This is a genomic window from Streptosporangium lutulentum, assembly GCF_030811455.1.
GTDB classification, from domain to species: domain Bacteria; phylum Actinomycetota; class Actinomycetes; order Streptosporangiales; family Streptosporangiaceae; genus Streptosporangium; species Streptosporangium lutulentum.
Map to the genome: position 1 here is coordinate 173,014 of NZ_JAUSQU010000001.1, position 115,343 is coordinate 288,356.

Genomic DNA, 115,343 nt, shown 5'->3' on the forward strand with positions numbered 1-115,343 from the left:
GCCGGTCAGCTCCGCCAGCGCCGTCTCCACCAGCGGGGAGGGGCGGTCGTCGAAGGTGTGCCCGCCGAAGGAGAGGTTGAGCACCTGGGGCCTCTCGCCCCTGACCCGGGCCAGGACGCGCAGGAGTCCCGCCTCGTCCCCGATCCCGCGGCCGTCCAGCACCCTGAGCGGGCGCACCCGTGCCCCGGGGGCCGACCGCAGGACCAGTCCGGCGATGAAGGTGCCGTGCCCCGCCTGGACGTCCAGCTCGCCGTCGCCGTCCGTGTCGGGCACCTCGGCGGCCTCGCGCCGCTGCTCGAGGAACCACGGGTCCTCCTGCCACCAGGGGTGCGCGGCCAGGCCGGTGTCGGCCAGGGCCACCGTCACGCCGCTCTCGCCGGGCTCGGGCGCCGCGAGGGGGGAGGCGGGAAAGGGGCGGGAGGCCGGGCCGCCGAAGTAGAGCGGCTGGCCCATCAGGACGTGGTTGGGGGAGACGCGGTGGCCCCTGCCGCGGACCTCCGTCACCAGCTCGCAGACGTCGACGCCCGGTGAGAGCCGTATGCGGAAGATCCCGTCGGCCTCGGACACGGCGGCGGTCCATCGGGCGACGGCCTCCATGCCGGCGGCGTCGGTCAGCAACTGGCTTCTTCTGATCAGAGCCGGCGCTCCGGGCACGGGCTCCACCCGCTTGATGTCGGCGTCCATCTGGTCCTCCGGGGTCGATCACCAGCTCGCTGGGAGTTGTTCCTTCCCGAGGATGTACCGGTCAAGTGCCGGTCTTGCAACATCTCGGTATGACCCCCCTCTGGTGCGACGTCGCAACCGACGGTAGTCTCTCCTTCAGTCACTTGTGATCATCCGGGGACGAGGCCGTTGGGGAAGGCGCACCTCGTACGAAACGGGAGGTCCGGTGTCTGCTCGTGGCGTGCTTTACGTCCACTCAGCTCAGCCTGCGCTGTGCCCTCATATCGAATGGGCGGTCGCAGGTGTCCTTGGCGTGCCCGTAGACCTGACCTGGACTCCACAGCCCGCCGCGCCCGGCCACGTGCGCGCGCAGGCCGAGTGGGAAGCTCGCGAGGGAACCGCGGCGGCCATCACCTCGTCGTTGATGGGCTGGCAGCGGATCCGCTTCGAGATCACCGAAGACGCCTCCCCGGGTGCCGACGGGTCCCGGCACGCCTACACCCCGAGCCTTGGCGCCTTCACGGCGGTCATCGGGGCGAACGGCGACATCCTCGTGCCCGAGGACCGGCTGCGCTCCGCCATGTTGATGGCACGGCAGGGCCGGGTGGTGCTGGAGGACGAGCTGGACCGTCTGCTCGGCAAACAGTGGGACGCCGAGCTCGAGTCGTTCCGCTATGCGGGAGAGGGGGCTCCGGTCCGCTGGCTGCACGCCGCCGTCTGAGCCGGCGACCCGCCGGGCGTACGGTGCCGGCCGGGTTCGCCGGGCCGGGCCTGTCTATCAGCCTGGAACGTTCCATTGCCCATTCTGGGCCGGAAACCGGGAGAGCCCCCGCCGGTATGGACCGGCGAGGGCTCCCAAGGAGAGGATCAGAGCGGGATGTTGCCGTGGGCGCCGCGCGCCGGGGTCGCCTGGGCCAGGACCTTGGCGATGGCGCCGCGAGTCTCCTCGGGCTTGATGACCTCGTCCACCACGCCGAGTTCGATGGCCCGGTCGAGCCCGCCGGCGAGGATCTCGTGCTCCTCGGCGAGCTTGGTCTCCAGGGCCGCGCGGTCCTCGTCGGACGCGGCGGCGAGTTCGCGGCGCTTCAGGATGCGGACCGCCGCGACCGCGCCCATGACCGCGATCTGGGTGGTCGGCCAGCCGAAGACCTTGGTCGCGCCCAGCGAGCGGGAGTTCATGGCGATGTAGGCGCCGCCGTACGCCTTGCGGGTCACCAGGGTGATCCGCGGCACGGAGGCCTCGGCGAAGGCGTGCAGGAGCTTGGCGCCGCGGCGCACCACGCCGTCGTGCTCCTGGCCGACGCCGGGAAGGTAGCCGGGGACGTCCACCAGGACGACCAGCGGCACCCCGAGGGCATCGCACATGCGGACGAACCGTGCGGCCTTCTCGGCGGAGGTGGAGTCGAGACAGCCGCCCAGGCGCATCGGGTTGTTGGCGATCACGCCCACGGTCCGGCCCCCGAGGCGGCCAAGCGTGGTCACGATGTTCGGCGCCCACTTGGCGTGCAGCTCCACGCCCGGCTCGTCGAGCAGGCCGTTGACGAGCGGCTTCACGTCGTAGGCGCGGCGCACGTTCTCCGGCAGCAGGCCGGAGAAGTCGGCCTCCTCGACCTCGGTGCGGACCCGGCCCTGGTGACCGAGAAGGACCGCCAGGCGCCGGGCCTGGACGTAGGCGTCGGTCTCGGTCTTGGTGACCACGTGGACGACGCCGCTGCGCTTGCTGTGGGGCTCGGGGCCGCCGAGGGCGGCCATGTCGATCTGCTCGCCGGTGACGCTGCGGACCACGTCCGGGCCGGTGACGAAGATGCGGCCCTCGTCCGCCAGGATCACGATGTCGGTCAGGGCCGGGCCGTACGCGGCGCCGCCGGCCGCGGGGCCGACCACCACGGACAGCTGCGGGATCACGCCGGAGGCGCGGGTCATGGCGGCGAAGACGCGGCCGACCGCGTGCAGCGACTCGACGCCCTCCGCGAGCCGGGCGCCCCCGGAGTGCCACACGCCGATGATCGGAACTCGCTCGCGGACCGCGATGTCGTAGGCGTGCACGATGTGCTCGCAGCCCTCGCTGCCCATCGCGCCGCCCTGGACGCGGGGGTCGCTGAGGAACGCCACGACCGGCACGCCTTCGACCCGGCCCATCGCGGAGAGGATGCCGCTGCGGTCCACAGGAGAGATCAGCCGGAACGAACCCTCGTCGAGCAGGGCCGCGAGACGCACCTGGGGATCACGAGGATCCGCGACCTCCTGGTCGGAGGCGTCGCTCACCACCCTGTTGTCGAGCACCGTCATCGTGAGCTCCCTGTCAGATGCTGGTGAAGGCCACGGCGACGTCGTGCCCGCCGAACCCGAAAGAGTTGTTGATCGCGGCGATCTGACCGTCGGGCAGCTTGCGCGGCTCGCCGCGCACGATGTCCACCTCGATGCCGTCGTCGAGATCATCGATGTTGATCGTTCCGGGGGCGATCCGCTCGTGCAGCGCGAGGATGGTGAACACCGACTCGATGCCGCCGGCGCCGCCGAGCAGGTGGCCGGTCATCGACTTGGTACCGCTGACCAGCGGGTGGTCGCCGATGACCTCCTTGATCGCGATGGTCTCCACCACGTCACCCGCGGGGGTGGAGGTGGCGTGCGCGTTCACGTGCTTGACGTCCTGGCCGGTGATGCCGGCGTTCTGCAGGACGCGGCGCATGGCCAGCATGACTCCGGCCCCGGTCGGCTCCGGCTGGGCGATGTGGTGGGCGTCGGCCGAGTAGCCGACACCGGCGGCGACTCCGTAGATCGTGGCGCCGCGTGCCAGGGCATGCTCCTCGGACTCCAGCACGACGATGCCAGCGCCCTCGCCGAGGACGAACCCGTCACGGTTCTTGTCCCACGGCCGCGAGGCGCGCAGCGGTTCGTCGTTACGGGTCGACATGGCGCGCATGGCGGCGAAGGAACCGATGTTCAGCGGGTGGATGGCGGCCTCGGTGCCGCCGGCCACGACCACGTCGGCCCGGCCGGAACGGATCATCTCGATGGCGTAGCCGATCGACTCGGCGCCGGTGGCGCAGGCGCTCACGGTGGCGTGCACGCCGGCTCGGGCGCCGATCTCGATGCCGATCCAGCCCGCCGCGCCGTTCGGCATCAGCATGGGCACGGTGTACGGAGAGAGCCGCTTCCAGCCCTTCTCCTTGAAGGTGTCGTAGGCGTCGAGGATCGTGGTGATGCCACCGATGCCGCTGCCCACGACCACGCCGAGGCGCTCGGCGTCGACCTTCTCGATCGCGGCATGCGCCCAGGCCTCGCGCGCCGCGATCAGTGCGAACTGCTCGGCGCGGTCGAGCCGCCGCGACTCCGGCCGGGGCAGCACCTCGGTCGGATCCACGGCGACACGGGCGGCGAACTTGACGGGGACGGAATCGACCCAGTCTTCGGTGAGGTTGCGAACCCCAGACTGACCGGCGAGGAGCGCCGACCAGGATGAGGCGACGTCTCCACCGAGGGGCGTTGTCGCGCCGAGCCCGGTGACGACGACACGTACCTGGTCTGTACTCACGTTCTACGCTCCTTGTGAATCGCGGGTCAGGGTTGGGAAGTTCTCGGACGTCTCAGTTCTGGATGAAGGTGATGACGTCTTTGACGGTCTTGAGGTGCTTCAGCTGGTCGTCCGGGATCTCGACGCCGAACTCGTCCTGGGCGGCGACGGCGATCTCGACCATGGACAGCGAGTCGATGTCCAGGTCGTCCACGAAGCTCTTCTCCGGGGTGACCTCGGAGGCCGGGATACCGGTGATCTCGTTGATGATCTTGCCGACGCCAGCGAGGATCTCCTGCTCGGTCAGGGCCATGTCGCGTGTTCTCCTTGAATTCAGTCTTACTTAAGGGGTCTTGCACGGGTTTTCTGGTTTTGCACGGCGGGGCCGTACAAGCTTTAGGGGATCTCGATGACCTGGCCCGCATAGGTCAGACCGGCGCCGAAGCCCAGCAGCAGGGCGAGCCCGCCCGACTGGACCTCGCCGCGCTCGATCATCCGGGACATGGCCAGGGGGATCGAGGCCGCGGAGGTGTTGCCCGCCAGGACGATGTCCTTGGCGATCACCGCGTTGTCGGCGCCGATCTTACGGGCAATCGCCTCGATGATGCGCAGATTGGCCTGATGCGGCACGAAGGCCGCGAGATCGGCGGGGTCCACCCCGGCACGTTCGCAGATCTCCCTGGCGACCGGGTGAAGCGCGGTCGTGGCCCAGCGGAACACGGTCTGACCTTCCTGCTGCAGGAAGGAGTCGCGGTCCTTGATCATGATCGCGGTGGACTTGTCGCCCGCGCTGCCCCACACCACCGGGCCGATGCCGGGGGTGTCGGACGGGCCGACGACCGCGGCGCCCGCGCCGTCGGCGAAGATCACCGCTGTGGCCCGGTCGGTCCAGTCGATCCACTGGGAGAGCTTCTCGGTGCCCACCACCAGCACGTTGGTGGCCGAGCCCGAGCGGACCGCGTCGTTGGCGACCGCGAGCGCGTAGCAGAATCCGGAGCAGGCGGTGTTCACGTCGAACGCGCCGGGGGCGTCGATGCCCAGCCGGGTGGCCACGCGGCCGGCCGCGTTGGGGATCTGCGTCTCCAGCGTGCAGGTGGCGACGATCACCAGGTCGATGTCGCCGGCCGAGAGCCCGCTCGCGGCGAGGGCCTTGCCGCCCGCCTGCACGGCGAGATCGATCTCGGACTCGCCGTCGAGGGCGACCCGGCGCTCCTTGATGCCGACCCGGCTCTGGATCCACTCGTCGTTGGTCTCGATGGTCGCCGACAGGTCGTCGTTGGTGACCACGTTGGAGGGCTGGTAGTGGCCGAAGGCCAGGATCTTCGCGCCAGGCGAGCCCTGTGAGATCTTCATTTGAGAGCCTCTCGTGCGGCGTCCAGATCATCGGGTGTCTTGAGGGCGACGGTCGTCACCCCGCGCAGCGCACGTTTCGCCAGGCCGGTGAGCGTGCCACCGGGAAGCAGCTCGATCATGGTGGTGACGCCGCGGTCGGCCATGGTGGCCATGCAGGCGTCCCATCGAACCGGGTTGGCGACCTGGTCGACCAGGCGCCGGAGGAACTCGCCGCCGCTTTCGACCACCGCGCCGTCGGCGTTGGACAGGAGCGTGACGGTGGGATCGGCGGGCGTGATGTCCGCGGCGGTCTCACGGAGATGGTCCACCGCCGGGGCCATGTGCACGGTGTGGAAGGCTCCGGCGACCGACAGCGGGATCAGCCGCGCCCGCGCGGGCGGTTCGGCCTTGAACGCCTCTAACTGCTCCAGCGTGCCGCCGGCCACGATCTGCCCGGCGCCGTTGACGTTGGCGGCGGTGAGGCCATGCCGGCCGATGGCCGCGAGCACGTCTTCCTCGGCGCCGCCGAGCACGGCGAACATGCCGGTCTCGGTGATCGAGGCGGCCTTGGCCATGGCCTGGCCGCGCTCCCTGACGAGGGTCAGAGCCTGCTCGGGAGTGAGCACCCCGGCCAGGGCGGCGGCGGTGAACTCGCCGACGCTGTGTCCGGCGACGAGGTCGGGGGAGGCTCCGAGGACCTCGGCGACCGCCAGCCCGGCGGCGACCAGCAGGGGCTGCGCGACGGAGGTGTCACGGATCTCGTCGGCGCCGGCGGTGGTCCCGTAGGCGACCAGATCGAGGCCGACCAGATCGGACCAGGCGGACAGACGGTCTGCCAGGCCCGGAAGTTCGAGCCATGGATTCAGGAAACCTGGGGTCTGGGCGCCTTGGCCCGGAGCGACGATGACGAGCACGAAATCTAGCCTGCCCTGTAGAAGTTCAATACACGGGTGAGAATCCGGACGAACTTTGTCACCACTATTTTGTGGAGACCCCACAACAGGAGTTTCGTACAGGTTAAGTAATGACGGTCAGGTTACAGTCGTCTCGGATAGGCGGCCGAGGATGAGCCCCACCTGCAGCGTGAAGGCCGAGCGACCCTCGGTCGGCTGGTATCCGGTCAACTCGGTGATCTTACGCAGACGGTAGCGCACCGTGTTCGGATGTACGAAGAGTAACCGGGCCGTGGCCTCCAGAGAGGTTCCCTGCTCCAAATAGGTCGCCAGCGTGTCGAGCAGCGGCGTGCCGATCAGCGGCAGGTAGACGTTCTCGATCAGCTGGGCCCTGGCGGCGGCGTCGCCGTCGATGGCGCGCTCGGCCAGCAGATCCTCGGCGTGGACGGGTCTGGGCGCGTCCGGCCAGCCCGCGGCCGCCCGCAGGCCGGCGATCGCCGCCCGCGCCGAACTCGCCGCCGCGTGCAGGTCGTTCACCTCGGGCCCGATGACGATCGGACCCGGGCCGAAGCGCGGCACCACGTGCTTGGCCGCCGCGGTGACGTTGTCCGCGCCGCCCACGATGACGATCAGCCGGTCGCCCTGCACCCCCGCCAGCATGTCCAGCCCGGACCTGCGGCCCCGTTCGCGCAGCGCGTCGATGACCTCCTGCGGATCGTCGTCAGGGGTCTGACCGGCCAGCACCACGACGGGGGAGGAGGTCCAGCCGAGGGCGGCGGCCCACGAGTGCAGGCCGTCGTCCACCTCGCCCCTGACCAGCGCGTCCACGATCAACGCCTCCAGTCGCGCGTCCCAGGCGCCGCGTGCCTCGGCCTCCCGCGCGTAGACCTGGGCGGCGGCGAACGCCACGTCGCGGGTGTAGCGGAGCATCGCCTGCTGGAGCTGGTCCTCTCCGCCCGGCGCGGCCAGATCCCCGGTCTGCGCCTCGACCACCTCGACCACGACCCGGACGATGTCGACGGTCTGCTGCAGCGAGATCGACCGCTTCAGCTCCCGGGGCGCGGTGCCGAAGAACTCGATGCTGGGAGTCGGACGGCCCTGGCCCTCCCCCGCGTGCTGGAACCACTCCACGAACGCGGCGATGCCCGCCTGGGCCACCAGCCCGACCCAGGACCTGTCCTCGGCGGACAGGGCGCGGAACCACATCAGCCGGTCGTCCATCCTGGACATGGCGGCCGTGCCCAGCGTGCCCATGGCCCGCTCCAGCCTGCGCGTGGTGTCTTCCCTCGTCCGGCCCTGGTCGGGATCCCCCCCGTCGGCCCCGGTCACGACGTCGTTCACGACGTCACTGTGTCTTCCCGCTCGCTCGCTCCGCTCCCTCACGTCACTAAGAGTGCCAGGTCGCGCGAGATGCGCCAGCCGTGGTACCGGACAGCGTACGGGCCTTCGTTCTGTAGGGCGCCCTGCGCGGCGGGGTGCGGACGTCCACGAACCGGCCGTTCACGGGAGATGGCCGCCCGCGCCCGCTCAGATGACGGCGGCGGCGGTGATCAGGCCGATGACCAGGTGCGTGACCGCGAGGAGACGGGTACCGGGCTGGAGGTCGGACTCCTTGACCAGCTCGCGGACCGAGATCCCCGCGACCTTGTCGAACACGACCATCGCCACGGTCTGTACGGCGATGCCGACCAGGCCGAAGACCAGGGTCGCGAGCAGGCCCTCGTGCAGGGCTCCGCCCGAGGCCCAGATGGAGACCGAGACGATCAGCCCGACGGCGGCCAGCCCCGAGCCGGTGAGCAGGGTGGCGTTGGGGTTGCGGTCGACCTTGATCAGCTGGCTGAGCTTGCCCGGGATGGCCATGTCGAGCACGTAGAAGCCGATGATCAGCAGGATCACGCCGAGCGCGGCGTAGGCGGCGATGGCGAGCGAGCCGCGTCCGAGGATCTCGGCGAACGAGACCGTCGCGGCATCGGCCGGGGCGGGGAGCGGGACCGGCAGGGGGGTGGGGCTCATGGTGCTCTCTTTCGGGGCTCAGAGTTCGATGCGGTGCGGGACGAAGGACGAGGTGTCGTCGGTGACGAACCCCGTGGTCTCGCGGATGCCGACCCCCGCGGCCTCGTCGTGGATGACCCAGGCCCCGAGCACGGGCCGCCAGCCGTCGAAGACGGGCAGTGCCTGGAACTCCTGGTAGACGTAGCCTTCGGCGCCGTAGCCGCCGGAGGTCTCGACGCGGTCGCCGGGGGTGACGATCCGCATGTTCGCGCCCTCGCGGCCGAGGAGCGGTTTCACGATGTAGGAGGACATGTCACGGGGGCCGTCGAGGTAGGCGGGCAGCAGGTTCGGGTGTCCCGGATACAGCTCCCAGAGCACCGCGAGCAGTGCCTTGTTGGACAGCAGCATCTTCCACAGCGGCTCGATCCAGGTCATCGAGACCTGCTGGCGCACCGCCTGGACCCCGAACGGGTCGGCGATCGCCCACTCCCACGGATACAGCTTGCAGAGCGAGCGGATCACCCGGCGCTCCATGTCTACGAACCGCAGGTTGAGGTCGTCCCAGCCGATGTCCTCCATGGCCACCGCGACCGTCCTCAGCCCGGCCTGGTCGGCGGTCTCCTGGAGGTAGGCGAGGGTCATCGCCTCCTCGCCGCTCTGGTCCATGTTGGTCCAGGCGAAGTGCGAGGGGCCGGTGGGGAGACCCGCCGAGATCTGCTGCCATCGGCCGATCAGCCGCTCGTGGATGGAGTTCCACTGGTCGTCGTCGGGGTAGCGGTCCCGAAGCCAGAACCACTGCACGACGGAGCTCTCCAGCAGGCTCGTCGGGGTGTCGGCGTTGTATTCCAGCATCTTGGCCGGGCCGGTCCCGTCGTAGCGCAGGTCGAACCGGCCGAACAGGTGCGGGTCGCTCCGCTCCCAGGAGCGGGCGATCTCCGGTGCCACCCATTCGGGAATGGAGAAGTCGGCGTAGCGGGCGTGCTCTATGACGTGCTCCACCGCGTGGAGACACATCCGGTGCAGGTCTTCGACCTGGTTCTCCAGATCGAGCACCTCGTCCATGGAGAAGACGTATTGGACGGTCTCGTCCCAGTAGGGGCGCTTGAGGCCGTCGGGATGAGCCGAACGGTGATAGGCCAGGCCGTGGCCCTCGATGATGCTCTCCCAGCCGTCCCGGGGGAGTGAGGTCTCGCGTCTCATCGGTACCGGATCAGCTCCCGCTGCCGCTGCGCCCGCCGAAGCCGCCCCGCTGGATCACTGTGCCGTTGTGGCTGACGATCTGGACGTCCGAGGGGCGCACGGTGCTGCCGTGCCCGACCCGGATCCCGGATCTCACGCCCCCGTAGTACCACACATAGGCGCCGTGGGACCCGGAGTAGCCGTCGCCGTCGTCGTCGCAGTAGTCCTCGTCCACGTACGTGTAGGACCCGTCCGGCTGGGGGTTGTTGATATCGACGCAGTCGGCGCCGACCTCCTCGTAGTCGTCCTGGGCCGCACAGTAACCGATGAGGAGCACCGACACGAGGCCGATCCCGGTGAGCACGACGACCTTGGACGCCTTCGACTTCGGGGGGGAAGAAGGCGGTTGGCCCATGGGGTGGTTTTCGCTTGCGGCCATCGGACTCCAATAAGATGCGTCGCCACAGGTTATCGATGATGTTTTGTCTGTCAACATCTGGATGTGATCCTATCCAGCGACACCGTCGGTGCCGAGGCGTAGCGTTGAAAGCGTGAATCGCACCGATCGCTTCCACGCTCTGATCGAGGAGCTTCGCGCGATCGCGCCCCGGTGCCGGTCGGCGCGTGAGCTGGCCACAGGGCTCGAGGTGAGCGTTCGCACGGTCGAGCGAGACCTCCGCGCGCTCCAGCAGTCCGGGGTGCCCGTCCGCGCGGATCCCGGCGGGCGCGGCTACGCCCTCGGCGAGAGCGTGACCCCGCTCCCGATCGCCTTCACCCCGGACGAGGCGGTGGCGGTCGCCGCGGCGCTCAGCGGCGCGCAGGACACCCCGTTCGCCTTCCAGGCTCGCAGCGCCCTGAACAAGCTGGTCGCCGCGATGTCGCCGTCCGAGGGCGCCTCCGGGACCGTCCCCGGAGGCGACGGGGCCGGAGAGCCCCTCACCCGGGGCCACACGACCGTCGAGCCGGAGCCCTACCCCCGGGTGTCGCGGGTGATCGAGCAGGCGCTGCTCCACCGGCGGGTGCTGCGCCTGCGATATGAGGACCGCAAGGGCCGGACGACCGTCCGGGAGGTGGAGCCGGCGACCTTCGTGGGCGGCCGCGGCGGCCGCTGGTATCTCGTGGGCGTGTGCCGGCTCAGACAGGACGCGCGTGCCTTCCGGCTCGACCGGATCGGCTGGGCCGAGGAGACCGGGGAGGTCGCGCCCGAGCATCCGCCGGAGCGGTTCTCCCCGCTGGGCGCCTCCGAGGAGTAGCGCCGCCGAAGCCGTCCGGTCAGGTCCTGTGCGAGGGGCGCGGCCGGTCACCGAGGGCGGGCAGCACCTCGCGCAGAAGATCGGCCAGGGCCCGCGCGGTGTCCTCGGGGGCGTCCGAGAGCGGATCCTTGTGAGCCTCGCCCGGGGTTCCTCCGCCCGCTGGGCGTCCAGCGCCGTCAGGAGCTCCGGCCGTCGGCCGGTAGGGCGGCCGGGAGACGATCCGCCTAGCCGAGGGCGCGGTCGAGGTTGAACGCGGCGCTGATCAGCGCGAGGTGGGTGAAGGCCTGGGGGAAGTTGCCGAGCTGCTCGCCGGTCCGCCCGATCTCCTCTGCGTACAGACCGAGGTGATTGGCGTAGGTGAGCATCTTCTCGAAGGCGAGTCGCGCCTCGTCGAGGCGTCCGGCGCGGGCGAGCGCCTCGACGTACCAGAACGAGCAGATCGAGAACGTGCCGTCCTCCCCTCGCAGGCCGTCCGGGCTGGCCGCGGGGTCGTAGCGGTACACCAGCGAGTCGGACACCAGGTTCTTGCCGAGCGCGTCAAGCGTGGACAGCCATTTCGGGTCGGTGGGGGCGATGAACTTGGTCAGCGGCATCATCAGGATCGAGGCGTCGAGGACGTCGTCGTCGAAGTGCTGCACGAACGCCTGCATCCGGTCGGACCAGCCGCGTTGCATGATCTGCCGGTAGATCGCGTCGCGGGACCGCCGCCAGCGCTCCGTGTTGGAGGGCAGCCCGCGGTGGCGGGCCATCCGCATGGCCCGCTCGATCGCCACCCAGCACATCAGCCGCGAGTAGACGAAGTTCTTGCGGCCCCCGCGTGTCTCCCAGATGCCCTCGTCGGGCTGGTCCCAGTTGCTGCAGACCCAGTCCACCAGGCGGTGGATCTCTTCCCAGTAGTCGCTGGAGATCGGCCGGCACATCTTGTCGTAGAGGTAGACGGAGTCGATGAGGGCCCCGTAGACGTCCAGCTGGAGCTGCGGGGCGGCGGCGTTTCCGATCCGTACCGGGGCCGAGCCCTGGTAGCCCTCGAAGTGGGACAGCTCGGTCTCCGGCAGTTCGGTGCGCCCGTCGATGCCGTACATGATCTGCAGCGGGCCCGATCCCTCACTGCCGTCGCGGCTGACCTGCTCGGACAGGAACCCGATGAACGCCTCCGCCTCCTCGCTGAACCCCAGCCTGAGCAGCGCGTACACGCAGAACGCGGAGTCACGGATCCAGACGTACCGGTAGTCCCAGTTGCGCTCCCCGCCGATCTGCTCGGGCAGGCTGGTCGTCGCCGCGGCCACGATCCCGCCGGTCGGCGCGTAGGTGAGCAGTTTCAGCGTCAGCGCGGAGCGGTGCACCATCTCCCGCCACCGGCCTCGGTAGCGCGATGAGGACAGCCAGCGCCGCCAGAACGCGACCGTCGCGGTGAACTGCTCCTCGGCCTCGGCGAGCGGGCACGACCGCGGCGCCACGTCCTCGCCGTATCTGTCGAGGGCGAACACCGCGGCCTCGCCCTCGTGGAGTTTGAAATCCGACCACGCGTCCTGGTCGTCGATCTCGACCGGCGTGGTGGCGGTCAGCGTCAGGGAGAGCGACGGGGACTCGAAGACCACCGCGCCGTGCCGCAGGCTCACGGTGTGCGGTTGCCTCCCGTAGTCGAACCGGGGAGCCACCCGCGCCTGAAACGTCAGTGATCCGCGAACGCACATCACCCGCCGGATCAGCCGGTGCCGGTCGGCTTCGCGCGAGTTGTCGACGATCGGCATGAAGTCCTGGATCTCGCCCACCCCGTCGGCGGAGAAGAACCGGGTGATCAGCACGTTGGTGTCGGGGAAGTAGAACTGCTTGGTTCTCGCGGGCAGACTGGGGCCCAGCTCGAACGATCCGCCGCGGTCGGCGTCCAGGATCGAGGCGAACACGCTCGGCGCGTCGAAGCTCGGGGAGCAGTACCAGCCGATCGTGCCGTTCGTGTCCACGAGCGCCACGGTGCGCAGATCACCGATCAATCCGTGGTCGGCGATCGGCGGGTATCGGGGATCTTCCCCCGGGTTCGGGTGATGAGCGGACTCAGCTGCCGTCATACCGGCCTTCCCACCATTCACAGGCTCGCACGTTATGCCTTAAAGCGTGTTATAAGCACAAAGGTACGTGTTTGGGGTATTTGTGTCGGTCTGTCGATCGTCAAGGGGCCGGAAGGTTTCGGGATGGGAGGCCGGCTTCCGGGCGTGAGTCCGTGAGGCATAAAGAGAAGGCTTGATCATGAAATATGCGCTCGCGTGGATATACAGGGGCCTTAGCGTAAGTTGACGCGCCGGAAGGTGGGGCTTGCCTCACCCTTTTCCGGGATACCTCGCCCATGGAACCGGACGACTGTGATCTCTACCGTGGTGGTTCGACATCCTCCCCACAACCGAGACCGGGAGACACCGGCCTTCGCGGGCCGGAATCTCCCGCTTCACCGGCGACCGCCTCCGGCTCGCGCCGCTCGGGCGCCGTGCCGCCTCCGCGGACCCGGACGAGAGCACCACCGATCACGCCTGCGACGGTTCGGCCGCCGCCGGCGTCGAACGTGTCATCGGACGGCACGGCCCCGCGTTCCCCCGAGACCCCCGCACCGGAAGGACCAGATGACCCACACCGAGGTGAGCACCCCCTGGGACAGGATCCGCCCCCACTGGTCGGCGCAGACCTGGCTCCGCACCGTTCACGTGGTGACGGGGGTTCCGATCGCCCTGCTGGCCTCGCTGGTGATCTTGGGTCTGGCCTTCCTGTCGGTGACGCTGGTCTGGACCGTGGTGGTCCCGCTGATCACGCTGCTGCTGCTCTTCCGGTCCGTGCGGCTGCTCACCTGGTTGCAGCGGTGCCGGTTCTCCGCCTTCCTGGGCGTGGAGATCCCCGCGCTGCCACGCCGCTCCGGGGGCGGCAACCCGCTGAAGCGGCTGCTCGACGAGGCACGGACGAGAAGCACCTGGCGGCAGATCGGATATCACCTGACGTCACCGCTGATCAGCGGGATCGGATTCGTCATGGTGGTCGGCGCCTGGTCGGGGAGCCTGGTCACGGCCGCCCTCGCCGTACGGCGCTGGAACCTGGACGGCACCTGGGCGAGTGTGGGGGTCGCCCAGTTCGCCCTGCTCTCAGCGGCCCTGTTCGTGGCCGGGCCGTGGGTGGTGCGCGGCGTCGCGGCGCTGGACGTGATCGCCGCCGAGGCCCTGCTCGGCCCCAGCCTCAGCGACGAGCTCGTCCTGCGGGTGGAGACGCTGAGGGAGAGCCGCGCCGAGGTGGTCGACGCCGCGGACGCCGAGCGCCGCCGCATCGAGCGGGACCTGCACGACGGCACCCAGCAACGGCTGGTGTCGCTCGCGATGAACCTGGGCATGGCCCGCGCCAACCTCGTCGACCTCCCCGAGCCCGCCCGCGAGGTGATCGCGCAGGCCCACGAGGAGGCCAAGCAGGCACTCAAGGAACTGCGAGACCTGGTGCGCGGGCTGCATCCGGCCGTGCTCAGCGACGAGGGCCTGGACGCGGCGCTGTCCGGTCTCGCCGCGCGAGCCCCGCTGCCGGTACGGCTCCGCGTCGACATACCCGAACGGGCCTCTCCCACGATCGAGGCGGTGGCGTTCTTCGTCGTGTCCGAGACACTGACCAACATCGCCAAGCACGCCCGAGCCTCCAGCGCCCAGGTCACGATCGACCGCCGGGGCGACCTGCTCCACCTGACGATCTTCGACGACGGCCGGGGCGGCGCCGGCCTCGACGGGGGAACCGGGCTGCGCGGCCTGGCCCAGCGCGTCGGATCCGTGGACGGCGCCCTGCGCATCGACAGCCCCCCGGGCGGCCCGACGACGATCAGAGTGGAGCTGCCATGCGAGTAGTGCTCGCCGAGGATTCCGTCCTGCTCAGAGAAGGACTCATCCGCCTGCTCGGCTCGGCGGGCATGGAGGTCGTGGCGGCGGTGGCCGACGCCGGCGACCTGCTGCGCGCCGTGGACGAACACGATCCCGACCTCGTCGTCACCGACGTGCGGATGCCGCCCTCGCACACCGACGAGGGGCTGCGCGCGGCGCTCGTACTGCGCCGCCAGCGGCCGGGGCTCGCGATCCTCGTGCTCTCGCAGTACGTCGAGGAGCGTTACGCCACCCAGTTGCTGTCCACGGCGACCAGCGGCATCGGATACCTGCTCAAGGACCGGGTCGCCGACGTCACCGAGTTCCTGGACGCGCTGCGCCGGGTCGCCGCGGGCGGCACGGCCCTCGACCCGGAGGTGGTCGCCCAGCTCCTGCTCCGCAGGCACAGCGACCCGCTGGAGCGGCTGACCCCCAGGGAGTACGAGGTGCTGGCGCTGATCGCGGAGGGCCGGTCCAACAGCGGGATCGCCGAGGCCCTGGTGGTCTCCGAGAGCGCGGTCGGCAAGCACATCAACAACATCTTCACGAAACTCGACCTCTCCGGCGTGGACAAAGACCACCGCCGGGTGCTGGCCGTACTGCGCTTCCTGAAGGTCTGAGAGGGATACGTCGATGCGAAGCAACGTCCGGACCGGATGGATCGCCGTGGGCGGCGCTCTCACCGTGCTCGCCGTACTCGGTGTGGCCCTGGTCGTGTGGATCGGGGTCACCCGTGTCGGCGTGTCGCAGGAGACCACCCGCCGGCTGCACCCGTTCACGTCGCCTGCGATCGTGGTGGACACGACCGGGCGCGTCAACGTCTCGGTCGTCTCCGGTACGACGGAGCAGCTGGTCGTGACGCGGGAACTCTCCTGGATCCAGCACAAGCCCGCGGTCACGGAGGCGTGGGACGGCAGGACGCTGCGGATCGGCGTCACCTGTCCCGGAGCCGACCTCGACCGCGGACTCGTCTGCCAGGCCGACTACACCCTGACCCTGCCCGCCGCCACCGACGTCGAGGCGACGAGCCCCGAGGGGAACGTGACGGCGAACGGCATCTCGGGTGACCTGCGGCTGTCCACCGTCTCCGGCGATGTGATCGTGGACAACACGCTGGGGAGACTGTGGGTGCGGGCCGGGGAGGGGAACGTGATCGGGGGCGGCCTGCGGTCCGCCGAGGCCGACGTCGAGGTCGGCAGCGGCAACGCCGTCCTGGGGTTCACACGGCCGCCCACCGACGTCAGGGCCATGGTGAGGACGGGTGGGGACGTGGAGGTCACGGTGCCGTACGGCGACGGCTACCGGGTGGAGGCCGACGCCAGCGACAAGTCCATCGACGTCCAGCTGGATCCCGAGGCCCCGAGAAAGATCACCGCGCTGACCGCCCACGGCAACCTGCGGATCTTCTCCTTCAGCGGGATGCCGGGGACGGGAACGTAGACCGCGGGCCCGAAGAGGACCGTGAGGGCGGGTCCTTCACATCGATCCCGTTCTCCCGTGGACGCTCGGCGAACAAACGGGTGATCTTCGCCGCCCGGGTGTGCAATGTTCGGGCAAAGAGCCGTACGCGAGGGGTCGGCAGTGCCGGAGATCAAACCATTGCGGCCGGGAGATCCGCAGCGGCTGGGAGATTACTCGCTCAGGGGCTGGCGGTCCTCGGCGCGGCCGCGGCGGCGTTTCTGACCGTTCAGTTCGGTTTCACGCCGGACGAGGACCTCACACCCACCACGCCTGCCGTCAGCCCGTCCCCGTCCCCGGTCCCGACGCTCTCCACCGGTTCCGCCCTGCTCGACCGGATCGGGGAGACGGGCAGGCTCCGGGTGGCCTACCGCGACGGTCTTCCCGGGATCTCGCTGGGCAGGCCGCCCCGTGGATTCGAGACGGAACGGCCCCGCCCGGAAGGGTGCTAGCCCTCGCCCGGAGCGACCGGGCGAGGCGCCGGCGTGGCCGTCAGGACGAGGGGCAGACGGTTCCCTCGGCCGGGACCTTCCCGTTGAGCAGGTAACCGTCGGTGGTCCGCTTGACGCACGGGTCTCCGGACAGGTAGGAGGCGTGACCCTCGCCCTTGTAGGTCACCAGCACGCCGGTTCCGAGCTCCTTGGCCAGCTTCGGCGCCCATTCGTACGGCGTGGCGGGGTCGCCGGTGTTGCCGATCACCACGATCGGCGCCGAACCGGCGGCGTTGACCTTTCTGGCCTCGTCGCTGCCGGGAACCGGCCACAGCGTGCAGATGCTGCCCAGACCGGGGCTGCCGAAGAGCGGGGAGAGCTTCAGCGACTCGGTCTCGGTCCTGCGCAGTTCCTCGCTGGTCGGCCGTTCCGCGGTGTCCACGCAGCTGATGGCCGGGAAGCTGCTCATGAGGGTCGTGTAACCGCCGTCGGGCAGGCGGCCGTTGTAGTTGTCGGCCAGGGCCAGCAGGATCCGCCCGTCGCCCTTCAGCCCCTGGCTCACGGCCCGGTCCAGCAGGGGCCAGGTCAGCTGTGAGTACAGGGCGGCGGAGATGGCGGTGCTGGCCAGCCCCTGGGTGACGGTGCGGTCACCGACCTTGATCGGCTTGGCCTTCAGGTCGTACAGGAGTTTCTCGACGTTCTTGTCCGCGATGGTGGTGTCGCTGCCGATCTCGCACTGCCCGGGTTCTTTGACGCAGTCCTTCAGGAAGGCCTCGTAGGCGTGCTGGAAGCCGGTCGTCTGGGCCAGGGTGCGCTGTTCCAGCGTGGCGCTGGGGTCCAGCGTGCCGTCCAGCACCATCCGGTTCACGTTCTTGGGGAACTTGGTCGCGTAGATCGCGCCGAGTTGCGTGCCGTACGAGATGCCGAAGTAGTTGAGCTGCTTGTCGCCCAGTGCCGCGCGGAGACGGTCCAGGTCCTGGGCGGCGTTCACGGTGCCGACGTAGGGGAGGAGCTTGCCGGACGTCTGCCCGCAGGCGTCGACGAACTCCTTGGTGCCCTTCTCGATCGCGTCCCGCTCCGCCTCGTTGGTGGGCAGGGTGTTCAGCGAGGTGTACTTGTCCATTTCCTCGTCGTCGCCGCACCTGACGCCGGAGCTGCGCTCCACCCCGCGCGGGTCGAAGCTGACCAGGTCGTAGCGGGTGCCCAGGCTGCTGAAAGCCTTCGCCGCCTGTGCCAGGGTGTCGACGCCGGAGGCGCCGGGACCGCCGAAGTTGAAGACCAGTGAACCGATCCGCGGGCCGGGACCGGAGGCCTTGGTACGGATGACGGCGATGCTCAGGGACGGGCCGTCGGGTTTGGCGTAGTCGAGCGGGACCGAGATCTTCCCGCACTGCAACAGGGGGTCGGGCTTGGCGATCGTTCCATCGGGGCGCCTGATGTCGGTGCAGGTGGCCCACGTGATCGCCCCCGGCGAGCCGGCCGCGCTCGGGTCGGCGGCGGGTGCTCCTCCCGCCACGTCGGCGGCGCTGTTGCGGCCGGTGTTGCCGCTGCAGGCGACCAGCGCGGTAGAGAGGACCGCGGCTACGGTGGCCGCCCTTAGCGTTCTTGGCATTCCATGCTCCCCTGAAGTCGTTCGTTCAGGGGAGTGAATCGCTCCCCCGGAGGTCGTTCGCCCGGGGGGAGCGATTCAACCCTAACCGGGCGGGCTCTCCAGAGAAAGAGACCCCGCCCGGTAACGATCACAGTCCCATGGACTGGACGTCGTTGCTCTCGGCGCCACCGGCCTCGGTCACACCGTTCTTCAGGTGGTACCTGGCGATCGCGTCGCTCAGCACCCCGGCGTCGAGCTCGCCCCGCTTCACCAGCTGGGTGAGCACGGCCAGGGTGATCGAGGCCGCGTCCACGTGGAAGTGGCGGCGCAGCGCCGACCGGGTGTCCGACAGGCCGAAACCGTCGGTGCCGAGCGAGGTCCAGTCACCCGGTACCCACTGGGAGATCTGGTCCTGCACCGCGCGCATGTAGTCGCTGACGCCCATGAACGGCCCCTGGGCCGCCGACAGCGCCTGCGTCACGTAGGGTACGCGCTGCTCGGCGTCGGGGTTGAGCAGGTTGTGCTCCTCGACGGCGAGCGCCTCGCGGCGCAACTCCGACCAGGAGGTGGCCGACCAGACCTCGGCCGCCACGCCCCACTCCTCGGCCAGCATCCGCTGGGCCTCCAGGGCCCAGGGCCCGGCCACGCCGGACACCAGGATGTTGGCCTTCGGACCCGAGACGGCGGCCGGAGCCGGGGCGAACCGGTAAAGACCCTTGAGCAGGCCCTGAACGTCCAGGCCCTCGGGCTCGGCCGGCTGGGGATACGGCTCGTTGTAGATGGTCAGGTAGTAGAAGACGTTCTCCGGCTTCTCGCCGTACATCCTCCGCAGGCCGTCCTGAACGATGTGGGCCAGCTCGTAACCCCACGACGGGTCGTAGGACACCGCCGCCGGGTTCGTCGAGGCGATCAGCGGGGTGTGACCGTCCTCGTGCTGCAGGCCCTCGCCGTTCAGGGTGGTACGGCCGGCGGTGGCGCCGAGCAGGAAGCCCCGGCCCATCTGGTCGCCGAGCTGCCACATCTGGTCGGCCGTACGCTGCCAGCCGAACATCGAGTAGAAGATGTAGACCGGGATCATGTGCTCGCCGTGCGTGGCGTACGCCGTGCCGGTGGCGATCGCCGAGGCCATCGAGCCGGACTCGCTGATGCCCTCGTGCAGGATCTGACCCTCGGTCGACTCCTTGTAGGACAGGAGCAGCTCGCGGTCCACGGCCTGGTAGGTCTGGCCGTGCGGTGAGTAGATCTTGGCGGTCGGGAAGATCGCGTCAAGACCGAAGGTGCGCGCCTCGTCGGGGATGATCGGCACGAACCGGTGGCCGATCTCCTTGTCGCGCATGAGGTCCTTGAGCAGGCGGACGACGGCCATGGTGGTGGCGACGTTCTGCTTGCCGGAGCCCTTCTTGAGCTGCGCGTAGGCCGCGTCGCCCGGGAGCTTGATCGGCTTGGCGCGGACCACGCGCTTGGGCAGGAAGCCGCCCAGGGCCGCGCGGCGCTCCTTCATGTACTCGATCTCGGGGTCGTTCTCGCCCGGGTGGAAGTAGGGCGGGAGGTCGGCCTCGAGGGCGGAGTCGGGGATCGGCAGGTAGAGCCGGTCGCGGAACTCCTTCAGGTCGGCCTTGGACATCTTCTTCATCTGGTGCGTCGCGTTGCGCGCCTCGAAGTCCTTGCCGAGCGTCCAGCCCTTGATGGTCTGGGCGAGGATGACCGTCGGCTGGCCGACGTGCTCGCGGGCCGCCTTGTAGGCCGCGTACACCTTGCGGTAGTCGTGGCCGCCGCGCGGCAGCTTGCGGATGTCCTCGTCCGTCAGGTGCTCGACCATCTTGCGCAGGCGCGGGTCGCCGCCGAAGAAGTCCTCGCGGATGTACTCGCCGGACTCGACGGAGTAGGTCTGGAACTGGCCGTCGGGGACGGTGTTCATCTTGTTGACGAGCACGCCGTCGACGTCGGCCGCCAGCAGCGGGTCCCAGTCGCGGCCCCAGACGACCTTGATGACGTTCCAGCCGGCGCCCCGGAAGTAGGACTCCAGCTCCTGAATGATCTTGCCGTTGCCGCGCACCGGGCCGTCGAGACGCTGCAGGTTGCAGTTGATGACGAAGGTGAGGTTGTCCAGCTCCTCGCGGGCGGCCAGGCCGATCGCGCCGAGCGACTCGGGCTCGTCCATCTCGCCGTCGCCGAGGTAGGCCCAGACATGGCTGCGGCTGGTGTCCTTGATCTTCCGGTTCAGCAGGTAACGGTTGAACCGGGCCTGGTAGATGGCGCCGATCGGGCCGAGACCCATGGAGACCGTGGGGAACTCCCAGAAGTCCGGCATCAGGCGGGGGTGCGGGTAGGAGGGCAGGCCCCTGAAGCCGTGGGAGAGCTCCTGCCGGAAGGCGTCGAGCTGGGCCTCGTTGAGGCGGCCCTCCAGGAACGCGCGGGCGTAGATGCCCGGCGCGGCGTGGCCCTGGAAGAAGACCTGGTCTCCGGACTCGCCGTGGTCCTTGCCGCGGAAGAAGTGGTTGAAGCCCACCTCGTAGAGCGACGCCGCCGAGGCGTAGGTGGCGATGTGCCCGCCGACGTTGGTGCGGGCGTTGGCCCGGGTCACCATGACGGCCGCGTTCCAGCGCGTGTAGGCGCGGATACGGCGTTCGACGTACTCGTCGCCGGGGAACCAGGGCTCGCGCTCCGGGGGGATGGTGTTGATGTAGTCGGTGCTGCGCAGGCCGGGCACTCCGACCTGGTTCTCTCGGGCCCGTTCCAACAGCCGAAGCATCAGGTAACGGGCGCGAGTGCGACCCTCCGTCTTGATGACGTTGTCGAGCGACTCAAGCCACTCCTGGGTCTCGCTGGGGTCGACATCAGGGAGCTGGCTGGGTAGGCCGTCGCTGATGACCGAGAAACGCTGGCGTCCGGAAGCCACTGGGTCTCGCCTTCCGAGGATGGACTTTTGTCTGGTGTAGGTCGTCTTCCATCCTGGTCGCTTACCCCGGAAAGTGCATCTCTACTGACCGGTAACCAGGAGGTCCCTGCTGGCAGGGGACGAAAGTGGCCTAGACCACCGATGGTAGGACGAATAACCACCAAAGGTTACATCGAGCTTCTTCTTTTTTTACCCTCTCCCGGCACCGGGAATCCGGCCCCCGCGATCCCCCTTGATCGGGAGGGTCCCCATGGGGAATCCGGGACGTCTTCCGAGGGAGACGGAGCGTCATCCGCCGGTAGAGGACGTGTGCCGGAGACTCGACCCCGCCTCTCGGAACATGCAACATACGCCCTCGGACGCACCATCTGCTGTTCTCCGTGACGCGGTGTGCCGGGTGTACTCGTCGTCGCAGCTCAGGATGGATCGTAGGATCAGTATGTGAGATCTCAGACGATCGAGGTGGTAACGGGTTCCCGTGAACGGGTGCACGACATCACCTCCGAGTGCGAGAGTTTCGTCCGGTCGTGCGGGGGCGACGGTCTGTTGCACGTCTTCGTGCCCCACGCGACCGCGGGGATCACGTTGATCGAGCTCGGCTCGGGCAGCGACGAAGACCTGCTCACGGCCTTGAAGGACCTGCTCCCGGCCGATGACAGATGGAAACACGCGCACGGATCGAGAGGGCACGGACGGTCGCACGTCATGCCGGCCCTCATTCCTCCGTACGCCACCGTTCCGGTTCTGTCGGGGCGGCTCGCGCTGGGAACCTGGCAATCCATCGCCGTGGTGGATCTCAACATCGACAATCGGGAACGCCAGGTCCGTTTGTCATTTTTGTCGGACTAATTCATACGTAGCACACTCGTTGCCGTGGCGACCGTTGACGACTGAGGGTCACAGCGTGTGGACTGTGCCGAAGCACTTTGAGCACCGTGTGATTGCGGGGCCATTCAAGCAGGAGGGACAAACGTGAGCGCGACCGCGGGTCAGGCGCAAGGCGAACGCGGCCTGGCCGAACGGCTCGGCCTCAAGCAGGGTCAGCTGGTGCAGGAGGTCGGATGGGACGAAGACGTCGACGACGATCTGCGCGATTCCATCGAGGAGCTGACCGGTAACGAGCTGGTCGATGAAGACTTCGAGGACGTCGTCGACATCGTGCTGCTGTGGTGGCGCGACGGTGACGGCGATCTGTTCGACGCCCTGAGCGGGGTGCTGACCAACCTGAGTAGCGGCGGCCAGATCTGGCTGCTCACTCCCAAGGCCGGCAGAGACGGGCACGTGGAGCCCAGTGACATCGGGGAAGAAGCAACGACTGCAGGACTCTCGCAGGCGAGCAGCCTCAGCGCGGCCCCCGACTGGTCGGGGACGCGGCTGACTCCTCCCAAAACGCGCCTCTAAGGGGCTGTCCTGCCGTGCGGTTCATGCGAGCCGCACGGCAGGACCATGGGCGTTTGCCATCTGATGGAGGGATTTTCAGGTATGGCGGTCGAAGTGGGGAAGCCTGCTCCGGATTTCGAGCTGAGCGACCAGCACGGCACGCCGGTCAAGCTTTCGGACCACCGAGGCAAAAAGGTCGTACTGATCTTCTACCCGCTGGCGTTCAGCGGAGTGTGCCGCGGTGAGCTCAACGCCGTCCGCGACGAGTTCGCCCCCGTCGTGCCCGAGGACGTCCGGATCCTCACCGTCTCGGTCGACTCCATGTTCAGTCACCGAGCGTGGGCGGATCAGGAAGGTTACAACTTTCCCCTGCTCTCCGACTTCTGGCCTCATGGGCAGGTCGCGCAGGCGTACGGTGTGTTCGATGAGGAGAAGGGCCGCGCGAACCGGGGCACCTTCATCATCGATGGCGAGGGCGTGGTCCGCTGGAGCGTGGTGAATCCGAGCCCGCAGGCACGCGACATCGCCGAGTACCGCAAGGTGCTCGCCGAACTTTCCTAAGCGGTGATCCGGCAGACGCCCTCGTGGCGCCGGCCGGTCTCGACCTCTCGGAGGCGATCATGCCCTGCTTCTCCTGCGGGGCCAGGCAGACCGACCCGGTCCGTGGCGCGAGCCCGTGGAAGCGCGGGGTGCGCCGGGAAACCCAGGTGCTCATCTGCCCGGACTGCCAGCGAGCACACGATCTCAACCTCGACGCGTGCTCCTCGTGCGGCTCCGTGGCGCTCATCTGCCGGCTCGGCGAGGTGGAATGCAGGTCCTGCGGCTCGGTACGGCTCGCGCAGAGTGACGACCAGCTCGCGGTGGCCCACGCGCCCGGCCTCGCGGACGAGGTGGAGGCCGCGTTGAACCGGGTTCTCGGCCGGGTGCACTGATGCTCTTCAGCCCACCGGTGATCACAGTGGGGCAATAGGGTCGTTTTGGTGTGCGCTAAGGTCGTCAAGCTCGGTTCCGCCCCTTCGACCCGCTGGATGCGTGCATGAGCTCCTTCGTTGTGGCCCTTGACGTCGGTGGCACGTCCATGAAGGGCGGTCTCGTCGGCCGCTCGGGCGAGATCATCCTCACCGACCGCCGCGTGACCCCGCGCGACAAGGGTCCCGCCGCCGTCGTCGGAGCGATCCGGTCCTTCATCGACGAACTCGCCGTCGCGGGCGGCGGCACCCCCGCCGGAGTCGGCCTGGCCGTACCCGGCCTGGTCACCGCGGACACGGCGCTCTACTCCGCCAACATCGGCTGGCGTGACGTTCCGGCGGCGGATTTCGTCCCCCTGGACGTTCCCGTCATGCTCGGTCACGACGTGCGCACCGGCGGTCTCGCGGAGAGCGTGCTCGGCGCGGGCCGCGAGATCTCCGACTTCCTGTTCCTGCCCATCGGCACCGGCATCGCGGGCGCGATCATCCTGAAGGGCGAGCCGTACGGCGGCACCTCCGGCTGGGGCGGCGAGATCGGTCACATCCCGGTCTTCCCCACCGGTGAGCCGTGTGCCTGCGGCCAGATCGGCTGCCTGGAGACCTACGCCTCCGCCTCCGCCGTGGCCCGCCGTTACTCCGCCCGGGTCGCCGGCACGCCGACCTCGCCAGACGCGTCGGCCACGTCGGCTTCGCGCGCCTCGTCGTCTTTCGCGGCCACCGCCGCCTCCCCCGGAGTGCCTGTCACGGCCGAGCAGGTCGCCGCTTTGACCGCATCCGGTGACCCCGTGGCCATGGAAGTGTGGGACGACGCCGTCGAGGCCCTGTCTTTCGCCCTCGCCACCTACACGCTGCTCCTCGACCCCGCCGCGATCGTCCTCGGGGGCGGCCTGGCCGAAGCCGGCCGCATCCTGTCCGACCCCCTGGCCGAACGCCTCCAGGAGCGCCTCGCCTTCCGTGACGCCCCTCCTCTCCGCTCAGCGGTCCTGGGCATGCGCGCGGGCATGCTCGGCGCGGCCCTCCTGGGCTGGCGCGCCGCCGGAGTCCCTGACGCGGGTGCCACGTGGCCGCTCGATGTACTGAAATCCTCTCGGGTGGCGTAGGGTGTTGTCCCGTGTGTCCGACGGGATTTCCCGGGCGCTTAGCTCAGCGGTAGAGCGCTCGCCTTACAAGCGAGATGTCACTGGTTCGAACCCAGTAGTGCCCACCAGCCAAAACGCCCCGTTTCTGATCTCCAGAACGGGGCGTGAGTGACTAACTGGGTGACTAACTCCCGAAGATGTCGTCCATGGCCTCCGCTCCCTGCATGAGCACCGGCCGGATCTGCTTCCTGTAGACCGTCTCCGTGACCACCGTGTTCCGGTGCCCGACGAGCCGGGAGATGTCCTCGATGGGGACGCCGGAGTCGGACAACAGCGAGACGAAGCTGTGCCGCATTTCGCGAGGAGTCCAGTCGGTGCCACGGAGTCCTGCCTTTTCAATGATCTTCCGCACGTCGCGGCGCACATTCCCCGCGCTCATGGCGGTTCCTTTCAAGGTGGAGAAGACAAGGCCCCCGTGCCGGAGAGCTTCCCGCCGGCCTTCTCCTGCTCTTCCCGTAGCGCCCGCAGCGCCTCCACACATCGCCGGGGGAGCTTGAGGGAACGGCGCGACTTGACGGTCTTGGTGTCTCCCTTCTGCCGTACAGAGCGCCACACGTAGATCGCGAACTGCTCGTTTTCCCAGCCCGTCTCGGTGACCGGCAACCACGCCTTGCGCTCCTCGTCGAACGCGACGACATGAGACCACAGGAGCGCGCGCAGTTCCTCCGTACGGGCACCGATCAGCAGCGAGAGCACCACGTACGCCCGCATACGCGGATTGGCCTGCTCCGCCAGGGCGATGATGGAACCGGCCTGCGCGAGCGTGAGCGCCTTGGAGGTACGGCCCTCGCGCCCATCCGGGATCTCACAGAGATCGACGACGTTCCGCTTCACCTTGTCGCGCCGCATGGCGCTCTTTACCGACCGGTTGAGGATGCCGTGGATCAGCTTGAGAGACCGGGGGCTCAGCTCACCCGTCTTGCTCGCAAGCCATCGGTCAACGTCCTCCACCGACAGGTCACGCAGCTTGCGCGCTCCCACCGCGGGGATCACGTGCTTGTCGGCGTATGTGGTGTACATCTTCACCGTGGTCGCCGAGCGTCCGGCCAGGCCGTGTTGCAGCCAGTACTTCACGGCGTCGGTCACCGTGTAGTGGACCAGAGCGATGGCCAGGCCGTCGTCGTAGTCGCGGATGATCTCTTTGAGCTTGTCCTTGGCCTCCGTCTTACTCCTGCCGCTGGCCTTCTTGACGATGCGCTTCCCGGCGGGGGTGTAGCCGACGGTCACTGAGGCGATCCAGCGTTCGCGGGTCTCGTCCCAGTGCAGGCCCGTCTCCCCGGCTGCGTCGTGTGGTCATGCTGCTCTCGCTTCCTGTTCGAGGAGATCGATGTAGTCGGAGATGGCCGAGGCCGGGATGAGCCGGGTACGGCCCTGGGTGACGGAGCGCAGGCGGCCCGCCCTGATCTGCTCGTAGATCACGCTGCGACTCATGCTGAGCAGGTGCATGGCGTCGCATATGCGATACAGCCGCCGTTCACCGGGCGGTCCGGGTGCTGTCATCCGTCCTCCCGCTCGGTGGCGATCTTCCGAGCGGTGGCGACCTTCTGGCGGATGTGCTCGGCCATGATCGCCTCACCGGGGGAGTAGCCCGATCCGGCGAACCGCCAGTGACCGAGAACGAGCGTCGTCTCGTCGCCCAGGAGGGGGAGCCCGTGCCGCTCACGGGCCTCCGTTGCGCGGTGGGTGGCGCGCACCTGCCGGAGATCGCCCAGCGTGGTGGAGTAACGGCGTGACTTGGATGAGAAGTGGCCCCGAAATCCCAGCATGTGCGACCAAGGCCGCAGCCGGAGCGCTGTGAACTCCGGGCGTGCGCCCAGCTCCCAGCAGGTGCGGATCATCCGCCGGGCATGCGCGGTGACCGGGAGCGCGTCCAGGTGCAGCCCCGGCTTCAAGCCCGTCCCGTGACAGCGCCCGCACGAGACCATCAGGCTCAACCGCCCCCGACCGCCGCAGGCCGGACACGACAGCCGGTGATCGATGGTGCCGGAGGCTTCGGCACCCTTGGTGGCGTACTTGGCGATGTAGCCGGCCACCGCTCGCTCACTGAGCCCGTCCGCCGCCTGGTCGAGCAGGATAGGCCGGATGTCGAGCTGATCACCCCAGACCAGATCCCACCGTCCGAGATCGCTCGGGGGAGAGGTGACCGTGACCCGCTGGACGGCCGGAGGGATCGCCCGGGTGAGCAGGTCGTGATCGGCCCAGTCCGGAGGGATCTCACTGCCGCCTCCCGGACCGTCGAGCCGGACGATGGCGTGGAAGTGCACCAGGCCGCGTCGCTGGTACTCGGCCACCTTGGCGAACGACACCCGGACCCGTTTGGTGAACTCCCGGCGGCTCAGCCCCGCTTCGCTGGCCAGGGTGCGTCGTACTTCCAGGGTGAAGCGGTGCCAGAGAGCGCCCGCGTGAGCCTGCCAGAGCACCGCGCCCACGTAGTCGTAACACTGGCCGCAGATGGGTTGCCCGAGCCGTTCGTCTCCTGACTCGTGGCGAGCATGGCAGCCGACCGGATGCCCGTGCTCACAGACCTTGTCATGCTTACGGGGACGGCAGGCTCGCACCGTCCCGTTCTTTTCTCGCCGTGTGTGTACCGGTCCGAAGGAGGGAGCGGTGAGCGTGACGAACGCCCGAGGATGTTCGCTCACCTCCTGGGGGACACCCTTGCCGCCGGACAGGCCCGCCCGGATGAGTTGGAAGGTGTCGGCCCGATAGACCTCTGAGCAGGACGGACATACCGAGGCCCGCCGGTTGCCGCAGGCCACCAGCAGATGCCCGGACGGCTCATCCGTCGTGCGGTAGCTGTGCAGCACCTCACCGCTGGTCGCGTTGACGATCAGCGACTCGCCCGTCAGGTGTACCGGGTGGGCGCATCCTCCGGTCGCGGCGACCATGGAGCGCCATCGGTCGTAGCCCGGATCGTTGATCACCCGTGCGAGATCGATCAGCCATTCCGGTTGCTGGTCGATGGCGCGGTGCTGTGGCTCCTCCGTGCTGTTCATGACGTCCTCCTTCGCTCGCTTCCAACAGGTGATTCAACACGTGCTACGTCTTGGCCCATGTGGACATGGTAAACAACACGTGCTACCTCTTGTAAAGAGCAAACGTGGAAGAAGGAGGACTTCGGCATGACCGACGACAAGGGCGCAGCCCGCTGGCGAATCATCGCCGACCTCTTGCGCTCCGACGTGGTCCAAGACCACTACCAACCCGGACAGGCACTGCCCGGCGAAGCGTTCCTCGCTTCCGAGTACGCCACCTCCCGCCCGACGATCCGCAAGGCCATCGCCCAGCTCGTCGGTGAAGGGCTGCTCACCGTCGCCCACGGCCGCGGCACCTTCGTTCGCCCCACCCCTGACCGCCGCCTGATTTTGATGGGCGGCTCAGCGCGCGAAGACCTGCTCAGCCCCACGTACGACCCCGCCAAGCAGGGATGGGAACACGTCACCGTCGCCAGCGAGGCCGAACGCACCGCAGGCCGCGTCACCCCCAACTCGGCACTGTTCATGAGCATCGAAGGTGCCAAGGCCGACGTTCTGGGCGTGCGCCGGGGGCGGATGGGCGTCTACCGCTACGCCTACTGGCAGCACACCAAGACCCGCGCCCGCATCCACCTGTACTCCTACCTCCTGGCCGACCAGGTCGCCACCATTACCGGCGAAGGCAGAGGTATGGAGATCGACTCCGAGATCGAACCCGAGGACTACTACGCCCACCTGGAGCGCACCCACGGTCCGCTGCGCTGGATCACCTCGGTCCACACCCAGATGCCGTACGGCGAGACCTACGAGGACCTCCACATGGAACCCATCGGCACACCCTTGTTGCTGATCCGCCGGCTGATGCTCAGCAAGGACGGCCGCCCGCTGGAGTTCACCGAGATCGAAGCCCCCGGCGACCGCTTCGAAGCCGCAGCAGCCAGCGAACACGACCAGGCCGGATCAGACGGACAGGTCTCACTCAGGGTGTAGTGGGCTCAGACTTTCTTTACTGGTTCAAGGCGGCGGCGCGCCGCGCCGTCGCACGGCCCTCCCGCCGCCCGCCGTCCGGGCGTGCGGCGTGGGCGCCGGTCCCGAACGGCGGCGGGAATCGGCCCGCCCGCCGCACCGCCCAGCCGCCGCACTCGACCATCGCCCGCCGCAGTGGGGTCGCACCACCGCCCGCAAGGTCGCTTCAGCCATCGGATCCGGCCGTTCTGCTTTACGATTGAGAGTTCGCGCACCAGGGGCATGATCTCGTAACATCCGTCGCTATGCTGCGAAACTTATTTCTTGGCGTAGGAACCCTCTTTATCTTCGCTGGCTTGTTTATGGTCTTTTTCGATCCTCTGGTGATCAACTGGAGCGCCAGTGGCACCGCCGTTATCGCTGCCCCCACTTCCGTTACCTTGGTGGAACTAATCAAGCCCGCCCTTCTCGTTCTTGCCGGAGTCGGCATGATGGTCGGTGGTCTTGCGGCTGCAACCACGGATCGCGGGAAAGATGCCTCCGGCGGGGGCACTTCGGCTCCGGGATGATCGCCGTTCCGGCACGAAGGCCGTAGGTGGTTGGGGTAGGAGCCGGATCTTCCCGTCTACCACGTCCCAGGCAAGCCCAACATCTCGGCTCCTCCGGACCAAGGCCGTCTGTGACCGTTGGCATCCCATGGCCGAGGAACGCCTACCGGCTGACGTACACACGAAGACAGCCTTGACCCTCCGTCTCCGAGCTGTTGCCCCTCCGGGGTGGGACGAGGCAGACGGGAAGATCAGGCAGGACCGGTGGTATTTGCGGCACCGCTCCAATAATCTAAGCGCGTCTTGATCTCCGAAAGGTGTGAAGTGCGCATATTGGTCACGGTTATTGCAGCTACGGCACTCCTGGTCAGCTGCACTCCCAGCGGCAGCAACATACCTGAGGCAAAGCACGCCACCAAGACGACGATGTCAGGTGCGCCCCAGACCCTCGTCGATATTTCGCAAGGCGTTAAGACCAAAGTTCTACTGCACTATGTGGAAAAGCAGGGGATGGTCTCTATCTGGAGCGCGGATATAAAGGTAGGAACGTCTTTTCGGCTCGCTACCGACTGCGTCGGCGCAGATGGGACAATGATGGTACGAGTCGGGAAATCCCAGTTCCCTCGACGATGTTCGACCGGTCCCGGCGACATACGAACCAGCACGATTCCCAATAGGGTGGAAAATCGCCGCATTAAAGTAGAGGCGCCACCTGGCGCCAAATGGGCCGTCCTCATTGCACAGCCTTCAAAGGCGGATCAGTGACAGCAACGGCAGACGGGATGATCTGGCGGACGGTCATACCGCCGTTCGGTTTCTATTTCTTGGGTCTGCCAGCTCTAATTTTTCCGGCTTGATTTGCCGCCTGCTGAAGACGCGGCGACATAGGTCCCTCCAGATCCCATGTCGCCACGCCCGTTCTACCGGGCACTTCCGGACAACAGGGCCGTCCAGATCACCCGCGCCTCATTGATTGGCCGGGGAAGGGTCTCTTGGATCCGGTGGCCGCTGTCGAGTTGAATGGTTCGCCGGACGAACGCTCGGCCGCCGCCCTCGCATAGTTCGTAGACCGTGGCACGGCACCAGCAGGTCCAGGCCACCGAGCGTGCCCGTTCAAGCGTCGGGTACGGCTCTCGCCAATCCAGACGGATGTGGTCTCGCTGCGGCATCACCACATGCGGACTCAGGCACTCGTCGAGCAGAATCACGACGTGCGCTCCGCGACGCCCTTGGGCCAGTTGGAAGCCTTGCGAAGTTCTTCGTACCGCTGAGCGACGTAGTGGGCGACGGTGATCGGGTTGTCCGCGCCGTAGACCCGGTACAGGCGGCGGCCCGTCTTCGCTGAGATCTTCCCCGTCCACCAGCGGTAGGCAAGTCCGTCCGTCCAGACCACGAGATTGGTCCAGACGGAGAGCAGGGCGACGCCGTGGCCCTGGTGGACTTCGGCCGCGACGCCGCAGTGTTCGAGGCCGATCCGCAGGCGCTCAGCAGCCAGGGCGGCCGGGCATCGTTGAGCCAGCTCTTTCCTGTCGAGGGTGCTCATGACTCCAGCCCCTCCTGGTCGCGGAGCTGCTGGGCGAGTTCGGCAACGTCGTCGGCGTCGATCGTCTGATAGAGGCCACGACTCACCTCTTCGTCGGTAAGGTGCCGACCGTTCCGGGTGGCCCACAAACGACCCGCAGAACTACGCCAAATGCACCATCCGGGAAAAGCCGCCTGGAGGTCTTCCAGAATTACGGGTGTTGACATGGAGTAAGCGTCATTTCATTTAGGTGACGAACCCACCGCGTTCCAGAGACGTCCAGGACGTTTCAAAGTTAGAGTCGAAAACGTCCCTGACGTCCTCACTCCCCGAGGTGCACCGTGGCCAACGTCCCCTTACGCCGCGCCATGCTCGATGCGAAGCTGAGCAATCAAAAACTGGCGGATCGATGCGGGGTGGATGTTAAGACGGTGGAACGCTGGTTACAGGATGAGGCACGAGTCCCGCACCTTCGGCATCAGCTGACCGCCGCAGAGGCATTAGGAGTTGATACGTCCATGTTGTGGCCAGAGGCTATCCGTAACACCGTGAAGACCGGGCCGGACCGGGAAGTCCTGACCGTCTACCCCTACCGGTCGGCGTGCCCCAAGTCGATCTGGCGCAACCTGATCAGCTCGGCCCGCAACGAGATCGTGTTCGCCGGGTACACCAACTACTTCCTGTGGCTGGAGCACCCCAACCTCGCCAAGGTCCTCAAGCGCAAGGCAGAGCAGGGATGCAAGATCCGCTTCCTGATCGGCGACCCGGACAGCGAGGTCACCCGCCAGCGCGAAGAGGTGGAGAACGTCCCGCTGACCGTCTCGACCCGCATCAGGATCACTCTGTCGGAGATCGAGCAGGTTCGGGACGTGCCCGGCATCGAGGCGCGCTTCGGAGACGAGCACATCGCGATGAGTGTCTTCCGTTTCGACTCCGAGATGCTCGTGACGCCACATCTGGCCAAGCTCGTCGGCCACGACTCACCGATGATGCACCTGCGTCGCTACCAGGACGACGGCTTGTTCGACCGGTTTGGCTATCACGCCTCAGAGCTGTGGAGCAATGGCCGGGACGTCTGGGCGGAGGAGCCGCGAAAGCCTGCGGAGAGCGCCAGCTCTGGGTGACTAACTGGGTGACAACGACCCCGGACAGGGGCGGACACCGGTGGACTGGCGTGGACCGTACGCCCAGGTCAGCGCCGGTATCGGCCCTGGTCGTGCCCCTGCTCGGATCGCCTTACAAGCGAGATGTCACTGGTTCGAACCCAGTAGTGCCCACCACAAGCCTCCTGGCCTGCTAAGACAGGTCAAGGGCTCTGTTTTTCCGAGCTGGCCTCTCTACTACGTCGCTCAGCCATAACTCGCTTCAGCAACCTGGCCGCGCGTGAGCACGAGCTTGCGTCATGCCGCCCTTGGTGACTCAAGTAGGGCGAGGCGGTTCCATATCCGTTGCCGTCGGCAATGGTTCGCTACTCTGGGTAACGTGCATGCGCAGAGAGAGAGTCTCAGGTGCGTAAGGGCTCTGTCAACGACGTCTGAATCCTGACCCCCTATCGTCGTCTGAAAATTGACCCCTCTCGCGTATTTGATCGTTACTGGTCGTTGCTGGGATTGGCCGCGGGCACGCGGCCAAGGTCACGGTTTTTGAGGCGGTAGCTGTCTCCCTTCAAACTGATGACTTCGGCGTGGTGGACCAGCCGGTCGATCATGGCGGCGGCCACAACATCGTCGCCGAACACCTCGCCCCAGCGTCCGAAAGGTTTGTTGCTGGTGACGATCAAACTGGCCCGCTCATAGCGACTGGAGACCAACTGGAAGAACAGATTGGCCGCCTCCGGTTCGAAGGGGATGTAGCCGACCTCGTCCACGATCAGCACCGGGATCCGAGACAACTTGATGAGCTCGCCCTGCAGCATGCCGGCGGCATGGGCATCGGCCAGCCGGGCCACCCACTGGGCGGCGGTGGCGAAAGCGACCCGGTGACCGGCCTGACACGCCCGGATCCCCAACCCGATGGACAGATGGGTCTTGCCGGTGCCGGGCGGGCCGAGGAAGACCACGTTGTCCTTGGCGGTGACGAAGTCCAGCGCGCCCAGATGCGCGATGACCTCACGCTTGAGAGAGCGCTGGTGGTCGTAGTCGAAGTCCTCCAACGCCTTGCGGGCCGGAAAGCGGGCGAAGCGGATCCGGGCCTCGCCGCCGTGTGATTCCCGGGCGGCGACCTCGCGTTGCAGGCAGGCGGCCAAGAACTCCTCATGCGTCCAGGACTCGGCCCTGGCCCGCTCGGCCAGCCGATCGATGGAGGCCGCCAGGGATGGGGCCTTGAGCACCCGGGTCAGATAGGCCAGCTCGGCCGCGACGTTGCGGCCGCTGGTCGTGGTGGTGGTGTTCGTGCCGGTCGCGGTCATCACGCCACTCCCTCGATGCCGAGCAACGCGTCGTAGTCACTCAACCGACGCTGCTCGACCTCAACCTCAGCGGGGGCCCCGGCTGTGGCCGGGGCAGGGGTCGTGCGCAGGCCGGTGCGGCGCATCGCGGCGGCCACCTGCGCATGCAGCGCATCGGTGATGGTCTGGTGCGGCGCCCAGCACCGCCGGTGGCGGGCCACCAACTGCCCGCCGCAGGTCACCGTGACCTCCTCCAAGGAGGCGACCACCTCCACCAGACGGCCGATCACCGAGGGATGGACCGAGTAGTCACACGAGGCGATCCGCACATAGTGATCACGCGCCAGCCGAGTTGAGGTGCGCCAGCCCACGGCCGGCGCGATCGGCGGCAACGCCACCATCGCCGCCAGATCGGCGTGCAGCCGATCCAGCGGACGGCACTGGATACGCCGGTGATGGCGGCTGTTGGCCCGGGGCAGCCAGGCGGCCAGCTGGGCGTTGAAGTCCTGCGGCGAAGCAAAATCGCGGCCGGGCAGAAACGAGGTCTCCAGATAGCCGTTGGCCCGCTCGACCAGCCCCTTGGCCTCGGGATCTCCCGGACGGCACTGCGCGATGCGCACCCCCAGCGCTCCGCGAAAAGCATGGGCGTCCGCGGTGAGCTGCGGTTTGCCGCCCCGCCACTGGCCGATCGCGGACTCGTTGTCCCACACCAGCGTCTTGGGCACCGCGCCCAGCTCCGACAACAAAGCCCAGTGCCCGGAAAACAGATCCCCCGCGGTGCGCGAAGGCAGCATCCGGGCCATCATCCACCGCGAGTATCCGCTGACGATGACCAGCACCGGCGGGCTGGCCAGATGCCCAGCCCCCACCGGCACCTTCACCGGCGGAAACCACAGATCACATTGGGCCAGCTCGCCCGCGTGATAGGTGGTCCGCGACGCCGGATCGACCGGCTGGAACTGCGGCCGCAGCACACGGATCCGGTCTTTGAGGACCGTGAGCGAGCGCTCCCAGCCGATCCGCTCGGCGATCACCGTCGCGGGCATGGTCGGAAACTCCGCCAGCAGCGCCCGGATCCGCGGTTCGGCCGCGTCCACGATCGATCCCTTGCCCACCCGCTCATATGCTGGCGGTGCATCGGCCGCCAGCGCCCGTTTCACGGTGTTCTTCGAGATGCCCATATGCCGAGCGATCGCCTTGATCGGCATCGTCTCGGCTCGATGCAACCGGCGGATCTCCGCCCAGTCCTCCACCTTGATCACCCTCCAGAGTGACTACAAGGGGGGTCAATTTTCGGCCGTCGCCACGGGGTCAGTTTTCACCCGTCGTCGACAGGCTCGCAGATTATTAACACGCAGCTTTGATCTTCGGTAGCGGAATGATGCCTTCCACCGCGGCCAGATCGTAGAGAGCCTCCAGCGTTGGCAGGCGATGAGGACTGGGCTGGATGGTGTACCCGGCCTGCTGGAGGAGTTGCCGGGTCTCACGCATGCGCCGGTTGAGGGTTTCGGGCCGGACGGTGAACAACTCGGCGATGGCGACCTGGGGTAAGCCGAACCGGTAGTGGACAAGGGCGCTCAGCAGCCGGTCGGCGAGGGTGAGGATGGGACGGCGTCCGGTGCCGGGAGCGGCCATGCGCGGACGGTGCCCGCGTCGCTTGTCCAGGTGTGCTTCGCGCTGCTGGTCATGCAGCGTCAGCAGGGTGGCGATCAGGGTGTCCCAGCCCGGGCCGGTCAGTCCGGTCAGGGCAGGGTGACAGAGCCAGGCCAGGTCGGGGCTCGGCTGGTCGAACGGGTCCGGGACATCGTTGACCTGGGCGTAAGCCTGCGGACGCAGCGTGTAGTTCCAATCGCCGTGCCAGTCGTGACGCTGCAACGGTAGAGCGTCCATCTGCCTGTCGCTGATGGTGATGCCGGTCGGGTAGATGCTGATATCGAGGTCGGCGTGCACGCGAAGCCCGGTGCGGGTGGTGGTGGAGGCGATGGTCTGCATGATGACCTCGTGGCTGCTCAGCGGTCGGCCCCGCCAGTTCATGGTGATGTGCGAGAACAGCCGATGCTCGACCTTGTTCCACTTGGAGGTGCCGGGCGGAAAATGGCACACGGTGATCTCCAGCCCGGTCTCCACCGCCAGTGCGGCCAGCTCAGACTTCCAGGCTCGGGTGCGATACCCGTTGGATCCTCCCGCGTCGGCGGTGATCAGCAGGCGTGTGGCCAGCGGGTAGTCGTTGCTGCCGGTTGCTTTCCACCAGCGGCGGATGGACTCCACGGCGAAGGCGGCGGTGTCGTGGTCGGTGCCGACGTTCACCCAGCCGGCATTCGCCGTGAGGTCGTAGATGCCGTACGGCACCGCTTTGCCCAGGCTCTGGTCGAGGAAGTCGTGGGTGCGGGTGGCCGTCGGTTCGCCCACCGGCCGCCAGGTTCGGCCCGCGTTCTTGAACTCCCCGACGAGTTCCTTCTTCTTGGTGTCCACGCTGATCACCGGATCGCCCGTGTGCTGATAGCTCGTGACCTGCTCGTTGATGTAGCGGAACTGGCCATCGCGGTCCGGATGCTGCTTGCCTTCGATGGTCTTGGCGTTGGCCTGCAGGCTGAATCCTTCCTCTCGCAGGAGGTCGGCGATGACATCGGCGCTGACCCGATGTCCTTGCTGCGTCAGTTCGGTGGCCAGGGTGCGGGTGGACTTGGTGGTCCACCGCAACGGCGACATCGGATCGCCCCGTTCGTCCGGTTCAACCAGGGCCAGCAGCGCTGGCCGCAGCCCGGGGTCCAGATCGACCAGGCGTTTGCGGCCCCCACCCCGGCGGCGCGCCCGCCCCAGCGGCTCGGTACCTGAGTCCAGCTCATCGACGCCTAACGACACCGTCGCCTCACGGACATCCGCAGCTCGGGCCACCGCTCGGATCCCGCCATGCCCCAATGCGCGAGCTTCGGCCCCCATCAGCAGCCGCCGCTGCCGTTCATCCAGATGAGGAAAAATCGTCCCGAACTTCAGCCTCAGCGTCTCCACCGTTTCCTGCGTCACGCCCATACCATCTCAACGAACGCAAACCCGGCAAGCTACGGCTTATTTCTCTGCGAGCCCTAAGCCGTATGGCTTTGAGGTTGAGCCGGAGGTCCGAGAGTGGCTCGATAATTTGAGTGACAGCGACTTCAAACGGGTTGACGAGGTGGCCGGTCTTCTGGCGGAAAAAGGGACCGAGCTTGGCGGTCCATGGTCGGATCACCTGGAAGGGCCGGTCTGGGAACTGCGGGTTCGGTTGCGTGACGTTGCAGCTCGGGTGACGTACTGGTGTACTCCGGGTAGGACGATCGTGTTGCTCACGGCTTTCCGTAAGACCAAACAGCACGATCAGCGACAGATCGACAGGGCGGTCCGGGCGCAGAAGATCTGCGAACGCGACCATCATGGGCCGGTGGCTGAGATCTATGAGAGGCAGGCGTGATGACTGGGTATCACACCCGCTGGGTGCGACCTGAATCCCAGGCCGAGGATCCCGAACGGATCATGATCCGAGAGGCACTGGCCTTCGGTAAGGCGCTGTATGACCGGCGTGGTGCACTCGGGCTGACCGTGGCGGAGCTGGCCGAGCGTGCCGGCATGACCGAGGATGAGATCGAGTGCATCGAGGAAGGCGGGACCGCGCCGACGATCGCTTTGCTGCGGCATCTGGCCGCGGCGCTGAACGCCGACGTCCGTCTTACTTCCGGTCATGATCTGGGCTCGGTCTGGTTTGAGCCGCACGCGGCCTGATCGACGAACACTGGTCACCCAGCGCGCAGGAAATCCCCCTCGCTGCCGAGGTGCTGCGGGGGTCTCACCAAAATCAGCACCTATAGGAAGCGCAGAGAGCACAGGTCCTAGGTGACAGGATCTACTTCCGATAGTGATGTCCACCAGGCGAAACGTCCCCTATCTCCCCTTGAGCACAGGGCGAGAGTGACTACCGGGTGACTAACTCCTGAAGGCTTCGTCATAAGGATGGGTGTCGGCGGCCTCGCCGAGCCCCGCGTCAGCCGACTCGTCGACCGCTTCCAGCGCGGTCAGCTCCTCGCGCGCGATGGACAGTCGTTCCAGGCGGCGCCGTGCCACCGTCATCCGCTCCTGCATCTCCTCCATCTGCCTTGGGCCGCCCCGGTGAAGTTGGAGGCTAGATCGCTTGGTTCTCGATCGCCAGGCCGCCGTCGGCGGTTGATCGGTGGAACGTCTCCTCGTACTCGGCCGGAGGAACGTTCCCGCAGTAAGAATGTAGCCTTTCAGAATTATACCAGGCAACCCATTCCATGGTGGAAATCGTCACATCCATGACGCCTTTCCAGCCGCCATGGAACTCGATTAGCTCCTTCTTGTAGAGACTGTTGAGCGACTCCGCAGCGGCATTGTCATACGAATCGCCTTTGCTGCCCACAGAACGAGCCGCACCGACCTGGTCGAGCCGTTCGGCGTAGCGGATAGAAGTATATTGAACGCCTCTATCGGAATGGTGAACAAGGTCATCGATGACGCCTCCACGCGCCCAGATCGCCATTTCCAGGGCGTCGAGTGCCAGATCGGTGCCCAGGTGGTCGGCGACCTGCCAGCCGACGATCCGACGGGAGTACAGGTCCTGGACGAACGCGGTGTACACCCAGCCGGAGGCGGTGGCGACATAGGTGATGTCCGCGACCCATCGCAGGTCCGGCCGGCCCGCGGTGAAGTTGCGTTCCAGCAGGTCACCGGGTCGATCGGCGCCGGGGACGGTGGTCCGGGGCCGTTTGCGCGACCAGGTCGCCCCGCACAGGCCCAGCTCGCGCATCAGCCGCTCGACCGTGCACCGGGCGACCGTGACGCCCTGGCGGTTGAGCTGGCCCCACACCTTCCGCGCCCCATATAGGCCACGTCCCGGGCCGTTCCACACTTTCAGGATCTCCTTTTTCACCTCTTCGTCCCGGACCGCACGAGCCGACGGATTCGACTCCCGTTTCTTCGCCGCCCAGTACGTGGACGGCGCGAACTCCAGCACGGCACAGATCGGCTCCACACCGAACCGTTCGCGATGGGTATCGATGAACTCGACTAGCCTCGATCTTTCGTGAAGTCGGTTGGGTCGGGTAGAGGGGTCAACCGACTTGGTTTTTCAGGTCCTGGTCAGCGTTGGCGCCCAGCTGTCGCGCTGGGTGGGCGGGGTTCCACGGGCCCGGACGGTCTCCTTCCTGCGTCGGCTGGGCAATCGGGGGCTGGTCAGGGTGCCGGCAACATCTGCAGGCGAGTGACCGCGGTGGCGATCAGATCGGCCCATGGCCAGTGGTGAGCGAGGCGCAGGCGCAGCCGTCGTCCGCCTTTAACCATGCGTCCAACGGTCGAGAAGATGCGCAGACGCAGGCGTTTGGGTTCCCAGCGACGGGCCGGGAGGCCGTCAAGGGCGAGCATCTGCATCCAGGCGGTCAGCTCCGAGGCCAGGGCGACCAGCTCGCACCAGATCTGGTTTTGAGCGGATCCGTGCAGCGGCAGGTTCCGCAGCCCGGTGTCTTTCGCGCAGCGAATGCGGTCCTCGCAGCGGGCCCGGCGACGGTGGCGTAGTTCCAGGTCGGCGAGCTGGCCGCGGCCGCCGCCGGGCCGGGTTCCGGTGATAAAGCAGGTGAAGCGGTGTCCGTCGATGTCGGTGAAGCGCAGCTGCGCGCCGGGGTGGGGACGCTCTTTGCGGACGATGACCCTCATGCCCTTGGGCCAGGACGACAGGTCGAGCATGCCGGTGAGTTCGGCGACCCACGCGCCGTCGCGAGGTTGGCGGTCGGCGTCGTAGGCGACCTCCCACACATCCTTGGGCAGGGACAGGATCGCGGCGCAGATGTCGTCGGTGAGGTTGAACCCGATGGAGTACTTCAGGCGGCGGGCGGTCACCCAGGTGAGGAAGGCGCGGGTGCCGCCCCCCGAATCGGTCCGTATCAGGACCTGCTTGTGCAGGTGGGCCGGTATCTGGTTGAGGGCGAGTCGTCCGGCGGTGATGTGATCGTCGGCGGTGTTGGATCCGGCGTTCCCACGGCGTAGCAGCAGGGCGGCGGCCTCCCCCGTCCCGTCTGGGCCGTGGTCGATGAACGCGGTCATCGGGTGAAAGCCGTAGGTGTGTTTCCAGGTCGGGGCTGCTTGTTCTTTGTCGGAATGCGCGATCACGATGGTTGCGTCCAGGTCCACCGGGATCAGTGTGCCGTCCGCTCCGGGAGCGCGTTCACCGGCCAGGGGCCATGCTTTGGCCCGTGCCTGCGCGCGAGCGGCGCGGATCGCCCGCAACGCCTTGGGTCCTGCGGCGGCGAGGGTGGTGACCAGCCGTGACACCGTGGGATCGGAGGCCACCGGCCCGTATAACTGGGGTGAGGACCGCAACACCGCGATGTCGGCCAGGCAGTCCCCGCCCAGCGCGAGTGTCATGGCCAGATCCGCCACGATCTTCCCGGGATCATGTACTGCCCGGGGTGCGCGCCACGGCTGGAGCGCCTGCGACAGGCCCTTGTCCAGGCCGGTCACTCTCAGTGTTTCCATCAGCAGCAGGCCGCCGGCCTGGCTGATCAATCCCTTGCCGTCCGCAGACGTGACGATCTTGGAACGATGACCGATAAGCTGCACTCGAAAAGTGCCTTTCGAACTGGTGTGGACAGGACCCTCAGCAAGTCCAATCCTCCCAGTTCAGGGCACTTTTCGCATTTAAACGATCAACACGGGCCGGCCCCTCGGCGAAAGCGCGAGGCTAGCGCGGCAGTCTGGGATCGAGTTCCCGGGCGAAATACGCCGAGGCGGCCTTCAGGATCTCGTTCGCCCGCCGCAACTCGCGATTCTCACGCTCGAGTTCGGTGATCCGCTGGGCGTCAGAAGTCGATGTCCCCGGGCGCTTCCCGCCATCGACCTCGGCCTGGCGCACCCAGGTCCGTAGCGCCTCGCGGTGCACCCCGAGCTGGTCTGCGACCCGGGCCAGCACGCCCGCCCCCTCACCGGCCGCACGCAGCTCGAAAACCATACGGACAGCGCGTTCCCGCAGCTCAGGGGCATACTTCCTCGGTGGTGCCATAACTCCTCACCCTTCCAGGTATCGGAGCCTCCAACTAACTCGGGGTGGCCCACCTGGACAGCTCAGCGCATTGCTGCCGTGCGGACTCCTCGGCCCGCTGTCCGTGGCCATGTAAAAGTCCCCACAGGTGGCCAGTTCGAGGTCACCACTGATGGCCGATTTAGGTCCCCGCTTCTCGTTCGCGTGTCGTCGGGAGGTGTGTGCCCTGAGCGGTGATCGTGACGGTGTCAGCCAGTCACGAGATCACCGCTCAGGGGGTCTGTTCGGCCATGAAATCTTCGGGGGAAGTCATGGACATCATCGCCGCCTACCGCGAGGTAGGCACCTATCGCGGGGCCGCGCAGATATGCGGCACCACGCACAAGACCGTCAAACGCATCATCGAGCGGTCCCTGGCCGACAACAAGCCGACCGGCCGCAAACGCCGTGAGCACAACTTCGACGCGGTCGCCGAGCTGGTGGCCGAGAAGGTGCAGTCCACCGCGGGGAAGATCTCGGCCAAGCGGCTGCTGCCGCTGGCCCGGGCCGCCGGCTATACCGGGTCGGCGCGTAACCTCCGGCGTCTGGTCGCTTCAGCGAAGAAGACCTGGCGGCGCGATCACCATCGCGGGCGGCGTCCGGCGATCTGGACACCGGGCGAGATGCTGGTCATCGACTGGGGTGACGCCGGCGGTGGGCTGCACGTGTTCTGCGCGGTGCTGGCCTGGTCCAGGATCCGGTTCGTGCGGTTCGCCGACAACGAGCGCGCCCAGACCACCTTGGCCATGCTGGCCGAATGCTTCGAAGAACTCGGCGGAGTGCCGAAGGCAGTACTGGCTGATCGGATGGGCTGCCTGAAGGGCGGCGTGGTGGCCAACAAGGTCATCCCGACCGCCGACTACGTTCGTTTGGCGACGCACTACGGTTTTCGGCCGGATTGGTGTGAGGCCGCCGATCCCGAATCGAAGGGGATCGTGGAGAACCTGGTCGGCTATGCCAAGCGTGACCTGGTCGCCCCGCACGCCCCGTTCGACGATCTGACGGTTGCCAACGTCGCGGCGCGGCAGTGGTGCGCCGAGGTCAACGCCGTGCCGCACTCGGAGATCTGCGCGATCCCGGTCGAGCGACTGGCCGCTGAGCGCGAGTTGCTGAGCGCGCTGCCGTCGCTGCGGCCGGCGATCGGCAAGGTGTCGGCCACCCGCAAGGTCGACAAGCTCTCATGCGTGCGGTTCGGCTCGGCCCGCTACTCGGTGCCGACCCGGCTGATCGGCGCCGCCGTCGCCGTCGTGGAGGCCGACGGGCGGCTGCTGGTCTCGGACCTGGCCACCGGTGAGATCATCGCTGATCACGCCCCGGTCGCTCCTGGGGAAGCAGCCGTCGCCGATGAGCACTACGGCGGTCCCCGACCTACGCCGCGCCGGGCCGCCCGACCCAAAACCGAGGTGGAGAAGACCTTCCTGGGGCTTGGCCCGGTCGCGGAGACGTTCTTGGCCGCCTCGGCCGCCTCCGGCAACACCCGCCTGGCCGCCGATCTGGAGGAGCTGGCCGCGCTGCGTGCCGCGCACGGCGAGGCCGCCCTGCTGTCGGCGCTGGAGCGAGCGATCGCTTTTCGCCGCTGGCGGGCCGAGGACGTGCGCTCGATCCTGGCCGCCGGAGCCGGAACCGCGCAGCCCTGTCCGGCTGGAGACGCTCTCGTTCTGGAGTTGCCGCAGGTGCCGACCCGGCCGCTGTCGGCCTACACCCTCGACAAGCTCAACCAGATCGGGCAGGTGTCATGAGCGCATCCGCTATTCCGCCGCTGGCCGCCGATCTCGACGGCGGGCTGCGCCGCCTGAAGCTGTCGACGATCCGGCGTCTGGCACCGGAGCTGCTCCTGACCGCCCGCACCCAGCGGTGGAACCCCGAGGAGTTCCTGCGCACGCTCATCGATGCCGAGCTGGCCGCTCGGGACGCCTCCAACGCCCGGATGAGGATGAAGGCCGCCGCGTTCCCGGTCATCAAGACGATCGAGGAGTTCGACGTCGCCGCCTCCTCGATCCCCCGGGCGACGTTCGACTACCTGGCCTCGCTGGAGTGGATCCGCGCGGCCGAGAACTACTGCGCGGTCGGGCCGGCCGGCACCGGCAAGTCCCACAGCCTCATCGCGTTCGGCGTCGCCGCCGTCCAGGCCGGTTACAAGGTTCGTTACTTCACCGCTGCTGAGCTGGTCGAGACGCTCTACCGAGGTCTGGCCGACAACTCCGTCGGCCGCGTGATCGAGAGCCTGCTGCGCGCCGATCTGGTCGTCATCGACGAGGTGGGGTTCGCCCCGCTGGATGACACCGGCACCCAGTTGCTGTTTCGGTTCGTTGCCGCCGCCTACGAGCGCCGCGCGCTCGGGATCGGCTCGCACTGGCCCTTCGACCAATGGGGGCGATTCCTGCCCGAGCACACTACCGCCGTCAGCCTGCTGGATCGGCTCTTGCACCACAGCATCGTCGTGGTCACCGAAGGCGAGTCCTTCCGCATGCGACAGGCCCGAACCCGAGGCCCAGGACGACTCACCAAGAAGTAGTCAACTACGAAGAGCCGGGGACTTTTTCTTGGCCACCAGCGGCGACACGCACTTGGCCATTGACACCCGCTCCAGCTTTGTCAGCAGCGACGTCACCATCGCCTCCCTCGCAGCAGTCCGCAAACCACCGCCATCACTCAACGCATAGCTGCAACTCCAAAATGTAGGCGGCGATGGCATCGCTGACCCCCAAGACTGCAAGATTCCTTACTGAACCAGCTCGTATATCAGCGAAGTCCTCCTGTCACTGCGCTGGTGGCCGGCGAGATCGTGGCGCTCGGTATGGACCCAGAGCCGCGTCGTGCCCGGCGCTGGGGCGATGTCGATGATGCGGTCAGCCGGACTGCCCCCCGGGAAGGTCGATTTGGTCCATCTGCCGTCGCGAAGGTTGAGCACATAGGGTGCGCCGGAGGCGGGGTTGGCGGCGATCCACAGACCGCTCGCTGGGTCGATGCGCACGGCGGTCAAAGCTGTCTGCACTACGTTCAGGTCCACCTGCCTCCATCGGGTGCGGTCCCAATGCAGCACGGCAGGGCTGCCACCGTCCGCCCAGGCGGGACCGACCGCCCACGCCTGGCCATCCTGCTGTGCCACCAGGCTCATCTGCTCAAGGTAGCGCCGCCCGCGACACGATGGCCGAGCCAACTCCACCATGCACGGGTGATCGACCTTCTGCCAGCCTGCGGCGTTCCAGTGCAACATGATGGCCACCTCATTGCTCATCTGCGTGTCGCTCACCACCCACACGTCATCCGGACCCGTAGCGGCGACCGCGGCCAAAGAACGCACCGGCAGCGTGCTCTGACGCCATACCTTCCCGCTGTGATGCAGCACCGTCGAATCCTCGCCGTCGGGGTCCACGGAGGTAACGAACCACGCATTGTCTCGGGAGTCCGCGGCGATATCGATCACCGGGTTCCAGGTTGCGCTTCGGGACCGTTGTCGCGTCCAGCTTCCATGAGATAACCGCCACAGATCCTCTGTGTTGTCGTCCACATGTTGCACGGTCGCGACCGCCCAGATCGTCTCGCCGGATGGCGAGCCGCCGACTTCGAGCTGCGAGGCCTTGCCGAACTGTTTGGGCAGCCCAGCACGCTTCCAGGAAACCCCATCTCAGCGCAGCATCGACCAGGCACGCCGCCGGCTCTCCGCGGCGAACAGCAATGCCCCGCCGCCCGCCGCCGGGACCAACCGTAAACCGTCTTGGGCGGTGTATCTCACCGCCCAGCGCGACGCCGACTCGACGGCGTCATCAGCCGTCCGTCCAGAACCGCTCAGGGCCGTATCGGCGGCCAGCACACACACGCTGGCAAGGACCAGGACAGCGAGCACACTCGGAGTCTTGCGCATCCGACTAAGGATCACACAACGTGCGCAGGCATCGGTGATGCCGCATCACGTCGTCGCTCTGGAGCGCCGCACCTAGGTCCGGCGGCATAATTGCCTGAACCTGGCCATACGAATCGACCTGTACACCGACACCACGCGGGAAACGATCACATCGTCGCTGGGAAGCGATCACCAACAGGCCCATGCTCGCCCAGCTCACATCTACTCGTGAACACCCCACCAGGACGAGAAGCCTGGTTCCAGATCATGGAACCGAGCCTTCTTACTGTTCAGGGTCCATGTGGCAGTTCGGCAAGCTGCCTGATTGTGCATGGGGCAGTAGATCCTGCGGTGTGTCGGCCGCCGGGAGATGTGCGGATCTTTGCGAGGAGAACTCAGGGCCGGTCAGGGGTGTCGCAGGTCGTATGCGATGCGGGCGACGACGTTGCTCAGCACGCGCATGCGCATGCGCTCTGTTCTGGTCGTGCAAAAGTTCCCGGCCCGCTCGGCAGTGGAGCGGGCCGCGTCGACGGGAGAAGGGTCCAGAGCCTGCTCCAGGAGGACGAGCGCGGCGCCCCTCCGCCACAGCGGCATCGCCTCGTCGCCCGCGCCTGACGTGGAGCGCGCCCACAGCCGCTCGGCCTGCCGGTCGGTCTCGGCACATAGCCGGGCCAGCCGCGACCGCAGTGCCTCGCGTTCGCCGGGCGAGCGCTCGCCGTGCTCCAGCACCCGCAGTGTCTTCTCACCAAGTGAATCCTCCAGGTCGATCGCGGCGACGGCGAAAGAGACGGCCAGCTTGGTGATGTCGAGCAGTACGGCCGGCGAGGGGTTTGCGAGAATTCGCGCCATCTCCGGCTCGTCCAGGAAAGGCGCGCGCGGATTCAGAAGGGCGGCAGGCACGAGGGGGTCGGGCAGCGGGTCGGTGACCAGGATCGTGAACTGATCAGAACGCAGCCACCGCGGAGTCAGGCGCTGCCCGCTGATCGCTTCACCCAGGGCCAAGATCCGAGCCTTGCGCGCCTGCGCCGGCAAGCCGTCATGCAGACCGACCTGTTGTAGCAGTTCATCCAGGGCGGCCGGATCACTGCCCGAGCGCTGCCCGATGTCCGTCAGGTCGAAGGAGGTGACGATTTGGCCGTCGACGGCGTAGGCGACTTCGTTGTCCAGCTCTTCGTTCCAGAACACGCCGAAGGCACATCCGCCGACTGACAAGGGCTCCAGGACCGCAGATCGCACTCCCTGGAATCCGCTGGGTTCCATGGCGATCGTCCACTCGCCCATCGTGGTGAGCTCGACCAACTCCTCCCCGTGCTCATACTCCAGGTCCTCGAGTTCGTCGGGTGTGGCCCACAACCCCGTTTCCGGGACCGCGCCGAAGCGGCGGGCGACCTCCTCCAGGTCACTGTTCCGGCACCAGGTCAGGCACACTTGGCCGCCGGGAAAACCGGCGTCGAGGAGTTCGGCGTATCGCGCGTGAATCGGATCCATGGGGCGCTCCTTTGCGTGCGGTATGGAGGGAGGGCTGGCGACGTGGATGCAGCGAGCGCTCTACGCCCTCGCTGCGCTGAAGATCATCACATACGTGGTAGGGCCTCCACCGGCGACCGGAACTGCAGCTTGAACAGGGCGAAGCCAACGATGTCCGCCGTGAAGTCCTCGTGGCTGAGGAGTTTGCGGTGGACCCTGAACTGCCACTCTTGGTCTCGGTGGCAGAGATCGAACTTCTCGAAGTAGTCGTAGTCTCCGGAGTATCAACTGATCGCGTAGATCTTTCCGGAGGTCAAGTAGAGGCTGCGGACCTGCCGATCAGTCGTCCAGGGGTTCCTCGCCGGGGAAGCACAGCTCCAGCATCTCTGGGGAGAAGTGGAGACCGGTGATCCTGCTCGCCAGGGCGAACGACCTCTCTATCGGGAAGTCGATGCACGAGCCGTCCATGTCGATGTCGTAGTCGGGGTCCAGCCCGACCTCGCGCATCTCCTCGACGAAACGGTCCGGGTCGGTGCCCAATCGATCGTCCGGGAGTACCGGGTCAAACTGGACGACCGGCTCGCCGTCGACGATGTAGGCGAAGGTGTCCGAGGCATAGTCATGGCGGCAGACCGACACGACCTCGGTTCCCTGTGAGATCGGGATGTATATCGCGGGGTCGACGGCGAGCTGCCATCCTCCCGGTTCGACGACCAGGGTCCAGTCGCCGATCTTCGCGGTGCCGATGTAGTCGGCCGCGTCTTCCCCCATACTTTCCGCCGAGCGCTCGTCCGGTTCGTCGACCGCCACCGCCTCTTCCGCGGCGCTCCCGTCCACGCTGAATCGGCGAAGGACCTCCTCCGGAGCGAGACCCCGGACGAAGGACACACAGTAGATCTCATCCAATTCTTCGCAGTCGGAGAGCCAGCGAAATTCCCCCGGGCACTCTGTCATCGTCGCTCCTTTGATCATGTGAGCGGCATGATGGCAGTCGTCGCCGACAAAAGGGGTTCGGAGGTCCGATTGGTGAAGGAATGCCGGTGGACGACCTCGGCCCAGGGATGTCTTCTGGGTGACTATCTGGGTGACAACGACCACAGACGGGACCGGACAACGGTGGACGGTCGTGGACCGTACGCCCAGGTCAGAGGCGGTATTGTCCCTGGCTGCACCCCCGCTCTGATCGCCTTACAAGCGAGATGTCACTGGTTCGAACCCAGTAGTGCCCACCAGCCAAAACGCCCCGTCTCCGATCGCAGCGCGCGCCCGCAGTTGCGTGCCGTCCCCGAGGATCACCGTCGGTCCGGACGTGCTTGAGAGGTCGAGTCCGATCGCATCGCACGGGGTGTAAAGCTGCGCACCGAACTTCTGTGCCTGGACGAGGGCGAGCTGCGTCAGGTCATCGCAGCTCACTCCGCGAGGGAAACCCAGATAGTTCTCGATCCTCGAGCTGGTTGCCGCCTGCCCGCCTGCGCCGGCCGCGTCGAACACCGCGGTCACGAGGCCCTCAGAGGCGGCGTACACCGCTGCGGCCAGCCCCGCGGGTCCGGCATCGCCCACCACCAGGTCCACGTCGTGACCCGCGGCTTCATAGGTGAAGCCGACGGCCTCGGCGAGGTCGTGCGGCGTGGCGCGGCGCAGCACCCGTCCGGAGACGACGGCCACCGGGAGGTCTGCTGTCGTCGATCCCGTAGGACGCCATGATGGTCTGACCCGCGATGGAGTCGGCATCGACGGCCGTGTGCGGGATCTGCAGTCGGGCGGCGAAGGTCCGCAGGGCCCGGTTCTCGGCGCAGTCGGAGACTCCGATGATCTCCAGGACGCTGCTTGCCGATTCGAGGAGCATCCGACGGCGTATGGCGAAGGCGTCCACGAGCACGTCGGCGATGTCCACCTCCTCACCCAGCACCTCACGCAATCGGTCCGCACGGATGTGGACGACCAGACCGGATTCCCGGACCCGGGCGGTGAGGAAGACGGTCTGTCCAGTGAGGATGCTCAGCTCACCGGTGAAGTCGCCTGCGCACCGCGAGTAGACGACTCGCTCGGGCTCGGTAGCCGTGGCGTCGCAGACCACGTCGATTGCCGCCGACTCGACGAGGAACAGGTCGTAGCTGCGGTCGCCGGTGCCGTAGAGCACCTGTCCCGCCTGGACCTCCTCTCGATCGCCGTACGCCGCCAGGCGACGGAACTGCTCCGCGCTCAAACCCGGCTCGCAGCCCTGCTCCCCGTGAACTCCGTCCCCCACCTTCGCGTCCAGCCCGCCGGTCGTCGCCATCATGGCTTCAGACCGTGATCATCGATCCAGGCGAGCGTGGCATCGGCGAGTTCGCGCCAGCCGTGGTCTAACGGAGCGCTATGACCCCGGTCTTCGTACGGGGCCTCGGGCAGGTTCTGAACGACGTGTGCGTAGGAGTCGGTGACCGCGTCGACGCCGACATCGGGGAGTCGCCCGGGGGCGGCACGTGTCGCAGCGACGGTGCTTCCGTCGCCCGGCCAACCGGGCGCGAGAGTGCGGTTAGCCCCGCTTGTCGAAGACCTTTCGCCAGGGCCGCCACGAGACGGAGTGGACCCACAGGCCATGGATGAAGACAATGGGCGTAGTCATTGGTTTCGATCTCGCTCACTGGGTGGGACGCGGCTCGGGACCGGCCCCGCCGCACTCAGGCCGAGAACATGTGAGTGCCCGGCGGACGAAGAGTGGAGAGATCCTGGACCGCCGCGCCCATGGGCGTCTCGCCGCCCAGTTCGGCAAGGAACCGGTCGGCACGTTGCACGAAGAGATGTGCCCCCTGCCGGAGCGCCACGGTGCGGGCCTGGTCGGCAAGGCGTACGGCGGCGCGGTCGTCGCCGGAGGCGTGCTCCAACTGCGCGCGGACGAGGACGAGCAGCGCCTCCGCGGAACGTTGGCCGTAGCGCTCGAGGTACTCCTCGGCGCTGTCGAGCGCTGCCCCGGCCTTGTCCAGCGAGCCCGCGGCGATGCGCATCTCACCCAGCAGGGCGTACCAGGTCGAGACGCAGGTACGGGCGGGGCTGACGAGGTTGGTGCGAATGAGTCGTTCGGCTTCGTCCGCGGCGGCCGCGGGGTCCTGTCCAGTCGTCGCCAGCGCCCAGCACCGGGCCAGGCGCAGGTAGGTGCCGAGGGAGGCGAAGGAGAAGTGCGGGTCGGCGGCGATCCCGCGCTCCGCTGCACGCAGAGCCCAGTCGGGGTCGCCGACCACCGAGGCGGTCCGGGCCTCGAAGGAGGTCGCGGCGGTGACCGCGTACGGGTCATCACCTGCCGCCTTCGCCAGGGTGTCGAGCACCGCGTGCGCCTGGGCCGTCTGTCCGTGGTAGCCCGCGATCTCAGCGAACATCCCGGCGGCCATCAGCTGCACGCCGTCCCGCACGGAATCGCGGTGTTCTTCATCGTGGTCGGAGAGGAGGTCGGGGCTCAGCGCGCTCAGCCGCTGGAAGGACTCACCGATGTTCCCCAGGCACCACTCGTGGATGCCCGCCGCGGCCCTGCCGTAGCACCGGACGACCGGGTCCTCGGAGGTCCTGCCCAACTCCTCGAGCCGACGGGCGAGAGGACTGCTGCGGTCCAGGTCGAGGGCCTGGCCGTGCGCGGTCCAGCGGGAGAACAGAAACCCGGCCGCCTCGCGATCACGCCCGAGGCGTTGCGCGATCTGCTCTGCTCGCTCCAGCAGGCTGACGGAGGCCGTGCCGTACATCGAGCGCATCCCGACGACCGCGATCAGCTGCGAGAGCGCCCTGAGCTCCAGTTCGAGAAGTGACGCCCTGCGCGCCAGCTCTACCGCCGACCCGAGGTGGCGCTCGGCTGCCGCCAACGCCGTCTTCGCCTTGGCTCGAGCGCCGGCGCGGATCAGGGCAGCAACGGTACGAGCCGGGTCTGCCACGGGCCCCGCGGACCACAGGTGGTGTGCCACCCGCTCGGCGACGGACTCGTCGCTCAGTCCGACCTCCTCGATGGCGTCCGCGATGGAGCCGTGCAGCGCGGTCGCGCGCCCTGGAGGGATCGCCTCTGACACAGCTTGGCGCACTAGGTCGTGGGTGAAGCGATAGGAGAACGGGTCGCCGGGCGTCGGGCCGACCAGACCGAGGCTGCGGACGGGTTCCAAGCGATCGAGGCAGGAACCCACGTCGAGGGACGCCATCCGGGCGAGCAGGGCGAGCTCGACGCTCTGGCCGACAAGTGCTGCGATCTCCAGCAGTTCCTGTGCGTCGCCGTCGAGCACGGCGAGGCGGTCGCGTACGACGTCGCGCACTGTCATCGGGACGGTGCCGCGCAGCACCGTCTCCGTGGTGAGCTCTCTGCCGGCGCCCCACAGCCGGCCCAGTTCCTGGACGAAGAACGGGTTGCCGGCCGTGCGGGCGTGCACTGAGGTGGCCACGTCGGGGGCGAGCCGGACGCCGGTCTCGAGGTGAATGAGCTCGGCCACCTCAGCGGAGCTCATGGGGCCGACCAGGAGCCGCCGGTGACCGGTCGCGCGACTGGCGGCGGCGAGCGTCCGGACCAGCTCCAAGCCGGGCGAAGGGCCCCGGTTGCGAAGCGCGCCGACGACAGCTGTGCCGGCGGGAAGGCGGGAGATGACATGATCCAGGAGCTGTAGCGAGCTCGTGTCGGCCCACTGCAGATCGTCGATCATCATCACGACCGGCCGCTCGCCGGCCGCCTCGGCGATCAGGCCGACGACCTGTTCCAGCAGGCGGAACCGGGCGTTGCCGTCCGGGATCGCCGGCGCCTCCGACATCTCCACGCGGGAGCCGACGAGGTGACCGAGCTCGCGAGCCAACCACTGCTCGCACCGTGCCTCCGGCATGACGTCGAGCAGGCTGGACACTGTCTCAACCCACGGCCACATCGTCGGCGTGCCCTCGCCCTCGAGGCAGTGACCCCACACCACGAGGGCGCCACGATCCTCGGCGTGGCCGGCGATCTCCTCCATGAGCCGGCTCTTCCCGGCCCCGGGCTCGCCCTCGAGCAGCACGACCGCCGTGCTGTTCTCCAGAGCCGGCTCGACAGCACGTCGCAGCACCGCGATCTCGTCCGACCGGCCGACCAGCCGGTTGACGTCGCCCGACGGGGGCGTCGGCGAGGTCGGCGGCAGAGACGGTGCCGGCGCGCCCGAGGGCTCGGTGACCGGGGCCTGGGCGGCTGACGACTGGGTCGCGGGGGTCTGGGTGAGCACCCGCTGGTGGGCGGTCTTGAGGGCCTTCCCGGGGTCGATTCCGAGATCCTCGGTGAGGCGTCTGCGCACCGCGTTGAACACGGCCAGGGCTTCCGCCTGCTGACCCGCGCCGCCCAGCAGGGTGATGAGACTGGCCTGCACCGGTTCGTGCAGGGGGGCCATCGCGGAGGCCAGGTGCAGGGCCGGCAGCACTTGCGTGGGCTGTCCGAGCATCAGTGCGACGGAGGCCGCCTCGATGCAGGCCTGGAAGTACTCGTCGTTGAGGCCGGCGAAGATCGGTGCGGCCGCAGGTCCGTGCACCCACCCATCGCCGGCCGGTCCACTCCACAGACGGAGTGCGTAGAGGTAGTGATCCAGTGCCGCTGCGTCGTGCCCCTCCGCCCGCGCTGTCCGGGCGGCGCCGAACTGCTGCCGGAACCTCGTGAGGTCGAGATGGTCTGCTCCGGCCGCGCACAGGTAGCCGTTGCCCCGCTTCAGCAGGTAGGCGCCCGTTTCTCGAGGGGGCAGGTCGGGCTCCAGCAGGCGTCGTAGCGAGCCGACATACTTGTGGATCACGTTCAGGGCGCTGGCGGGCGCGTCCTCACCCCAGATCAGGTCGATCAGCTCGCCGGTGCCGGTCGGTCGGCCTCCGCGAGCGAGGAGCAGCGCCAGCAGGTACGCCTGCTGGCGTGGCCCGGCCTCGAGCTCGCTCTCGCCCCGCCACACCCGCAACGGGCCGAGAACCTGCAGGCGCAGGGGGCCCTCGAGCGGAAGTCCCCTCATCGCATCGGTGCTTTCGGGAATGACGAGCGTTGCTGTCATGTCTGACCCCTTCGGTGCCCGGCCCCGATCCTGCCGTTCGCCGTGCGCCGGTCGGAGTTGTACTAGTGTGAGTGTACGCACACTCTAAACGCTGGAGTGCCACTCCAGCCAGACTTGAATTTCCCACCAAGGGAGGCGCGGTGACGGACGGGGACATGCGACCGGCTACACGGTTGATCGGGTTCACCGGCACGTCTTCGCGGTCCTCGGCCAGGTGCCCGACCCCGACGACGCACGCGAGCCGGACGCGATCCGGATCCGCGTCTCGGCCGTCCTGAGGCGCGACGCGTTCGAGTGCGAGACCGGTGCCGCCTGCACCCCCATGAGAGCATTCGGACGCATCTGGACCGGAGACACCGATCACTACTGGGATGGGGAGCGAGACATTGCCAGACCAAACACCAAGCCGTCGTGACGAGTACGCCGAGATGACTCGGCAAGAGGTCATCAAGGCCGCGCGGAAGCTGTACGCCGTGCCCGGCTACGCGCAGACCACGGTCGACAAGATCGCACGCGAGGCGCGTGTCTCCCCTGCCACCGTCTACGCCCAGTGTGGAGGCAAGGAGGGTCTGCTCCGGACCTTGATGGACATATGGACGACGAGCCCGACGGTGGGACAGATCATCGCCGACTCGGCGGCCGCGCCCACAGGCCGGACCAAGCTGGAGGTCCTGGCTGCGGGCTACGCCGCGCACGCCGCGGAGGCCGGCGACATCATGCGCATCGTCGAGCGCGCCGCACCCAGCTCCCCAGCCGCCCAGACATTCCTCGACGTCGCCGACCAACGCCACATCGAGGCGCTGGAGATGATCGTCGAGGGCATCGCCGGCAACGGCGACCTGGCCGAGGGACTCTCGGTCGAGGACGCAGCGAAGATCATCTTCTTCCACTTCCGCAACCCTCAACTGGTCCTCGCCGTGGAGACGTTCGGGTGGGGCGTCGAGCGAGGGACACGGTGGCTCGTGGATCGGGTCGCGGCCGCAATCCTCAAGGACTGACGGGGGCGGACGCGTCACTCCGTCGCGACTTCACAATTCGTCCACAGCGCGTCAATACGTTTCGGTGAGCACCCCAAGACAACGGGAACACCGGGCGAAGGCGGCACACAACATGGTCACGATCCATCACCGGTACGCCATGGTCGACGGCTACCAGATCTTCTACCGAGAAGCCGGGCCGAGAGACCGGCCCACCCTGGTGCTTCTTCACGGCTTCCCCGCAAGCTCTCTGATGTTCCGGCACCTCCTCCCACGGCTGGCGGATCGTTGGCACCTTGTGGCACCCGACCATGTCGGTTTCGGACTCTCCGACGCACCGACGGTTGACGAGTTCACGTACTCCTTCGACTCGCTCACCGATATCACGGGAGCTCTTCTTACGCAGCTCGGCATCGAGCGGTACTGCCTGTTCGTCCACGACCACGGCGCGCCGATCGGGTGGCGGCTTGCCCTGAGGGCACCGGATGCGGTCACGGCGATCATCACCCAGAACGGCAACGCGTACGCCGAGGGATTGCAGCCGGAGTTCTTCATCACGGTGTGCGACTACTGGAGAGAGCAGACCCCCCAGACCGAGGCCGGGGTTCGTCAGGCGTTCACCCTTGAGCTGACCCGCTGGCGGTACCTCGCGGGCGTGACAGACGAGACCTTGGTGGACCCCGCTACCTGGACTCACGATCACGACCTGCTGTCGCGGCCTGGCAACGACCAGGTGCAGCTCGCGCTGTTCCTGGACTACGCCACCAACCTGACGTTGTACCCCAAGGTGCACCGATACTTCCGTGAGCGGCAGGTTCCGCTGCTCGCCGTCTGGGGGAAGGGCGACCCGATCTTCGGACCCGCCGGGGCGCTCGCCTTCGCCACCGACCTGCCGGACGCCGAGGTCCGCCTGGTGGCCGGCGGCCACTTCCTGCTCGAGAGCGCTCTCGACGAGGTCGTGCCTCTCATCCGGGCATTTCTCGGCAAACACCTCTGACGCGCCCACTCCGGCCGCGCGGTCCACAGATCGGTCACTAGTCGTCCACCGCGCCTCCCTACCGTTGAAAGCGATGGCAGGAGCTCCCGAGGAGCAACCGACATCTCACGGACGCGCCGGACGGCGCGTTCCCACTGCCGCCACCGGCGGTTCGCCGAAGGAGAAGTCATGTCCAACACGCCCACTGTGGTCCTGGTCCACGGAGCTTTCGCCGATGCGTCCAGCTTCGCCCGAGTCGTCCCCGAACTGCTCGCCGACGGCACCCAGGTGCTGGTTCCCGCCGTACCCAACCGCAGCCTCGCCGGCGACGCGGCGTACGTCGCCTCCGTCGTCCGGCAGATCGAGGGCCCCGTCCTCCTTGTCGGTCACTCTTACGGCGGCGCAGTGATCACCGTCGCCGGTCGTGAGGACAACGTGGTGGGGTTGGTGTACCTGGCTGCCTACGTCCTCGACGAGGGCGAGAGCCTCGGGGCACTGCAGAGCCGCTTCCCCGACTCGCCGCTGGCCGGGGCCCTCGTTTACACGCCCTTCCCCGTCGAGGGCTCCGACGAGCCGGGCACCGATGTGTCGGTGGACATCTCCAGGTTCCCGGAGATCTTCGCCGCGGATGTGGACACCGTACTCACGCGCGCCCTGGCCGTTTCACAGCGACCGCTCGCCGGGGCCGCCTTCGGCGAGCCGGCAAGCACGGCCGCCTGGAAGGACCGGCCCGTGTGGGGGATCGTCGCTTCCTCCGACCAGGCCATCAACCCCGACGTCCAGCGGTTCGGCTACGCGCGCGCCCAGGCCAAGGTCACCGAGGTCGTCTCCTCGCATCTGGTGATGCACGCCCACCCGGCGGAGGTCGTCCGGGTGATCCGCGAGGCACTCGCTTCCGTGACCGTGTGACGACGCCGGCACCCGATCGAGCGTGACCCACCAGGAGGAGCCCAGGGCGGCGTCGCAGGCCCGGCCCGTCATGCCGACCCACGACAGGTGGCTCCATGACGAGGAGATGGCCCGGTGGGTACGGCTCCTCGGCGAGCAGGGGCGGGTCGCGGTCGCACCCGGCCGGCCTGGCGAGCAGCAGAGCGTGAGCGAGACGTGGGAACACGTCAGGTCCTGTCGGCGCCCACCGGTCATCGGACCCGTACACCTGATGGACCACTTCGCCGCGGTCGCTCGGTTGTTCCGCCGTCCCCGGTGACGGCGCGGCGGGACCTCACCCCCGTTGGTGCGCCGGGTCGCCGGACGCGACCACTCCCTCGTCGTCGACGACGGTTGGCTGGATGTCGCGCATGCCGTCGTCTCCTGGCTGAACGACGTCGACCCCCACCCGGACCCGGATCGAGGGTCGGCGGCGACGCTCCCGATGTCGCCATCGAGGCGGACGACCCGTCACCAACACTTCCTTGGATATCGAGATGAGAGGCAGGTAGGTCATGCAGTTTGGGATCTTCACCGTCGGTGACGTGACGACGGACCCCACCACCGGGCGCACCCCGTCCGAGCACGAGCGCATCAAGGCGCAGGTGGAGATCGCGAAGAAGGCCGAGGAGGTCGGCCTCGACGTCGTCGCGGTCGGCCAGCACCACAACCCGCCGTTCGTCGCGTCCTCCCCGACCACGACGATGGCCTACATCGCCGCGCAGACCGAGCGGATCATCCTCTCGACGTCCACGACGCTGATCACGACGACCGACCCGGTCCGGATCGCCGAGGACTACGGCACCCTCCAGCACCTCACCGACGGCCGGATGGACCTGATGCTGGGCCGCGGCAACACCGGCCCGGTCTACCCGTGGTTCGGCAAGGACATCCGCGAGGGGATCAACCTGGCCGTCGAGAACTACGCATTGCTGCATCGGCTGTGGCGAGAGGACGTCGTGGACTGGCAGGGCCGGTTCCGGACGCCGCTGCAGAGCTTCACCGCCACCCCGCGGCCGCTCGACGGTGTGCCGCCGTTCGTGTGGCACGGCTCGATCCGCAGCCCCGAAGTCGCGGAGCAGGCGGCTTACTACGGCGACGGCTTCTTCTCCAACCACATCTTCTGGCCGGCCTCGCACACCCGGCAGATGGTCGCGCTCTACCGACGCCGCTTCGAGCACTACGGCCATGGCACCGCCGACCAGGCGATCGTCGGTCTCGGCGGCCAGTTCTTCATGCGGAGGAACAGCCAGGACGCCGTGGCCGAGTTCCGCCGGTACTTCGACAACGCTCCGGTCTACGGCCACGGGCCCTCACTGGAGGACTTCGCCGCGCAGACTCCGCTGACCGTGGGCTCACCGCAGGAGGTGCTCGAGCGCACGCTGGCCTTCCGGGAGTACGTCGGCGACTACCAGCGCCAGCTGTTCCTCATCGACCATGCCGGCCTGCCGCTGAAGACGGTGCTCGAGCAGCTGGACCTGCTCGGCGAGCTGCTGCCAGACCTGCGCGCCGGCTTCGCCGAGGGCCGACCGGCGCACGTGCCCGACGCGCCGACCCACGCCTCCCTCGTGGCGGCCGCGGGCGGCCCGCACGACACGACCCTCCACGCCGTCGACGACGTGACCGGCACGACGGACCGCGACGAGGTCTCGGCGTGACGTCGCTCGTCGTCGTCTCGGCCGGGCTCTCGAACCCGTCCTCGACGTGGTTGCTGGCCGACCGGCTGGCTACGGCGACCGTTGAGACGTTCGAGGAGCTCGACGTCACCTACGTCGAGCTCCGCGGCCTCGCGCACCAGCTGACCGATCGGCTCCTGACCGGGTTCCCGGCGCCGGAGCTGGCGGCGGCGGAGCAGGCGGTCCGGAAGGCCGACGGACTGATCGTCGTCACGCCGGTGTTCTCGGCGTCGTACTCAGGCCTGTTCAAGATCTTCTTCGACGTTCTGGAGGCCGGCGCCCTCGACGGGACGCCGGTGCTGCTGGCCGCCACGGCCGGCACGGCTCGGCACTCGCTGGTGATAGAGCACGCCCTGCGGCCGCTGTTCGCCTACCTGCACGCCGTCGCGGTGCCGACCGGTGTCTTCGCCGCGACCTCCGACTTCGCCGGCACCGACCTCGGCTCCCGCGTGCTCCGCGCGGCCGGCGAGCTCGCCGTCCTGATGGGCAAGACCGGCGGATCGTCGGGCGCGGTCGCCGAGCGCCGGCATGTCGACGCGGACCTCGCCGCGGCGACACCTTTCGAGCAGCTTCTCCGACAGGCCGGCGCTCCCTCAAGCGCACGGACCGACCTGACTGCGTAGACCTGCTACCCAGGACATCAACGGGCTCGCGAACCCGACGGGCCTCACCGCACGGTGGTGGTGGCCGGACTGACGGTGTCGGCATGCCACGAGCCCGCGACCGCGCCGCGACGTCCGGCATCGGTCGACGGACGCGTGTCGTGCCCGTCCGCCGTGATGACTCGGACAGCTGCTCTTCCCCTGGCGCCTTCCTCCGCTCCGAGAGCACCAGCGGCACTCGAACCTCCCGACACCCGGGGACCGCGATTGCCCGCGTCCGGCAAGGAGGACGGGAGGCCGTCGTCAGGTCGTTCCCACTCAACCGGTCATGCACAAGAACGTCAGTCTCTTCGCTCCGGCTTCCCAGACATATCGCTTGATCCCATCAACTCATCAGGAGTCACAATGAAGATCTTCCGCGCACGACGGCTGCACGCGGTCAGCGTTCTCACCCTCATCGGGATGCTGCCCCTGACCGGTGTCTCCGCAACTCAGGTGATCGGCAACGCGGGCGGTCGACAGTCAGTGACGAGCACGGCGCCTTCAAGTGAGTCGGAGCCCAAGCCCACGGTGGTGCTTGTCCACGGGGCCTGGGCGGACTCCTCGGGATGGGCGAAGGTCACCAGTGACCTGCAAGCCCAGGGCTACCAGGTCCTCGCGCCGCCGACTCCGCTGCGTGGGCTACGCGAAGACTCGGAGTACCTCGCCGCATTCCTCCGTGACCGAACCACCGGCCCGGTCGTCCTGGTCGGCCACTCGTACGGAGGAGCCGTCATCACAAACGCCGCCAGATCGGACAAGGACGTCGAGGCCCTCGTCTACATCAACGCGTTCGTTCCCGACGCGGGTGACAGCATCCTTGGGTTGCTGGACCCGAACCACGAGCTCGACCCGGCCGATCTCTTCGACTTCGTGCGGTACCCGGGCGCTCCGGACGGCGACTACGACCTCTACCTGAAGCAGAGTGTCTTCCCGGGCGCCATCGCGAACGGGATCCCGGCACGGGCTGCGGCTGCGATGGCTGCGGCCCAGCGGCCCGTCACCCTCAGCGCGCTCACGGCTGAGTCCGGCGCGCCGGCCTGGAAGTCGCTGCCGAGCTTCTACCTGCTCGGGACCCAGGACCACATCGTCCCCGTCGCCTTGCAGAGCGCGATGGCCAAGAACGCAGGGGCCAAGATCACCAGAGTCAAAGCGGGGCACCTCCCGATGATCACCAACCCGCACACCGTCGAGGCACTGATCGTCGAGGCCGATCGGTCGACGCCGACCAGGTAGGCAACGCGATCCCGAGCCACCGGGCCGTCTGCGCCCTGCGCAGACGGCCCGGTGACGTGCGCGGCCGAACCTGCCGGACCTTGCCCGGCTCGTCTGAGGCTGTTCGAACGGAGACGCCCCCTGAGTGGTCATGGGACGTCTCATCCCAGCAGTCGGCGCTGCCGGCTCGGCGCAACGGTGCACAGGGTCTTCACTCTTCCTCCACTGCACCCACGTAGCTTCGGCGACCTGGCCGCCCAGTCGCGGCTTTTCCTACATCGCAACGACAAAGCAGACCGCGAGCATGAGGCTCGCTCCGACGAGGGGGACAGATGAGCCGCAACTACCATTCGATCGCATTCACCGAGCCGGTCCTGGACGCGCAGGACCGGTACGGAAGCCGGACCGCTGTCCACCGCACGGACCGGCATCTCGCCAGCCCGAGGCCTTCGAGCATCGGGGCGGCAGACAGGACGGGCTCAGCTCCGAACACCGAGGCTGCGGAGACCGATGGACTCGATCAGATCAAGGATCCCTTGGGCCGCACCGAACGAGACTTCATCGCCGGGCGGGACGGCTTCTATCTGGCGACGGTCGCCACCAGCGGTTGGCCGTACGTCCAATTCCGCGGCGGCCCACCAGGATTCGTGACAACCCCCGACGGGCACACCCTGGCTTGGGCCGACTTCCGAGGCAATCGTCAGTACATCAGCACCGGCAACGTGGCGCACGACCCGCGCGTATCCATCATCTTCATGGACTACGCCCGCCGGCTGCGCCTCAAGATCTTCGGAGTCGCGACCATCAACGATGTACGCCACCGAGGACCGTCGTCAAGTGCGTCCGCGGTCCCGGGGTACCGGGCGATCGTCGAACGTGAGGTGCGCGTCGAGGTCAAAGCGTTCGACTGGAACTGCCCTCAGCACATCACTCCGCGCTACACAGCCGAGGAAGTGGCGCCCTTGCTGCAACCGCTTCGGCGCCGCATTGACGCCCTAGAGGCCGAGAACGACCTTCTTCGCGTCCGGGTCGCATCATTCCTGTCGGACCCCGAGACACGTCTATCCCAGCCACAACAACCGGAGGAGAGCCGGTGAACGACGACAACATCCTGGACCGGATCACCGCACTGGTCGATCGTGAGCACAAGTTGCGCAGTCATCGGGCAGACGGCTCCCTGGACGAACGGACCGAACACCATGAGCTGCACGCGGTCGAGGCGGAACTCGATCAGTGCTGGGACCTTCTCCGCCAACGTCGCGCGAAGCGGGACTTCGGCGGAGACCCTGATGAGGCCGTCCCCAGGTCCGCTTCAGTGGTCAAGAGCTACTGGCAGTAGGTCGGGGACAGGGCTCGACCTGGGCTCTGCTGCCTGCAAGTAGCCCGAAGGCGACGAGCCTGCAACTTCGCGAAGCAGGCTCTCATGAGCCGCACCAACGTCCACAGCCGTCGCGATTCGAACGGCCGGAGACGTCCGTTCGGTGATCAGTGCCGTCCCGGCGAGGGTCGTTCAGCCTCTCGCTCCGAGCCACCTTCCGAGGATCCGACTCGGTTTCCGACCTTTCCCGCGGCGCGGCCAACAACAGTGGTTGTCGCCGGTAGCCACCGCGAATGTTCCTGAACTTTCGGGGGGCGCACCCTGATCTTTGGGAACGCGTGGCCGTACACCGCGTCCCCTGGGAAGGTCGTGGCGTCCCCCTCGGAATCCGTGCCAGGGGGGACAGGGCGGAGGACGCCGCACAGAAACCCTTCACGCCATGCGCAAGAGACGAGAGGCGAGCCGGATCAGCACCGATCACCATCGCCATCGGCAAGGGCTAGTACTACAGTCATGTTTCGTGATCTATAACTGGATCTTGTTGTGGCGGAGCCAGCGTTTCCAATAGTGGCTGCTGCGGGCGCGGGCTTGGTGGGCGCGTCGGTTGTGCGACCAGGTGAGAGCCCGTTGAAGGATCTGATCGATCGGGTGGATGGCGGCGCTGGTCAGGTGTGCCAGGAGACGACGGATCTCGGCTGGGGTGAGGGGGACCAGGCCGCGCGTGCTTTTGGGGCGTTGGCAGCGGTGACGGCGAGGTAGGCGTGGGCGAGCATGGCCAAGGTGATGTGGCGGTGCCAGCCGTCGTAGCGGCGGACCTGGTACTGGTCCAGGCCGACTTCGTTCTTGGCCGATTGGAAGCATTCCTCGATCGCCCAGCGGGCGCCGGCGATGCGAATGAGCTGGTCCAGGGTGGTGTCTGTGGGTCCGAAGCACAGATAGAAGGCCAGTTCCAGCTCGCCCCGGTCATTGGGCGTAAGGCTGCGGCGCACCAGCAGCCACCGCTGGAAGCCGCCGGGTCCGCCGAGGTGATCCTCCGAGTGGGGCGGCAGGGTCGCCATCGCCCAGTCATACAACCTCAGTCCCTTGGTCCCCTCGCCCGCCGACAGGCGTTTCCACGCCTGCTCAGGCGCATCTGCGGTCACCGCATCAGCTCGTGAGCCGGTGTTGCCGTAACCGATGCCAGCGCCGACCGACTGACTTTTGGGTACGGCGACCACATACCCGACCTTGCGTTTCTCCAGGTAGAGACGGAACTTGTGATCCTGGCCGTACGCCTCGTCCGCGGTCACCCAGGAAGCGGGTACTCCGCCTTCCAGGGCCCGGCCCAGCATCGCTGCCGCCAGCGCCGGCTTGGTGGCGAACCCCACCTCCTTCGGGACGCCGGCCTGCTCGCAGCGATCCCGGTCGCTCAGCCAGGACTTCGGCATATACAGCTCGGCATCCATCAACGCCCGCCCTCGTGGCGTCGCGTACGCGAGAAACACCCCGAGTTGGCAGTTCTCCACCCGGCCCGCTGTCCCTGAATACTGCCGCTGAACCCCGGCCGATCGGGTGCCCTTCTTGACGAACCCGGTCTCATCCACGATCAGCACGCCGCCCGGATCCCCAAGCTGCTCGATCACATAATCACGCAGGTCAATGCGGACATCTCGAGGATCCCACCGCACGTTGTTCAGCAATCGCTGCATCCGATGAGGGTGGGAATCACCTGCGGCCTCCGCCAGTTGCCAGCCGTTCTTACGCTCCACCGGCGCCAGTAGCCCGACGAGATATGCCCGCGCCTGCCGACGCGGCTCTACCCGACCGAACCGACTCGCGACCCGCGCGAACAATCCATCCAGCCCTGCTGCCCAAGACTGCAGATCCTCAGACGTCACTACATCCGACACAAGACAAACTATAGATCACGAAACATGACTGTAGTACTAGTACTCCAGCCGTAGATCGAGATGAGTAGCGGTAAGAGGAGGCTCTACCTGCCGAGGTCAGGGGTGTGCCCGGGTGTGCCCGGGTGTGCCCGGGCAGATCCTGAGTGATACGCGGACGGCCACCGCTGTGACCATTCAGGTGCGATGGAACTGAAGACCATGCGGTGGCCGCGTTGGCCAGAGTAGAACACCTCGACGCTCCTCGCCTGCAGGCCGGATTGGATGACGCGTTCGCCCAGGTGGCGGGCCGGTTCAGACGGCGCGAGGTCCGGCTGCGCGCCCGAGCCTGTATCCAGGGGCTACTGTCCGGTCTGGAACGCAAGACCAGCTGGTCACTGGCCGAATACGCCGGCGAGAAGACACCCGACGGCATGCAACGGCTGTTCACGACCGCGAAGTGGGACGTCGACGGGGTCCGCGATGACATACGCGACTACCTGATCGAGCACCTGGGCGCCCCTGATGGGGTGCTGGTGGGCGATGACACCGGCTTTGAGAAGAAGGGCACCCACTCCGCAGGAGTGCAACGGCAGTACACCGGCACCGCCGGGAAGATCACCAACTGTCAGATCGGCGTGTTCCTCGGCTACGCCTCCACCCGAGGCCGCGCCCTGCTGGACCGGGAACTGTATCTTCCCCATCTGTCGTGGATCGCCGATACCGACCGATGCGCGCAGGCGAGAATCCCTGATGAGACGGGGTTTGCCACCAAGCCGCAGTTGCTGCGGGCGATGATCGAGCGGGCGATCACCGCCGGGGTGCCGTTCTCCTGGGTGACGGCCGATGAGGCCTACGGCGACAACGGCCCCCTGCGACGTTTCCTGGAAACCGGGCAGATCGGCTACGTGCTGGCCGTGGCCTGTGACCATCAGATCACCACCGGCGCGGGCAAGGTCCGGGCCGATGTCATCGTCAAGAAGATCCCCAAAGCCGCCTGGCAACGACTCTCCTGCGGCCCTGGAGCCAAAGGAGAGCGACGCTATGACTGGGCGCTGATCGCCACCACCAGCCCGGCTCACCGCTTGCTGGTCCGCCGCTCCCTCAGCAAGCCAAGGAGCTGAGACCCGGATCCAGCGGGCGGAGCGAAGTGCGACTGCTCTTCGTTTTCGACCCTTGGCGTCAAGCTGTGTTCCTGGTCGCCGGAGACAGGTCGGGTGACTGGAGCGGTTGGTATGACGTGGCGATCAAAGCGGCAGAGGTGCGTTTTGCCCGGTACCTCGAGGAGAGGGAACAATGAGCGATCAGGCGGTGACATGGGAGGAACTGCGTGCTGAGCTTGTCCAGCCCGGCGACGAGCAGGAGGTCGCCCAACTCCGCGATGAGCTGGTAGCTCGTCAGCGCGCCTACCAACTCGCTGAAGCCAGACGCAAGCTTGGCCTGCGGCAGGAGGATGTCGCTCAGGCGATGGGCGTGTCACAGGCCCGCATCTCGCAGATCGAGAGTGGCGTGATCAGCGAAGTTGCCACCTTGGCCGCTTATGTGACGGCGCTCGGAGGTCAGCTCAAGATCGTGGCAGATTTCGGCGACTCTGCCATGGTGCTCGATATGCCTCGCGGTCGCCGTACTGGGTGATCGTGTCCATGATGGATGCTGCGGTTCCCTTGTTCTTCTCTCCTTGCGGACTTTCGCGTTGCTGCCGCGCAGTCTGGCCGCGTGTCGTACTTGAGTGACCAGCCGGGTGACAACGACGGGGACGGGGCCGGACGCCAGTGGGCAGGCGTGGACCGTACGCCCAGGTCGGAGCCGGTGGGTGGTGTGCGGCGAGCGCGGCCTTCATCGGCGGCCACTGCCGTACCACCGGAGCGCGTCCGCCGGATCCGCGACTGCCTCTGCGGGGCGTAGCGCCCGCAGAAGGCCACCTCGGCAAAACGGCGGAGAGTTACCTGGCCGGGCTCCACCTGCGGGGCGCCGTCGTTCGGATGTGAATCCTCCGGCCCGCCTGAAGATCCGAATTCAGAACAGGCTCCAGAAGGCCGCGCGTACGGAGTCGTGTCTCATCCGCTCCGTGAGGTCTTTGAGGCTCGCGCCCGAGCCGATCGCGATCGTGTTCCCGATGTGCCGGAGATCGTGAAAGTGCAGGTGTCAGAGGCGGGTTCGCTGGATTTTCCGCGATCGCCACCGGGGTTCCCGGGATCCGGAGCTTGCCAACCGGCGGTCATGGGTTACTGTTCTAGAACAGAGTGTTCTAGAACAGTAGGGGGAGAAGGCGCTCATGGGAGAGATGTCCTGGTCCGGTCGGCAGGGCGTCGCGGTGCCCGCCGCCGCCCGCGCGATGAGCGACCCCGGCGCCACCGGCCGGTTCGGGACCTACGGCGGTCGGTACGTGCCGGAGTCGCTGATCCCGGCTTGTCACGAGATCGAGGCGGCGTTTCGTGAGGCCTGGAGCGACCCCGAGTTCCGCGGCAGGCTCGACACCCTGCTCACGGTCTACGCCGGTCGGCCCACTCCGCTGACCCCCGCCTGGAGGCTCTCCCATGAGCTCGGCATCACCCTGTTCCTCAAACGCGAGGACCTCGCGCACACCGGCTCACACAAGATCAACAATGTGATCGGCCAGGCGCTGCTCGCTCACCGCATGGGCAAGGAACGGCTGCTGGCCGAGACCGGCGCAGGCCAGCACGGCGTCGCCACGGCCACCGCCGCGGCGCTCCTGGGCCTCAAGGCGACCGTGTTCATGGGCGAGCGCGACATCGAACGGCAGGAGCTCAACGTTCTGCGGATGAACGTGCTGGGCGCGGAGGTCGTGCCGGTCACGACCGGGAGCCGCACCCTCAAGGACGCCTGCAACGAGGCGATGCGGCACTGGGTGTCGTCGGTGGACGACTCCTACTACTGCATCGGGTCGGTGATGGGCCCGCATCCCTATCCGTGGATGGTGCGCGAGTTCCAGCGGGTGATCGGTGAGGAGGCCCGCGCCCAGTGCGCCGCCGAACTCCCCGTCGGTGTGCCCGACTACGTGGTCGCCTGCGTCGGCGGCGGCTCCAACGCCGCGGGCACGTTCGCCGGCTTCGCCGACACCACCGCCCGGCTCGTCGGGGTCGAGGCCGAGGGCGGCGCGGCGGCGACCTTCGGCAGGGTCGGGGTGCTGCACGGCTTCCGCTCGCTGGTCCTCCAGGACGAGGACGGCCAGGTGACGGAGGCCCATTCGGTCGCGGCCGGCCTCGACTACCCGGGGATCGGCCCCGAGCACGCCCATCTACGCGATGGAGGGCGTGCCCGCTACGAGACCGTGAACGACGAAGAGGTCGTCCAGGCGCTGCTGTGCCTGGCCCGCACCGAGGGGATCCTGGCCGCGCTGGAGTCCTCGCACGCCGTGGCCTGGGTGATCCGGGCCGCCAAGTCCGGCGAGATCGCGCCGGGGTCGACCGTGATGCTGACTCTCTCCGGCAGGGGAGACAAGGACATCGCCTCCATCAAGGAGCTGCTGTGACCGAGTCCCTGGAAGAATTCCTGATCGCACGCCGTGGCGCGGGGCGTCCCCTGCTGGTGCCCTACGTCACCGCCGGGGTCACCCCCGGGTGGACGGACGTCGTCCACGCCTACGCCGACGCCGGAGCCGACGCCGTCGAGCTGGGCTTCCCCTTCTCCGATCCCATGCTGGACGGCGTCACGATCCAGGAGGCCGCAGGCCGGGCGATCGCGGCCGGGACCACGGTCAGGGGGATCCTCAAGGAGGTCGCGACGCTCGACGTCGACGTGCCGCTCATCGCGATGACCTACAGCAATCTGGTGGTGCAGCGGAGCGCCGCGGAGTTCTGCGCGGCGCTCACCGCGAGCGGGCTGCGCGGGCTGATCGTGCCCGACTCACCCCTGGAGGAGGTCGGGGAGCTGGCGGACGCCGCGGCGGCCGAGGGCCTGGATCTCGTACTGCTCGCCGCTCCGTCCTCCTCCCGGGCCGAACTGCGTGAGATCACCGAGCGCAGCCGGGGCTTCGTCTACGCCCTGACCCACATGGGCACCACCGGCGAGCGCGGCGAGATTCCCGAACAGGCCGCCCGGCTCGGCCGCGAGCTCAAGGGACTCACCGACCGGCCGGTCCTGTTCGGTTTCGGAGTCTCCAACCCGGCGCAGGCCGCCGAGCTGGCGGGTCATGCCGACGGTGTCGTGGTGGCTTCGGCGCTGATGCGCAAGCTCCTCGACGGCGCCCGGCCACACGAACTGGGAGAATATGTGGCGAGCATTCGACGCGCACTCGCCTAGGAGTCAGATGAGCAGTACGCCCCGCTACCGCGCCATCGCCGACGACCTGACCCAAAAGATCAAGTCGGGCCACTACCGCGCGGGCGAGGCGTTGCCCGCGCAGCGTGAGCTCAGCGCCCTCTACGGCGTGACGATGATGACGCTGCGGCAGGCGTTGCAGGTCCTCAGCGGCGAGGGTCTGATCGTCCAGCGGGCCGGCCGCGGCACTTATGTGACGCCGGCCAGCGCGGAGTACCCCCTCGACACGCTGCGCAGTCTCGGCGACGATCTGCGCAGGCAGGGTTACCCCCTGCGGACCGAGGTGCTGTCGGCCGCGATCCGGCAGGCCCCGCGCTCGCTCACCCGGCTGCTGGGCGACGCGCCGGCCGGCCGCCGGGCCCTCCGGCTGGCACGCGTACGGCATCTGCTGGGTCAGCCCGCCGTTCACCAGATCTCCTGGATCATCGAGCCGCACGCCTCAGCGATCAAGGGGACCGACTTCACCGAGACCCCGCTGTACACCGCGCTCACCGACGTCGGCGCGCGAGTGCACCGGGCGACCGAACGGGTCAGGCCGGCCCTGCTCACCGGCCTGGTCGCGGCGCGGCTGCGGCACCCGGAGGGCAGCCCGGTCTTCGTCAGTGAACGGGCGACCTATGACGACCAGGGCGCCCTGGTCGTCATGGACCACGCCACGATCCTCGGCGAGTGGATGGAGATCAGGACCGAGCGCAAGGCCACGGACCTGTCGCTGCACTGGGCCTCCCAGCGCTGACCGTCCACGGTTTCTCGGTGGCTCACCGCGGTGTTCGCTTACACCGCCCCCAATTGACGATCACCCCCTTCGGCGTCGTCTGGCCCGTGCTCTCGGCGTCTCGGTCGGCGGGGCGTCATCCTTTGATCGCAGGGAGACGCGACCCCGGGCGGATGACGCCCCGCCCCGGCTCACCAGGTCTTGCCTGCCTGCTCGCGGATCGTGCGGTTGATCGTGTTGAAGAAGGTGGTCATCGCGATGTTCAGGGTGATCGCGGACAGCTGGTTCTCGTCGAAGTGGGCGGCGGCGACGTCCCAGATCTCGTCGGTCACGCCCGGCGCGCCGTCCTGGATTCGGGTGGCGGCCTCGGTCAGCGCGAGCGCGGCCCGCTCCTCCTCGGTGAAGAAGGGTGTCTCGCGCCACGTGACCACGTTGTGCAGCCGCTCATCGGTCTCTCCGTGCTTCTTGGCCGACGCGATCCCAGCGAAAACGCACGGGCTGCAGCCGTTGATCTGGCTGGCCCTCAGGTGGACCAGTTCGAGCAAGCGCGGGTCGACGCCACCGGCGTGAACAGCCTTATAGAGGTGCTGGATCGCGGTGGACACGTCGGGATTCGCCGTGCTCTTCATACGTGCTTCCATGGGTCTTGCCCCTTCATCGGTTACCTGCGCCCGTCCGGGCTCGTCATCACCTATGACGAGGCAGATCCGAGGAAGGTAACAACATGTCCGACCCCAGCCCGACGGACCCGGTGGCCGCGGCGTTCGAGGCCCAGCGCGACCGGCTGCGAGCGGTCGCCTACCGGATGCTCGGATCGCACGCCGACGCCGAGGACGCGGTCCAGGAGGCCTGGCTGCGGCTCTCCCGCCAGGACACGGAGACCATCCACAACCTCGCCGGCTGGCTGACCACCGTGGTCGGCAGGATCAGCCTCGACGTCCTGCGATCGCGCCAGGCCCATCCTGAGGCGTCCTACGACGACCGGCTGCCCGAGCTCGTCGTGACGGTCGACGACGGCCCTGCGCCAGAGGACGACGTGGCGCTCGCCGACTCGGTCGGGCTCGCGCTCCTCGTCGTCCTCGAGTCTCTCGGACCGAGCGAGCGGCTGGCGTTCGTACTGCACGACCTGTTCGCAGTGCCGTTCGACGAGATCGGCCAGATCCTCGGCAAGTCCACCGACGCCACCAAGATGCTCGCCAGCCGCGCCCGCAGGAAGGTGCAGGCGACCGAGCGGCCGACGGCCACCGGACGGGAGCAGCGACAGGTCGTCCAGGCCTTCCTGGCGGCGGCTCGCCGCGGCGACTTCGAAGGGCTGCTGCGCGTGCTCGACCCCGAGGTGAGGCTGACCGTCGACACCCCCGACGGTGTGATCGTCACCCTCGGCGCCACCGGGGTCGCGGCCGGTGCGCAGCTGGGCGCCGGCGCAGCCGCGCGGGGGCGAGCGGTGCTCGTCAACGGCCTTCCCGGGCTCGTATCTTGGCGCGAGGACGGCGCCCCGCTCTCGGTCATGGCGTTCACCGTCGTCGACGGCCGGATCGCCGGCATCACGGTCGTGACCGACCCGGCCAGGCTCGCGTCGATGGATCTGCCGGATCCGGGGTGAGCCACCGCCGAGGCGGTCGCCGCGGTGCGGGCAGGCGGCGCTCGTCGCACGACTCCGACCGGGTGCGTGAGGGCTGGAAAGTCCCACGCGCCAGGGGCTTCGTCACCGGGTGACTGCGCGGCGCTCGCGCGAAGGGGCGTCGCGTCAGGGCACGACGGTGACCGGCCAGCGGCCGGCGCGGACCAGGCGGATCGCCACCGACCCCATGATGCGGTGACCGGCCTGGGCCGAGGCGCCCACGACCACGGCATCGGCTCTGACCTCGTCGGCGACCTTGATCAGTACGGACGCGACGTCGCCACGTTCGGTCCGGAAGCTGTACGGGACCCGGGGATGGAAACGCTTCGCGAGATCGTCGATCTGTTCGAGCAGTTCGGCCCCCACCTGCTCCTGCGCCTGGATGGCCGACACGCTGGCATCGGGGATGAACGCGGTGATCGTGCCGAGGGCGGCCACGAAGACGAAGATCACCTCGGAGCCCTGGCGGCGAGCGAGCCCCCACGCGTAGGCGCCGGCGCGGAGCGAGGTATCTGAGCCGTCGACGCCGACGACGATCACCTTCGGGCCGTCGGTGCCAATCTCGAAGCCGTGCATGGCCTGAGCTTACGGCCGTCCACGTGCAGGCCCGTGCCGAGGGGTGGCGCAGCCGCGCGGGCGGTCCGGAAGGCCGGCGGGACCGGCCGGTACGAGGCGTCGCCACCAGGACGACGGCCCGTTCGGCCGGTTCGGCCACCATGCCCCCGAACGGTGGGGCAACGGGCGGGACGCGTGGGCGGAGAGCCCGAAGGATCCCGCGGACGGCTATCGGGCGTTCACAGCTCCCGTTCGAGGCGTGCCGCGACCTCTCGGTATCGGCTGACCGGCACCAGGTGCACACCGTCGAAGGCGCCGCTGTCGCGAATGGCCAGGATCTGCTCGCAGGCCGCCTCGACCCCGGCACCGCGGTCTCGCTCGACGTCGTCGACCAGCTGGGCGGGGATGTCGATGTCCGGGATGGCGGCCGCCAGGTTGCGGGCCATGCCCGCGCTGGCCAGCACCATCACCCCGGCATAGACGGGAACCTGCAGGGAGACGCTCTCGCGCCAGCGCAGCAGCGCGTCAACCGAGTAGCTGACCTGGACGAACACGAAGTCCGCCGCGCTCTTCCACGCGGGAACCGGGCGCAGGCCGGACGTGACGCCGATCTGGAAGGGGCGGCAGCCGGCGAACGCCGGATCCTCGGCCGCGCCACGTGCTTGCTCGATCATGCTCCGCACCGTCAGGTCGCTGGTACGCCCGCCCGCGGTGGGCTTGTCGCCGTAGACGAACAAGAACCGCTCCACCCCGTACGCGGCGGCCGTCAGCAGGTCCCTGCGGAGCCCCAGCAGGTTGCGGTCCCGGGAGTTCAGGCACGCGATGCCGCGGGCACCCATCGCCTGCACCTCGTGGGCGACCGCCACACTCGACACGGTCGCCCGCCCGATGTGGTTGTCGGGGATGAGGAACGAGTCCGCCACCGGGCTCAAGACGCCGATCTGGTGGCGCACCCGCGTCAGGTCCGGACGGGTAGGGGGTTCGATCTCGCAAACCAACTCGAAACGGCGATCAGGCATGTCGTGACCCTACCGGCAACGCGCTTGCCGATGACTTCACCCATGGTTCCGCCGTCCACACCGGCGTCGGGCCGCTGCCGTCCGGAGACCGGCCGTCCACGTCGCCCGTCGGCGCCCTCCGGGAGCGGTGGGTCCGAACGACGCGGTGGGCTCGGACACCCTGCCGTGCTCGGACGTCGCGGTGGGCTGGGACACCCTGCCGTACCCGCGCGCCGGGTCAATCTGCCTGAGCCGATCCCAGATTTGAGGGTTTCACCCCAGGAGGCTGACGATATCGCGTGAAAGTTTCAACAGAAGGTTCAGCGATACCGTTTAAGGCATGACTCCTGGCATCAAGGACACCGCTCATGCCGTCGAGGCCGCCGCCGTCATGAGACTGCTGCCGGCCCGGCCGCGGCTGCTCGCACTGGGCGAGCCCACCCACGGTGAGGACACCCTGCTCGACCTGCGGAACGAGCTCTTCCAGCAGCTCGTCGAGCAGGAGGGCCACCGGTCGATCACGATCGAGAGCGACTGCATGACGGGCCTGGTCGTGGACGACTACGTCACCTCGGGCACGGGCACCCTCGACGAGGTCATGGAGCGCGGCTTCAGCCACGGGTTCGGCGCCTCGGCGGCCAACCGCGAGCTCGTGCGCTGGATGCGCGCGTACAACGACGGCCGGCCCGCGTCCGAGCGGCTCCGTTTCGCCGGGTTCGACGCCCCGCTGGAGATGACCGGCGCCGCGAGCCCCCGGCAGGCCCTCGTCGGGCTCCACGACTACCTCGCGGCCCGGGTGGACGCGGACCTGCTCCCTTGCGCCGCGGAAACGCTCGACCGTCTGCTCGGCGCCGACGACCGGTGGACCAATGCCGCCGCGGTGATGGACCCGTCCCAGTCCATGGGGCGATCGGCCGAGGCCGGGGAGCTGCGGCTGCTCGCCGACGATCTGGTGGCACTGCTCGACGCGCAGACGCCGTGCCTGATCGCGGCGTCCTCGCGGGACGACTGGGACCGGGCTCGCCTGTACGGGCGCACCGCCACCGGACTGCTGCGCTACCACTTCTGGATGGCCGACACGTCACCGGGCCGCATGGCGCGGCTGCTGGGCCTGCGGGACTCGATGATGGCCGCCAACCTTCTCGCCCTCGCCGAGCGGGGCCCGGCGCTGGTCCACGCCCACAACCGGCATCTCCAGCGGGACAAGAGCACGATGCGGCTGGGCGGCATGCCGCTGGAGTGGTGGAGCGCCGGCGCGCTCGTCGGCGCCCGCCTGGGCGAGGGGTACGCCTTCCTGGCCACGGCCCTCGGCACGATCCGCCACCACGGTGTGGGCGCCCCGCCTCCGGACACCGTCGAAGGGCTCCTGTACGCGCTCCCGGAGGACCGCTACGTCGTCGACGCCCCTCGACTGGCCGCCATCCTCGACGACGCGCAGCCCGCCCCCCGCGTGTCCCCCTGGTTCGGCTACTTCCCGCTGGACCCGGCCCACCTGGCCGGAAACGACGGGATCGTGTTCGTCAAGGACGTCCCGCGGAGCTAGATTCCTCCAGCCGCGGCGCGACGACCACCGACGGCGCCGCCGTCCCCGCCGCGGAGCCGCGACCGAGCCGCGATCGAGCCGCGACCGAGCCGGGATCCGGCTGCCCCGCTGCTCGCGGTCCCGCACGCGGGCCTCGATCGCGTGCGGGATCTCGGGGTGGGCCGCCGGCCCGGGGGAGGGCGGTGCCGGTGGTCGACGAGATCGCCACCGGCTTCGGCGAAAAAACAGGTTTCCCGCCCGCGCCGGGTTCAATACACTCGCCACGAACCACGCGCTGCCACGACGTCGCAGCGCGCGCCTTGACGAGTGAGGGGAGCAGGCCGTGCGCTATCGCATCGCTGTCGTCATTCCCCGGTCACGGTACGAGGTGATCCTGGTGTCTTCGTTGATGCCCGGTGCCGGCCGCGCGGCCCGCACCGGACGTCCGTGACGAACGTCTGACCCCTTTCTGTTCGATGCCACGCTGACCGATCGGGTGTGTCCCGATGCGGTCGCGCCTCATCAGGGGTTTCCGTATGGCCTGACCTCAGGCTCTTTCGTCCGGGAAACGCGCTGTCCTATTCGGATCATTCTGAAGGGCCATAGGCCGTGCGTACCAACCTGCACCGTCATCCCACCGACCCGCTGACCGGCGTCCGCAATCTGGGCATCCTCGCCCACGTTGACGCGGGCAAGACCACCATCACCGAACGGATCCTGTACGTCACCGGCGCCACCTACAAGCGTGGCGAGGTCCACAACGGGACGACCGTCACCGACTTCGACTCCCAGGAGCGCGATCGTGGGATCACCATCTTCGCCGCGGCGGTGAGCTGCGTCTGGGACGATCACCGGGTCAATCTGATCGACACTCCGGGCCACGTCGACTTCTCCGACGAGGTGGAGCGCTCGCTGCGCGTGCTCGACGGCGCGATAGCGGTGTTCGACGGCGTCGCGGGTGTCGAGCCGCAGAGCGAGTCGGTGTGGCGGCAGGCCGACCGGTACGGGGTGCCGCGGATCGCCTTCGTCAACAAGCTGGATCGCGCCGGCGCCGACCTCGACACGGCGGTCGCGTCGATCCGCGAGCGGCTGCGGGTGACCCCGCTGGTCGTCCAGCTGCCGATCGGGCAGGAGGAGGAGTTCACCGGAGTGGTGGACCTGCTGCGCATGCGATCGCTGACCTGGTCCGACGGCCGCGACACGCTCAGGGAGGGCCCGGTGCCGGACGCCCTGCTGGAGGAGGCGCACCGCCGTCGCCGGCTGCTGGAGGAGGCGGTGGCCGAACTGCACCCGATCGCGTTGGAGGAGTTCTGCACGGAGGCGGCGATCTCCGCACAGACCCTCGCCGTCGCGCTGCGCGACCTGACCCGTACCGGTGAGGGCGTGGTGGTGTTGTGCGGATCGGCCTACCGCAACCGCGGGATCGAGCCGCTGCTGGACGCCGTCGTGGCCTGTCTGCCCTCGCCGCTGGACGTGCCGGCGGTACGCGGCACCCAGGACGGCACCCGGGACGGCACGGTGCAGGAGCGGGCCGCCGACCCGGCGGCGCCGTTCGCCGCGCTGGTCTTCAAGGTGAGTTCGACCGCCACCGGGCGGCTGACCTACCTGCGGGTGTACTCGGGAACGATCGAGAGGGGGGACGCGGTGCTGGACGCCGGCGCGCGGCGCACCGAGCGGGTCGGCCGGATCCTGCGGGTGCAGGCCGACCGGCACACGGAGGTGGACCGGGCGGTGGCCGGGGACATCGTCGCGGTGGTCGGGCTGAAGGCGGCCCGCGCCGGGGCCACTCTGTGCGCCCTCACGGCGCCGCTGGTCCTCGAACCACCGGCCGTGGCCGACCCGGTGGTCTCCATGGCGGTCGAGGTCCGCAGGTCCACCGATACCGGCCGGTTCGCGTCGGCGTTGGCACGGCTGGCCGAGGAGGATCCGTCGCTGGTGGTCCGGACCGACCCCGAGACCGGTCAGACGGTGCTGTCGGGGATGGGCGAGCTGCATCTGGAGGTCGCGGTGGAGAAGATCCGCCGTGCTCACGGGCTTGAGATCAGTATCGGCCGGCCGCAGGTGGCCTACCGGGAGACGGTCGTCCGCGGGGTGTCCGGGTTGCTGTACCGGCACGTCAAGCAGGACGGAGGCGCCGGTCAGTTCGCCCACGTCGTCCTCGACGTGGAGCCGCTGGAGATCGCCCCGGACGCTGCCCGTGACAACGGCGGCGCGGCGGGCTTCGTGTTCCGCTCGACCGTCACCGGTGGACGGGTTCCGCGGGAGTACGTCCGGGCGGTGGAGGCCGGTTGCCGGGACGCCCTGGTCGAGGGCCCCCTCGGCGGCCATCCGGTGACCGGCCTGCGGGTCACGCTGACCGACGGAGCCACCCATCCCAAGGACTCCTCGGAGATGGCGTTCCAGACGGCCGGCCGGTTCGCGTTGCGGGAGGCACTGCGCGCCAGCGTGATGGTGCTCCTCGAACCGCTGGTCGAGGTCACGGTCACCGTGCCCGACGACGCCATCGGCGGGGTGCTGGGGGACCTGGCGGCACGGCGCGGCCGGGTCTCGGGCTCGACCTCGCGGGCGGGCACGGTGGTGGTCACCGCGACCGTGCCGCTGGCCGAGCTGTTCGGCTACGCGACCCGGTTGCGTAGCCGGACCCAGGGCAGGGGAATCTTCACCACCCGGGCCACCGGGTACGCCCCGGTGCCGAGCGAGGTGTCCAGCGGAACGCCGCCCCGGTAGAACCCGGCGACGGCCCCGCCCGCACATGGGCGGGGCCGTCGCCGGCCGGATCGACCTCGAAGCCGTCATCACGGAACTCGCCCGCACGCCCGACGCGCTTTCCGGAACCCGGTCCACGGGCGGTGGGCAAGTTTTTGATCTACGTTGTAAAGGAATACGGCCGGGAGCAGAACCGGACCGAGGCGCCGCCCTCATGCCGCCGGTCACGTGAGGAGCGCGCCTCGGTCCAGCCCCACGGCGCGCCTGGCCGACGGACGGGTTTCACACCCGGCCGCACCGCCACGCATGCGAAGTACTGCCTTTTACGGTTGTTCATGAAAGTTTCGTGACCGCGTGTCGGGGGTGCCGGCCGGTGACTGTGTGTGAAGAATGTTCGGGCGGCCGGGGATGGGGGTTCGGTCGCGATGTCACGGTTCGCCTCGGTGTCTGGTGGCCATCCGCCGAGGTGTGAAGCTTGACAAGCCGAGTCGTGATCTTTGTCCGTTCGCCCGGCGTCCACGATGCAAACCGTCCGCCGCCATCCGGTCGTATGGGCGTGTATGTGCGTTTCGCCTCCAAAGACAACCCCCACCGCAAAGCATGGGAGGGCTTCGGCAATGTTCAGGCGCAAGGTCGCGATCGCGACCGCCCTGGTCGCCGCCGGCGTGGCCACCGTAAGCGTCGTCAGGGTGTTCGGCGACGCGTCGGTCGCGTACGCGGCGACCACCACCTTGACTCCGGTCGCCGACACCTACGTCGACACAACCTCCGCCACCACCAACTACGGCACCTCCGGCCAGCTCGGTGTGGACGACTCACCGGTCAAGCGGATGTTCCTGCGCTTCGACGTCTCCGGTCTGACGGGGATCAGCGGCGCGAAGCTCCGGATCCACACCGACGACGTCTTCGGTGCGAAGAGCGACAACGGCGGCACCTTCACCGCGATGAGCAACGTCAGCTGGTCGGAGACCGGGGTGACCTCGAACAACCAGCCCGCCATCGACGGCGCGACCCTCGGCTCGCTCGGTGCCGTCACGCGCAACGCGTGGTACGAGATCGACGTGAGCTCGTACGTCAAGGGCAACGGCTCCTTCAGCATCGGCGTCACCTCCTCCAGCGGCGACGGCGCGGACTTCGACTCGCGCGAGAGCGGCTCCACCGCTCCGCAGCTGGTGCTCACGACCGGCGCGGCCCCGTCCCCCACGCCCACCCCCACGCCGCCGGCGGGTGACCCGGTGCTGGTCGGCGCGGGCGACATCGCCGGCTCCGGCAGCGGAGACACCGCGACCGCCGCCCTGCTGGACGGCATCCCGGGAACGGTGTTCACCGCGGGCGACGAGGCCTACCCGAACGGCTCGGCCTCGAACTTCTCCACTTACTACGAGCCCACGTGGGGCCGGTTCAAATCGCGCACCCGTCCGGTCGCCGGCAACCACGAATACGTCACGCCGGGCGCCTCGGCTCATTACGCCTACTTCGGCTCCGCCGCGGGCGACCCGGCCAAGGGGTACTACTCCTACAACCTCGGCGGCTGGCACGTGGTGGCGCTCAACTCCAACTGCTCGGCGGTGGGCGGCTGCAACGCGGGCTCGGCGCAGGAGAAGTGGCTGCGCGCCGACCTCGCGGCCAACTCCAGGGCGTGCACGTTCGCCTACTGGCACCACCCGCGCTTCACCTCAGGCGCGAACCACGCGCCCGACACCTCGGTGAGCCCCCTGGTGCAGGCGCTGTACGACAACAACGCCGACGTGATCGTCACGGGCCACAACCACCAGTACGAGCGGTTCGCCCCGATGAATCCCAGCGGGCAGCTCGACAACACGCGTGGCATCCGGCACTTCGTCATCGGAACGGGAGGGGCCGGTCTCTACAGCTTCGGCACGATTCTGCCCAACAGCCAGGTGCGTAACAACGACACCTTCGGCGTCGTGAAGTTCACCCTTCACGCAGGCGGCTACACCTGGCAGTTCGTGCCCCAGGCGGGCAAGACCTTCACCGACGGCGGCACCACCGCCTGTCACTGATCGACGATCCGTCTGTCACACGGCGCCGCACCCGGCGTGCACCGCACGCCGGGCGCGGCATCCCTCTCACCTACGGGAAGGTGTGCACGCTCGTGTATCTGTCCACGATCAGCCGTCCGAAGCCGGCCGCCGGTCCAGGCGAGACCGGCCGGCGCCGGCGGGGGGCGGTCAGCGCCAACGTCTTCGCGCTCGGCACCGTCAGCATGGTCACCGACATCTCCTCCGAGATGGTCACCGCGATCCTGCCGCTGTATCTCATCATCGGTCTCCAGCTCAGCCCCGCCGCCTACGGCGCCGTCGACGGCGCCTACACGGGGGCCACGGTGCTGCTGGGGCTGGTCGGCGGCTACCTGGCCGACCGGGTGCGCCGGCGCAAGGCCGTGGCCGGCGTCGGTTACGGGCTCTCCGCGGTCGCCAAGCTCGGCTTCCTCGCGGCGGGCGGATCGGTCGCCGCGATCGGCCTGGCCGTCACCGCGGACCGCGCGGGCAAGGGACTGCGCAGCGCCCCTCGCGACGCGCTGATCACGTTGTCCACCCCGCCGGCCCAGTTGGGCAGGGCTTTCGGAGTGCATCGGACGATGGACGGCGTGGGCGCCTTCATCGGCCCGCTGGTCGCGCTGGCCGTTCTCGCGGTGGCCGGTCAGCAGTACGACGCGGTGTTCGTCACCAGCTTCTGCGTCGCGGCGTTCGGGGTGCTGATCCTGGTGCTGTTCGTCCGGGACCACCGCGGGCCGGTGCCTCAGGCGGGATCGCTCTCGCCGCGCCAGGCCGCGGGCCTGCTGCGCATCGCGGGCGTGAGGAGGGCCATGATCGCCGCCGCCCTGCTCGGGCTGGCCACCATCGGTGACGGCTTCGTGTATCTCCTGCTGCGGCACCGGGAGAACATGGCCGACGTCTGGTTCCCGCTGCTGGCCGTGGGCACGAGCCTGTCGTATCTCCTGCTCGCCACTCCGATGGGAGCGCTGGCCGATCGCGTCGGACGGCTTCCGGTGACGCTCGGCGGTTACGGCGCGTTGATCCTGGTCTATCTGATGCTCCTCGGCCCGGTCGGCGGATGGCCGCTCGTCGTCGCCGTGCTCGTGCTCTATGGCATCTTCTACGCCGCGACCAACGGGGTGCTGATGGCACTGGCCGCGCCGCTCATGCCCGAACGCCTGCGCACGACCGGCCTCGCGCTGGTGCAGACCTGCCAGGCGGTGGCCTACGTCGGCTCCTCCGTCTTCTTCGGCGCCGCGTGGCAGTTCTGGGGTCCCACCGCCGCGTGCGTGTTCGCCGTACTCGCCGGGGGCGTCGCGATCGTCGCGACGGCGATCCTCCTGTTCGGAATCAACCGGCCGACCGCCACCGTGGAGGCGACGTCATGAGCGGACCGAGTGGACTGAGCCTGCGCGCGCGGGGCGTGATCGCCGGTTCCGCGGCCGCCCTGCTGGCCGTCGTGGCCGTCGGCTACGCCGTCAGCGCCCGTCCCGGCCCGTCCGCCCCCACCGGATCGAGCGTGGTGGCGGACGCCACGGCGCGCGACGGCGGCCCCCGGATCCAGGTGCTCAGCAACGGTGTGCTGTCCTCCGTCTCCCTCCAGGACCCGGGTGGCCCGCGAAACCTCACCTCTCAGCGGTGCGACCGCGCTTTTGCGGCCGGGGACACCATCGGCTGCCTGCGCCCGGTGAATCCGCTCGGCGCCACCCGGCTCGTCGTCCTCGATCGAGCTCTCCGGGAACGGCGGTCGATCCCGCTGACCGGTTTTCCCAATCGCCTCCGGGTGTCCGCCAGCGGCCGGATGGTCGCCTGGACGCTGTTCATCGACGGGCACTCCTACTCCTCCTCCGGGGGCGGGTTCTCCACGCGCGCCGGAATTCTCGACACCCGCACCGGCACGCTGACCGAGTCGGTGGAGGGGTTCGCGGCCACGGTCAACGGCCGGCCGTACCAGGCGGCGGACATGAACGTGTGGGGGGTCACCTTCGCCGACGACGACAACCGGTTCTACGCCACGATGTCCTCCGGCGGGCATCGCTACCTCATCGAGGGCGACTTCGCCGCCAGGACGTTCAAGACCGTGACGGACGGGGTCGAGTGTCCCTCCCTCTCCCCGGACGGCACCCGCATCGCGTTCAAGGCCGCCGTCGGCGGGGACCCCGCCCGGGGCTGGCGGTTGTCCGTACTGGACCTGGCCACCAGGGCGACGGTCGCCCTGGCCGAGAGCCGCAGTGTCGACGACCAGGCGATCTGGCTGAACGAGCACACCGTCGCCTACGGCCTGCAGCGCAGCGACGGCACCAACGACGTGTGGGCCGTCCCCGCGGACGGAACCGGCGGCCCCCGGCGGCTCGTCTCCGGGGCCAACTCCCCGTCGGTGGACGATCCCGGTCTCTGACCGCGTGAGGACGGGGGCGACGCGAGACGGCTCGTCGCCCCCGACGTCCTCGCGTGGCGAGGCCCTCGGCAAGGGGGCCGGCCAGGACGATCGGGCGTCCTCCGGCCAGGACGACGCCCCGCTTCGGAGAACCCCGCGGGTGGACGAGCCGTGGCGCCCTCTGTCCGCCGGTCACCGGCCAGGCCGCGGAAGGGGTCGCGGCGGCACTATACATCCAACCAAGCGATTGTTAGTCTCCGGCCATGTCGTCCATGATTGCCGGGGCTGCGGGCGGTGCCGGCCCCGCGAGGCCGTCCTTGCCGGAGAGACCCGCATGGCACCGGCGTTCGGCCGGCCCTGCCGCGTACCGAGCCTCGACGTCGGCCTTCCGTCTTCCCCTTCGGGCGGGCGGTGCTTCGGGTGCGCGATCGACCGCGGGTGGCTCATGGGCGTGCGGCGCTCACGGCGCGAGTAGTTAGAACCTGTTCTTACCAGTCGAATAGGGAGTATTGCATGATCGACAATACCTCGGACGACATCGACCCCAAGGGTGTATCCCGCCGCAGATTCATAACTGCAACAGGTTCTATAGTCGGCGCCGCGGCTCTCGCGGGCCGTGCCACCGCGGCCCAGGCGGAGGCCGTCCTCGCGGCCGCTCCGATCGCCGACGGCGCCCATGTCCCGGTCCTGGTGATCGGCACCGGATACGGCGGTTCCGTCGCAGCCCTCCGTCTCGCCCAGGCGGGCGTCGACGTGCACATGGTCGAGATGGGGATGGCCTGGGACACCCCCGGCCCCGACGGCAAGATCTTCTGTAGCACGCTCGCACCGGACCACCGGTCCTACTGGCTGCGCACCCGGACCAAACAGCCCCTCAACTACTTCCTCGGCTTCCCGATCGACAGGAACATCTCCCGCTACACCGGGATCCTGGACGCGGAGGAGTTCGGCGGCATCACGGTCTACCAGGGCCGCGGCGTCGGCGGTGGTTCGCTGGTCAACGGCGGCATGGCGGTCACCCCCAAGCGCGAGGAGTTCGGCACCGTCCTCCCGTCGGTGAACGCCGACGAGATGTACGACACCTACTACCCACGCGCCAACGCCGGGCTCGGGGTCGGGGCCATCGACCCGGCCTGGTTCGAGTCCGCCGCCTGCTACCAGTACTCCCGGGTCGGGCGTAAGCACGCCGGACGTTCCGGCTTCCCCTTCGGCTTCGTGCCCAACGTGTACGACTGGGACTACATGGAGCGGGAGTCGGCCGGAACCGCCACCAAGTCGGCGCTGGCCGGGGAGATCCTCTACGGCAACAACCACGGCAAGAAATCTCTGCAGCGGACCTACCTCGCCCAGGCCAAGGCCACCGGCAGGGTGACCGTCTCACCGCTGCACCAGGTCACCTCGGTCGCGCCGGCGGGCGGCGGCTACACCGTCGTCATCGACCAGCTCGACACCGGCGGCGACACCACGACCACCAAGACCGTGACCGCGGACAGGGTGTTCTTCGCCGCCGGCAGCGTCGGCACCAGCAAGCTGCTGGTCAAGCTGAAGGCCACCGGTGTGCTCCCCGGCCTGAACGACGAGGTGGGCAAGGGCTGGGGCGACAACGGCAACGTCATGTGCGGCCGCGCCAACCACCTGTGGGATCCCACCGGCGGTCTTCAGTCGACCATTCCGTGCGCCGGCATCGACAACTGGACCGCCGGCGGGGTGTTCGCCGAGGTCGCGCCGTTGCCCGTGGGGATCGAGACCTTCGCCTCGTTCTACCTGTCGATCACCAAGAATCCGAACCGTGCCCAGTTCTCCTGGAACGCCGCGACGGGCAAGGTCGACCTGAACTGGCAGGCCGCCTGGAAGCAGCCGTCCGTCACCATGGCCAAGACGATCTTTGACAAGATCAACGCGAAGGAGGGGACGATCTACCGGACCGACCTCTTCGGCGTCTACAAGATCTGGGGTGATCACCTCACCTACCACCCGCTCGGCGGCGCGGTGCTGAACAGGGCCACCGACAACTACGGCCGGCTCGGCGGCTATCCCGGCCTGTACGTCATCGACGGCTCGCTGATCCCCGGCAACACCAGCGTCAACCCGTTCGTCACGATCACGGCGCTCGCCGAACGGAACATCGAAAAGATCATAGCCACCGACCTTTGACGTGCTCCCCACCCTGAAAGGACTCTGTCGGCCGACTCGAGTCGTGGTCGCTGTTGACGTGGCGCGATGGAGGAAGCCTCTCGCAGACAGTGCGTGAGGAAGGTTCTGCCGTGTCTTTGCGTCCCCGTCCCGTTGGTGAGGTGCCGGAATCGACGGTCCGGGTGGCGTGGGCGGCGTGTTCCAACACGATCAGCGGCGATAACCCTGAGAGCACCACCTTCACGAGTTCACCGACATCAAGCATGACTCAGCGTGATGCGATGAGATGTACCGTCACCACCGAATCTGCGACAGAGCCGTTTTTTCTACAGTCCCGATCGCGAAATCTGTTCCTGATCCAATTTTCATATGTCGCTGAAACGCGCACGTGTGGGTGATCCGCCGGATTCTGTAGAGACTCCCGAGACCGCTGAGTCCTCTCCCGCTGTCAACGACGCCCGTATTCATTGGAGTGCCATTGACACCGACAGGGCAGGCGGATATCTCTCCATAGAGGGGAACCGAAGGCGACCTGGCCGAAGTCGGAATCCTGAATCACTGGCCGTAACAGGGAGACGGTCACTCACGTTGGATTATCGGCCGTAATGGGGGACGGTCGCTCACATCTTGGATTCGAGCGGCTGCCCGCGTATGCCAATTCGAGAGGAGAGCACAATGCCTACCTTCGAAAATGATCCGGTGGTCAGCAAGGAAAATGGCACTGCGGTGTGGGGCCAAAGCAGTTCGTGGATGGGTGTCGTCGGCACGAGCAAGAGCACGGACGGCGGCCATGGAGTCATGGGCGACGCAATCGGTACCGGCGTCGTGGGGGTCAGTCAAACGTGGCTGGGAGTGTACGGCGAGACTCACGCCCCGGCCAGTTCTGGCGCGGCTGCTGTCATGGGCGACGGCAAGGGCGGCGGTGACGGCGTCAAGGGGGTCGCACGAGCGCCGGGCAAGGCCGCGGTCTGTGGCTTCCAGCTTGGAAACAATGGGCCCGGGGTCTTCGGCCGAGGCGTACCTGCCGGACACTTCGAGGGCAACGTGGTGGTCACCGGCGACCTCGTGCTGGCCGGCGCGGACGTAGCCGAGCAGTTTGACGTCACCAGGCAGGAGGGCGGTGGCGCTGGCGTCGGCCCCGGCAGTGTCGTTGTCCTTGATGAGGAAGGTGCCCTCGCACCGTGCACGGGCCCCTACGACACCCGTGTGGTTGGCGTGGTCTCCGGTGCGGGCGACCGTAAGCCGGCGCTCATCCTCGACCGCGGCCCACATGGGCACGAGCCCGAAGCGGAGGCTGGGCGGTGTGCGCTCGCAGTCGTGGGCAAGGTCTGGTGCCAGAGCGACGCCTCTCTGCACCCCATCCGGGTCGGTGACCTGTTGACCACGTCGTCGACACCAGGACACGCCATGGCCGCGGTGGACCGCAACGCTTCGTTTGGTGCCGTGCTCGGGAAGGCATTGTCACCGCTGGCCTTAGGCACCGGCCTGGTCCTCGTCCTCGTCGGCTTGGGATGATCCATGCCGAACTTGTCTGATTCCTGCCGGGTCGATCGCCTGCCGGTCAGTGTCCGCAAGCTTGCCAGGGACGCCGGCATGAGCTTTCCGCTATCGCTGCGGGCGTTTCTTCGCGATGCGCCTTGTCCGCACACCGAATGCGTAACACTTCACCTGAAGTCTCTTTCGGAACCAAATGTTCCCGTCCGAACAATGCTCGTCTCAATGCGTACTGTTTACAATACCGCCAACGTCGGCGTGCGAGTCGGCAGTCGAGAAGACCTGGGCGGCAACGCATTCGCAATGCTGCGCGACCTGGACACGGGCACCTGCATAATGGGTGGCACTCCTACCGCTGAGCAGACCACGTTGTTCGCCAACCGCAACAATGTTGGCATCAACGATATCGTGATCTACTTTGTTCGTACCACGAACCCAGGGTCGAACGGCTGCGCCAACCATCCGACCGGCCGACCGGGTGCAGTCGTAACGCGGGGAGCAACACAATGGACGTTAGCCCATGAGATCGGGCACGTCCTTGGGCTTCGGCACGTCGATGATCCGCCGCCTCCAAATCCGGGTGCTCCCTCTCCTTTACTGGATCGGCTGATGACTGGGCGCGGGACCGCCTCCATCACAAATCCACCGCCTGATCTCATCAACACGGAGGTCACAACCATGCGCTCATCACCACTCACTTGAAGGTGACGCCATGTCAGTTAACAGAGAAGACGTCCTCAGCGCGCTGCGGCCGGACGAACCCAACTATCCCGACGCGGCACAGCACTTGGGAGCAGAGGCGGCGCCGATCCTGGCAGAGCTTGTCCAGGCCGACGATGTGGAACTCGCCGCCAAGGCGGCATCGTTGGCGGGGTTCCTCAGCTCGGAATCGGCACGGGCGGCGCTGGAGCGGGCTGCCATCCACCAAGATCCAGTGGTCCGAGTTGCAGCAGCGGCATCGCTTCAGCGCCACCCAAAGCTAGCGGGCGAACTGATAGGCCGGCTGCTGACCGATCCTGACCTTGGTGTTCGAAAATGGACATTAAGGTCGCTCCAGGCGGTTAAGCCACACGGCCTGAGAGGTCAAGTAGAGGCGCTCGCGTCCACCGAACAGGTGCCCGCGCTCCGGGAGCTCGCCCACCGGATCGCCGAACAACTCCCTTCATGAAGCCTCGGGAAATCCCTGCCGCAGATGAGGGATGATGTGCCGGCAAGTGCTCAGCGACGTATCGAGACGAGGGAAGGCGGACTTCGTACATGGTCCGGCCAGCCGGAGTCTTCGGACGATGTTGAGGCAGAACAACGGGAAAAAGGCGAAGCTGAGTATTTCTTGGAACGATGGGTGGCGAGGATCCGTGGCCACCACCCATTGGAGGCGAGTCGGCCGCCGCCCGAACGCGGCACTCGGACGTCGTCCAGCATTGCGATGAACGGCAGTCATCGCGCTATCGCTGACAGAACCCGAAGGTCGCAACGTAGGTGGCGTTCGGCCTGGCCGTGTGAGTTGGGTTTGCCGACCCGGGGCGAACCCCTACCCCGAAATCCCTGAATGCCGGATTCAGGATGATGGGTCGATGAGTATTGCTTCCCATCCACTCGGTGACGGCCCTCCTCGGGGTATTCGCGCCGCTGCCCGCGCCGGCGAAGGCGATCTCCGCATACCTCCGCGACGTATAGGAGGGGCAGTAGCCCTCGGCGTTGATGCGAATGGTGGGTGTTGAACGGGTCGCCGGATTGATGTGCTTGTCTGCCCCACCCGTCCACCACTTCTGAGCCACGCTGGCTACCGTGTGCCTGGCCGCCGCCCTCGCCAGGGGATCGGAAAGCGAGAGTGCCGGCAGTCCGGCCTTTGCTCGCTCGGCGTTGATGAGGCACGCTGTCGCCCGAGCAACCACGAGGTTTTCGAGGAAGTAGTGCTGGTGTGGGCTGAAGGGACCTCGGTCGTAGTCGGCCAGCGAAAGGTTGCAGTTCGGCGGGGCGGCGGCGGCCGGCGAAGCATCGACCTGGATGAGCGTGGCCGACAGCACGCTCACCGATGTGAAGGCCACTGCGGCCCGTGCCCGAGATCCACGACTTCTCATTGCGTTCTCCCCCGAACTGGTTGATCAGATGTCAGGGGATGCCTGACCGTACTGACCGCTTCGCCCGCGCAAGGCAAGCACCATTGGCCCGCACAGCCGTCACATTCATGCTGACAGTGCCTGAGTGGACCTTCGCGTGATCCTGTTTCTGCAGGTTAAGCGGTAAGTGACTACGGAATGGGGTTTCGCTGCGGCGTGTCGTATGCAACCCTCACCTGCGGGTTTTGGCCAAGGTGTCCAGGCCCATTGCGATACGTGGCGGGATCCACCCCCAAAGGCCGGTGTGGGAGTGACGGGCCCGGCGCGACGCCAACTCTGAAATGTGCTCCACGTCCGCTCCTCACCGGGGGAGAGGAAGTGGAGCAGCGTGCCCCAGTCCCCCGCGCGACTGATCCCCCTGTCCCTGTACCGCCCCGCGCGTCCTGTTGCGCCTGCCCTTGCCTCCGCCACGCGGACCTCGAGCTCTGGGGGTGGAAGACCTCGCCCTGCGTCACCGCTATGCCCCGTGCTGATCGACGCCGAGATCCGCGAGCGCGTCGATGTTCTGCCCGGCCGCACCGCTGCTGTCCCGGAGGCCTGGCTTCGTGCCCATCCCAGGGTGCGGATCGTGTGCCGGGACGACCCGGGCGCCTGCACCGAAGCGATCGGCCGGCGGCGGGGAAGTCTTGGTCGTCTCCGATCGCCGTCGACGGGAGGAGAATTGTCGGAGTGCTCTGATACATGTGGGCCATGGGTGTGAGCGTTGGTGAGTTCCTGGAGATGCTGGGCAAGCTGCCCGAGGTCAAGCAGCACGACAGCGACGGCTGGGTCTCCCTGAAGGTGCACGGTAAGGGGTTCGGTTACCTCTGGGAGAAGACGGAGACCGTGGGGCTCAAGGCCACGATCGAAGAGCAGATCGCGATGGTGGCGGAGCGGCCGGAGGTGTTCGAGGTCCAGTTCACCGCGGGCCGGTTCGGCTGGGTCGTGGTGCACCTGGGGAAGATCGACTCTGAGGAGCTGTTCGAGCTGGTCAACGAGGCCTGGTGCCTGACGGCTCCCAGACAACTGGTCGACGCGCACGAGGCCGGGTCCGGCAGGCCGCGCGTCGACTTCTGACGTCACCGCCTGATCGTCGTGGCGCGCGGACGTCGTCGCCGAAACGTTGAGGAGGTCGCACCCACGGCGTGATCCGATGTCAGGTGGGTGCGACCCTCGGCGGGGCCCGACCGGGGGGCAGGCCCTGCCGCCGCCGGCGGACCCCGATCCGTATTTCCAGGTCAGAGGGATCTGGGCGACGGGCGGAAGAGAAGGTTCCAGTCGTCCCCCTCCAAGGTTGCTTTGAGGTAGCTTCGCTACGGTTCTTGCCATGGGTTGGAAAAGCAAGGTCAACGTGGCCCTGGAAGAGGCGACCGGATACCGGTTCAAGAAGACGACGAGCCGGCAGCCACCGGCTCCCGCCCCCCCTCCCGCTCCGGAGATCCGGCCTCCGGCCGACCCGGCGGTGGATCGCCTGCTCACAGCGCCGGTTTTTGTGCTGTCTCCGCCACGCTCCGGGTCTACCCTGCTCCGGGTTCTGCTCAACAGTCATTCGCAGCTCCACGCACCGCACGAGATGCACATCCGACGGCTCACGGTGAACCTGACCACCGACCCCGTGCAGCAGGCGATGGAGGCGCTCGGCCACAACCAGAGTGACATCGAGCACATTCTCTGGGATCGAATGCTCCACCGGGAGCTGGCAAGGAGCGGGAAACCGTTCATCGTCGACAAGACACCGAGCAATTCGTTCGCCTGGAAACGCATCGCCACCTGCTGGCCCGACGCCCGCTTCATCTTTCTTCTGCGGCATCCGGCGTCCATCGCCCGGTCCTGGCACGAGGGCGACCCGGCTGAGCGGCCGATGGAGGAGGCGGTGCGCCACACCGTCCGCTTCATGCGGGCCGTCGAGGACGCCCGCAAGGCGTTCGACGGGCTCACCGTGACCTACGAGGACCTGACCCAGTCGCCGGAGGAGACGCTGCGCCGCATCTGCGGCTTCCTCGACGTGCCCTGGGAGCCGGGCATGCTCTCCTACGGAGAACACGAGCACGGCGGGTTCGTCAAGGGCATCGGCGACTGGAAGGAGAAGATCCGCACGGGGAGCGTGCAGCCCGGCCGTCCCCTCCCGCGACCGGACGAGGTGCCGCAGGACCTTCTGCCGATCTGCGAGGCCTGGGGGTATCTGGGCGACTGATCGCCTCTGAACGGGGCCGCCGGACGAAGGCCGCCATGCGCGGGCCCGGAGCCCGGAAGAGGCGAGTGCCTGTGCACGGCGGAAGTGAACCCCGCGCGGAAGTGAACCCCGCGCGGAAGTGAACCCCGCGCGGAAGTGAACCCCGCGCGGAAGTGAACCCCGCGCGGCGACGAACCCCGCGCGGTGATGACCCCGCGCGGCGACGAACCTCGCGCGGCGGAAGTGACCCCCGCGCGGTGATGACCCCCGCGCGGCGAGGACGGGCGCCTGTGTGAGGCGGGAGAGGGCGCCCGTACGCGGCGGGAGCCGGTGAGGACCCGGTGAGGAGCCGGTCCGAAGACCGCCGCCATGAAACGTTCATCGCTCACCTCTCACCCGCGGACCGCGGGAATCCGGCGCGGCCCGAGGAGTTCCACCAGGTCGTTTCCACGGTCACCCGGCCGTGGCCGCCGGGCGTGATCGACGCGGATTCGGCGATCTTCCGCGAGAGCTCTGTTGACCGGGCATGCCGGGGTGGTTAGCATCCGGTTAATTTGATTGCCTTCCGAAAGTTTCGCTGACTTATCGAAATTTTCATCCAGCAGTAATCCATCCCCATGGAGATCGCGAATGAGAAGGTTCGCCGTCGGTTCACCGGCCTCCGCACGTATGTCCCGGAGAGCGCCGTCGAGGCTCCTGAGACTCCTGCTTTCGTTGACGCTCGTGGCCACCGCGACCGCTTTCACCGCCCCCATGGCCTGGGCCGCCGGAAAGGATCCCGGATCCGCCGGAAACGCGAGGAAGGGGAACCTCGCCCACGGTGAGGCGGCCGATCCGGACACGTACATCTCCACCACCGCGGGATCCGGCCGCTTCCCCCTCGTGGCGTCCGGCAGGGCCGCGCCGCTCGTGGTCGACGCGGGCGACCATCCGGGAGTGATCCGGGTGGTGAGCGATCTCCAAACCGATCTCAAGCGGGTCACTGGTGTCCGGCCCGCCGTCTCGGTCGGCCGGATCCCTCGGCAGGACGACGTGGTGCTCATCGGAACCATCGGCAAGAGCCCGCTCATCGACGACCTCGTGACCGCGGGGAAGCTGGACGTGACCGCGATCGCGGGAAAGTGGGAGACGTCCCTCCAGCAGGTGGTGCAGAACCCCCTGCCGGGCGTCCGCCGGGCGTTCGTGATCGCCGGCAGTGACCAGCGCGGCACGATCTACGGCGCGTACGACGTCTCGAAGCGGATCGGCGTGTCCCCCTGGTCCTGGTGGGACGACGTTCCGCCGCGCCATCAGGAGGCGCTCTACGTGCTGCCGGGCCGGCACAGCCAGGGCACGCCGAAGGTGAGATACCGCGGTTTTTTCATCAACGACGAGAACCCCGCCCTGGGCACCTGGGCGCCCCGGTACTTCGGCCCCGGTCTGGCCCCGGGCTTCGCGGGCGGCTTCAACAGCACGTTCTACGCCAAGGTCTTCGAGGTCATGCTCCGGCTCAAGGCCAACTACCTCTGGCCGGCGGTCTGGGGCCGGGCGTTCGCCGAGGACGACCCGGCGAACCACCGGACGGCCACCGCGTACGGCGTCGTGATGGGCACCTCGCACGAGGCGCCGATGATGCGGGGCATCGAGGAGTGGAACCGGCACGCCGTGGCCGCGGTGCGCGACAGCCAGGGCAACATCACCAAGCCGGGCAGCGATCCGTACGGCGGCACCGGCGAGTGGAGCTTCCGCCGCAACGGCGAGGCCATCAAGAAGTACTGGGCCGACGGCATCCGCCGGATGCGGGAACAGGACTACGAGGGCGTGGTCACCCTCGGCATGCGCGGCAACGGCGACGTGAGCCTGCCCGACGGCGACGGCATCGAACTGATGGAGAGCATCCTGGCCGCCCAGCGTGAGATCCTGGCCACCGAGAGCGGTGAGGACCTGGAGACGATCCCGCAGGTCCAGACCCTCTACAAGGAGGTCCAGCGCTACTGGGACCAGGGGCTGCGCCCGCCGGACGACGTGACCGTCGTCTTCTGCGACGACAACTGGGGCAACATGCGCAAGCTGCCCGACCAGAGCCTTCCACAGCGCGGCGGCGGCTACGGCATGTACTACCACTTCGACTATGTCGGTGGCGGGCGGAACTACAAGTGGGCCGACACCGTCAACCTCGCCGGCACCTGGGAGCAGCTGCACACGAGCTACACCTACGGCGTGGACCGGCTCTGGGTCGTCAACGTGGGAGACATGAAGAACGAGGAGCTCCCGCTCCAGTTCTTCCTCGACTACGCGTGGGACCCCGACCGCTGGCCGCTGGAGCGGCTCGGGGAGTGGGAGCGGCAGTACGCGGCACAGAACTTCGGGCCGGAGAAGGCCAAGGAGATCGCCGAGGTGCTGAGCACCTACGGTCACCTGCAGTCTCGCCGCAAGCCGGAGCTGCTGAACCGCCGGATCAGCCTCGACCCCACCAAGGACCTTGCCACGGACTCCTCCGCCGTGGTCTACGACGACAGGGACACCCCCTTCAGCCTGACCGCCTACCAGGAGATGGACCGGGTCACCGCGGAGTGGCAGCGCCTCGCGGCGAAGGCCGAGAAGATCCGCGCCTCCCTGCCGAAAGCCTATGACGACGCCTACTACCAGCTCGTCTACTACCAGGTGAAGGCGACGGCCAACCTGTACGCGCTGCGCAACGCGCAGTTCACCAACATCCTCTACGCCAGGCAGGGACGCGCCGCCACCAACGACCTCGCGGACCTCGCCCAGGCCCGGTTCGACGAGGACCAGGCGATGTCCGCCTACTACAACAACACGCTGGCCGAAGGGAAGTGGAAGGGCTTCCAGACGCAGCCGAAGATCGGTTACGGGGATGTGGAGCGCTACGGGCCGAACGCGCCCTGGCAGCAGCCCGAGCAGAACAACGTGGCCCTGCCGGACGCCTTCTATCCCCACCTCCAGCGCATCGAGGTCCCGGAGGCCGCCGAGCTGGGCGTCGCCGTGGACGGGTCCGACAGGTGGTGGCCCGGACAGGGGCCCCCGGCCGTGCTGCCCGCCTTCAGCCCCTACCAGAGCGGGCCGGGGCAGTACATCGAGGTGTTCAACCGGGGCACGAAGGCGTTCGACTACACGATCAGGCCGGCCGTGCCGTGGGTGAGCGTCACCCCGAAGGCGGGCCGCGTCGGCAAGCAGGTGCGCGCCACCGTGCGCGTCGACTGGTCGCGTGCCCCGAAGGGAAAGACCGAGGTGCCCATCACGGTCTCCGGGCCGAACGGCGCGAGCGTGGTGGTCAAGGCCGTCGTGGACAACCCGTCCATGCCGGGCAAGCAGGTCAAGGGCTTCGTGGAGGCGGGCGGCCACGTCTCGATCGAGGCCGACCACTACACCAGGGCGGTGACCTCCTCCGGGGTCGGCTGGAAGCTCATCCCGGACATCGGACGGACCGGAAACGGCATGACGCCCTTCCCCGTCACCGCGTCGCGCCGGATACCCGGCGGCGACGGCCCGCGGCTGGAATACACGATGACCACGTTCACCACCGGGCCCGTCAAGGTCTCGGCGTTCCTTTCGCCCAGGAACAACGTCCTGCCGACGGACGGGCTCAAGTACGCCGTCTCGATCGACGACCAGGCGCCGCAGATCGTGAACGTCACGGCCGCCACCGGCGCCAACGACACGACCATGAACAGGCAGTGGGAGCGGAACACGTCCGACAACGTCAACGTGACCACCACCACGCACACGATCGGCACGCCGGGCGTCCATGTCCTGAAGATCTGGATGGTCGACCCGACGGTGGTGGTGCAGCGGCTCGTGGTGGACACGGGCGGCGTCCTGCCAAGTTACCTGGGACCTCCGGAGAGCATGAGAGCCGGACGGTAGCCAGTATGTGATCATCGGGGCGGTCCTCCACGCCGCCCCGGTGATCACCTTTGGTCGCGTCGCAGGGGATGGTCCTCCGGGATCTCGACGATGACGATGCGCACCCCGTCCGGGTCCTCGATCCAGGTCTCGATGAGCCCCCACGGCTCCCGGCGCGGTGCCCGCGTCACCCGGACCCCCGCGGCGACCAGCCGTTCGTGCTCGGCGTGGACGTCGCGGACCTGGAGCCAGATCTCCAGCGCCCCTCCTCGCGCGTCGTCGAAACGCCCGGAGACCTCCAGGAATCCATGACCGAGGAAGAACACCACGCCCGGATCGCCGGGCGGCCCGAACTCGCGGTAGACCGCCAGACCCATCACGTCACGATAGAACCGGCGACTGCGATCCAGGTCGGCAGGACGCAGGAGGATCCGGCTGCTGAGCACTTCCATGCCCCATTCCTGCCCGCGCCTCGCGATCACCACCGCGCCGGCCGGACGCGATTTCCGCGGCCGTCGCCCGCGCCGGGCGGCCGGTGAGGCCGGCGCCGTGACCGCCCGGGCCTCCCCGCACCCGCCGCCCCGGGCAGCGTGATCTCGTACAATGAGCCGATGACCTCCCCCGAGAACGTTCCCGAGGTGAGTGACGCGTCGCGCGTGCTGCACCGCGTCTTCGGCTACACCTCGTTCAGGGAAGGCCAGCAGGAGATCATCGAGCATGTCGTCGCCGGGCGCGACGCGCTCGTGCTCATGCCGACCGGCGGCGGTAAATCACTGTGCTACCAGATTCCCGCGCTCGTGCGGGAAGGCGTCGGCGTCGTCGTCTCACCGCTCATCGCGCTCATGCAGGACCAGGTCGACGCCCTGACGGCTCTCGGAGTGCGGGCGGGGTTCCTCAACTCCACGCAGGACCACGACGAGCGCCGCCAGGTCGAGTCGGCCTTCCTCGCCGGTGAGCTGGACCTGCTCTACCTGGCACCGGAACGCCTGCGGGTCGAGTCGACGCTGCGACTGCTCGATCGCGGCGCGATCTCCCTGTTCGCCATCGACGAGGCACACTGCGTGGCCCAGTGGGGGCATGACTTCCGGCCCGACTACCTGGCGCTGTCCACCCTGCACGAGCGCTGGCCCACCGTGCCCCGCATCGCGCTGACCGCGACCGCCACCGAGGCCACCCACGCCGAGATCGCGTCCCGGCTGAACCTGGGGGAGGCCCGTCACTTCGTGGCGAGCTTCGACCGGCCGAACATCCAGTACCGCATCGAGCCGAAGAACGAGCCCAGGCGGCAGCTGCTGAAACTGCTGCGCACCGAGCACCCGGGAGACGCCGGCATCGTCTACTGCCTGTCGCGCGCCTCCGTCGAGAAGACCGCCGCGTTCCTGGCGGAGAACGGATTCCAGGCGCTGCCGTACCACGCGGGACTCGACGCGCGCGTCCGGGCCGCGAACCAGGCGCGCTTCCTGCGCGAGGACGGCGTCATCATGGTCGCCACCATCGCGTTCGGCATGGGCATCGACAAACCCGACGTGCGATTCGTCGCCCACCTCGACCTGCCCAAGTCCGTCGAGGGCTACTACCAGGAGACCGGCAGGGCAGGCCGCGACGGCCTCCCCTCCACCGCCTGGCTGGCCTACGGCCTCCAGGACGTCGTGCAGCAGCGCAAGATGATCGACACCTCCGAGGGCGACGCGGCCCACCAGCGCCGTCTGGGCAGCCATCTCGACGCCATGCTGGCTCTCTGCGAGGCGGTCGAGTGCCGCCGTGTGCAGTTGCTCGCCTACTTCGGCCAGCGGAGCACCGCCTGCGGCAACTGCGACACGTGCCTGTCGCCGCCCGAATCATGGGACGGTACGGTCGCCGCCCAGAAGCTCCTGTCGACCGTGCTTCGGCTCCAGCGCGAGCGGCGCCAGAAGTTCGGCGCGGGCCAGATCATCGACATCCTGCTCGGAAAGAAGACACCGAAGGTCATCCAGCACGACCACGCGTCCCTGACGGTGTTCGGCGTCGGCACGGAGCTGAGCGAGAGCGAGTGGCGCGGGGTGGTGCGCCAGCTGCTGGCCCAGGGCCTGCTGACCGTCGAGGGCGACTACGGCACGCTGGTGCTCACCGACACGAGCGCCGAGGTGCTGGGCCGGCAGCGGCAGGTCCCGCTGCGGCGCGAGCCCGAGCGGGCGGCCCGAGCCGCCAAGGCCCCCAAGGCCGCCAAGTCTCCCCGCGCCACCCCCGCCGACCTGCCTGAAGAGGCGATGCCGATCTTCGAGCTGCTCCGCTCCTGGCGTGCCGCCACCGCGAAGGAACAGGGGGTGCCCGCGTATGTGATCTTCCATGACGCGACCCTGCGCGAGATCGCGGCCGAGCTCCCGTCGTCCCTGGACGAACTGAGCAAGGTGAGCGGCGTCGGCGAGAACAAACTGGCGAAGTACGGGCAGGAGATCCTGGACGCCCTCAGCGCCCAACTCCAGCCCACCGGGACGGAACCGCCGTCCGGACAGACGGACTAGGCGAAAGCCCTCGCGTCGTGGAGGAGGACCCGGCCGTCGCGTCGGCAGCGGCCGGATCGTGGCCGGCGTGCGGGTCGTGACCGTACGGCGCTCTCGCCGGGCGGGTCAGGTTGTGATCAGGATGGCCGGGTGGGCCTCGTGGACCGCGTTCAGGGCCCAGCGCATCCGGGTTTCGTACGCCTCGGGGTGGTCACCGGCCTCCTGGGCGACGAAGGCCGCGCAACAGGCGAGATCGGCATGACGGAGACGTATCTGGTCTTCGATGGTCGCGCGCACCCGATCCGGCGACGGATCTTCCGATGCCTGCAGGGCGGAGGCAAAGAGAACCTGCGCCAGGTCGGACGCTCCCATCATGGTTTCCATTGCGTGTCCCTTCCCCAGGGGCTTCCAAGTCTGACGGACCTCCGAGGCCCCCGCTACCCGTTTTAACCCCTATTCACATCCTCATCATCTCGCCTGGCTCTGACATTTTCTGCCGGTTCAGCGGCTCGCCGGGGTGCGCGATCGCAGTGGGCGTTTCCGGAAGCGACAGCTCAAGGGGGACGGTTCAGGACGGAGCCCCGATGGCACGGCGGACCGCGACCGGACCCGCCACGGGGGCGCTCCCGCCCCGGTGTTCAGGGTTCGGCCGGACGGCTCGCCCCGCTCCACCGTCACTGGAAGGACGGCGGTGGAGCGAGGCGGGCCCGGCTCGGGTCACGAGCCGACGAGCCCCGTCCCGTCGGTTCGACTCCGCTCATGCCGGCGCGATTCGGCGCCCGCGCGGGTGGCCGCCGGTCTGCGCGGTCACCCCGCCTGCGCCGTGAGGCGATCGAAGAGATCGAGCGCGGCCCGCCGCACCTCGTCGGGGGAGACGCCGTCCAGGACGTTCCGGGCCTCGGCGAGGTCGCGCGTGGTCGCGCAGGTGATGGCCACCGACTTGGCGGCGGCGTGGTCGAGCGGTCCGGTCGACGTGTTCGCCAGCATCTCCGCTTTCGCGGCGAGATCGAGGTTGTCGCTCATATGTGGTTCGGTCAACGGGTTCTCCTTGAGCGTTGGCGGTTCGGGCCATTGTCGATCACTCATGCGGTTCCGGATGTCGAGAGTGACACATAGCTCGCAAGACCAGGAGTAGCGACACGAAACCTCGTGTGGCGGCCGACTCCCGGTGCGGCCCGTTCTTTCTCACCGGCAAACCAGAGTGAAAAAACGCCAGTCCAGTCACAGCGGCAGCATCGCGTTTCGCGAACAAGCTGCCGACATTCTGGAAGGATCGCGTAAATATCCTGTCGGACATCGAGACTGACGGACAGTGACTGATGCCCCCCATCGATCAAATCACCACCTTCATATCGGATCAGCCGGTCGGAACGATCATCATCTGCGTGATCGCCCTGCTTATTCTGACCCTGGTCTTTTTTGTGTCCCGCACGGCCTATCGCGCGGGGACCCGGTTCTTCCACCGTTTCGTCGCACCCCGTCCGGTGGAGGACATCCTCACCATCGTCGCAGCCAGTATCGCGACAGGTGTATCCGCCCAGGGTATGTGGCGTTTCTCCGGTGACGTTCTGGGCTTCGACGGGCCGTTGAGGTTCCTGCTCTTCGCCTTCATCGAGGTCGCCGTCATCACCAGCGCGGTACGGGCCCGCCGCAACATGAGGGAGAACTACTCCGCCGGCATCGACGGTGTCGCCGTATGGGCGCTCACCGGCCTGACCGCGGTGTTGTCGAGCATGGACGCCCGCAGCCTCGCCGAGGCCGTGTTCCGGCTCGCCGCCCCGCTGGTGGCGGCATGGCTGTGGGAGCGCGGCATGGCGATCGAGCGCCACCGCATCACCGGGCGTTCCCGCATCAACTGGCGGATCACCCCCGAGCGCGCGCTGGTCCGCATCGGACTGGCCGAGGTCAGCGACCGCACCGCGAGCGAGGTGGACGCGCACCGCAGGCTGACCCGTGTCGCGCTGGCCGCCAAGCGCGCTCGCGCGCTTCGCGAGGCCGGGGCGTCCGACCGGAAGATGCGGGCGGCCCTCGTCAAGCTGGACCGTGCCATGGATCGTGCGGTGGAGCACAGCGGCCTGGCGGTCGACTCCGCCCGGCAGGAGGCGCTGCTCTCCCAGATCGGGGCGCTCTACAACACCGCCGCCCTGATCGATCTGAGCCCGCCCGTCCCGTGGAGTCGCGAGGCCGGCGAACCGCCCGCGCGCCCGGCGGTGTCGGGGGCGCCGGTGATGCTGCTCGCCGATGACGACGAGGAGGAGCTCCAGCTGCCGGAGACGCCCTCGCCCGTCGTCGACACGGCGCAGCGCGCGGCCCAGATGCGTGCCGCGCGGAAGTACTGGGACAACCAGATCGAGCGGAAGTTCGTCCCCCGGGCGACCGACATCGCCCACGAGACCGGCATCGCCCTGGCCACCGCCCGCGAGTACCGCGCCCTGTGGAAGCTGGAGCCCAAGGCTCACGCGCTGCTGGAGGCCGCCTACAGCGAGCACGGGATCATCGACACGGGGACGTTCCCCGCCATCGAGACGGAGCACGTCCTGACGGTGAACGGCTCGTCCTCCAACCGCTGACCTGCCGGGAGATCGGGACCTTCGGTCTCCCGGGAACCGGTCGATGCCGGTCGGCCCCAAGCCGGACAACGGGCACCCCGGCAGCGGGCCGGCGGCGAACAGCGAACAGGCCGCCGAGGGCTTCGGCACCCACCCGGCTACGTGGACTCGCGGACGATGAGGGTCGTCGGCAGTATCACCGGGTCCAGGTGCTCGGCGCCGTCGATGAGGGCGAGCAGCAGGCGGACCGTCTCCTCGGCGACCCGTTCCAGGGGCTGCCGGATGGTCGTGAGCGGGGGGTGCGTGGAGAGCGCCACCGTTGAGTCGTCGAACCCGCCCACCGCGACGTCCTCGGGCACCCGCCGCCCGGCCGCGCGCAGGGCCGACAGCGCGCCCGCGGCCATCAGATCCGAGGCGACGAACACCGCGTCGAGGTCGGGGACCCGCTCCAGCAGCCGTGCCATGGCGCTCTCCCCGCCCAGCTGGGTGTAGTCGCCGTGCTCGATCAGCTTCTTGGACGCCTTCCTGCCGAGGATGTCGGCGAAGCCCTCCAGCCGCTGCACCCCGCCCGGGGTGTCGAGCGGGCCGGTGATGGTGGCGATCCGCCTGCGGCCCAGCTCCACCAGGTAGCGCGTCATCTGCCGGGCGCCCTCCCGATCGTCCGCCGCCGCGTAGGGGATCACGTTCTCCCGTCCGATGACCGACCCCTGGGCGACGACGGCCACCGGGATGTCCACCAGCGCGTCGACCAGCGTGTCGCCCGCGTGGGTGGAGACCAGGAACACCCCGTCGGCGTGGCCGCCGCGCAGATAGCGGACCACCCGGTCGCGGTCGCCGTCGTTCCCGGCGATCATCATCACCAGCGACACGTCCCGCTCGGCGAGCCGGCGGGTGGCGGTCCGCAGGAGCACGCTGTAGTTGGGATCCTCGAACAATCTCTCCTGAGGTTCGGACAGGACCATCACCACCGAACCGGTCCGCTGGGTGACCAGGCTGCGGGCGGCGCGGTTGAGGACGTATCCGGTCTCGGCGATGGCCCGTTGGACGGCGGCGTGCGAGGCGGGGCTGACGTAACGGTCGTCGTTGAGCACCCGGGAGACCGTTCCCCGGGAGACCCCCGCCGCCGCCGCGACGTCGTGAATGGTCGGACGCTTCGCCATGCTGCCATTGTCCCCTCGGCCGGTGGCCGGCCTGCCGCCGATTCGCCCGATCACTAGCTTTTCACTGCTCCGCCGGCCAGATCGGTCCGCCAGTAGCGCTGCATCGTGAGGAACAGCGCGATCAACGGGATGATCGAGATCAGCGTGCCCGTGAGGATCAGGTTGTACAGCGACGGCTGGTTGGCCCCCGCCGCGAGCAGCGTGTAGAGGCCGACCGTCAGCGGGAACTTCTGGTCGTCGCCCAGCATGATGAAGGGCAGCAGGAAGTTATTCCAGATCGCCACGAACTGGAACAGGAAGATGGTCACCATGCCGGGAAGCATCAGGGGCAGGGCCACCCGGCGGAGCAACAGCCAGTGCCCGGCCCCGTCGATGCGCCCGGCCTCCAGCAGGGCGTCGGGGATGGCGGCGGTGGCGTAGATGCGCGCCAGGTAGATGCTGTACGGGTGCAGGATCTGCGGCAGCAGGACCGACCAGTAGGTGTCCGCGAGCCCGATCTTCGAAAACAGCAGGTACTGGGGGATGGCCAGCACCACCGCGGGCACCAGGATGCCGCCGATCAGCAGGTTGAAGATCAGGTTCCGGCCGCGGAAGCTGTACTTCGCCAGCGCGTAGCCGGAGACCGCCGAGACCGCCGTGGACAGCAGCGCGCCGCCGCCCGCGTAGAGCAGCGTGTTCAGCATCCACAGCCAGAACACGCCGTCGCGGTAGTCCGCCAGGTCGGCGATGTTGGACAGCAGCCCGGTGCCGGGGGCGAAGGTCGAGGTGGAGAAGAGCTCCGCCTTCGACTTGGTGGCGGCGATCAGCACCCAGCTGACCGGCAGCAGGCAGTAGAGCGCGCCGAGCAGCAGGATCGCGGTCGGCGCGATCCCGTACGGCCCGCGCTTTCGCGTCCCGGTCGCCCGGTTCCCCGCTCGGACGGCGGTCGTGGTGGTCATCAGCCCTCCCCGAAGGCGCGGTTACGGACGATGCGCAGGAAACCAAACGAAAGGACGAGGGAGATCGCCGCGATGACGATCGAGGTGGCGGCGGCCGAGTAGAGGTCGCCGGTGACGAACGCGTCCCGATAGACCTTCATCAGCGGGCTCCAGGTCGAGCTGATCGTGTTGGTCAGCGGCCGCAGGGTGGTCGGCTCGGTGAACACCTGGATGGTGGCGATGATGGAGAACACCGTGGTCAGGATGATCGCGGGCAGCATGATCGGGATTTTGATCCGCAGGGCGATCTGGATCTCGCCCGCCCCGTCGATCCTGGCCGCCTCGTAGTAGGTCCTGGGGACGGCCCGCAGGTTGGTGTAGAGCACCAGCATGTTGAAGCCGACCCCGCCCCAGACGGCCACGTTGGCCATGGAGAAGGTGACGGCTCCGGTGCCGAGCAGGTCGATGTCGAGAACCTGGCGGATCGGGCTGAGGCTCGGCAGGTAGAGGAAGCCCCACAGCAGGCTGGCGGCCACGCCGGGCACCGCGTACGGCAGGAAGACGGCGATCCTGGAGAACCGCGCGAGCCGTACGTGTGCCGAGTCCAGCAGCAGCGCGAACAGCAGGGCGAGCCCGAGCATGACCGCCAGCACCAGCAGGCCGTAGCCGAGGACCCGGAGCCAGCCGGCCCACAGCTCGCCGTCGGTGACCGCCGCCGCGTAGTTGTCGAGACCGACGAAGATCTCGGTGCGGGAGTTCTTGCCCAGGCCCAGCCCGGAGACCTTCGTGCGCCGCAGGCTGAGATACGCCGTGTAGACGATGGGGACGGCCATGAAGAGCGTGAACAGCACCATGGCCGGAGCGAGGAAGAGGTAGGGGACGGCACCCGCGGTGCGGGCGCCGCCGCTGCGGCGGCTCGTCATTGGACGAGCTGGAATCCGGACTTCTGCATGTCGGCGACCGTCGTCTCCTGCATCGCCTGGAGGGCGTCGGAGAAGACCGACTTGTCGTGGACCGCCTTGTCGAAGGCGTCCTTGAAGGCGTTGTAGGTCACGTTGACGTTCGGCCCGAAGGTGAAGCCCCGTGCGCCGGCGGAGATCGCCGCGGCCTGCTGCCAGAAGTCGGCCTGGTTGGAGAAGTAGTCGGGGGCCTCACCGAGGAGGCCGCCGCCCTTGGTGGAGGCCGGATAGACCGCGCCCTCCTTGACCAGCAGGCCGAGTGCCTCAGGGTCGGTGTTCAGCCAGGTCGCGAACTGGACGGCGGCGGCCTTGTTGGGGGACTTCTCGGCGACCGCGGTGGACGAGCCGCCCCAGAAGCCGCTGAGGTTCTCGCCCGCGTTCCACTGCGGCAGCGGCGCGATCGCCCACTTGCCCTTGCCGTTCGGCGCGTTGCCGGACAGCACGCCCGGACCCCAGACCGCCGACGGCCAGGTCAGCAGCTTGCCGTCGTTGAGGGCCTTGTTCCACTCTGGGGTGAAGTACGGCTGGCCGTCGATGGCGCCCTCCTTGACGAGGCCGCCCCAGTAGTCGGCGACCTTCTTGGTGGCGTCGTCGTTGATCCCGACCTTCCACGCCTCGCCGCTGATCGACCACCACTGGGCGCCGGCCTGCTGGGCCAGGCCGACGAAGGAGCCGGGGTCCTTGCTGGAGAAGGTGCCGAGGAAGACCTCGGGGTCCTTCTTCCGTGCGGCGCGGGCGGCCTCGGCGTACTCGTCCCACGTCTTGGGAACCTCGATGCCGTACTTCTTGAACAGGTCCTGGCGGTAGTACAGCATCATCGGGCCGCTGTCCTGCGGGAGCGCGTAGACGGCGTCGGTCCCCAGCGTGACCAGGCCCCAGATCCCCTCGCTGAACTTGCCCTTCGCCTGGCTCACGTCGTTCTTGAGGTCGGCCAGCGCGTCGGCGGCGACGAAGGACGGCAGCATCTGGTACTCGGCCTGGACCAGGTCCGGCGGGTTGCCCGCCTTGGCCGCGGTCAGGAACTTGGCGGCGGCGTCGTCACCCCCGGCCTGCTTGCTGATCGTGACCTGGATGTCCGGATGGGCCTGGTTCCAGACCGCCGCGATCTTGTCCATGTTGGGGACCCAGGACCAGTAGGTGAGCTTGACCGGCCCCGCGGGAGCCGAGTTCTGTGCGGCCTGGGAGGACGGCTCCTGGGAGGCGCCGGAACATCCGGCGGCCAGGGTGGCGGCCATGGCCGCGGCCGCCACTGCGAGCCGTTTTCTCTGCATGCGTTCCTCCGTGTCGGGGGGTGGGAGGTGTCGAGGCCTGATCATGTGTGAAGTTCTGTGAACGTTCACAGACTGAAATCCAGCACGTATCGCTGTCAATGCCCGTTACGTTCTCGTTAACTCCAAGGTTGAACGGACATACTAGGACGACTCTTCCCTGTCTGCCAGCTTTGGATTACTGTGCACGTTCACAGAAATGATTCGAGGGGGAGCTGTTGCCTGGATATCCCGTCCTGCCCGAGGGCATCGCATACGGCGGGGACTACAACCCCGAGCAGTGGCCGGAGGAGGTCTGGCACGACGACGTCCGGCTGATGCGCGAAGCCGGGGTGAATCTGGTCAGCCTCGGCATTTTCAACTGGAGTCTGCTGGAGCCGGCCGAAGGCGTGTACGACTTCGGCCGGCTGGACAGGATCATCGACCTGCTGGACTCGTCCGGCGTCAAGGTCGACCTGGCGACCCCGACCTCCTCGCCGCCCGTGTGGTTCAGAAAGGCCCATCCGGACAGCCGCCTCGTCGACAGGGAGGGCCACGTGATCGCGGGCGGCTCCCGGCACAGCTTCTGCCCGAGTTCCCCGCGCTACGCCACCGCCTCCGAGCGGATCGCCGAGCGGATCGCCGCCCGCTACGCGAGCCACCCGGCGGTGGTCATGTGGCACGTCCACAACGAGTACGGCTGGGCGAACGCGCAGTGCTACTGCGAGACCTCCGCCGAGGCGTTCCGCGACTGGCTGCGTGAGCGGCACGGGGACGTGGGGGCGCTGAACGCGGCGTGGGGAACCACGTTCTGGGGGCTGACCTACGGCTCGTTCGAGGCGGTGGAGCCGCCCCGGGTCGCGCCCGTCGGCCAGCTCACGGGCCTGCAGCTCGACTTCGCGCGATTCTGCGTCGACGCCCACCTCGCCAACTTCCGCCGCGAGCGCGAGGCCATCCGCCGCTTCAGCGACCTGCCGGTCACCACCAACTTCATGATCCCCAACTGCAGGCCGATGGACTACTGGCGGTGGGCGGGCGAGGTGGACGTCGTCTCCAACGACCACTACCTCGACGCCGAGCGGGCCGACAGCCACATCGAGCTCGCGCTGGCCGCCGACCTCGCCCGCTCGGTGGCGGGCGGCAGGCCGTGGATGCTCATGGAGCACTCGACCGGCGCCGTCAACTGGCAACCGCGCAACCTCGCCAAACGGCCGGGGGAGATGCGGCGCAACAGCCTCGCCCACGTCGCCCGGGGGTCGGACTCGGTGCTGTTCTTCCAGTGGCGGGCCTCCCGCTACGGCGCGGAGAAGTTCCACTCGGCGATGCTGCCGCACGCGGGGACCGGCTCCGAACTCTGGCGCGACGTGGTCGCCCTGGGGGCGGAGGTGGGCAAACTGAACAAGGTGCGGGGCTCCCGCGTCGAGGCCGAGGTCGCGCTCGTCTGGGACTGGGAGTCGTACTGGGCGCTCGAACTCGAATGGCGGCCCTCGGCGGACCTGGACTTCCGCGAGCGGGTGGAGGCCTACTACGAGGCGCTCTGGCGGGAGCACGTCACCGTTGATTTCGTACACCCTTCTGCCGATATTTCGGGATACAAACTGGTTGTCGCGCCGAGCTCCTACCTGCTCACGGAGGCGTCCGCCAAGAACCTGCACCGCTACGTCGAGGCCGGTGGGCACCTGGTGGTCTCCTACTTCTCCGGCATCGTCGACGAGAACGACACCATCCACCCCGGCCCCTACCCGGGAGTCCTGCGCGAGGTGCTCGGCCTGTCGGTGGAGGAGTTCCATCCGCTGCGCGCGGACGAGACGGTCTCGCTCGGCGACCACGGCCTGACCGGGCGGATCTGGTCCGAGCGCGTCCGGCTCGCGGGCGCGCACGCCGTACGGGACTTCGCCGACGGCCCCGACGCGGGCCATCCCGCGGTGACCCGCCACGAACTGGGCGCGGGAACGGCGTGGTACGTCGCGACGGCCCTCGACCCGATTCGTGACGGGGACACGGCCCCCGACCCGATCCGTGACGGGGACACGGCCCCCGACCCGATTCGTGACGGGGACACGGCCCCCGCCGCGACTCGCGGCGACGACCCGAACCGGGCCGGTGACGAGCCGGTGGACGGCCGGGACCCGCGTGAGCTCCCCGGCCCGGCGCGCGACGGCGGTGTCGCGGGCGGCGGGGATCTGCGCGGGATCCTGCGCGCGGTCCTCGACCGGGCGGGCGTGTCCCGGCCGCGGGACCTGCCCGACACCCTTGAGTTCGTACGGCGAGGCGACCACGTCTTCCTCATCAACCACGGCGACGTGCCCGTCACGGTTCACGGGGTGAGCGGGACCGGGGTGCTCGACGGCGCCGAGCACACGGGGCCGGTGACCGTACCGCCCGGCGGCGTCACGGTCGTCGAACGGGCCGGGGGCGCATGACCTCCCTCGGTGCCGCGCCGATCACCTGGCCGCGACGCGTCACCGAGGGCCATCGGGGATGTCCTTGTCACTCTCTCCAGAGCGGAGACCCATGAAAAAGACCATGGTGGCGCCGGTTCGGCGCGCCACCGCAGCCCCCACAGCCTCATCCGCGCCGACCCGGTCCGCCCACCGGTGACGGCGAACACCATCCGTCCTCTCCTGACCGGAGGAACCATGCGAAAGATCTTCACGGCGCTGTTGTTGTGCGCCGCCTTACTCGCGGCCGGGCAGCCGGCGCACGCGGGCACCCGCCCGGACCACGACAGGCCCTGGATCGCGGGCGCCGACGTCTCCAGCCTGGCCAAGTCGGAGGCGCTCGGCGGGGTCTACCGCTCCTCGAACGGCAAACGCGGAGACGCGCTGGCCATCCTGGAGTCCGCCGGCCTCGACTACGTCCGGCTGAAGGTCTGGGTGAACCCGGCCGACGGCTACAACACCAAGACCCAGGTGCTCAAACTCGCCAAGCGGGCCAAGTCCCTCGGCATGGGGCTGCTGGTCGACTTCCACTACTCCGACAGCTGGGCCGACCCCGGCAAGCAGAACAAGCCGGCGGCCTGGAGCGCCCTGCCGTTCGACGAGCTCAAGCAGGCTCTCTACGACCACACCTACGACGTGCTGAACGCGCTGAAGAAACAGGGCACCAAGGCCGACATGGTGCAGATCGGCAACGAGCTGAACGGCGGCCTGCTCTGGCCGGACGGCAACTGGGAGAACTGGCCGAACCTGGCCGGGCTGCTCAACGCCGGGTACGACGCGGCCAAGGCGGTGTCCCGCTCGACGAAGGTGGTGCTCCACCTGGCCGACGGCGCCGACAACGGCCTGTACCGCTGGTGGTTCGACACCGCCGCCACCCACGGAGTCCGGTACGACGTGATCGGCCTGTCCTACTACTCCTTCTGGCACGGGACCCTGGAGGCGTTCCAGGCCAACCTGAACGACGTGGCCGCCCGGTACGGCAAGCCGGTCGTGCTGGTGGAGACGGCCTATCCCCACACCACCGCCGACAAGGACGGCTGGGAGAACATCATCACCTCCGCCGAGCCGTACCCGGGCTATCCGGCCACGCCCCAGGGGCAGGCGGAGATGATGCGGGCGGTGGCGAAGGTGGTCCGGTCGGTTCCCCAGGGACGCGGCCTCGGCGTCTTCTACTGGGAGGCGACCTGGACGGGGGTGCCCGGCAACGGCTGGGACCCCGCCGATCCCTCGTCCGGCAACGGCTGGGAGAACCAGGCCCTGTTCGGGTTCGACGACCGCCTGCTCCCGACGGTGAAGTCATTCCTCGACCGATGAGTCCGCGACGGTGAAGACGTTCCTCGGCCGATGAGCCCGCCGCCTCCCGCGCCCGCCCCACGCGGGCGCGGGAGGCGGCGCCCGTTCTGCGGCTGAAAAGCGTTGTGACCGGACTCCGTGGGGGGAGTCCGGTCACGCTCGGGGATCGGTGCTTCGCTGGGATCAGACGGCGATCCGGCCGGCGCCGGCGCCGGCGGTCACGATGGACTTGACGTTGGCCGCGGTGTCGAGCGAGTAGGAGTAGGGGATGGAGGCCACGCTGCCCCCGGTCTGCCCGCTGCCGGAGTTGACGAAGTGGTTGTTACGCGCGACCAGGCTGCCCGGGCCGGAGTCTCCCTCGCCGAGGTGGTAGGGGTCTTCGGTGTTCTCGAAGTAGTTGCCCTCGACCAGGACTCCGGCACCCTCGGTGGACGCCACGCCGTAGCTGCCGACGCCGCCGTAGTAGTTGTTGTAGACGTGGACCGGGTTGCCGAACCGCACGCGCGGGTGGCGCTGGTTGGTGCCGTCGAACCAGTTGTGGTGGTAGGAGACCCGGAGGTGCCCGATGTCCTCGCTGCCGTTGCCGTCGTCGTGGCCGAGCAGCATGCTCTTGTCGTGGTCGGTGACCTTGTTCCAGGAGATGGTGACGTAGTCGCTGCCGCGCTTGACGTCCACGGCGCCGTCATAGCCGTTGCTGAAGGTGTTGTGGTCGATCCACACGCGGGTGGAGTACTGGACCTGGATGCCGTCGTCGTTCCAGTCGCGGAAGGTCAGGTTGCGGACGATGACGTTGGACGCCTCGGAGATGTTGAAACCGCAGCCGACGATGGTGGCCCCGGAGTTGCCGAGGATGGTCTTGTTCGAGCCGACCCTGAGCATGCCGGAGCAGGAGATCGTGCCCGACACTCGGATCACCGCCGCGCCGCTGGCGGAGAGCGCGCTGGTCAGCGCGGAGGCGCTGCTGACCGTGGTCGACGAGGCGCTGCCACCGCCGGTGGTGCCGCCACCCTGGGTCGCCCATCCGACCAGGCCGGTCTGAGGCTGTGTCGGCGGGTTGGTCGGGGGGTTCGTGGGCGGGTTGGTCGGCGGGTTGGTCGGGGGGTTGGTGGGCGGGTTGGAGCCCGCCGGGGTCAGCCTCCACTGCTTGGTCGCCACGGAGTCGCAGGAGTTCTGCTGGATGAGGGCGCCCGCGGACGTCGCGTTGTCCTTGGTGTTGAGGCACTTGCCGCCGTTGGCGTTGACCACCCGGTAGTTCGACCCGGACGCGGTCAGCTGCCAGACCTGGGAGGCCCCACCCGAGCAGCTTTCCTGCTGTACGGCCTTGCCGGCGGAGGTGCTCGCGTCCCTGACACCCGCGCACTTGCCGGTGTGCGCGGCCTTGAGCAGGTACGAACTGCCCGACAAGGTGACGTTCCAGACCTGCCCGGCCGCGCCGTTGCAACTGTTCTGGGCGAGCTGCACGCCGTCAGAGGTGCTGCCTCCGGGAACGCTGAGGCACAGGCCGCTTCCGTTGTTCACCAGGGTGTAGGCCCCGGCGGCGGGTGCGGCCGAGGCGGACGTCGCGCCGACCACCAGCCCTGTCAGGGCGACCGTACAGGCGAAGACCGCGGCGGCGGCGGCCTTCCCGTTGATGTTGCGTTTCACGGTTGAGCTCCTTGCTGGTCCGGCAGGCCGGTACGGCCTGCGATACGGGTTCCCCCCAGCGAGTACTCGCCGTTCACATATGTGATCCACGTACATGTGAGCGAACAATCACAAGTTAGGAAAGCGTTTTCCCGCTGTCAACCAACGGTGAAACTTTCACAAAGGTGGTTGTTGTGTCGTAAGGGGATTCCCCCGATTCGGCCCCGCCCGCCCCGCGGCTCGAACCCGCCGGCGCGAGGAGATCCGGCCGAGAAGACCTTCGCGAACGGAGGTTCAGGCGGGGCCGAAAAGCGGGGAAGGAGCCGCCCTTCCGGGTCTCCACCTGCGAAAAGGCGTCCCGGGCCGCCCCGGGGAAAGCGGGTGCCGGGCCGGGGGCCGTCTCCGCCCGCCCCGGTGCGCCCTTCGGAACACGCGATTCGCCGGCCGCCGGTATGTGACGTCAGAGGGTGACGACGGGGGCCGGAAGCCGCTAGTCGACCTCGGCGCTGCCGTTGACACGAAGTTTGCGGCGGGCGCGTTCGTAGAAGGTCTTGGGGCCGAGCCGGACGACCCACGCGGCGGCGCGCAGCGCGGTGACGGTGAGCTGGTCTCCGGGGCACAGATGGGCGCCCACCGCGCCGTCCACCTCCACGGCCAGACGGCCGCTCGTCGGGAGCAGCTCAAGCATTACCCTCTCGTCGGCCGACAGCACCAGGGCCCGGTTGAACGCCGAATGGGCCGCCGCCGGCACGACGAGGATTCCCTCGACCATGGGGGACACGATGGGGCCGCCCGCGGAGAAGCTGTAGGCGGTCGACCCGGTGGAGGTCGCCACGATGACGGCGTCGGCGGCGTAGCGGACGAAATGATGGCCCTCCACGGAGATCTCCACCGCTGACAGTCCGTCGCCGGGGATCCTGACCAGCGCGATGTCGTTGAAGGCGGTCACCGCCGTCCCGTCCGGCAGGACGGCCTTCACCGCCATCCGGGGCTCCACCGTGTACTTGTGGTTGTCGATGGCGGACAGCGCGGTGGGGAGCTCGTCGACGTCGATCTCGGCGAGGAACCCCAGGCGGCCGAGATTGACGCCGAGGATGGGGGTGGGCCGTCCCGCGATGAGCCGCATGGTGCGCAACATCGTCCCGTCGCCGCCCAGGCTGACGAGCAGGTCGGAGCGCTTCACCAGGGTGTCGACGTCGACACCGACCGCGCTGCAGTCGATGCGCCCGACCTCGGAGGAGAGCCCGAGCACCGTGCGGTTCCGGGCGCGGGCCCACTCCACGATCGTGTCAATGGCCACCTTCGAATCGCGCTGCGGATGCAGGACCAGTCCTACGGTTTCGACCATCCCCATGCCGCCACTGTACGGGGGCCTTCGAGCGGCCGTGCCACGGGAGGCGGGCTACTCGCGAGCTCGGAAAAGCGGGCTCGGAAAAGCGAGCTCGGGAAGCGGGCTCGGGAAGGCGGGCGCATTCGGCGGGCGCGGCGGGTTCGAGCGGGCCGGGCCGGTCGGGCGGGCGTGGAAGGCACGCGAGCTCAAGGACCCGGTCGAGGTTCGGTGCCCCGGCGTCGTTCTTTCATCCGTGCCTCGTGGAGATGGCGGCGTCCTCCGGCCAGCTGATCCCTGATCCGCTTTTCGAGGTCGGCGAAGAAGCGGTAGTAGCCGTCTTCGTACTCCTCCACGACCTGGAAGGTCCACCTGTCCGGTAGCACGTTACGGCCGATCAGCTCGTTGGCCAGGGCGTCGGCCTGCTCCGCGTGGCCGGAGGCCCGCAGCAGTTCCACGGCCAGGTCGAGCTGGAGGTCGGCATGGCCGGTGAGCTGGTGAAAGGAGTAGAGGTGTCCTCTGGCCCTCTCGGTCGTCTCCAGAGCCTCGGAGAGCCTGCCCAGCGCCTCCACGGTCGTGTCGTCGAGGTCGGCGGGATCCACGACCGCGGGATCCGCGGGGGTGGGATCGACGCCGGCAGGATCGGCGGGGTCGGCGCCGACAGGGTCGACAGGGTCGGCGGGGGCGGCGGGGTCGGAGGCGGCGGGGGCGGCGTCGCTCCCGGTCGCATCGACGGCGGCGGAACCGGCGGCGGAACCGGTGGCGGGGCCGGCGCCGGCGGGGTCGGCGGTCGCGGGATTCACGCCGGTGGGATCGGCGCCTGGCGCGTTGATCCCGGAAAATGAGTGCCTTTCCGGCAATCCTTCATAAATCACTTCGTCTCCTCGCCAAAGGCACTGGCGCGCCCGGAACGGCGAAGAGGTCTCGTCGATCACGCGCCGGGCGGCGGGAGCTCCGTCCCGTCGCCTCCTGATCGTTGTCCGAGCCCGGTCGTCGTCGCCCGCACGGCGCCTGAGCTGCTGGGTCGTCTCAGTGGTGGGAACGTGCCCCTACCCCGGCCGCCGACGGTGAATCAGCGGCGGCTCCCCACGAGGGCATGCCGCGGCCGGGCGCGAGAGCATTCCAAAGCGCCAAAAACATTGCAATCCTTTTTATGTGTTACACGCTTTTTCTCGGGCATACGGCTGGCAGCCAAGCAAGTGGAGCGTGAACCATGGATATCACTGGCATTGTTTCCGCCATCGTCATTGGAATCGTCATCGGGGCCCTGGGCCGACTGGTCGTTCCGGGGAAGCAGAACATCCCGATCTGGCTGACCGTCGTGATCGGTATCGTCGCCGCCCTCATCGGCACCGCGATCGCCGCGGCGCTGGGAGTCTCCAGCACCGGAGGAATCGACTGGATCGAACTGATCATCCAGGTCGTCCTGGCGGCCGTCGGCGTCATCCTGGTCACCGGCATGTACGGCAGGAGAGGTCTTCGATAGTCCGTTCGGACCGGCCGCCGGGTCATGCCGGGGGAGGTCCGAGGAGGCGTCGACCGGTTTCATCGGTGGTCCCGGCCCGCGATCGCGGGCCGGGACCACTGTGATCTGGGGCCGAATGTCTCGTGGAGGACTCTTGCAGGCGGCGCTTGATCAGCTTTTTCGCACCTGATGCCTCATATATCTCTTCTGTCTCATGCGGCGCTCATGTCCTACATGTCTCGTGTGAACCGCATGAACCGCATGAACCGCGTATTTGACGATCGAATGGAAAATTCCATTGTTTCCCAGTTCGGAGGCGTCCGGGAACGTCCAGACCGAGTCTGGACTTTCGAGGACGGGGAGAGGTCCCGTCGCTAAAGTCGCTGTGCGTGAGCTGGAGTTACCCGCAGGGTGAGGCGCGGCCGACGTGACGGCCGCGCGGCCGGACGTCATGAAGATCCGCTACATGCTTCTGCACGCCTACGGCATGGGCGGCACGATCCGGACGGTGATCAGTCAGGCGAACGCGATGGCGGCCGCGGGACACGACGTCGAGATCGTCAGCGTGGTGCGGCGGCGAGGCGAGCCGCAGTTCCCCGTCGACGGACGCGTCCGTCTCCACGCGCTGGCGGACCAGCGTGAGGGCAGGCGTCCCGACTCGGTGGGGCGCCGGATCCGGCGGAGGCTCCGTGGCAAGATCGTTCCTGCGGGGGAGTCGGCGGGGTCCACCTTCACCGAGCGGGTGGAGAGGGCCGTCATCGACTACGTCTCCGCGCTGGACGACGGCGTCCTGGTCACCACCCGCCCCGGTCTGAACCTCATCTCCGCCCGCCGTACCCCGAAAAGCGTCGTGCGCGTCGCCCAGGAGCACATGAACCTGGCCGCCCACCCCGACAGCGTCCGACGGCAGATCGCCCGCCACTACGGCCGCCTGGACACGGTCGCCGTGCTCACCGAGGCCGATGGGAAGGACTACCGGAACCTCCTGCCGGACACCCCGATCGTGCGGATCCCCAACGCGGTCCAGGTCGCCGAGCAGCCCCTCTCGTGGCAGGAGGACAGGCTCGTGGTCGCGGCCGGGCGGCTGGTCCCGCAGAAGGGCTTCGACCTGCTGATCCCGGCGTTCAAGCAGGTCGTGCGCCGGCATCCGGACTGGCGGCTGCGCATCTACGGCTCCGGCCCCAGGAAGGCCGAGCTGCGCGAGCTCCTCAAAAGCCACGGGTTGCGTGACAACGTCACCCTGATGGGACGCAGCGCCCGGCTCGGCGAAGAACTGGCCAAGGCCTCCTTCCACGTGCTCAGCTCCCGGTTCGAGGGGCTGCCGATGGTGATGATCGAGGCGATGTCCCACGCGCTGCCGGTCGTCGCGTTCGACTGCCCGACCGGCCCGCGCGATGTGCTCACCGACGGGGTCGACGGCCTGCTCGTCCCCTCCCAGGACGTCGACGCGCTGGCCGAGGCGATGGTCCGGCTCATCGAGGACCGGGAGCTGCGGCAGCGGATGGGGGCCGCCGCCATCGTCACCGCGCGTGACTACGCCCCTGAAAGGATCATGCCGCTCTGGGAGGGGCTGTTCGGCGAGTTGCTCGGCCGGAGCCGTACGCCGTCGAGCTGAGGGGAATTCGGCGGAGACCCAGGGGCGTATGTCGTATCTCCATCACGCGTCGAATGCGTGAGACGTATCTCAGAGATGCTCGTTCCGGTGTAAGAAATGCGGCCGTCGGTTCATAACATGTATCTCGCCCTATGAATTACGTCTAAATCCGGCGTGACCGCCTTCGGGTGCCTCGTGGATGCGTTTTCCCCTCTCGTTCCGGTCGTGTCCGGGTGATGACGCGCCCGCCCGGAGACGGCCTCCCGCCGTGAAGCGCTCCGGCGGTGACGGCGCCCTGCCGCCGCCGCGGATTCGCGGGCGGAATTCCGGCCGGCTCACGGCCGCCTCCGCTCCGGTTCGGCTCCGGCTCCGGTCCGGCACCGGATCCGGCCTGTCTCCGGTCCGGTCCGGGCCGTCCGCCGGCGGCGGGTCCGTGCGATTCGTGAAACCGATCATAGGAACTCAGTTGTATGTCCAAATAAGACATTTAAACTTATTCTGACATTAGCCATAATATTGAATTCATTCTTGGTGGGATCATATTCAATGCTTGACAAGCCATTTAAGGGCGTCCCAAGATTGGCTCGTCGGCGATGACGGGCTGTGTCCGGAGCTTCACGCCGGAGGTGCACGGGCTCGTCAATTGTGTCGCCGGTAATCGGCGGCTTCTCATTTGCTGATTCACGCCTTCGGTTTCTCCCTGTCGGTACGAGTACGGATCGGTGGTGTGTGTTGTGACAGAGCTCGATGTTGTTCAGTCGCGGCTGAATGTTGTTGAGTCGAAGCTGAGTCTGGGTACGTCCGCCGCGCGGAACCTGGCGACGACGACCAAGTCGACGCCGCAGATGCAGGAGATCACCTCACGGTGGCTGCTGCGGATGCTGCCATGGGTGCAGGTGTCGGGTGGCACCTACCGGGTCAACCGGCGGCTGACCTACACGGTCGGTGACGGGCGGGTGAGCTTCACCACCGTGGGATCGCAGGTGGTGGTGGTCCCGGCGGAGCTGTGCGAGCTGCCCCTGTTCCGGGGCTTCGGGGATTCGGACGCCCTGGAGGCGCTGGCGGGACGGTTCACCCAGCGGGACTTCCAGCCCGGAGACGTGCTGCTGGAGGAGGGGAGTTCGGCCGACGAGGTCGTGCTCATCGCCCACGGCAAGGTCAACAAGATCGGCACCGGGCCGTACGGCACCGAGACCGTGCTCGGGGTGCTGGCCGGGGGCGACCACTTCGGTGACGACACGCTGGCCGGTTCGGACGGCGTGTGGGACTTCACCGTCAAGGCGGTGACCAGCGGCACGGCGATGATCCTGTCCCGGCAGGCGTTCCTGGAGACGGTCGAGCGGTCCGAGGGGCTGCGGGCCCACATGGAGCATGCGCGGCAGAACGGTTCGAGGGCGCCGCAGAACAAGTACGGCGAGGCCGCCGTCGAGGTGGCCGCCGGACACGCCGGAGAGGCCGACCTGCCGGGAACGTTCGTCGACTACGAGCTCGCGCCCCGCGAGTACGAACTGAGCGTCGCGCAGACGGTGTTGCGGATGCACAGCCGGGTGGCAGACCTCTTCAACGACCCGATGAACCAGACCGAGCAGCAGCTCAAGCTGACGATCGAGGTGCTGCGCGAGCGGCAGGAGCACGAGCTGATCAACAACCGCGAGTTCGGGCTGCTGCACAACGCCGACCTGAAGCAGCGGATCCACACGCGCACCGGGCCGCCCACCCCGGACGACCTCGACGAGCTGCTCAGCCGCCGGAGGAGCACGAGTTTCTTCCTGGCCCACCCCCACGCCATCGCGGCCTTCGGCCGGGAGTGCAGCAGCCGCGGCCTCTACCCCCAGGGCGTCGACGTCGGCGGCGCGGGGGTGCCCGCCTGGCGCGGTGTCCCGATCTTCTCCTGCAGCAAGATTCCCATCACCGAATCCCGCACCACGTCCATCCTCGCCCTGCGCGTGGGTGAGGACAACCAGGGGGTCATCGGCCTGCACCAGACCGGCATCCCGGACGAATACGAGCCCAGCCTGTCGGTCAGGTTCATGGGGATCAGCGAGAAGGCGATCCTCTCCTACCTGGTCAGCGCCTACTACTCCGCCGCGGTCCTGGTCCCGGACGCGCTCGGCATCCTCGAAGACGTCGAGCTCGGTCACTGACCGAACCCGTCCGCCAAGCGATTGGAAGAGAGACATGACCACGGTTGGGGTGACGGCTCACGGGCGGTCCGCGCGTGAGGTGCTGGCCTGGAGCCGGGAGCTGGTCGAGGCGGCACTGCGTCCGGCCGCCGACACGCTGCCCGCGTCGATGCGTCACATCGCCGGATACCACTTCGGCTGGTGGGACGAGCACGGTCACCCCGCCGCGACCGGTGGCGGCAAGGCGATGCGTCCCGCCCTGGTCCTGCTGTCGGCCGAGGCCGTCGGAGGCAGCGCCGCCGCGGCGCTGCGTCCGGCGGTCGCCGTCGAGCTGGCGCACGACTTCTCCCTCATTCACGATGACGTGATGGACGGTGACCGGGTCCGCCGCCACCGTCCCACGGCCTGGGCCGTCTTCGGCGTCAGCCCGGCGATCCTGGCCGGCGACGCGCTGCTGACACTGGCCTTCGAGGTGCTCGCCGCGAGCGGGCACCCGGTCGCCGCCGAGGCGACCCGGACCCTGGGCACCTCGATCCAGGAGCTTCTGGAGGGCCAGAGCGCCGATGTGGCCTTCGAGGATCGCCAGGACGTCGAGCTGGCCGAATGCCTGGACATGGCCATGGGCAAGACCGGCACCCTGCTGGGGTGCGCCTGCGGTCTCGGTGCCCTGTTCGGCGGTGGCAGCCCCGAACAGGTCGAGCATCTGAGGGCCTTCGGCAAGGACCTGGGGCTGGCGTTCCAGTTCGTCGACGACCTCCTGGGCATCTGGGGAGATCCGATGGTGACCGGCAAACCGGTCTACTCGGATCTGCGAAGCCGTAAGAAGTCCCTGCCGGTCGTCGCCGCGCTGACCTCGAACACCCCGGCCGGGCGAGAGCTGGCCGGTCTCTACCATCGGGAGCAGCCCCTGTCCGACGCCGATCTGGTCCGGGCGGCCGAGCTCGTCGACGCCGCGGGCGCGCGCTCCTGGAGCCAGGATCAGGCCGACGAGCTGCTCGCGCGGGCTCTGCAGCGCCTGGAACTGGTCGGCTCGGTGTCGCGCTCGGTCGCCGAGCTCGGCACGCTCGCGCGTCTCGCCACCCGCCGCGACCACTGAACGGCGGACGGAGGTCGCCGCCGTCTCATGGGTCGTGGCCCCCTCCCCGTTGGGTCGCCCAGGGCCCGGTGCGGTGAGTCCCCTCGGAGAACGGCGGTCCTGCCCGGAAACGGCGGAAGCCCGGGTCGCCCCGGGCTTCCGCGTCATTCGTTCATCCGGCCGTCCGCGGGGGACTAGCGGCCGTAGACCCGCACCCGGTCGGACGAGCTGGTGCTGTCGTCGTACTTGCGGTCACCGTCGAAGACCGCCCGGTACTCGCCGCTCTTGGAGGCGCGCGCACTGGCCTTGAACGCGCCGTTCCAGTCGGTGCGGTCGGAGGTCACGAACTTCCAGGCGCTGAAACGGCTGGGGCGGAAGTAGATCTCCACCTTCTCGTTCTTCAGGCCCTTCCAGTGGTCCTCGACCTGCAGGCGGCCGGTGAAGTAGACCGAGCGGCCCTTGCGGACGGTGCTCGGGCCGGCGGAGAACTTGTACAGGCGGGTGTCCTCCTGCTTCTCCTCGTGCTTGACGGAGAAGGTGGCCGTGTCGGTCACCTTCTTGCCGTGCTTGTCGTACGCGTCGGCGATCGCGAACCAGCGGCCCTCGTAGTCGCCCTCGTCGAAGCTCGTGGTGAAGCGCCACAGGTCACCGTGATGGATGATCTTGGACTTGGGCGCGCTCTGCGTGCGGAACCGGTCGGAGACCGGCTTGAGGCGGAGCTCGATGCGGGCCGCGTCGGTGGTACGGATCTCGACCGTGACCTTCGTGTCCCGGCCGTCCCTCACGACGATCGGGTTCGGGCTGACCTTGTTGACGTGCACGCTGAGGTCGACGCGCTCGGCGGAAGCCGTACCGGTGGTCATGAGCATCGAGCCACCCACGACCGCGGACAGCAGACCGACGGCGATTCGTTTCATCAAGACGCTTTCCTCTTCCTATCCCCGTAGATGGAAGCGATCAGGAGCGACCGCGTCCACCTACATAAGACGTTATGGAGGAGGCGAAAGTTGTCTCAAGTTACAAAAAAGAATGATCAAAGCGACCTCATGGTGACATAGAAGTGCATGTCCGCAGGTCAACGGGAGGGTGGATCTGTAACATTTTTTAGACACAAAAGGGCAATATCTCCGCTTTGTCGGGAATACGGGTCGGGTGAGCGCGGGTCCGGGCGGGCACTCCGTGCGGCGGGGCGGAGGCGATCCGGGGCCCGCGGGGGACCCGAGGGCCGGCGATGAGGCCCCGGCGCCGGTTGGCGGATAGCGTTCCCTCATGAGTGCCACCATCGTCGCCAAGGATCTCGCCGCCGGACACGGCGACCGCGCGCTGTTCTCCGGACTGAACCTGGTCGTCGCCCCGGGCGACGTGATCGGTCTGGTCGGGGTGAACGGGGCCGGGAAGTCCACCCTGATGCGGATCCTCGCCGAGCTGACGCCTCCGGAGCACGGCACCGTACGGCTCAGCCCGCCCTCGGCGGCGGTCGGCTACCTGCCGCAGGAGAGGGAGCGCCGAGCGGGCGAGACGATCGCGGAGTTCCTGGCGAGGAGGACCGGGGTGGCCGCCGCGCAACGCGCGCTCGACACCGCGACCGAGGGGCTGGTCGAGGGACGGCCCGGCGCCGACGACGACTACGCCTCCGGCCTGGAGCGGTGGCTGGCCCTGGGGGGCGCGGACCTGGAAGACCGGGCCAAGGGGGTCGTCGCGGAGCTCGGCCTGACGGTGGAGCTGGATCGGCCCATGACGGCGCTTTCCGGCGGCCAGGCCGCGCGGGCGGGGATGGCCTCCCTGCTGCTCAGCCGCTACGACGTCTTCCTGCTGGACGAGCCCACCAACGACCTCGACCTGGAAGGTCTGGAACGGCTCGAACGCTTCGTCACCGGGCTGCGCGCCGGGACCGTTCTTGTCAGCCACGACCGCGAGTTCCTGGCCAGGACCGTGAACCGGGTCGTCGAGATCGACCTCGCCCAGCAACTGATCCGCGCCTACGGCGGCGGCTACGAGGCCTACCTCGCCGAGCGGGAGGTCGCCCGCCGGCACGCCCGCGACGAGTACGAGGAGTACGCCGACACCGTCAGCGCGCTCAAGCAGCGGGCGGGCATGCAGCGCGCCTGGATGGAGAAGGGCGTCAAGAACGCGCGGCGCAAGGCGCCCGACAACGACAAGGTCGGCCGGAACTTCCGTACCGAGGCGACCGAGAAGCAGGCCGCGAAGGCCCGTCAGACCGAGCGGTTGATCGAGCGGCTCGACGAGGTCGAGGAGCCCCGCAAGGAGTGGGAGCTCCGCATGGAGATCGCGGTGGCGCCGCGGGCCGGAGCGGTCGTCGTGACCATGCGAGGCGCCGTGGTCCGTCGCGGCACGTTCACCCTCGGTCCCGTGGACCTGCAGATCGGCTGGGCCGAGCGGGTGGCGGTCACCGGGGCCAACGGCTCGGGCAAGTCCACGCTGCTCGCCGCGCTCCTCGGCCGGATCCCGCTGGAGGAGGGGAACGCCTCGCTCGGTCCCGGCGTGGTCGTCGGCGAGGTGGATCAGGCTCGGGGGCTGTTCCTCGGCGACGAGCCGCTGGCGGACGCGTTCGGCGCCGCCGTACCGGACATGACCCCCGCCGACGTGCGCACGCTGCTCGCCAAGTTCGGGTTGCGCGCGGCGCACGTGCCGCGCCCGGCCGCCACCCTGTCGCCGGGGGAGCGGACGCGGGCCGCGCTGGCGCTGCTCCAGGCCCGGGGAGTGAACCTGCTGGTCCTCGACGAGCCCACCAACCACCTGGATCTGGTCGCGATCGAGCAGCTCGAGTCGGCGCTCGCCTCCTACCCGGGCACCCTCCTGCTGGTCACCCACGACCGGCGGATGCTGGACGCCGTTCACACCACCCGGCACATCCACGTCGACGACGGCCGGATCACGGAGAGCTGAGCGGCCGGAGACGATCCGGGCGCCGGTTGATCCGGAGATCGGCCGCAAGAGATGCGAGGCGACCTTCGGAGGGAGCCTCTCCCAGGTCACGGCGGGTCGCGGCGGTCAGGCCACGGCGGTCGCCACCGGTCATCGATGAGGTCATATATCGCCTCTAGAGATATAAAACACCCAGAACGGTGAGGTAATTTTCGCAAGCAGCCGCAAATAATTACTTCCCCTGCCTTATAGTTTCGCCATGACGCGCAGGCTTGCAGAGGTGGCCAAGAAGGTCGGGATGAGCGAGGCGACGGTGAGTCGCGTGCTCAACGGGAAACCCGGGGTGTCCGAGGCCACCCGCGAGGCCGTGCTCACGGCGCTCGACGTGCTCGGTTACGAGCGGCCGACCCAGTTGCGCGGCGACAGGGCGAGGCTGGTGGGGCTCGTGCTCCCCGAGCTGCAGAACCCGATCTTCCCGGCGTTCGCCGAGGTGGTCGGAGGAGCACTGGCCCAGCAGGGGTTCACCTCCGTGCTGTGCACCAGGACGCTGGGCGGGGTCTCCGAGGCGGAGTACGTCGCCCTGCTCCTGCAGCAGCAGGTGTCCGGCGTGGTGTTCGCCGGAGGACTGTTCGCCCAGGCCGACGCCTCGCACGAGCACTACGAGCTGCTGCTGGAACGCCGGTTGCCGACCGTGCTGGTGAACGCCGCGGTGGAGCATCTCGCCTTCCCCCAGGTCTCCTGTGACGACGTGGCGGCGGCCGAGATGGCGC

The 115,343-nt window shown here is 68.2% G+C and carries 101 protein-coding genes, 1 tRNA gene and 4 pseudogenes (2 of these 106 only partly in view); 57 read left to right on the top strand and 49 right to left on the bottom strand.

Annotated elements, in window-relative coordinates; genetic code table 11:
- Positions 1–684, bottom strand: partial view of a S8 family peptidase gene (locus J2853_RS00690; protein WP_307553824.1) — the 5' portion only. Its footprint begins 369 nt before the window's first position; the window shows 684 of its 1,053 coding nt (coding positions 1–684); it begins with the start codon at positions 682–684; its stop codon lies off the left edge, out of view.
- 205 nt (positions 685–889) lie between these two features.
- Between J2853_RS00690 and J2853_RS00695 the strand changes: the two genes are divergently transcribed.
- On the top strand, positions 890–1,384 hold the full coding sequence (locus tag J2853_RS00695) for a DUF3145 domain-containing protein (RefSeq protein WP_307553826.1): 495 nt from the start codon (positions 890–892) through the stop codon (positions 1,382–1,384).
- 146 nt (positions 1,385–1,530) lie between these two features.
- Here the strand turns inward: J2853_RS00695 and J2853_RS00700 are convergent, their stop codons facing one another.
- The 9 genes from J2853_RS00700 to J2853_RS00740 form a co-directional block, all read right to left on the bottom strand.
- Positions 1,531–2,952 (bottom strand): acyl-CoA carboxylase subunit beta, encoded by a 1,422-nt coding sequence (locus tag J2853_RS00700; protein ID WP_307553828.1) that lies wholly within the window; start codon positions 2,950–2,952, stop codon positions 1,531–1,533.
- Between the two features lie 13 nt (positions 2,953–2,965).
- Positions 2,966–4,198 carry a beta-ketoacyl-ACP synthase II gene (gene fabF / locus J2853_RS00705; RefSeq protein WP_307553831.1) on the bottom strand — a complete coding sequence of 411 codons (1,233 nt, stop codon included), beginning with the start codon at positions 4,196–4,198 and terminating at the stop codon, positions 2,966–2,968.
- A gap of 52 nt (positions 4,199–4,250) precedes the next feature.
- The gene (locus J2853_RS00710; RefSeq protein ID WP_307553833.1) at positions 4,251–4,490 is read right to left on the bottom strand and encodes an acyl carrier protein; all 240 of its coding nucleotides are present in this window, start codon (positions 4,488–4,490) and stop codon (positions 4,251–4,253) included.
- Positions 4,491–4,573: 83 nt separating this feature from the next.
- Complete coding sequence (locus tag J2853_RS00715; RefSeq protein ID WP_307553835.1) at positions 4,574–5,530, bottom strand: beta-ketoacyl-ACP synthase III; 957 nt, start codon at positions 5,528–5,530, stop codon at positions 4,574–4,576.
- On the bottom strand, positions 5,527–6,423 hold the full coding sequence (locus J2853_RS00720) for an ACP S-malonyltransferase (RefSeq protein ID WP_307553837.1): 897 nt from the start codon (positions 6,421–6,423) through the stop codon (positions 5,527–5,529). The genes J2853_RS00715 and J2853_RS00720 overlap by 4 nt, the downstream gene beginning before the upstream one ends.
- 117 nt (positions 6,424–6,540) lie before the next feature.
- Positions 6,541–7,656: a PucR family transcriptional regulator gene (locus tag J2853_RS00725; protein ID WP_307568546.1), complete on the bottom strand. Its 1,116-nt coding sequence runs from the start codon at positions 7,654–7,656 to the stop codon at positions 6,541–6,543.
- A gap of 273 nt (positions 7,657–7,929) precedes the next feature.
- Positions 7,930–8,415, bottom strand: a complete 486-nt coding sequence (locus J2853_RS00730; RefSeq protein ID WP_307553839.1) for a DUF350 domain-containing protein — start codon at positions 8,413–8,415, stop codon at positions 7,930–7,932.
- 18 nt (positions 8,416–8,433) lie between these two features.
- Positions 8,434–9,594: a glutathionylspermidine synthase family protein gene (locus J2853_RS00735; protein WP_307553841.1), complete on the bottom strand. Its 1,161-nt coding sequence runs from the start codon at positions 9,592–9,594 to the stop codon at positions 8,434–8,436.
- 10 nt (positions 9,595–9,604) lie between these two features.
- The gene (locus J2853_RS00740) at positions 9,605–10,012 is read right to left on the bottom strand and encodes a hypothetical protein (RefSeq protein WP_307553843.1); all 408 of its coding nucleotides are present in this window, start codon (positions 10,010–10,012) and stop codon (positions 9,605–9,607) included.
- Between the two features lie 112 nt (positions 10,013–10,124).
- On the opposite strand from J2853_RS00740, the gene J2853_RS00745 reads away from it, so the two are divergent.
- A complete protein-coding gene (locus J2853_RS00745) occupies positions 10,125–10,826 on the top strand; it encodes a helix-turn-helix transcriptional regulator (protein ID WP_307553845.1) in 702 nt (233 codons plus the stop codon).
- 224 nt (positions 10,827–11,050) lie between these two features.
- Here the strand turns inward: J2853_RS00745 and J2853_RS00750 are convergent, their stop codons facing one another.
- A complete protein-coding gene (locus tag J2853_RS00750; RefSeq protein WP_307553847.1) occupies positions 11,051–12,892 on the bottom strand; it encodes a glycoside hydrolase family 15 protein in 1,842 nt (613 codons plus the stop codon).
- A 546-nt stretch (positions 12,893–13,438) separates the two neighbouring features.
- Between J2853_RS00750 and J2853_RS00755 the strand changes: the two genes are divergently transcribed.
- The 3 genes from J2853_RS00755 to J2853_RS00765 are packed head-to-tail and all read left to right on the top strand — an operon-like array spanning position 13,439 to position 16,138.
- Positions 13,439–14,686, top strand: a complete 1,248-nt coding sequence (locus tag J2853_RS00755; protein ID WP_307553849.1) for a sensor histidine kinase — start codon at positions 13,439–13,441, stop codon at positions 14,684–14,686.
- Positions 14,677–15,318, top strand: coding sequence for a response regulator (locus J2853_RS00760; protein WP_307553851.1), 642 nt, complete (start codon positions 14,677–14,679; stop codon positions 15,316–15,318). Before J2853_RS00755 ends, J2853_RS00760 begins: the two co-directional genes overlap by 10 nt.
- A gap of 13 nt (positions 15,319–15,331) precedes the next feature.
- Positions 15,332–16,138 carry a DUF4097 family beta strand repeat-containing protein gene (locus tag J2853_RS00765; protein WP_307553853.1) on the top strand — a complete coding sequence of 269 codons (807 nt, stop codon included), beginning with the start codon at positions 15,332–15,334 and terminating at the stop codon, positions 16,136–16,138.
- A gap of 510 nt (positions 16,139–16,648) precedes the next feature.
- Here J2853_RS00765 and J2853_RS00770 read toward each other — a convergent pair.
- The gene (locus J2853_RS00770; RefSeq protein WP_307553855.1) at positions 16,649–18,199 is read right to left on the bottom strand and encodes an alpha/beta hydrolase; all 1,551 of its coding nucleotides are present in this window, start codon (positions 18,197–18,199) and stop codon (positions 16,649–16,651) included.
- A gap of 127 nt (positions 18,200–18,326) precedes the next feature.
- Complete coding sequence (gene aceE / locus J2853_RS00775) at positions 18,327–21,077, bottom strand: pyruvate dehydrogenase (acetyl-transferring), homodimeric type (protein WP_370879164.1); 2,751 nt, start codon at positions 21,075–21,077, stop codon at positions 18,327–18,329.
- Positions 21,078–21,518: 441 nt separating this feature from the next.
- Here aceE and J2853_RS00780 point away from each other — a divergent pair, with 441 nt between their 5' ends.
- From J2853_RS00780 to J2853_RS00805, 6 genes are all read left to right on the top strand, one after another.
- A complete protein-coding gene (locus J2853_RS00780; protein ID WP_307553857.1) occupies positions 21,519–21,926 on the top strand; it encodes a secondary thiamine-phosphate synthase enzyme YjbQ in 408 nt (135 codons plus the stop codon).
- Positions 21,927–22,049: 123 nt separating this feature from the next.
- On the top strand, positions 22,050–22,478 hold the full coding sequence (locus J2853_RS00785; protein WP_307553859.1) for a DUF3052 domain-containing protein: 429 nt from the start codon (positions 22,050–22,052) through the stop codon (positions 22,476–22,478).
- 81 nt (positions 22,479–22,559) lie between these two features.
- The gene (locus tag J2853_RS00790) at positions 22,560–23,018 is read left to right on the top strand and encodes a peroxiredoxin (protein WP_307553860.1); all 459 of its coding nucleotides are present in this window, start codon (positions 22,560–22,562) and stop codon (positions 23,016–23,018) included.
- A gap of 23 nt (positions 23,019–23,041) precedes the next feature.
- Positions 23,042–23,389 (top strand): hypothetical protein, encoded by a 348-nt coding sequence (locus J2853_RS00795; protein ID WP_307553862.1) that lies wholly within the window; start codon positions 23,042–23,044, stop codon positions 23,387–23,389.
- A 104-nt stretch (positions 23,390–23,493) separates the two neighbouring features.
- Positions 23,494–24,525 (top strand): ROK family protein, encoded by a 1,032-nt coding sequence (locus J2853_RS00800; RefSeq protein WP_307553864.1) that lies wholly within the window; start codon positions 23,494–23,496, stop codon positions 24,523–24,525.
- Positions 24,526–24,557: 32 nt separating this feature from the next.
- Positions 24,558–24,632, top strand: a tRNA-Val gene (locus J2853_RS00805).
- A gap of 56 nt (positions 24,633–24,688) precedes the next feature.
- On the opposite strand, the gene J2853_RS00810 is transcribed toward J2853_RS00805, so the two are convergent.
- From J2853_RS00810 to J2853_RS00825, 4 genes are all read right to left on the bottom strand, one after another.
- Positions 24,689–24,943 carry a tyrosine-type recombinase/integrase gene (locus tag J2853_RS00810; protein WP_307553867.1) on the bottom strand — a complete coding sequence of 85 codons (255 nt, stop codon included), beginning with the start codon at positions 24,941–24,943 and terminating at the stop codon, positions 24,689–24,691.
- An 11-nt stretch (positions 24,944–24,954) separates the two neighbouring features.
- Complete coding sequence (locus J2853_RS00815) at positions 24,955–25,791, bottom strand: site-specific integrase (protein WP_307553869.1); 837 nt, start codon at positions 25,789–25,791, stop codon at positions 24,955–24,957.
- 66 nt (positions 25,792–25,857) lie between these two features.
- On the bottom strand, positions 25,858–26,064 hold the full coding sequence (locus tag J2853_RS00820; RefSeq protein ID WP_307553871.1) for a helix-turn-helix domain-containing protein: 207 nt from the start codon (positions 26,062–26,064) through the stop codon (positions 25,858–25,860).
- Positions 26,061–27,560: a replication initiator gene (locus J2853_RS00825; protein WP_307553872.1), complete on the bottom strand. Its 1,500-nt coding sequence runs from the start codon at positions 27,558–27,560 to the stop codon at positions 26,061–26,063. Before J2853_RS00825 ends, J2853_RS00820 begins: the two co-directional genes overlap by 4 nt.
- Positions 27,561–27,686: 126 nt before the next feature.
- Here J2853_RS00825 and J2853_RS00830 point away from each other — a divergent pair, with 126 nt between their 5' ends.
- On the top strand, positions 27,687–28,529 hold the full coding sequence (locus tag J2853_RS00830) for a GntR family transcriptional regulator (RefSeq protein WP_307553874.1): 843 nt from the start codon (positions 27,687–27,689) through the stop codon (positions 28,527–28,529).
- A gap of 281 nt (positions 28,530–28,810) precedes the next feature.
- Complete coding sequence (locus J2853_RS00835) at positions 28,811–29,074, top strand: hypothetical protein (protein WP_307553876.1); 264 nt, start codon at positions 28,811–28,813, stop codon at positions 29,072–29,074.
- 1,183 nt (positions 29,075–30,257) lie between these two features.
- On the opposite strand, the gene J2853_RS00840 is transcribed toward J2853_RS00835, so the two are convergent.
- Positions 30,258–30,596, bottom strand: coding sequence for a hypothetical protein (locus J2853_RS00840; RefSeq protein WP_307553878.1), 339 nt, complete (start codon positions 30,594–30,596; stop codon positions 30,258–30,260).
- Positions 30,597–31,123: 527 nt separating this feature from the next.
- Here J2853_RS00840 and J2853_RS00845 point away from each other — a divergent pair.
- Positions 31,124–31,699, top strand: coding sequence for a hypothetical protein (locus J2853_RS00845; RefSeq protein ID WP_307553880.1), 576 nt, complete (start codon positions 31,124–31,126; stop codon positions 31,697–31,699).
- Positions 31,700–32,166: 467 nt separating this feature from the next.
- Here the strand turns inward: J2853_RS00845 and istB (J2853_RS00850) are convergent, their stop codons facing one another.
- From istB (J2853_RS00850) to J2853_RS00860, 3 genes are all read right to left on the bottom strand, one after another.
- Positions 32,167–32,982 (bottom strand): IS21-like element helper ATPase IstB, encoded by an 816-nt coding sequence (gene istB / locus J2853_RS00850; RefSeq protein WP_307553883.1) that lies wholly within the window; start codon positions 32,980–32,982, stop codon positions 32,167–32,169.
- Positions 32,982–34,223, bottom strand: coding sequence for an IS21 family transposase (istA, locus tag J2853_RS00855; RefSeq protein WP_307553885.1), 1,242 nt, complete (start codon positions 34,221–34,223; stop codon positions 32,982–32,984). Before istA (J2853_RS00855) ends, istB (J2853_RS00850) begins: the two co-directional genes overlap by 1 nt.
- Positions 34,224–34,308: 85 nt before the next feature.
- Complete coding sequence (locus tag J2853_RS00860; RefSeq protein WP_307553887.1) at positions 34,309–35,991, bottom strand: ISAzo13 family transposase; 1,683 nt, start codon at positions 35,989–35,991, stop codon at positions 34,309–34,311.
- Between J2853_RS00860 and J2853_RS00865 the strand changes: the two genes are divergently transcribed.
- Both J2853_RS00865 and J2853_RS00870 read left to right on the top strand, forming a co-directional pair.
- Positions 35,990–36,406: a type II toxin-antitoxin system RelE/ParE family toxin gene (locus J2853_RS00865; RefSeq protein ID WP_307568550.1), complete on the top strand. Its 417-nt coding sequence runs from the start codon at positions 35,990–35,992 to the stop codon at positions 36,404–36,406. The two genes, J2853_RS00860 and J2853_RS00865, sit on opposite strands and share 2 nt — an antisense overlap.
- Entirely contained in the window at positions 36,406–36,714 is a 309-nt protein-coding gene (locus tag J2853_RS00870) for a helix-turn-helix domain-containing protein (protein WP_307553889.1), read from the top strand. The genes J2853_RS00865 and J2853_RS00870 overlap by 1 nt, the downstream gene beginning before the upstream one ends.
- Positions 36,715–36,915: 201 nt before the next feature.
- Here J2853_RS00870 and J2853_RS00875 read toward each other — a convergent pair whose 3' ends face one another.
- The 4 genes and pseudogenes from J2853_RS00875 to J2853_RS00890 all read right to left on the bottom strand — a co-directional run.
- A complete protein-coding gene (locus tag J2853_RS00875; RefSeq protein ID WP_307553891.1) occupies positions 36,916–37,080 on the bottom strand; it encodes a hypothetical protein in 165 nt (54 codons plus the stop codon).
- Between the two features lie 31 nt (positions 37,081–37,111).
- A pseudogene (locus J2853_RS00880) lies at positions 37,112–38,020 on the bottom strand (IS3 family transposase); the annotation flags it as partial.
- A gap of 161 nt (positions 38,021–38,181) precedes the next feature.
- Positions 38,182–39,561, bottom strand: a complete 1,380-nt coding sequence (locus J2853_RS00885) for an IS1380 family transposase (RefSeq protein ID WP_307553893.1) — start codon at positions 39,559–39,561, stop codon at positions 38,182–38,184.
- A 154-nt stretch (positions 39,562–39,715) separates the two neighbouring features.
- Positions 39,716–40,000 (bottom strand): annotated as a pseudogene (locus tag J2853_RS00890) (transposase); the annotation flags it as partial.
- 269 nt (positions 40,001–40,269) lie between these two features.
- Here J2853_RS00890 and istA (J2853_RS00895) point away from each other — a divergent pair.
- Both istA (J2853_RS00895) and istB (J2853_RS00900) read left to right on the top strand, forming a co-directional pair.
- Positions 40,270–41,757, top strand: a complete 1,488-nt coding sequence (istA, locus tag J2853_RS00895) for an IS21 family transposase (RefSeq protein WP_307553894.1) — start codon at positions 40,270–40,272, stop codon at positions 41,755–41,757.
- Positions 41,754–42,533: an IS21-like element helper ATPase IstB gene (istB, locus tag J2853_RS00900; RefSeq protein WP_307553896.1), complete on the top strand. Its 780-nt coding sequence runs from the start codon at positions 41,754–41,756 to the stop codon at positions 42,531–42,533. The genes istA (J2853_RS00895) and istB (J2853_RS00900) overlap by 4 nt, the downstream gene beginning before the upstream one ends.
- 207 nt (positions 42,534–42,740) lie before the next feature.
- On the opposite strand, the gene J2853_RS00905 is transcribed toward istB (J2853_RS00900), so the two are convergent.
- From J2853_RS00905 to J2853_RS00935, 7 genes are all read right to left on the bottom strand, one after another.
- Complete coding sequence (locus tag J2853_RS00905) at positions 42,741–43,529, bottom strand: hypothetical protein (protein ID WP_307553898.1); 789 nt, start codon at positions 43,527–43,529, stop codon at positions 42,741–42,743.
- Between the two features lie 117 nt (positions 43,530–43,646).
- The gene (locus J2853_RS00910; RefSeq protein ID WP_307553900.1) at positions 43,647–43,883 is read right to left on the bottom strand and encodes a hypothetical protein; all 237 of its coding nucleotides are present in this window, start codon (positions 43,881–43,883) and stop codon (positions 43,647–43,649) included.
- A 384-nt stretch (positions 43,884–44,267) separates the two neighbouring features.
- The gene (locus tag J2853_RS00915; protein ID WP_307553902.1) at positions 44,268–45,350 is read right to left on the bottom strand and encodes a DUF6461 domain-containing protein; all 1,083 of its coding nucleotides are present in this window, start codon (positions 45,348–45,350) and stop codon (positions 44,268–44,270) included.
- Positions 45,351–45,668: 318 nt separating this feature from the next.
- Positions 45,669–46,283 (bottom strand): DUF6461 domain-containing protein, encoded by a 615-nt coding sequence (locus J2853_RS00920; RefSeq protein WP_307553904.1) that lies wholly within the window; start codon positions 46,281–46,283, stop codon positions 45,669–45,671.
- Between the two features lie 234 nt (positions 46,284–46,517).
- A complete protein-coding gene (locus tag J2853_RS00925) occupies positions 46,518–46,973 on the bottom strand; it encodes an NAD(P)/FAD-dependent oxidoreductase (protein WP_307553906.1) in 456 nt (151 codons plus the stop codon).
- On the bottom strand, positions 46,918–47,610 hold the full coding sequence (locus J2853_RS00930; RefSeq protein WP_307553908.1) for a Crp/Fnr family transcriptional regulator: 693 nt from the start codon (positions 47,608–47,610) through the stop codon (positions 46,918–46,920). The genes J2853_RS00925 and J2853_RS00930 overlap by 56 nt, the downstream gene beginning before the upstream one ends.
- 382 nt (positions 47,611–47,992) lie before the next feature.
- Positions 47,993–51,322: a BTAD domain-containing putative transcriptional regulator gene (locus tag J2853_RS00935; RefSeq protein WP_307553910.1), complete on the bottom strand. Its 3,330-nt coding sequence runs from the start codon at positions 51,320–51,322 to the stop codon at positions 47,993–47,995.
- Between the two features lie 428 nt (positions 51,323–51,750).
- Here J2853_RS00935 and J2853_RS00940 point away from each other — a divergent pair, with 428 nt between their 5' ends.
- The 4 genes from J2853_RS00940 (at position 51,751) to J2853_RS00955 (ending at position 54,482) form a co-directional block, all read left to right on the top strand.
- Positions 51,751–52,320 carry a TetR/AcrR family transcriptional regulator gene (locus J2853_RS00940; protein ID WP_307553912.1) on the top strand — a complete coding sequence of 190 codons (570 nt, stop codon included), beginning with the start codon at positions 51,751–51,753 and terminating at the stop codon, positions 52,318–52,320.
- A gap of 112 nt (positions 52,321–52,432) precedes the next feature.
- Entirely contained in the window at positions 52,433–53,296 is an 864-nt protein-coding gene (locus J2853_RS00945; protein WP_307553915.1) for an alpha/beta fold hydrolase, read from the top strand.
- A gap of 168 nt (positions 53,297–53,464) precedes the next feature.
- On the top strand, positions 53,465–54,184 hold the full coding sequence (locus J2853_RS00950) for an alpha/beta fold hydrolase (protein ID WP_307553917.1): 720 nt from the start codon (positions 53,465–53,467) through the stop codon (positions 54,182–54,184).
- Positions 54,185–54,206: 22 nt separating this feature from the next.
- Entirely contained in the window at positions 54,207–54,482 is a 276-nt protein-coding gene (locus tag J2853_RS00955) for a hypothetical protein (RefSeq protein WP_307553919.1), read from the top strand.
- 15 nt (positions 54,483–54,497) lie between these two features.
- Here the strand turns inward: J2853_RS00955 and J2853_RS00960 are convergent, their stop codons facing one another.
- Entirely contained in the window at positions 54,498–54,677 is a 180-nt protein-coding gene (locus tag J2853_RS00960) for a hypothetical protein (protein ID WP_307553921.1), read from the bottom strand.
- Positions 54,678–54,717: 40 nt separating this feature from the next.
- On the opposite strand from J2853_RS00960, the gene J2853_RS00965 reads away from it, so the two are divergent.
- From J2853_RS00965 to J2853_RS00985, 5 genes are all read left to right on the top strand, one after another.
- Positions 54,718–55,860, top strand: coding sequence for an LLM class flavin-dependent oxidoreductase (locus tag J2853_RS00965; protein WP_307553924.1), 1,143 nt, complete (start codon positions 54,718–54,720; stop codon positions 55,858–55,860).
- Positions 55,857–56,501 (top strand): CE1759 family FMN reductase, encoded by a 645-nt coding sequence (locus J2853_RS00970; protein WP_307553926.1) that lies wholly within the window; start codon positions 55,857–55,859, stop codon positions 56,499–56,501. The genes J2853_RS00965 and J2853_RS00970 overlap by 4 nt, the downstream gene beginning before the upstream one ends.
- A 384-nt stretch (positions 56,502–56,885) precedes the next feature.
- A complete protein-coding gene (locus tag J2853_RS00975) occupies positions 56,886–57,755 on the top strand; it encodes an alpha/beta fold hydrolase (protein ID WP_307553928.1) in 870 nt (289 codons plus the stop codon).
- Positions 57,756–58,066: 311 nt separating this feature from the next.
- Positions 58,067–58,831 (top strand): pyridoxamine 5'-phosphate oxidase family protein, encoded by a 765-nt coding sequence (locus J2853_RS00980; RefSeq protein WP_307553930.1) that lies wholly within the window; start codon positions 58,067–58,069, stop codon positions 58,829–58,831.
- Positions 58,828–59,073 carry a DUF2630 family protein gene (locus J2853_RS00985; RefSeq protein WP_307553932.1) on the top strand — a complete coding sequence of 82 codons (246 nt, stop codon included), beginning with the start codon at positions 58,828–58,830 and terminating at the stop codon, positions 59,071–59,073. The genes J2853_RS00980 and J2853_RS00985 overlap by 4 nt, the downstream gene beginning before the upstream one ends.
- Positions 59,074–59,717: 644 nt before the next feature.
- On the opposite strand, the gene J2853_RS00990 is transcribed toward J2853_RS00985, so the two are convergent.
- Positions 59,718–60,929: an IS701 family transposase gene (locus tag J2853_RS00990; protein WP_307568552.1), complete on the bottom strand. Its 1,212-nt coding sequence runs from the start codon at positions 60,927–60,929 to the stop codon at positions 59,718–59,720.
- 224 nt (positions 60,930–61,153) lie between these two features.
- Between J2853_RS00990 and J2853_RS00995 the strand changes: the two are divergent.
- From J2853_RS00995 to J2853_RS01020, 6 genes and pseudogenes are all read left to right on the top strand, one after another.
- Positions 61,154–62,032: pseudogene (locus J2853_RS00995) on the top strand (IS701 family transposase); the annotation flags it as partial.
- Between the two features lie 35 nt (positions 62,033–62,067).
- On the top strand, positions 62,068–62,217 hold the full coding sequence (locus tag J2853_RS01000) for a hypothetical protein (RefSeq protein ID WP_307553934.1): 150 nt from the start codon (positions 62,068–62,070) through the stop codon (positions 62,215–62,217).
- Positions 62,214–62,552, top strand: coding sequence for a transcriptional regulator (locus J2853_RS01005; RefSeq protein ID WP_307553935.1), 339 nt, complete (start codon positions 62,214–62,216; stop codon positions 62,550–62,552). The genes J2853_RS01000 and J2853_RS01005 overlap by 4 nt, the downstream gene beginning before the upstream one ends.
- A gap of 640 nt (positions 62,553–63,192) precedes the next feature.
- A complete protein-coding gene (trpB, locus tag J2853_RS01010) occupies positions 63,193–64,410 on the top strand; it encodes a tryptophan synthase subunit beta (protein ID WP_307553937.1) in 1,218 nt (405 codons plus the stop codon).
- Positions 64,407–65,180 (top strand): tryptophan synthase subunit alpha, encoded by a 774-nt coding sequence (gene trpA, locus J2853_RS01015; RefSeq protein ID WP_307553939.1) that lies wholly within the window; start codon positions 64,407–64,409, stop codon positions 65,178–65,180. Before trpB ends, trpA begins: the two co-directional genes overlap by 4 nt.
- A 7-nt stretch (positions 65,181–65,187) precedes the next feature.
- The gene (locus tag J2853_RS01020; RefSeq protein ID WP_307553941.1) at positions 65,188–65,934 is read left to right on the top strand and encodes a GntR family transcriptional regulator; all 747 of its coding nucleotides are present in this window, start codon (positions 65,188–65,190) and stop codon (positions 65,932–65,934) included.
- A 170-nt stretch (positions 65,935–66,104) separates the two neighbouring features.
- Here J2853_RS01020 and J2853_RS01025 read toward each other — a convergent pair whose 3' ends face one another.
- The gene (locus J2853_RS01025; protein WP_307553944.1) at positions 66,105–66,554 is read right to left on the bottom strand and encodes a carboxymuconolactone decarboxylase family protein; all 450 of its coding nucleotides are present in this window, start codon (positions 66,552–66,554) and stop codon (positions 66,105–66,107) included.
- Between the two features lie 83 nt (positions 66,555–66,637).
- Here J2853_RS01025 and J2853_RS01030 point away from each other — a divergent pair, with 83 nt between their 5' ends.
- The gene (locus tag J2853_RS01030) at positions 66,638–67,516 is read left to right on the top strand and encodes a sigma-70 family RNA polymerase sigma factor (protein WP_307553946.1); all 879 of its coding nucleotides are present in this window, start codon (positions 66,638–66,640) and stop codon (positions 67,514–67,516) included.
- Positions 67,517–67,660: 144 nt separating this feature from the next.
- Here the strand turns inward: J2853_RS01030 and J2853_RS01035 are convergent, their stop codons facing one another.
- Together J2853_RS01035 and J2853_RS01040 are read right to left on the bottom strand one after the other, a co-directional pair.
- On the bottom strand, positions 67,661–68,110 hold the full coding sequence (locus tag J2853_RS01035) for a universal stress protein (RefSeq protein ID WP_307553948.1): 450 nt from the start codon (positions 68,108–68,110) through the stop codon (positions 67,661–67,663).
- A 218-nt stretch (positions 68,111–68,328) separates the two neighbouring features.
- Positions 68,329–69,108: a methylenetetrahydrofolate reductase gene (locus J2853_RS01040; RefSeq protein ID WP_307553950.1), complete on the bottom strand. Its 780-nt coding sequence runs from the start codon at positions 69,106–69,108 to the stop codon at positions 68,329–68,331.
- A gap of 319 nt (positions 69,109–69,427) precedes the next feature.
- On the opposite strand from J2853_RS01040, the gene J2853_RS01045 reads away from it, so the two are divergent.
- The 9 genes from J2853_RS01045 (at position 69,428) to J2853_RS01085 (ending at position 82,487) form a co-directional block, all read left to right on the top strand.
- Positions 69,428–70,630 carry an erythromycin esterase family protein gene (locus tag J2853_RS01045; protein WP_307553952.1) on the top strand — a complete coding sequence of 401 codons (1,203 nt, stop codon included), beginning with the start codon at positions 69,428–69,430 and terminating at the stop codon, positions 70,628–70,630.
- 588 nt (positions 70,631–71,218) lie between these two features.
- Positions 71,219–73,336, top strand: a complete 2,118-nt coding sequence (gene fusA / locus J2853_RS01050) for an elongation factor G (protein WP_307553954.1) — start codon at positions 71,219–71,221, stop codon at positions 73,334–73,336.
- A gap of 596 nt (positions 73,337–73,932) precedes the next feature.
- Positions 73,933–75,339 carry a CBM96 family carbohydrate-binding protein gene (locus tag J2853_RS01055; RefSeq protein ID WP_307553956.1) on the top strand — a complete coding sequence of 469 codons (1,407 nt, stop codon included), beginning with the start codon at positions 73,933–73,935 and terminating at the stop codon, positions 75,337–75,339.
- Between the two features lie 92 nt (positions 75,340–75,431).
- Positions 75,432–76,703, top strand: a complete 1,272-nt coding sequence (locus J2853_RS01060; protein WP_307553957.1) for an MFS transporter — start codon at positions 75,432–75,434, stop codon at positions 76,701–76,703.
- Positions 76,700–77,713 (top strand): TolB family protein, encoded by a 1,014-nt coding sequence (locus J2853_RS01065; protein ID WP_307553960.1) that lies wholly within the window; start codon positions 76,700–76,702, stop codon positions 77,711–77,713. The genes J2853_RS01060 and J2853_RS01065 overlap by 4 nt, the downstream gene beginning before the upstream one ends.
- Positions 77,714–78,205: 492 nt before the next feature.
- Positions 78,206–79,846 (top strand): GMC oxidoreductase, encoded by a 1,641-nt coding sequence (locus J2853_RS01070; RefSeq protein WP_307553962.1) that lies wholly within the window; start codon positions 78,206–78,208, stop codon positions 79,844–79,846.
- A 654-nt stretch (positions 79,847–80,500) separates the two neighbouring features.
- Positions 80,501–81,340 carry a hypothetical protein gene (locus J2853_RS01075; protein WP_307553964.1) on the top strand — a complete coding sequence of 280 codons (840 nt, stop codon included), beginning with the start codon at positions 80,501–80,503 and terminating at the stop codon, positions 81,338–81,340.
- A 3-nt stretch (positions 81,341–81,343) separates the two neighbouring features.
- Positions 81,344–82,021, top strand: coding sequence for a hypothetical protein (locus J2853_RS01080; RefSeq protein ID WP_307553966.1), 678 nt, complete (start codon positions 81,344–81,346; stop codon positions 82,019–82,021).
- Between the two features lie 10 nt (positions 82,022–82,031).
- Positions 82,032–82,487, top strand: a complete 456-nt coding sequence (locus J2853_RS01085; RefSeq protein WP_307553968.1) for a HEAT repeat domain-containing protein — start codon at positions 82,032–82,034, stop codon at positions 82,485–82,487.
- 277 nt (positions 82,488–82,764) lie between these two features.
- On the opposite strand, the gene J2853_RS01090 is transcribed toward J2853_RS01085, so the two are convergent.
- Positions 82,765–83,352 carry a CAP domain-containing protein gene (locus J2853_RS01090; RefSeq protein WP_307553970.1) on the bottom strand — a complete coding sequence of 196 codons (588 nt, stop codon included), beginning with the start codon at positions 83,350–83,352 and terminating at the stop codon, positions 82,765–82,767.
- A gap of 455 nt (positions 83,353–83,807) precedes the next feature.
- Here J2853_RS01090 and J2853_RS47735 point away from each other — a divergent pair.
- The 4 genes and pseudogenes from J2853_RS47735 to J2853_RS01105 form a co-directional block, all read left to right on the top strand.
- Positions 83,808–84,052, top strand: a pseudogene (locus tag J2853_RS47735) (ISL3 family transposase); the annotation flags it as partial.
- 77 nt (positions 84,053–84,129) lie between these two features.
- Complete coding sequence (locus tag J2853_RS01095) at positions 84,130–84,495, top strand: MmcQ/YjbR family DNA-binding protein (RefSeq protein WP_307553972.1); 366 nt, start codon at positions 84,130–84,132, stop codon at positions 84,493–84,495.
- A 250-nt stretch (positions 84,496–84,745) separates the two neighbouring features.
- Entirely contained in the window at positions 84,746–85,612 is an 867-nt protein-coding gene (locus tag J2853_RS01100; protein ID WP_307553974.1) for a sulfotransferase family protein, read from the top strand.
- Between the two features lie 702 nt (positions 85,613–86,314).
- Complete coding sequence (locus J2853_RS01105) at positions 86,315–89,455, top strand: glycosyl hydrolase 115 family protein (RefSeq protein WP_307553976.1); 3,141 nt, start codon at positions 86,315–86,317, stop codon at positions 89,453–89,455.
- Between the two features lie 44 nt (positions 89,456–89,499).
- On the opposite strand, the gene J2853_RS01110 is transcribed toward J2853_RS01105, so the two are convergent.
- Positions 89,500–89,886: a VOC family protein gene (locus tag J2853_RS01110; protein WP_307553978.1), complete on the bottom strand. Its 387-nt coding sequence runs from the start codon at positions 89,884–89,886 to the stop codon at positions 89,500–89,502.
- A gap of 159 nt (positions 89,887–90,045) precedes the next feature.
- Between J2853_RS01110 and recQ the strand changes: the two genes are divergently transcribed.
- Entirely contained in the window at positions 90,046–91,935 is a 1,890-nt protein-coding gene (recQ, locus tag J2853_RS01115) for a DNA helicase RecQ (protein ID WP_307553980.1), read from the top strand.
- Positions 91,936–92,040: 105 nt separating this feature from the next.
- Here the strand turns inward: recQ and J2853_RS01120 are convergent, their stop codons facing one another.
- Both J2853_RS01120 and J2853_RS01125 read right to left on the bottom strand, forming a co-directional pair.
- Entirely contained in the window at positions 92,041–92,286 is a 246-nt protein-coding gene (locus J2853_RS01120) for a hypothetical protein (RefSeq protein WP_307553982.1), read from the bottom strand.
- A gap of 435 nt (positions 92,287–92,721) precedes the next feature.
- Positions 92,722–92,952: a hypothetical protein gene (locus J2853_RS01125; RefSeq protein WP_307553984.1), complete on the bottom strand. Its 231-nt coding sequence runs from the start codon at positions 92,950–92,952 to the stop codon at positions 92,722–92,724.
- Positions 92,953–93,299: 347 nt separating this feature from the next.
- Between J2853_RS01125 and J2853_RS01130 the strand changes: the two genes are divergently transcribed.
- Positions 93,300–94,484 (top strand): hypothetical protein, encoded by a 1,185-nt coding sequence (locus J2853_RS01130; RefSeq protein WP_307553986.1) that lies wholly within the window; start codon positions 93,300–93,302, stop codon positions 94,482–94,484.
- Between the two features lie 137 nt (positions 94,485–94,621).
- Here the strand turns inward: J2853_RS01130 and J2853_RS01135 are convergent, their stop codons facing one another.
- Genes J2853_RS01135 through J2853_RS01150 form a run of 4 tightly spaced genes read right to left on the bottom strand, consistent with a single transcriptional unit; the run spans position 94,622 to position 98,770 of the window.
- Complete coding sequence (locus tag J2853_RS01135; RefSeq protein ID WP_307553988.1) at positions 94,622–95,623, bottom strand: LacI family DNA-binding transcriptional regulator; 1,002 nt, start codon at positions 95,621–95,623, stop codon at positions 94,622–94,624.
- A 53-nt stretch (positions 95,624–95,676) separates the two neighbouring features.
- Positions 95,677–96,561: a carbohydrate ABC transporter permease gene (locus J2853_RS01140; RefSeq protein WP_307553991.1), complete on the bottom strand. Its 885-nt coding sequence runs from the start codon at positions 96,559–96,561 to the stop codon at positions 95,677–95,679.
- Complete coding sequence (locus J2853_RS01145; protein ID WP_307553993.1) at positions 96,561–97,463, bottom strand: carbohydrate ABC transporter permease; 903 nt, start codon at positions 97,461–97,463, stop codon at positions 96,561–96,563. The genes J2853_RS01140 and J2853_RS01145 overlap by 1 nt, the downstream gene beginning before the upstream one ends.
- Positions 97,460–98,770 (bottom strand): ABC transporter substrate-binding protein, encoded by a 1,311-nt coding sequence (locus J2853_RS01150; protein ID WP_307553995.1) that lies wholly within the window; start codon positions 98,768–98,770, stop codon positions 97,460–97,462. The genes J2853_RS01145 and J2853_RS01150 overlap by 4 nt, the downstream gene beginning before the upstream one ends.
- Positions 98,771–98,985: 215 nt before the next feature.
- Between J2853_RS01150 and J2853_RS01155 the strand changes: the two genes are divergently transcribed.
- Positions 98,986–101,169: a beta-galactosidase gene (locus tag J2853_RS01155; protein ID WP_307553997.1), complete on the top strand. Its 2,184-nt coding sequence runs from the start codon at positions 98,986–98,988 to the stop codon at positions 101,167–101,169.
- Positions 101,170–101,385: 216 nt separating this feature from the next.
- On the top strand, positions 101,386–102,501 hold the full coding sequence (locus J2853_RS01160) for a glycoside hydrolase family 53 protein (protein ID WP_307554000.1): 1,116 nt from the start codon (positions 101,386–101,388) through the stop codon (positions 102,499–102,501).
- Between the two features lie 162 nt (positions 102,502–102,663).
- On the opposite strand, the gene J2853_RS01165 is transcribed toward J2853_RS01160, so the two are convergent.
- The 3 genes from J2853_RS01165 to J2853_RS01175 form a co-directional block, all read right to left on the bottom strand.
- On the bottom strand, positions 102,664–104,124 hold the full coding sequence (locus J2853_RS01165) for a pectate lyase family protein (RefSeq protein ID WP_307554002.1): 1,461 nt from the start codon (positions 104,122–104,124) through the stop codon (positions 102,664–102,666).
- A gap of 469 nt (positions 104,125–104,593) precedes the next feature.
- The gene (locus J2853_RS01170) at positions 104,594–105,457 is read right to left on the bottom strand and encodes an NAD(+)/NADH kinase (protein ID WP_307554004.1); all 864 of its coding nucleotides are present in this window, start codon (positions 105,455–105,457) and stop codon (positions 104,594–104,596) included.
- Between the two features lie 182 nt (positions 105,458–105,639).
- On the bottom strand, positions 105,640–106,233 hold the full coding sequence (locus tag J2853_RS01175) for a hypothetical protein (protein WP_307554005.1): 594 nt from the start codon (positions 106,231–106,233) through the stop codon (positions 105,640–105,642).
- 410 nt (positions 106,234–106,643) lie between these two features.
- Between J2853_RS01175 and J2853_RS01180 the strand changes: the two genes are divergently transcribed.
- From J2853_RS01180 to J2853_RS01195, 4 genes are all read left to right on the top strand, one after another.
- Complete coding sequence (locus J2853_RS01180; RefSeq protein ID WP_307554007.1) at positions 106,644–106,916, top strand: GlsB/YeaQ/YmgE family stress response membrane protein; 273 nt, start codon at positions 106,644–106,646, stop codon at positions 106,914–106,916.
- 406 nt (positions 106,917–107,322) lie between these two features.
- The gene (locus J2853_RS01185; RefSeq protein ID WP_307554009.1) at positions 107,323–108,510 is read left to right on the top strand and encodes a glycosyltransferase family 4 protein; all 1,188 of its coding nucleotides are present in this window, start codon (positions 107,323–107,325) and stop codon (positions 108,508–108,510) included.
- Between the two features lie 713 nt (positions 108,511–109,223).
- A complete protein-coding gene (locus J2853_RS01190) occupies positions 109,224–110,633 on the top strand; it encodes a family 2B encapsulin nanocompartment shell protein (protein WP_307554011.1) in 1,410 nt (469 codons plus the stop codon).
- A gap of 34 nt (positions 110,634–110,667) precedes the next feature.
- Entirely contained in the window at positions 110,668–111,708 is a 1,041-nt protein-coding gene (locus tag J2853_RS01195; RefSeq protein ID WP_307554013.1) for a family 2 encapsulin nanocompartment cargo protein polyprenyl transferase, read from the top strand.
- A gap of 173 nt (positions 111,709–111,881) precedes the next feature.
- Here J2853_RS01195 and J2853_RS01200 read toward each other — a convergent pair whose 3' ends face one another.
- Entirely contained in the window at positions 111,882–112,604 is a 723-nt protein-coding gene (locus tag J2853_RS01200) for a hypothetical protein (RefSeq protein WP_307554015.1), read from the bottom strand.
- Between the two features lie 352 nt (positions 112,605–112,956).
- Between J2853_RS01200 and J2853_RS01205 the strand changes: the two genes are divergently transcribed.
- Positions 112,957–114,594: an ABC-F family ATP-binding cassette domain-containing protein gene (locus J2853_RS01205; protein ID WP_307554017.1), complete on the top strand. Its 1,638-nt coding sequence runs from the start codon at positions 112,957–112,959 to the stop codon at positions 114,592–114,594.
- A gap of 238 nt (positions 114,595–114,832) precedes the next feature.
- Positions 114,833–115,343, top strand: the 5' portion of a protein-coding gene (locus J2853_RS01210; protein ID WP_307554019.1) for a LacI family DNA-binding transcriptional regulator. It continues 470 nt past the right edge of the window; 511 of the gene's 981 nt are visible here — the first part of the coding sequence; its start codon is at positions 114,833–114,835; its stop codon lies off the right edge, out of view.

Coding starts and splice junctions, on each gene's coding strand:
- J2853_RS00700 (WP_307553828.1), bottom strand. CDS start 2,952: ATGACGGTGCTCGACAACAGGGTGGTGAGCGACGCCTCCGACCAGGAG.
- J2853_RS00710 (WP_307553833.1), bottom strand. CDS start 4,490: ATGGCCCTGACCGAGCAGGAGATCCTCGCTGGCGTCGGCAAGATCATC.
- J2853_RS00715 (WP_307553835.1), bottom strand. CDS start 5,530: ATGAAGATCTCACAGGGCTCGCCTGGCGCGAAGATCCTGGCCTTCGGC.
- J2853_RS00725 (WP_307568546.1), bottom strand. CDS start 7,656: ATGGGCACGCTGGGCACGGCCGCCATGTCCAGGATGGACGACCGGCTG.
- J2853_RS00730 (WP_307553839.1), bottom strand. CDS start 8,415: ATGAGCCCCACCCCCCTGCCGGTCCCGCTCCCCGCCCCGGCCGATGCC.
- J2853_RS00735 (WP_307553841.1), bottom strand. CDS start 9,594: ATGAGACGCGAGACCTCACTCCCCCGGGACGGCTGGGAGAGCATCATC.
- J2853_RS00740 (WP_307553843.1), bottom strand. CDS start 10,012: ATGGCCGCAAGCGAAAACCACCCCATGGGCCAACCGCCTTCTTCCCCC.
- J2853_RS00750 (WP_307553847.1), bottom strand. CDS start 12,892: ATGACGGCAGCTGAGTCCGCTCATCACCCGAACCCGGGGGAAGATCCC.
- J2853_RS00755 (WP_307553849.1), top strand. CDS start 13,439: ATGACCCACACCGAGGTGAGCACCCCCTGGGACAGGATCCGCCCCCAC.
- J2853_RS00760 (WP_307553851.1), top strand. CDS start 14,677: ATGCGAGTAGTGCTCGCCGAGGATTCCGTCCTGCTCAGAGAAGGACTC.
- J2853_RS00765 (WP_307553853.1), top strand. CDS start 15,332: ATGCGAAGCAACGTCCGGACCGGATGGATCGCCGTGGGCGGCGCTCTC.
- J2853_RS00770 (WP_307553855.1), bottom strand. CDS start 18,199: ATGCCAAGAACGCTAAGGGCGGCCACCGTAGCCGCGGTCCTCTCTACC.
- J2853_RS00790 (WP_307553860.1), top strand. CDS start 22,560: ATGGCGGTCGAAGTGGGGAAGCCTGCTCCGGATTTCGAGCTGAGCGAC.
- J2853_RS00800 (WP_307553864.1), top strand. CDS start 23,494: ATGAGCTCCTTCGTTGTGGCCCTTGACGTCGGTGGCACGTCCATGAAG.
- J2853_RS00810 (WP_307553867.1), bottom strand. CDS start 24,943: ATGAGCGCGGGGAATGTGCGCCGCGACGTGCGGAAGATCATTGAAAAG.
- J2853_RS00820 (WP_307553871.1), bottom strand. CDS start 26,064: ATGACAGCACCCGGACCGCCCGGTGAACGGCGGCTGTATCGCATATGC.
- J2853_RS00825 (WP_307553872.1), bottom strand. CDS start 27,560: ATGAACAGCACGGAGGAGCCACAGCACCGCGCCATCGACCAGCAACCG.
- J2853_RS00830 (WP_307553874.1), top strand. CDS start 27,687: ATGACCGACGACAAGGGCGCAGCCCGCTGGCGAATCATCGCCGACCTC.
- J2853_RS00835 (WP_307553876.1), top strand. CDS start 28,811: ATGCTGCGAAACTTATTTCTTGGCGTAGGAACCCTCTTTATCTTCGCT.
- J2853_RS00840 (WP_307553878.1), bottom strand. CDS start 30,596: ATGAGCACCCTCGACAGGAAAGAGCTGGCTCAACGATGCCCGGCCGCC.
- istB (WP_307553883.1), bottom strand. CDS start 32,982: ATGACCGCGACCGGCACGAACACCACCACCACGACCAGCGGCCGCAAC.
- J2853_RS00860 (WP_307553887.1), bottom strand. CDS start 35,991: ATGGGCGTGACGCAGGAAACGGTGGAGACGCTGAGGCTGAAGTTCGGG.
- J2853_RS00870 (WP_307553889.1), top strand. CDS start 36,406: ATGACTGGGTATCACACCCGCTGGGTGCGACCTGAATCCCAGGCCGAG.
- J2853_RS00875 (WP_307553891.1), bottom strand. CDS start 37,080: ATGGAGGAGATGCAGGAGCGGATGACGGTGGCACGGCGCCGCCTGGAA.
- istA (WP_307553894.1), top strand. CDS start 40,270: ATGAAATCTTCGGGGGAAGTCATGGACATCATCGCCGCCTACCGCGAG.
- istB (WP_307553896.1), top strand. CDS start 41,754: ATGAGCGCATCCGCTATTCCGCCGCTGGCCGCCGATCTCGACGGCGGG.
- J2853_RS00910 (WP_307553900.1), bottom strand. CDS start 43,883: ATGCGCAAGACTCCGAGTGTGCTCGCTGTCCTGGTCCTTGCCAGCGTG.
- J2853_RS00915 (WP_307553902.1), bottom strand. CDS start 45,350: ATGGATCCGATTCACGCGCGATACGCCGAACTCCTCGACGCCGGTTTT.
- J2853_RS00920 (WP_307553904.1), bottom strand. CDS start 46,283: ATGACAGAGTGCCCGGGGGAATTTCGCTGGCTCTCCGACTGCGAAGAA.
- J2853_RS00930 (WP_307553908.1), bottom strand. CDS start 47,610: ATGATGGCGACGACCGGCGGGCTGGACGCGAAGGTGGGGGACGGAGTT.
- J2853_RS00935 (WP_307553910.1), bottom strand. CDS start 51,322: ATGACAGCAACGCTCGTCATTCCCGAAAGCACCGATGCGATGAGGGGA.
- J2853_RS00940 (WP_307553912.1), top strand. CDS start 51,751: ATGACTCGGCAAGAGGTCATCAAGGCCGCGCGGAAGCTGTACGCCGTG.
- J2853_RS00945 (WP_307553915.1), top strand. CDS start 52,433: ATGGTCACGATCCATCACCGGTACGCCATGGTCGACGGCTACCAGATC.
- J2853_RS00950 (WP_307553917.1), top strand. CDS start 53,465: ATGTCCAACACGCCCACTGTGGTCCTGGTCCACGGAGCTTTCGCCGAT.
- J2853_RS00965 (WP_307553924.1), top strand. CDS start 54,718: ATGCAGTTTGGGATCTTCACCGTCGGTGACGTGACGACGGACCCCACC.
- J2853_RS00975 (WP_307553928.1), top strand. CDS start 56,886: ATGAAGATCTTCCGCGCACGACGGCTGCACGCGGTCAGCGTTCTCACC.
- J2853_RS00980 (WP_307553930.1), top strand. CDS start 58,067: ATGAGCCGCAACTACCATTCGATCGCATTCACCGAGCCGGTCCTGGAC.
- J2853_RS01005 (WP_307553935.1), top strand. CDS start 62,214: ATGAGCGATCAGGCGGTGACATGGGAGGAACTGCGTGCTGAGCTTGTC.
- trpB (WP_307553937.1), top strand. CDS start 63,193: ATGGGAGAGATGTCCTGGTCCGGTCGGCAGGGCGTCGCGGTGCCCGCC.
- J2853_RS01020 (WP_307553941.1), top strand. CDS start 65,188: ATGAGCAGTACGCCCCGCTACCGCGCCATCGCCGACGACCTGACCCAA.
- J2853_RS01025 (WP_307553944.1), bottom strand. CDS start 66,554: ATGGAAGCACGTATGAAGAGCACGGCGAATCCCGACGTGTCCACCGCG.
- J2853_RS01030 (WP_307553946.1), top strand. CDS start 66,638: ATGTCCGACCCCAGCCCGACGGACCCGGTGGCCGCGGCGTTCGAGGCC.
- J2853_RS01035 (WP_307553948.1), bottom strand. CDS start 68,110: ATGCACGGCTTCGAGATTGGCACCGACGGCCCGAAGGTGATCGTCGTC.
- J2853_RS01040 (WP_307553950.1), bottom strand. CDS start 69,108: ATGCCTGATCGCCGTTTCGAGTTGGTTTGCGAGATCGAACCCCCTACC.
- J2853_RS01045 (WP_307553952.1), top strand. CDS start 69,428: ATGACTCCTGGCATCAAGGACACCGCTCATGCCGTCGAGGCCGCCGCC.
- J2853_RS01055 (WP_307553956.1), top strand. CDS start 73,933: ATGTTCAGGCGCAAGGTCGCGATCGCGACCGCCCTGGTCGCCGCCGGC.
- J2853_RS01065 (WP_307553960.1), top strand. CDS start 76,700: ATGAGCGGACCGAGTGGACTGAGCCTGCGCGCGCGGGGCGTGATCGCC.
- J2853_RS01070 (WP_307553962.1), top strand. CDS start 78,206: ATGATCGACAATACCTCGGACGACATCGACCCCAAGGGTGTATCCCGC.
- J2853_RS01075 (WP_307553964.1), top strand. CDS start 80,501: ATGCCTACCTTCGAAAATGATCCGGTGGTCAGCAAGGAAAATGGCACT.
- J2853_RS01080 (WP_307553966.1), top strand. CDS start 81,344: ATGCCGAACTTGTCTGATTCCTGCCGGGTCGATCGCCTGCCGGTCAGT.
- J2853_RS01085 (WP_307553968.1), top strand. CDS start 82,032: ATGTCAGTTAACAGAGAAGACGTCCTCAGCGCGCTGCGGCCGGACGAA.
- J2853_RS01095 (WP_307553972.1), top strand. CDS start 84,130: ATGGGTGTGAGCGTTGGTGAGTTCCTGGAGATGCTGGGCAAGCTGCCC.
- J2853_RS01100 (WP_307553974.1), top strand. CDS start 84,746: ATGGGTTGGAAAAGCAAGGTCAACGTGGCCCTGGAAGAGGCGACCGGA.
- J2853_RS01110 (WP_307553978.1), bottom strand. CDS start 89,886: ATGGAAGTGCTCAGCAGCCGGATCCTCCTGCGTCCTGCCGACCTGGAT.
- recQ (WP_307553980.1), top strand. CDS start 90,046: ATGACCTCCCCCGAGAACGTTCCCGAGGTGAGTGACGCGTCGCGCGTG.
- J2853_RS01120 (WP_307553982.1), bottom strand. CDS start 92,286: ATGGGAGCGTCCGACCTGGCGCAGGTTCTCTTTGCCTCCGCCCTGCAG.
- J2853_RS01135 (WP_307553988.1), bottom strand. CDS start 95,623: ATGGCGAAGCGTCCGACCATTCACGACGTCGCGGCGGCGGCGGGGGTC.
- J2853_RS01140 (WP_307553991.1), bottom strand. CDS start 96,561: ATGACCACCACGACCGCCGTCCGAGCGGGGAACCGGGCGACCGGGACG.
- J2853_RS01145 (WP_307553993.1), bottom strand. CDS start 97,463: ATGACGAGCCGCCGCAGCGGCGGCGCCCGCACCGCGGGTGCCGTCCCC.
- J2853_RS01150 (WP_307553995.1), bottom strand. CDS start 98,770: ATGCAGAGAAAACGGCTCGCAGTGGCGGCCGCGGCCATGGCCGCCACC.
- J2853_RS01160 (WP_307554000.1), top strand. CDS start 101,386: ATGCGAAAGATCTTCACGGCGCTGTTGTTGTGCGCCGCCTTACTCGCG.
- J2853_RS01170 (WP_307554004.1), bottom strand. CDS start 105,457: ATGGGGATGGTCGAAACCGTAGGACTGGTCCTGCATCCGCAGCGCGAT.
- J2853_RS01180 (WP_307554007.1), top strand. CDS start 106,644: ATGGATATCACTGGCATTGTTTCCGCCATCGTCATTGGAATCGTCATC.
- J2853_RS01195 (WP_307554013.1), top strand. CDS start 110,668: ATGACCACGGTTGGGGTGACGGCTCACGGGCGGTCCGCGCGTGAGGTG.
- J2853_RS01200 (WP_307554015.1), bottom strand. CDS start 112,604: ATGAAACGAATCGCCGTCGGTCTGCTGTCCGCGGTCGTGGGTGGCTCG.
- J2853_RS01205 (WP_307554017.1), top strand. CDS start 112,957: ATGAGTGCCACCATCGTCGCCAAGGATCTCGCCGCCGGACACGGCGAC.